The following is a 96,090-nucleotide window of genomic DNA, read 5'->3' as shown; positions in this document are numbered from 1 at the left end:
AAAAGAAAGCGAGTAGTCTTTTTGAGTACGCTTCACATACCCTTTGTTTTCCTGAGGTTTCATACACTGTGAAATTTAGTGTATCGCTATTTTAGGACGGGACATTATCAAAATAAAAAAAGCCTGTCGTATTCACTACGACAGGCTTTTTTTGTGTTTAAACGGATTAGGAGTATGGTCGTTCTTAAAATTCCTGCTGAAGTATAGAACCATTACTTTTTAAAAGAAAAAGTGCTCTCTCTTTAACATTCTGTTTGAAGGGAGTGGTAGTTGGCAATTCGGATTCTGCTAACCCAGAGCAGCAGAAGCCGCTTTTACAGGATCTTCTTTTATTTGTTAAAAAAGTAGAGAAATCTTCGTGTGGTCTTTCTCTAAATAGGGATAAAATTTACCGATTATTAAAAATGAATAGCAAGTTTAAAACCTCATTTTTTCCTGCTATATTTGCAATTAACGGAATTTTGAACGTCTACTATGCTTGCAGCAATACTTTCAGGCTTTTTGTTTTCTTTGTTTTTGGTAGTTGCCGGGAAATACTTCAGAGGTAAACTGGCCGTTCTTTCAGCAATAATTCCTTTAGGCCTTTTTATTTACTTTTTCAGTTTTATAGGAAGGGTTTCTAACGGAGAAGTGATCAGGCAATCTTATGAATGGGTGCCTTCCTTCGGACTCAATTTACACTTTACACTCGACGGGCTCTCGCTGTTATTTTCGTTGCTTATAACTGGTATAGGATTTCTGGTATTTGCCTATACCGCTTCATATCTTAAAGGACATTCCTACCTCGACCGGTTTTACGGCTACCTCGGAATATTTATGGGGGCAATGCTGGGTCTTGTACTTTCAGATAATTTGCTTTCCATGTTCCTTTTCTGGGAACTTACGAGTATAAGTTCATTCTTCCTTATTGGTTTTAATAACACCAGCGAGGCTTCCCGAAAATCGGCTGTCCTTGCGCTTGCCATTACCGGTACAGGAGGATTCCTGCTTCTTGCAGGGGCCTTGCTTCTGGGAAGTGTGGCAGGTACTTACAGTATTTCTGAAATGTTGAGCTTAAGCGGTGCAATTGCTCAAAGTGAATATTATCTCTGGATCGTTTTGTTACTTTTTGGAGCAGCCTTTACCAAATCGGCTCAGTTTCCGTTCCATTTCTGGTTGCCGGGAGCGATGAAAGCGCCAACGCCTGTTTCTACCTACCTGCATTCCGCAACTATGGTAAAAGCCGGAATTTATCTTTTGCTAAGGTTTACTCCGGTACTTGGAAATACAGAATTATGGAATACAACGCTTATAATTGTAGGGGGAATAACCATGTTCTACGCTGCCGTACACACACTCTTTAGAACCGATCTCAAAGGTGTTCTTGCTTATTCGACGATTTCGGTACTTGGTTTATTGGTCTTTTTAATAGGACTGGGAACTCAGTATGCGCTTACGGCTGCAGCAGTATATATAATTGTTCATGCCTTGTATAAAGCCACTTTGTTCCTGGTGACGGGGATTATTGATCATGAAACCGGAACCCGGGATATTACCGTCCTCTCCGGACTTAGAAAAGTGATGTGGCCTGTGGCTATAATAGGATTTCTGGCTGCCATATCAAGCGCCGGAATGCCTCCCACGGTAGGTTTTGTAGGGAAAGATCTTGTCTATGAAGCTACGCTCCAGATGGAGGAGTGGTCTGTCATCTTAACCATTATTGCCATTGCTACAAACATCCTGGTTCTTTATGCCGGATTCGTAGTCGGAATTAAACCTTTCACCGGAAAACTTCCTGAAGATTATTCAAAAGTACATATGCCCCCAATGTTGATGTGGGTACCTCCGGCAATTCTTGCCGTGCTGGGACTTATAGTTGGTGTTTTTCCCTCAATAATCGATGGGCCACTCATAAAACCTGTAGTAGATGCTGTCGGTGGAGCAGGATCCGAAGTTCATCTTAAACTATGGCATGGATTCAATCTTGTGTTGCTTCTAAGTGCCATCACTCTTGCGGTTGGAATAACGCTCTATTTTGTATTAAAGCCTTCAGCTAAAAGAGAAGAAGCTATTGCAAAATTTGAGGTGGTGTCACCAAAAAATCTGGTAACAGAATTTGGAAGGAATTTCAGAAAACTTTCCGAAGTATGGACAGGATTATTTCAGAATGGCTTTTTACGAAATTACGTTTCGACCATTATTTTATTTTTGATCCTGCTCGTGGGGTATTCTTTATTTACCACAGACAGAGGTTTTCCATTAGATCTTACTTCATTTTCCAGAGTTACTTATTACGAAATGGTGATCATGGGAGTTATGTTTCTCTCGGTCCTTTTTGTGGTGGGGGCCAAATCCCGACTTACAGCCGTGGTAGCAATGGGAATAGTTGGATATGCTATTTGTTTATTATTTGTGATCTACAGTGCACCCGATCTGGCAATGACTCAATTTTCAATCGATACCCTTACGGTGATTCTTTTTGTGCTTGTACTTTCGAGTTTGCCAAAATATCTTTCCATCACAGATTATAAAATGCGGATTAAAGATGGGATCCTTTCTTCCCTCTTCGGAATCCTCATTACCCTTATTTCCCTTGAAGTGCTTGCAGAACCGGTGAATAAGGAAATCAGTGAGTTCTATGCAGATAATGCTTATGTCCTTGCTCATGGAAAGAATGTAGTGAATGTAATCCTGGTAGATTTCAGAGGGACAGATACCCTTATAGAGATTTCTGTTTTAACGGTAGCTGCGCTGGGGGTTTTCAGCTTACTGAAGCTAAGACTGAGAAAAGATGAAAGGAATATCAATGATTGATCTTCCTGAAGTAGTAATTACAATACTAAAAACTAACAGATGAGAACCTTGATTTTAAAAACTGCATCAAATTATATGTTGCCTTTGTTGCTGGTTTTTTCTGTATTTATATTGCTGCGGGGGCATTACCTGCCCGGCGGCGGATTCGTAGGTGGTTTGATCGCTTCCATAGCTTTTGTGCTTCATGCTTTTGCCAATGGTCTCGAGACAACTAAAGAGCTTATTAGGATTCACCCGGGATTTTTGATGCCAACCGGTCTTGGTCTTGCCTTTGTGAGTGGGATTGGGCCTTTGTTTACCGATAAGCCATTTATGACGGGACTTTGGTTTCCGGAGCTTCCGCCTCCCTTGTCGGTTCTGGGGAATATAGGAACCGCTTTATTTTTTGATATTGGAGTGTACTTCGTAGTATTAGGAGTGACATTAACTATAATTTTTTCAATTTCAGAATCCACATAAATTATGGAAATATTACTGGCTATAATGGTGGGGACTCTTTATGCTGCGGGCATTTATATGATTTTGCGCCGAAGCCTCGTTAAGCTTATAATTGGAATAATTTTACTGGGAAATGGAGCTAACCTGCTTATTTTCCTGCTAGGAAGAATAGCAAAAGGCCAGCCGCCTATTATTCCTGAAGCATCAAAAACCTTTCTGGAGGCATATTCAGATCCGCTTCCGCAGGCATTAATTTTAACGGCAATTGTGATTAGTTTTGGCTTGCAATCTTTTGCTATAATCCTGGTAAAAAGGGCGCATAAAGTGGTCAAGACAGATGATCTAGATGAAATGAACGCAACAGACGAATACTCATGACAGAACAGTTACTGCTTTATCCTTTACTACTTCAAATGTTTCTTGCCATTGTGCTCATGTTCTCATGGAGCAGGATTAGCTGGCAAAAAGGAATTAGTATTATTGGAAGCTTTTTAAACCTTGGAGTGGCGGTTTGGTTGTTTTCCCATGTGTGGGAGAACGGAACCCAAACCATACAGGCAGGAAACTGGGCTCCTCCCTTCGGAATAACCTTTGTAGCCGATTCATTATCTGCTACCCTGGTTCTTTTAACTTCCATCGCCGGAGTTGCTGTTTCCAGTTTTTCCTCTGCTTCTGTGATTCCATCTCGCCTTAAATTCGGGTATTTTCCCATATTCCATTTTCTGCTTCTGGGCTTGAACGGGGCTTTTCTTACAGGGGATATTTTTAACCTCTACGTATGGTTTGAAATAATAATAATTACATCCTTTGTGCTGCTTACCATTGGTGGTGAAAAGGCACAGCTGGAAGGGGCGATGAAATATTTCACCCTTAACATTCTTGCTTCCGTGATATTCCTTACGGCTATCGCGGTGCTATATGGCCTAACCGGGAGCTTAAATATGGCCGATCTTGCAGGGAAAGTGGCTGCGGTGGAGAACAGAACGCTCATCCAGGTTAATGCTTTATTGTTCCTGATTGGCTTCGGAATTAAATCGGCCGTTTTTCCGCTTTATTTCTGGTTGCCGGCTTCTTATCATACACCTCCTTCTGCGGTATCTTCCATTTTTGGGGGGTTGCTTACAAAAGTAGGAGTCTATGCGCTTTTAAGAGTGTTTACCCTCATCTTTGAACTCGATACCTTCCTGCAGAATGTTCTGCTCACCATAGCTGTCCTAACACTCTTTAGTGGTGCAATTGGTGCGCTGGTGCAGAACAACATCAGGAAAATGTTTTCATATCTGGTAATTTGTCACATTGGATACATGATTGCAGGTTTGGGAATGATGACAGAAGTGGCTATTGCAGGTGCAATTTTTTACCTTATCCATGATATTCTTGTAAAGACAAACCTCTTTATGGTGACGGGGGTAATTTACAAGCTCAAGGCGACCAACAGCATGAAGAAACTGGGAGGTTTATATGCAGACCAGCCGTTATTGAGTCTGCTCTTTGCTATTCCGCTTTTCTCGCTGGTAGGGATTCCGCCTCTTTCAGGTTTCTGGCCTAAACTTTCACTTATAGGAGCGGGATTTGAAACCGGAAATTATGTTTTAATAGGGGCTATACTTTTCGCCAGCTTTTTGACGCTCTTTGTAGTAGTGCGATTCTGGGCAGAAGTTTTCTGGAAGAATGGCGAAAAGGTGGAAAAAATCAGAAATTTTCCTTATTTTAATAAGCTAAGGAATTACAAGAAGTTCCAGATCATAGGACCCATTGTATTTCTGTCAATTATCACTTTATATGTAGGTTTTGGAGCAGAAAATATCCAGGCACTGGCCACCAGGATCTCGTATGAACTTATGAATAGCGAAGGATATATTGATGCCGTTTTTAGTAACGCCAGAATAATGGAGAAATGAAAAACAGATTTTTAGCAAACTTACTCCTTACCTTCATTTGGGTCGCCCTTACCGGTAACTTCGAATTTGCCAATGTACTGTTTGGTTTCCTGCTGAGTTATTTCCTACTTTGGGTAATTACCAGGGGAAGCGGCAATGTGCATTATTTTAAATTAGTTCCAAGGGTTGTTTCTTTCTTCTTTTTCTTTTTATATGAATTGGTCAAAGCAAACCTGCAGGTAGCTTATGAGGTGATCACACCAAACTTAAACATGACTCCGGGAATTGTTGCTGTGCCCCTGGATATATCTTCAGATTTCCAGATCACAATGCTTGCGAATTTAATAACCCTTACCCCGGGAACCTTGAGTATGGATGTTTCTGAAGATAAAAAGGTGTTGTATGTGCATTCCATGTACATCAAGGATAGAGAAGAATTCATAAAAGGTATAAAAAACGGATTTGAGAAACGGATAATTGAAATTTCAGGATGACATTAGAAGAATACCTATATTATATCATACTGCCAATAGTTTCCTTTTCGATACTGCTGGTATTTATCCGTTTTATCAAGGGTCCCACAATTTCCGACCGGATTATTGCGGTAGATCTGCTGGTTACCATCGGGATAGGTATTATTGCGGTGTACAGTGTGCAAACAAATCAATCTACCTTTCTTGATATAGCGCTTATTCTGGCATTGATCGCTTTTCTGGGAACTGTGGCCTATTCGTCTTACATTCAAAAAAGGAAAAAGAAATGATATCAATAATTATTGTTGTACTGGCTACATTAGGAGCTTTATTTGTGCTTTTAGCAGGAATAGGCATACTGCGTATGCCCGATACGTATCTGCGCATGGCCGTAACCACCAAAGCGGCAACTTTAGGGGTAGGATTGCTTCTAGGGGCCGCAGCAGTATATTTTAATGATCTTTCCACTACCACACGGGTACTGGCAATCATTGTTTTTATTCTTTTAACCGCTCCGGTAGGGGCCCACCTCATGGGAAGGGCTTCCTATATTGTAGGAAATAAGCTTTGGGAAAAATCGGTGATGGATGATTTAGAGGGTAAATACAGCAAATCTTCCGTTAAGGACAAAAAGCCTGCTGAACCAGATTCTGAGGAAGGTTCTACCATTCCTGAAGATTAATCTTCGTTCTTCTTTTCTTCGGAAGATTTAAAAACTTTCCTGATTAATTTATCAATAGGGTCGAAAAACACATTTATAAAAACAATTACTCCCACCAGGACAAATAATTCCCTGAATTGACCAATTGCGGCAAGGCAACCTGCACCTGCACTACACCATACGGTAGCGGCAGTTGTTAAACCGCGTACAAAAGTCCCTTTGTGCAGGATCACTCCCGCACCAATAAAGCCGATACCTGTAACTACCTGCCCAATCACACGGGTAATATCGACGAATTCATCTTCCCTGAAATTTAAAGATACCAGCACAAATACAGAGGCTCCTAAAGCTACCAGTGCATTGGTTTTAAGACCTGCATTTTTATTCCGAATTTCCCGTTCTATGCCAATTAATAGGCCGGCGAGTAATGCTGCGCCTATTCGTAATAAAAATTCCTGAAGTGCCATATAAGATTATAGAGTGTAATTTTTTATTGTAATGCGAAATTTCCCCTTAAAAATAGCGAAAAGCCACGAGAAGAGAAAGCGAGATCATGCTTTTCAAAGCTTGAACAGCGCCGGAAATCCTATTGATTTTTCTTCCAGTATTACCTCCGATCTTCTTCTTCTTCTTCTGAAGAATTTGAGTTTTCTTACTACAGCATGCACAGATCCTGGTGTGTCGACAGCAATTCTGTTCCTTAATGCTGTGTAATTTCGGAAATGAGAAGGTGAAATTGAACAGTAAAATCTGAAAATAAGATTTTGATAAATGCGCGATTTTGTCTCTAACAGTTTCTTTCGGAAAAGAAAAAATGCGGTTCCGTATTTTCTGGTTTTAATCCCGAAGAAGAAATTCCGCAGCTCATCAGGCTATTAAGTATCTTTATAAAATGAACGAAGCCTTTACTACCATAGCTATTTTTCAATATTCATCGGAAGCCCTTATTGTAAAAGGAAGGTTTGAAGCCGAAGGCATTGAAACATTTTTACGGGATCAACATACTATAGATACAGATCCTTTAGTGAGCAATGCTATTGGAGGTGTAAAATTAAATATTCGCAGGGAAGATGAAGCGAAAGCCTTGGAAGTACTGGAATCAATCAACAGATATTCGCTTGATGATACGGGTGTGGCGATCACCTGTCCAAAATGCGGTAGCAAGAAAGTGGATTTACAATCGAATGTCAAAGATGTCAAATCCCTTATGTTTTTCATGTTTTCTTTTTTGCTGTATGTGCTGCCTATCTATATTAAATACGAATATCGCTGTGAAAATTGTAAAAATAAATTTAACCTGAAATAAAACAGACTAATTCATCACCGGGATAGGAACTGCAGCTGGCAAAGGCATTGCTCCCGCTGGGACAATTTATTCTTTCTTTCTAAATGTGAGATGGAGCGTTTAAAACCTGAAAAATCAGCTTTTTCAAGCATTTTATGCACAAGGAATATTCTTTCTTCCCCTGAGAAATACAATTTATATTTCTACTCCTTATAATATTTCTGATGAAGAATTTAATAAAGTGTATAAAAGAATTGAATTGGCACTCGAAAAATTCTGATTTTTCAAAGTTTTGTTGCTCGTTAAAATTCTGGTTTTCAGTAAAAAAGATTGAATAGTGGATGTTTTCATTTTGTATATTAGTCAATAAAAACACTGAAAAAAATGATGCATCCCGATACAAAAATTGAATTTATTAGTGACGAAATTGGTTATGGCGTAGTGGCAGAAAAATTTATTCCCAAAGGCACCATTACCTGGGTGCAGGATGAACTTGACCAGATATTTTCTCCTCAGCAATACGAGAATCTTAATACCGTCTCAAAGCAGATGATGGATAAATATTCTTTTAGAAATAGCAAAGGAAACTTCATCCTGTGTTGGGATCTTTCTAAATATGTAAACCATAGTTTTAATGCAAACTGCTTATCCACAGCTTATGATTTTGAGATTGCGGTTAGGGATATTTTTCCAGGGGAACAATTGACCGATGATTATGGTTATTTGAATGTAACCGAACCTTTTGAAGCGAAAGATGAAGGAACCGACAGAAAGATTGTTTACCCCGATGACCTTCTGAAATATCATCCCGAATGGGATGAAAAGATCGAAATGGCTTTTGCTAGTCTGAAATCTGTTCAACAGCCTTTGTTGCCCCTGGTCTCTATGGCAGTTCAGGAAAAAATAGAGCACATACAAAAAGGGAAGCAAAAGATAGATTCCATCCTTACTCTCTTTTACAGCGGCGACTCATAAGATGGTATACATATAGCAAAGGCAGAGTGGCTCTTTATTTTTGCTGAATATTTTATGAAATCCCTGTATCCAGGCTTCGGTTTCTCATTTTGGAATGAACCCTTAGGAGATGTGGTAAATATATCTGCTATGCGTTAATTTGAAACCTTTTCTAAAAACCTCCTGAAACGCTTACATTTAAATACACTTTTCATTATTTTTGAATCAAAATTCAGGCATACTTGTGAGTCAGGTAACAGGTCACAGTCCTTTAGGAAGTTCAGGACTGCACAGGAATTTGAAATTGGGAAGGAATTTGATAATGTACAGGAATCAGGAAGATCCATCGATAAATGGAATAGATAGGTTTGCTGTACCCCCAGGATTATTGACTAAAATTCTGTTCTGGTCATTTTCCTTGGAGAAATCTCGAAGATCAGTAAAGCTCGAAAGCGAGAATATAAAGAAGTGCAGTAGATAAAGATCTACAGAAAGATTAAAAGAATATCTGGTAGAAGGACGAATGATGAAGGAACAAATGAAATTAACCGAAATCCCCCGGGAGAGGAGGATATCCCGTGAAGATTTTCTTCAGAAATATGTAAAACCACAAAAGCCGGTAGTCATAGAGCATTTAATCGAAGACTGGCCGGCATATGATAAATGGTCTCTGGATTACATTCAGGAAGTGGCCGGAGACAAAACTGTGCCGCTTTTTGATAACAGGCCCATCTCTTCAAAATATAAGTTCAATGAACCTCATACAGAAATGAAAATGGGGGATTATATTGAACTTATGAAGGCCGGCCCTACAAATTACCGGATCTTTTTATACCATTTACTTAAGGAAGTTCCCTCACTTCAGGCAGATTTCAAGTTTCCGAAGGTAGGATTACGGCTTATTAAACAAATCCCCATGTTGTTTTTTGGAGGTGAAAACTCTAAAGTTTTCATGCATTATGACATTGATTTTGCCAACATTCTTCATTTTCATTTCCACGGAAAAAAGAAATGTATTCTCTTTCCTCCTTCAGAAACAAAATACCTTTACAAAGTACCTCATGCTTTGATCTCCAGGGAAGATATTGATTTTCATAATCCCGATTTTGAACGATTTCCTGCTTTAAAAAATGCTAAAGGAATGGTTACCGAGCTGAATCATGGGGAAGCCCTATATATGCCTGAAGGTTACTGGCACCAAATGACCTACGTTACCCCAGGGTTTTCCATGAGTTTACGCGCTGCCCCGCGAAAAATGGTTAATCTCTCCAGGGCTTTTTATAACCTGTTTTTTATGAGATACTTTGACAATTATATGCGCAAATGGAAAGGCCAGAAGTGGATTGATTACAAGAACGAACAGGCAATAAAGCGTACTCATCGAAAAAATAAGATTGCCCAATAGGTACTCTTTCTAATCTTTTATTATTTACTGTAGCACTCATTAAAGCGTCTGGATTTAAGATGCTGTTAATGCCTGTTAATCTCTGCCAATTATGATTTCCTAAGTTTTTTTACTGCTTTAAAATGCAGATATTTAGATAAATAAAAAACAAGAAAATGGGAAAAGAAAGAAATATTGAGGCACAGAAAAAATTTGGAGAGGCAATAAATTCAGGAAATCTGGAACAATTAAGGGACCTGGTTTCCCATGAGGTCACGGAGCACGATCCTGCACCAAATCAAGGTCCCGGGGCACAAGGATATATAGATTTCTTTACAATGATGAGAAATGCTTTTCCGGATATGAAAACCGAAGTGGAACATATGGTTGCAAATGATGATAGTGTTTCCTTTGCCTATACTTTGAGAGGTACACATAAGGGTGATTTTATGGGTATTTCAGGAACCGGAAAATCGGTCGAAGTCCGCGGAATGCAGATAAGTCGGTTTAAAGATGGTAAAATGGTAGAGAGATGGGGAAGTAGTGACGAGCTGGGAATCCTTAAGCAAATAGGTGCAAATCCGGTTTAAAAAAAAATTCAATCGGTAACTTCTTCTGAAATCGGGAATACAAGATGGGATTCAAAACCTTTCTGAAGGAGGTAAGAACTTAACTTTTTTCGCTTTTTGAATTGATCTGATTCCTTTAAAAGTTTGACCTTTTTTTCGGCAAGTTCGTAAAGGGTTTTGCTGTATTCCAGTTCATCAATTTCCGTGAGGGCTAATTTGATAATGGGAGCGGAAATTTCTTTGAGTTTTAACTCCTGCTTTATTTTTATTCGACCCCATTTTTTAATCCTGAATTTTCCGCGCACAAAACTTCGAGCGAAACGTTCTTCATTCAGGAAATTCTCCTGCATCAGCTTAATGATGATCTGTTCACAAGCGGCAGGGATCATCCGCATTTCCTTTAATTTTTCTTCCACCTCTTTTTGGGACCGGTCACGATAAGCACAATACTGCATCAGCTTTAGAGTTGCTTCATGTACGGTGTATGACTTTTGAGATGCATCCTGTTTCATAGCGGCAAAGATATTGAAATTCCTTATTTTCTTCTGAAGAGGCCCGGTCTATAATTACTTCATGAAGGCTCTCTTGTAATGTATATCAAAAGATGCCTAAGAATCAAAGAAATAAGCGGAAGCAGGAGGACGTATTGTCTTTTATATGAATTTGATTTACATTAGAGGGTTTTAAAATGAGATACATGAAAAAAATTTTATTTTTCTTGCTGGTTTTCTGTTGCTTTTCAGGAGTGAATGCTCAGAAATCTGATAGTAAAGATTATTCCGAAGCTATCAAACTTATTGAAGTCTGGCTGGAAGCACAGAAGGATTATGAAAGGATTCCGGCAATAATGGCTATTGCAGTTGAAGATCAGGAGGTGATCTGGGAAGGAGCATTTGGAATGGCAAATTTGGAAAAAGAGGTAAACGCCGAACCGACTACCCTGTGTAGCATTTGTTCTATTTCAAAGCTGTTTACATCGGTTGCTATTATGAAGCTTTATGATGAAGGAAAACTTCGGCTGGATGATGAAATAAGTGATTTGCTTCCCTGGTTCGATCTAAAACAGCAATTTCCCGATAGTGGCCCAATTACCATAAGAAGTCTTCTTACACATTCTTCAGGATTGCCCAGAGAGGCTAACTTTCCATACTGGACCGGTCCTGATTTTCCTTTTCCCGAAAGTGAGGCTATTAAAGAGGAATTAAAAAAACAGGAGACTCTATACCAGTCTTCTACTTATTTCCAGTATAGTAATCTCGGACTCACTTTGCTTGGTGACGTGGTCGAGGAAGTTAGTGGTATGCCTTATGATGATTATGTGGAGCAGAATATATTGAAGCCACTGGGGCTCAGTAATACTTTCACTGAGTTAACTGAGGATTTATACGGGGGCAAACTTGCTGTTGGATATAGTCCCCTTTCCAGAGATTTACAGCGGGAAAAAATCAATTTCTTTCAGGCAAAAGGAGTGAAAGCAGCAGCAGGTTTTTCATCCAATGTTCAGGATCTGGGAAAATTTGCCTCCTGGCAATTACGTTTGCGCGACACTACGACAACAGAGATTCTAAAGCCCTCTACTTTAAGAAATATGCATAATGTACACTGGATAGATCCAGATTGGGAAACGAGCTGGGGACTCGGATTTTCGGTTTATAAAGGATCTGATGGTACAAAATGGATTAGCCATGGAGGAAGTTGTCCTGGTTACAGAACAACTCTTCAAATCAATCCAGAAAGTAAAAGAGCATATTCGGTAATGATCAATGCCAATGGTACAAATCCCGGAAAATATGCGCAGGGCATTCATGCTATTCTGGAGAAATTAGGTATGGCTAAAGATACTTCGGTGACTTCAAACCGGCAGAAAATCAATTTGCAGCAGTATGTAGGTTATTACGACACCACACCATGGTCAAGTGAAGTCTATATTTCTGCATGGAAAGATCAATTGGTGATGATGAGCCTGCCCACTTCTTCTCCTGTAGATGCAATGACTTTTTATAAGCATATAGAAGGAAATACATTTAGAAGAATTAGGGATAATGAGGAGCTGGGAGAGACTTTAGAGTTCGAAACAGGGGAAGATGGGAATGTGGTAAGATTTAAAAGCCATGGTAACTATTCACGAAAAATAACCAGATAAGGTTTAGGACATAACCTAATAATGCAGGCTCTGAAACGAGATAAATCAAAAAAACGCCTTTCATAGAAATGAAAGGCGTTTTTGAGATTATAAGTTTATCAATTCCCCGTCTTTGTCGTGAAAATGATATTCCATGTACGTGTAAGCATCTCTAGGTATAATTTTTACCCAGCGTTTATGGTCCATGAACCACTTTGCTCTGGGCGATGGAAAACCTCTTGTTAAAAAGGCTGCTATAAAAGGATGCGTGCTTAAGGTAACCTTTTTATAGTCTTTTTTAATTAGTCTTTCAAGGTCGGTGTTGATTTTATCTATTAAGACAATAGGAGCTTCAATTTCTTCTCCTTCTTTATTGGGATTTTCTTCCCTGGTCTTAATATTCATCTCTGGCCGTACCCTTTGTCTTGTAATTTGTATCAATCCAAACTTACTGGGAGGCAAAATTTTGTGTTTTGCCCGGTCATCACTCATTTCATCTCTAAGATGATCGTATAATGCCTTTCGGTTCTCGGCTTTGTTCATATCTATAAAATCAACTACTATAATTCCTCCCATATCACGGAGTCGTAGTTGACGTGCAATTTCGGTTGCACTAATAAGGTTCACCTCGAGAGCGGTGTCTTCCTGGTTTTTAGATTTATTGGAGCGGTTTCCGCTGTTCACGTCTATAACGTGCATTGCTTCAGTATGCTCAATAACCAGGTAAGCCCCTTTGTTCATTGATACTGTTCTGCCGAATGTTGTTTTGATTTGTCTTTCTATTCCGTATTTCTCAAATATCGGAACATTGGAGTCATACAATTTTACAATGGATTCTTTCTTAGGGGCGATTTCGCCCACATAATCTTTAATTTGTGTGTATAAGGCTTCGTCATCAACCACAATTGATGTGAAGGAGTCATTGAAAACATCTCTTAATAAAGAGGATGCTCTGTTTAGCTCTCCCAAAACTTTTGATGGATGAGGTGCTTTATACAGCTTTTTGCACATGCCTGTCCAACGATTCATTAAATTTTGAAGGTCGTTATCCAGTTCTGCTACTTTTTTGCCTTCTGCTACGGTACGTACAATGATACCAAAACCTTTCGGTCTTATACTTTTGACCAATCGTTTTAACCGTTCCTTCTCTTCTTTGCTTTCTATTTTTTGAGAAACAGAAACCCTATTGGAGAATGGGACTAAAACAATATAACGACCCGGAAGAGAAAGTTCTGAACTTATCCTGGGGCCTTTGGTCGAAATTGGCTCTTTGACAACTTGTACCAGTAGCGACTGATTTGATTTTAAGACTTCAGCAATGCTTCCGTCTTTATCAATATCTTTTTCAACAGGAAAATCCTTAAGCGAATAATCCTTTAATTTACCTGTGCTTACACGTTTTATGAACTTCAATAAAGAAAGTACTTGCGGGCCAAGGTCATGATAATGCAAAAAAGCATCTTTCGTGTAGCCTACATTAACAAATCCGGCATTTAATCCGGGAACAGATTTTCTGATCTTGGCGAGAAAAATGTCGCCAACAGCAAAATTACTATCATCTTCTTCTTTATTGAGTTCAATTAGTTTTCCATCTTTTAATAAGGCAAAATCTACAGCAGAGGAACCGGTTCTAATAATTAACTCTTTGTTCACTCTAATCGATTTTTATCCCGTTTTATCGGGATGGATTAACAATAATTGATCACAGGGTTTTTAATCCTGAAGAAATTTGTGACACCTGAAGTAGTCCAGGCAGCCAAAATTTCAATTTCAAAGAACGATTTTAAATAAAAAAAGTAGTTGAAAACTACTTTTTCTTGTGGCGGTTAGCTCTTCTTCTTTTTTTACGCTTATGCGTAGCTACCTTATGTCTTTTTCTTTTTTTACCACTTGGCATAGTGTGACTTTTTAATTAATAAATTTATTTTAATCCTGTGTTATAACAGGACGGTACGCTATTTTACCTCAACGTTGGTTTTTACACCTTCTACAAATATTTTAGCCGGCTTGAATGCAGGGATATTATGTGCAGGGATTTTAATGGTAGTGTTTTTGGAAATATTTCTTCCTGTTTTTTCAGCTCTGGTCTTGATGATAAAGCTTCCAAATCCTCTTAGGTAAACGTTGTCACCTGCTTCTAATGAAGTTTTTACCTCTTCCATGAAGGTTTCAACAGTAGCCTGTACATCTCCTTTTTCCATTCCTAGTTTTTCAGAGATTTTTGCTACGATATCTGCTTTCGTCATTGTCGTATTATTTAATAAATAGGGGTTTATAAAATTTCAAGAGGCAAATATAAGAATTAAATCGGCAACTATTCAAGCCTAATTGACTAAATAATAACAGAATAAAGAATTATCATTGCGTCAAATATTTTTACCTAATGAAATTTTCTAAGACTTTGATAAACTGGTATTTAGAAAACAAACGGGACCTCCCATGGCGTTCAGAAAAGGACGCTTATTACATCTGGTTAAGCGAAATTATCCTTCAGCAAACCAGGATCGAGCAGGGAAAACCGTATTATTTGAAGTTTGTAGACAGATTTCCGAGCGTTTTTGACCTTGCTGCAGCTTCCGAAGAGGAGGTTCTAAAATTATGGCAGGGTTTGGGATATTATTCCCGTGCACGCAACCTGCATGCTTCGGCTAAATATATTGTCAACGAACTTAAAGGAATCTTCCCTGAAACCTATAAAGATCTATTACAGCTGAAAGGGGTAGGGGACTATACAGCTAGTGCAATTGCTTCCATTTGCTATGAAGAGCCCGTTGCAGTGGTGGACGGGAACGTCTACCGGGTGCTCTCCAGGATTTTCGGAATTAGTACTCCTATTAACTCTACCGAAGGGATAAAGGAATTCAAAATTCTCGCTCAGAAATTACTTGATAAAACCAATCCTTCAGATTTTAATCAGGGTTTAATGGAGTTTGGGGCTTTGCAATGTAAACCTCAGCTTCCGGAATGTCCCACCTGTCCTTTTTCCGGAAATTGTATTGCTTATAAGGAACAACGAATTGCCCAACTTCCGATCAAACTGAGAAAGCAAAAGATCAGGAAAAGGCATTTTAATTATCTGGTTTTTATTTCAGAAGATAAGGAAACGCTTTTAAAACAGAGAAAGGGAAAAGGGATCTGGCAGGGATTATATGAATTTCCGCTGGTGGAAACTTCGGGGGAAACTTCTTTTGAAAACCTGGTAAAGGAAGAAGAATATCAATCTTATTCCACATCTGAAAATACTTCTGTTGCCCTTTTCAATGAATTGCCTGTTGTTCATAAACTTTCTCACCAACATATCTTCACCCGCTTCTGGATCGTTAATTGCAGGGAGCTGCCTCAGGGAGGAGTGCCTTTGGAGAAAATTAATGAATTTCCTGTACCTGTATTAATTGATAAATTTATTGAGTCTTACTGTTTTTAGGATAGCTGCTTTTTTGTAATTTCCCCAATTCTTTGAAAGTTAAAAGAAGAAATGAAAACTTTTTTTACTTACTTTAGAAATAATTCTTTTTAAGATATCATAATATGACTGGAACTTTGAACAAGGTAATGCTTATTGGGCATACAGGAGACGATGTAAAAATGCACTATTTTGAAGGTGGTGGTTCTTTGGGAAGGTTTCCTTTAGCGACCAACGAAACTTACACCAATAAGACCAGTGGAGAACGGGTGACGAATACCGAATGGCATAATGTAGTGGTAAGAAACAAGGCCGCAGAGATTTGTGAAAAATATCTAAAAAAAGGGGACAAAGTATATATTGAAGGAAGGATCAAAACCCGAAAATGGCAGGATGAAAAAGGAATTGAAAGATATTCTACCGAAATACAGTGCACAGATTTTACCTTTCTAACTCCCAAGAATGAGGGAGGTTCGCCGGGTGCAAATCCAGCAGGTTCATCAAATAAGGAAAATTATCCTGCGCAAAAGCCTAAAAATGATACTTTTGCAAAACAAAATCCAGCTGAGGAAGAGGAAGATGACTTACCCTTCTAAGTTTAATTAAAAATACAACCTTTGGATCCTGATCCTGCCAGTTTAATATTATCTCTAGTTGCTCCAGATCTCACGCAACTCTTCGGAATCATTTTTTTATTCCTTTTTTTGATCGCTTCTGCCATGATTTCGGGCGCCGAAGTGGCATTTTTTTCTTTAACTCCGGCAGATTTCGAAGCCGATGAGCTTAAGAGAACAGCAAAGGAGCAGATCGTTATTAAGTTACTGGACAAACCAAAAAAACTTTTGGCGACGATCCTGGTGGCAAATAATACCATTAATATTGCCATCATTCTGCTTTTTGATGCTCTTACCGATGTGGCTTTCCAAAACATCGACACCGTTTTCCTGGGGATCAATCTCAAGTTTATTCTGGAAGTAGTAGTAGTAACCTTTCTTATCCTTTTGTTTGGTGAAATCCTCCCAAAAGTATACGCCAGCCGCAACAGGGTGAATTTTTCCTATTTTATGGCATATCCTTTAAATGTGCTGGACGTTCTTTTTGCCCCTTTAAGTCTGCCAATGAGATCTGCTACCATTTATATTCATGAACGATTGGGAAAACAGCGCAGCGGGTTAAGCGTAGATCAATTATCACAGGCACTTGAACTAACAAGTCAACATGATACTACAAAGGAAGAGCAGAAGATCCTGAGGGGAATTGTCTCATTTGGTAATACCGATACAAAGCAGGTGATGAAGCCGAGAATGGATATTTTTGCGCTAAATGGGAATCAGCCTTACCGGGAGATAATTCCGGAGATCATTGAGAATGGCTATTCCCGTATTCCTGTGTACAAGGAAAATATAGATTCTGTAATGGGTATCCTGTATGTAAAAGACCTTTTGCCATACTTAGAGCGGGATGATTTTCAATGGAACAGCCTGCTGAGAGAGCCTTATTTTGTTCCTGAAAATAAAAAACTGGATGACCTTCTAAATGATTTTAAACTCAAAAAAAATCACCTGGCAATTGTAGTGGATGAGTATGGTGGCACCAGCGGGTTAATATCTCTTGAGGATATTATTGAAGAGATAGTCGGGGATATTAGTGATGAATTTGATGATGAAGATCTGATTTTCTCTAAGCTTGATGATAACAATTATGTGTTTGAAGGAAAGACACCTTTAAAAGATTTTTACCGGGTACTTAAACTTGAAGATCCCACTCTCTTTGAAGATAATAAAGGAGAAGCCGAAACTCTTGCAGGATTTTTGCTGGAAATTTCGGGAAGTTTTCCGAAGAAAAATGATGTCATTCTTTTCGACGGATATAGTTTTACAGTGGAAGTGATCGATAATAAGCGCATCAAGCAAATAAAACTAAGTATCTCCGGAATATGAAAAATACCTTCGTACTTCTCCTGATGATTTTTATGTTCGTTTCCTGCGCAGAGGATCCCCGTCCAAAACCCAGTGCTTTTTTATCTATGGAATATCCTGCGCCGGAATATGGTCTGGTAGACAACAATTGCCCTTATATTTTTGAAAAAAATAAACTGGCCGAAATTGCCAAGGCACGTGGCGCCAACAATTGCTGGCTTAATCTTGAATATGAGTTATTAAGAGGCACTATTTTTATCACCTATCAACCTGTTAACAATAATCTTGATTCTCTTCTTCGGGATGCGCAGAAACTTCCTTTACAGCACACAATAAAGGCCGATGTAATTGAGGGAGATGTTTATGTAAACCCCTCCAGGGATACTTATGGGATGTTCTATGAAGTATCGGGAGATGCAGCTTCCCAGGCACAATTCTACCTTACAGATAGTGTGAATCATTTTATGACGGGATCTGTTTACTTCAGAGCGCAGCCGAATTATGATTCTATACTTCCGGCAGCGGCTTATCTAAAAAATGATATAAGACATTTGATGGAAACGGTAAAGTGGAAAGAAAATAAATAATTTTTTTTCCTCTGTAGTCCATTAATTTAAATGAGAATCGAAGTACCGGATGCCCAATAAAAATCTTAAATGGATTTTTCTCCTTCTGCTTTCTGTGGTGTGGGGAAGTTCTTTTATTCTTATAAAGAAGGGTCTGGTTGGACTCACTCCGCTGCAGGTAGGCTCTCTAAGAACTGTTTTTGCAGCCTTATTTCTGATCATTATAGGCTTCAGGAGCCTGAGACACATTAAAGGAAAGCAATGGAAATGGATTGCATTTTCAGGGTTTTTCGGAACTTTCTTTCCTGCTTATCTTTTTTCATTCGCTGAAACAGAAATTGACAGTGCCATAGTATCAATCCTTAATTCCACAACCCCGTTACTTTCCATGTTGCTGGGGATTTTTATATTTGAAGCGCCTTTTATTAAACGTAAATTCATTGGCGTTTTCGTGGGATTGGCAGGAACTACGGCTTTGATTTTAAGTGGGGCAGCTGTAAACCCCGATCAGAATTACTGGTACTCTCTATTGGTGGTGCTGGCATCTCTTTTCTACGGATTTAATGCCAATGCCATTAAAAAGCATCTTCAAACAATTCCGGCTCTTGCTATTACCACGGGGAATTTTATGGTGATTGTGGTACCTGCGCTAATTGTGCTTGCCACTACCGGATTCTTCTCTGCAGGTGTTTTAACGGCACCCAATGTTCCTTTATCATTACTCTATATAGCTGTTTTAGGAGTTATTGGCACAGGAGCAGCCTTAATAATCTTCAATAAGCTTATTCAAATTTCAGATCCTGTTTTTTCAACTTCTGTTACCTATGTGGTGCCTATAATTGCACTAGGGTGGGGGCTTTTGGATGGTGAAGGGTTCACTTTGTTTCAGTTATTTTCCGGGCTTTTAATCCTTCTGGGAGTAGTGATCGTTAATACAAGTAAAAAAAGAAAGTAATTCATTTGGTTTTTCTTTAACTTTAAATTAACTTTAATCTACGAAACTGAAACCCCCTAAAAGTCCGTGAAATGAAAAAGAAACTATTTTTTGGCTTTACTCTATTTGTTATGCTGTTTACAATGGTAGCCTGGCAATATGCTAGTGCAGAATTGGTTGAGCTTCAGAACAAAACTGATATCACTGAGAAAGATTATACCAAAGCAGCTTAAACAGACGCTGAACCAACTTAAATTATTAACAAACCTTGGTGAAAAATTTTCAGAATTTTTTAAGGATTCTCCTGAAAATTGATCTGAATATTTATTTCAAATCTGAAACACCTTTTTATGGGAATCTCTTTCCTGCACAAACTCCTGTCTTTCCTTTCCAGTTAAATAAAGCCTTATCCTGCCCTTTATATGGAGGAAATAATAGTTGTTTGCTTTAACTTTTCAGGTCCTTTTATATATTTATATCCAGATTGTACATGTATCTTCTTAAAGATGGAGATTGCCGTGTTTTCGTGACGGTGATTAGCTCCTGTGAATGGATCTTATGATAAATTGTACAGATCTTTTTCTGCTGGCTGGCATTAAAAAAACCGCTCCCAAACGGAAGCGGTTTTTAGACAATTTATTATTTTTCTTTTTGCTATTCAAAATCGGCATCTGTAACACCTTCATTCACTTTTATCTCACTCACATTAAATGTGAAGGATTGAGGCCCCATGGATTGGGAAACAGTGAAAGGGAATTTCACTCCATTCACCTCCTGATAGTTGCTGAGAACAGTTGGGATAGTCATTGTTTGACCTCCCTGGCTTACCGTTTTTACAGATTGTACCTTTAGGCCTGTGGCTACATTATAGTAATTTGTGGTGGTGTCATCCAATGCAATTACATAAGCATCCTCACCGTCAACCTGTTCGATTCCTTTTAAAGTTGCATTTTCAGCAATTGTCTCGGGGAATGGATTTGCTTCAGCCTTTGCTGCAGCTATTTGATCGTCGCTAAAAGGAACTTTTTGTCCCTGTGCTACCACAAATCCTTCTTCCCCATTGAAAACCTGTTTCTGAAACACATTTCCTGCAACAGATATTACATTGGATGATTTTCCTCCTGTAGTGGTTTTCATCTCCATATTCAGCTTTTGTCCCTGGATGTCGGCTTCAGCAGTCATATAAACAGAGTTTACTGCGTCTACAGCATCCTGTCCGCCAATAGCTTCAATGTACTTGTCGAACACAGTTTCAACGGTTACATTGGGATCCATTGCCTTATTGTAATCGGGCTTCTCGGTTTCGTTCGCGTACTTGTCAAAATACTTTACTGGAATATCTTTTCCGTTATAGGTGAAGTTTTCCAGTTTTTCGGCAACTTCACTTCCTTTTCCAACTACCATAATTCGGGCGTTGTCTGCTAAATAGTATTTTTTGGCGACTCTCTGAATATCTTCTGCGGTAACCGCATTAATCTTTTGCAGGTAAGTTTCATAGAAGTTTTCAGGAAGCTTATCTGTCTCAATATTTAATGCATATTGTGCAATAGTAGAAGGTCGCTCCAGGGCAAGGACAAAGTCTCCTGTGTATTTAGCCTTTGCATTTTCCAGCTCTTCCTGCGAAACTTTTTCATTTCTTATTCTGTGAAGCTCGTCAAGAAAGGCAACAACCGCACTGTCGGTTACCGCATTACGTACACTTGCACTGGCTACGAATCTTGCAGCATATTTATCATCTCCTGTGCTGGAGTACGCTCCATAGGTAAATCCTTTGTCTTCTCTCAGATTAAGGAAAAGTCGCGCTTCTCCACCACCGCCAAGGATCTTATTAGCCATTAAAACCGGAAAATAGTCCGGATGTCCTTTTTGAAGCTCTATGGCGTTCATAACCTGAACTTCACTCTGAACTGCATTTGGGAAATCAATGAAATTGATCTGGGTTTGGTCTACATTGGTTACAGCAGGCAGTTCCTGTGCCGGAAGGTCTTTCTTTTTCCAGTTTTTGAAATGCTGATTAACAAGCTTTTTTACTTCCTTTGTTTCTACATCTCCTACTACTACTAGAAAAGCATTTTGAGGGACAAAATAGGAATCATAAAATGACTGTACGTCCTGCAGACTTAGACCTTCTATAGATTCTTTGGTGGAAAATTCTCCATAAGGGTGATTTTTTCCGTACGCTAATGCAGTACCTAATCTTTGTGCATTTGAGGAAACATCCTTTTCTGTTGATTTCAGGTTTTCCAGTGCTCTTTCTTTTTCAGTCTCAAATTCTTCCTGAGTGAAATTTGGATTAAGAGTTCCCTTAGCAACAAGTTCCAGTACTCTTGGGAAGTACTTGGAAAGGGAATTGGCAGATGCTCCTCTTGAAAAGAAGTTTACACTGGCTCCCAGGTAATCTATTTCCTCGTTAAACTCATCTTTGGGGATATCTTTGGTGCCTTCACCCAACATAGATCCCATGAGTCCTGAAACTCCAGCTTTTTCTCCCGAAGCTGCCGGGGGATTGTCCATGGTAAGTGTCATGGAGACCCTTGGTAACTTGTGATTTTCTACTACAAGAACTTTTAATCCGTTCTTTAAGGTAAAAGATTCTGGTTTTCCAAGATTAATTTTAGGTGCAGGCCCCGCTTCAGGCGGTGTACTGCGGTCAATTTGAGCTTCGACTCCCATTGAACACAGAAATAAAACTGCTAATGCTATTATTTTATTTTTCATTGTTTTTGCTTTTAAATTTTATTCAGAGTCGGTTTGAGGGAGGTAATCCAGTACTAGACGCTGGTTAGGGTTTAGATATTTTTTGGCTACTTCCTGAATTTCTTCACGTGTAATAGACCGGTAGATGTCAATTTCTTCATTAATAAGATCTGTATTTCCATAGAGCATCTGGTAAGTTGCTAAAGAACTTGCAATTCCCGCGATGCTGCTGTTTGAATTTACAAACCTGTTTTCAAATTTATTCTGAAGCTTTTCATACTCCCGCTCACTGATCATTTCATTCTGAAGCCTTACTATTTCCTCATCAATTTCAGAAGTTAAAGTGTCAAGCGAAGTTTCTCCCAACGGAAGACCGAAAACCACATACTGGCCGTAATCCTCCTGTGCGATATTGAAAGCTCCAATTTCTAATGCCTGCTTTTGGTCGTCAACCAGTTTATTGTAAAGTCTGGAAGATTTTCCGTCAGAAAGAACAGAAGAGATCATGTCAAGAACATAAGCATCCCGTTCCTTCATAGATGGAGTTCTGTATGCAAGAACTACCGCGGGAATCTGGATGTTTGGATCATGGTAAGTGCCTTCCAGTTGTTGAGTAATTGGTTCCTCTTCAATATTTATTTGTTCAATCGGAGCACCTTTTTCTATAGGACCAAAGTAATCCTGGATCATTTTTTTTGTCTTTTCTATCTCAATGTCACCGGCTACTACCAGAGTTGCGTTGTTGGGAACATAGAATTTATCATTGAATTCACGAAATTCTTCCAGGGTGGCAGCATCCAGGTGGTCCATAGAACCAATGGTTGTCCAACGGTAAGGATGATTTTCGTAAAGCCTTTTCTTTACTTCAGCAAAGATCTGTCCGTAAGGTGCATTGTCAACCCTCATTCTTTTTTCCTCTTTCACAACCTCATTTTGGGTGTCAACACCTTTTTGGTCTATGATTGGGTGCATCATTCTTTCCGATTCCATCCAGAGTCCCAGTTCGAGATTATTGGATGGGAAGATTTCATAATAATAAGTACGGTCATCTGTAGTGTTGGCATTATTGCTTCCTCCATTGGAAGAGACGATCTTGAACCATTCTCCTTTACCTATATTTTCTGTTCCTTCAAAAAGAAGATGTTCAAAAAAGTGGGCGAAACCAGTTCTTTCCGGATTCTCATTTTTCGCACCTACGTGGTACATTACCGATGTTGTTACAACTGGGGCTGAATTGTCCTGATGAAGAATAACATTTAATCCGTTATCCAACTGGTACTCTGTAAATTCAACCTCCTGTGCAATTCCTGTAAAAGAGAGGAAGGCTGCACAAGCCGTTAATTTAATTTTGTTAATCATTTTTTAGACTGTTTATTTAGTTAAAGAATTAGTGTAAGAATGCATTTTATTGTTACAAAATAAGTTATAAAATTCTAAGATGAGTGATTTTTGCCAATATTGGCTAAAAAACCTAAATTAACAAGGTCTTAAGGGTAAAATCCTTATAATTTTTGGAAATTTATACACATAAAAATACCAACCTTATGAAGAAACTTTCTTATCCCGTAACTTATGGGTTACTTATAGCCATTGGGCTAATAGCATATTTTTTGTTGTTATCCCTGTTTGGTCTACACATTAATCCTGCTTATAGTATCTTTAATATGGTAATATTAGGAGCAGGTCTTTATTTCGCAATAACGCGCTATAAAGAAAATAAAGGTGTGAAGTATCGATTTCAAAAAGGTTTTATGGTGGGGCTGACTACCGGATTTATCGCTACCATGCTATTTACTGCGTTCTTTGCAGTATATTCCGAACTGGATCCAGATTTCCTCGAGGAGTTGATCACTATGTGGGAAACAGATTGGTTTGTAAGTATTGGAATGGTGATTTTTACTGTTGCGTTAATGGGTTTTGCAAGTACCGTAGTAATTACCTTTGCCTGGAACCAATTGCTTAAAAATACCAGAAATACTACGGAAGGTAAAAAGCATACGTATTAAATTTATAATGCCTTTGCAAATTAATTAATTAGAAGTATATTTGCACCCGCCTGAAAAAACAGGTTGTATAAAATAAACTTTTAATAAAATACGCTATGTACGCAATTGTAGAGATAGCAGGGCAGCAATTTAAAGTTGCAAAAGACCAGAAAGTATTTGTAAACCGCCTACAGGGAGAAGAAGGAGACAGTGTTTCTTTCGACAAGATTCTTCTTACAGGTGATGGTGACAATGTTACTTTAGGCGCCCCAGCTATAGAAGGTGCTTCGGTAGGAGCTAAAATCACCAGGCACTTAAAAGGAGACAAAGTGATTGTTTTCAAAAAGAAAAGACGTAAAGGTTACAGAGTTAAGAATGGTCACCGCCAGTCCTTAACAGAAATTGTAATCGAAAGTATTTCAGCAAAAGGAGGGAAACCTGCTGCAGCTAAAAAGGAATCTGATAATTCAGCAAAATCTGAAGAATCTTCAAGTGATTTGAACAATAACACTGTTGTGGAATTGAGGGAAATGGCTAAAGATAAAGGGATTGAAGGATATTCTTCTATGAAGAAAGCAGAATTAATTACTGCTTTAAGCGAATAATTTACCATTAATTTAAAAACTAAATAAAATGGCACATAAAAAAGGAGTTGGTAGTTCCAAGAACGGTAGAGAGTCAGAATCAAAACGCTTAGGTGTGAAGATTTTTGGTGGGCAAGCAGCCATAGCCGGGAACATTATCGTACGACAAAGAGGTACTGCGCACAATCCGGGTGAGAATGTGTACGCAGGAAAAGACCATACTTTACACGCCAAAGTAGACGGTCTTGTGAAATTTACTAAAAAGAAAGACAACAAGTCTTACGTTTCTATAGAGCCTTTCCAGGCTTAATAAGAATTTCTTTTTAAGATTCTAAAACCCTTTCTCATTCAGAAAGGGTTTTTTTGTATTTTAATATTTCAATCTACGGATATGAAATATATTACCATTTTTGACACACCAAGACAGAATCAGATTGCCATTATACGGCACTTGTTTGAAGAGAATCAAATAAAATTCAGGATTCTTGATGAAGCTACCAATACGGCAATTCCTGTTGGAGTAAGGGTGCAGGTGATAGAAGATCAGGTTTTACGAGCGAAAAATATTTTAAAAAAAAATGGCTTTTATGGTACTCCTGAACCAGAAGCCAACTCGGCTTTAAATTACCGATTTTTTTGGTATTTATTCCTTGCACTCTTGCTTATCATTATTATCTCTGGCCTTATTAACTGGTGTTTATTCTAAACATATACTTGTAATATCTAATTCCTACAGAGTTTATTTTTTGTTAAATGTTTTATTGTTGGATTTAATTTATATAATTTCATTTCACATCCGTAAAATAACCTTTAACCGAAAAATTATGAGAAAACTAATTATGTGTGCCGTTTTGTCTCTGGCATTTTTAAGCACCAGTTGCCTTGGCTCCTTTAGTGCCTGGAACGGACTTAGAGACTGGAATGAAAGTGTAGCCGATAATAAATTTGTAAATAATGCTATTTTTTGGGGCTTAAATATTATTCCTGTTTATCCTTTGTTTTATGCCGGTGATGTGATCATCTTCAACCTTGTGGAATTCTGGTCGGGATCAAATCCTATTGCGATGAATGATGGAGATATTGAATCTCAGATCATTGAAAAAGACGGAGTGAAATATGAAATGATTGCTACTAAAAATCAGATCAATATCAGGGTGCTTACCGGAGAACGTGAAGGAAATGAACTTACACTAATCTATGAAGCTTCAGATAAGTCATGGAATGCAATGAAGGATGGAGAGAAAATAAAATTATCTTCTTATGAAGAAGGATTTTATATTGTTTATTTGCCAGATGGTGAAGAAGTGAAAATTGATCAAAATGCTACCAGACAAGAAGGATTGGCTCTTTTGAACAGTAAAGTTGCTTCTTATGAAAATTGTCTGCTGGCCAGCGCAAAATAATTGATTTCATTCAGCGTATTTAAAGCCTTTAAAGTTAATCTTTGGAGGCTTTTTTGATTTGTACAGCGTTGTATTTTTGGATGATGTTAAAAAGTCAATCTGTAAACCAGTAGTTGGTGTAATGCTCCGTAATGAAAGCTACAGCAATTAAAACCCTAATGATTTAGATTCGGAAATTAATTATTTAAACGCAGCTAATTTCTGTTTTTTGTAATCTATTGTCTTTCCTATAAATGTTTACTATGGAATTCGTATCGATTTACCACACCGTTCATTCATTTGAAATTGAAATAATCAGAAATTTACTGGAGGAGAATGATATTAAATATCAATTACCTGATGAGGCCACACAAAGTGCCGCCGGGATGGCTGGGTTGGGAATGGCGGGAATGCGGGTAATGGTTCCAAAGTCACAACGGGAGCAGGCGATTGCGATCCTGAAAGAACGTGGGTTTTCATAAATATTGTGGAATTAATTTTTCATGATTTTTTAGAAATGGATTATAAAAAATCCTCTTTGATCAATAACCAAAGAGGATTTTTTGTTTTTCTACAGTATAAAGTCTACTAGTATCTGTAATATTCAGGTTTAAACGGACCTTCAACCGTCACCCCAATATATTCAGCTTGTTCCTGACTCAATTCTGTCAACTCCACTCCGATTTTCTCCAGGTGAAGGGCAGCTACTTTTTCATCAAGATGCTTAGGCAGCATGTAAACTTTATTTTCGTACTGGTCTGTATTCTTCCAAAGCTCGATCTGTGCCAAAGTCTGGTTTGTGAAGGAGTTACTCATCACAAAACTTGGATGTCCTGTAGCACAACCAAGATTTACCAATCGGCCTTCAGCTAAAAGAATAATGTCTTTTCCGTCGATGGTGTATTTGTCAACCTGAGGCTTGATCTCATCTTTGGTGTTGCCATAGTTTTCGTTCAGCCAGGCTACCTGGATCTCATTATCGAAGTGACCAATGTTTGCAACAATCGTTTTATCTTTCATGGCTTTGAAATGTTCGCCACGTACAATATCCTTATTTCCTGTGGTGGTGATTACGATATCTGCTTTTGGAAGAACAGTTTCAAGCTTCTTAACTTCGAACCCATCCATGGCGGCTTGTAATGCGCAGATTGGATCAATCTCGGTTACAGTCACAATAGAGCCGGCTCCTTTAAAAGACTGGGCAGTACCTTTTCCAACATCGCCATATCCACAAACAACCACTCTTTTTCCTGCTAGCATCACATCTGTAGCACGGCGAATAGCATCCACAGCACTTTCGCGACATCCATATTTGTTGTCAAATTTAGATTTGGTAACAGAATCGTTTACGTTGATAGCAGGCATAGGAAGAGTTCCATTTTTCATACGCTCGTATAAACGATGAACTCCGGTTGTGGTTTCTTCAGAAAGACCTTTAATTCCTTCAGCTAGTTCAGGATATTTATCAAGAACCATATTGGTAAGGTCACCGCCATCATCAAGAATCATGTTTAATGGCTTGCGGTCTTCTCCGAAGAAAAGTGTCTGCTCGATGCACCAGTTAAATTCCTCTTCGTTCATACCTTTCCAGGCATACACAGGGATTCCTGCGGCAGCAATTGCAGCGGCAGCCTGGTCCTGAGTAGAGAAAATATTACATGAACTCCAGGTAACTTCGGCTCCCAGGGAAATCAAAGTTTCAATAAGAACAGCAGTTTGTATGGTCATGTGAAGGCAACCTGCGATACGGGCACCTTTAAGAGGTTGTTCGTCTTTATATTCTTCCCGAAGAGACATAAGTCCCGGCATTTCTGCTTCGGCAAGTTCTATTTCTTTTCTCCCCCAGTCAGCAAGGGAAATATCTTTTACTTTATAGGCAGTATAAGGTACTGTTTTCGTTGACATATTATTATATTTGATTTAGCAAATTTGCGAACCACAAAAGTAAAGAATATCTAACACTTTTTTATGCCCCTTTACAAAACAATAACAGTAAATAATCATACTAAAGTCCTCATTTGGAAGATAGAAGAGCCGTACGAGAAACTAAGGGAGAACGTTAGCTTAACATCTCATTGTCAGGATAGAATGGAGGGCATGAAATCGGATATCCACCGGCGCGGGTTTCTTAGTGTGAGACATCTTTTGGCAGAAGAAGGTTATGCAGATCATGATCTCTTTTACGATGGCCATGGTAAACCTCATTTAAAGGACGGAAAGTTTATTTCCATCACGCATTCCTTTATTTTTTCGGCAATTATTCTCAGTGATTCCGAAGTGGGCATAGACATAGAAAAGCAACGGGATAAGATCCTTCGAATAGCTCATAAATTCACTCCTATCCAGGAGTACAGAACGATTGCGAATTTTGACGCGCTTATTCGAAAACTCACCATTGTTTGGGGTGCAAAAGAAGCTATTTACAAACTTTATGCAGAACCGGGGGTGAGTTTTTTACAGAACATCAATATCAACGATTTTGATTTTGATAGTTTTAAAACCACCGGGAAGGTGTTCTTTAAAGGAGAAACCACTCATTACGTACTGGATTTTCTCGAATTTGAAGAATTTACCTGCGTGTATGCACTACCCGAATTAAATCCTGCCTGATTCATGGCATCATTTCTAAATTTAATACTGAATGCTGTTACTTCGGAAGAAAAACTGCTTTCTGTTCTTATTGATCCCGATAAATTTGATGAAGCTGAAGTGGCTACATTTCTTCAGAAACTGCCTAAGCAAACCTCTTTTCTGTTAGTCGGCGGAAGTACAGTCGAGGCAGAAAGAACAAAAACTTGTGTGGAAGTTATTAAAAGAAACACAGATGTTCCAGTGATACTGTTTCCCGGAGATTTTACGCAGATAGCTGATGCGGCAGATGGTATTCTTTTTCTTTCCCTCATCTCTGGAAGAAATCCTGAATATTTAATAGGGCAGCAGGTGAAAGCAGCTCCCATTTTACAAAAAAGTTCACTGGAAATACTTCCGGTGGGGTATATTTTAATTGACGGCGGAAAAGAATCGGCTGTGGAAAGAGTAAGTGAGACAGAGCCACTTTCCCAGGAGAAAGTCCAGGTGATCGTGGAAACTGCTTTGGCTGGAGAATACTCCGGAAAAAGAATGATCTATCTGGAAGCCGGAAGCGGTGCAATCTTTCCTGTTAGCAACAAAATCATTTCCGAAGTAAAAAGGGCTGTTTCCATTCCTCTTATTGTAGGAGGTGGTATTCGCAGCCAGGAGCAGTTGCAGGAAATATATTCTGCCGGAGCAGATGTTGTGGTGGTAGGTACAGCTTTTGAAGAAGGTTCGTGGGAAGAGTTGCCTCTTTTAAAAATTTCAAAAGAGGCTTAAAATTAATTTCCGAAAAGATTTCTCTCGCTTTACAAGTGGTTAAAATGTAAAAGTTGTTGCCTATTTCCACAGAAAAATGGGGAAATTTCTTCGCATTACACAATTCAAAAGTATGGCATACTCCTTAATACCCTGTATTTCAGACACGATATGCTAAAGCCCGAAATTTGGAATAATAGTTTCTATAGCTACTACATAACAACAAATAACTAAAAACTTAAATCCATGAAAAGATTTTATGTAACAGCTGTAATCGCAGGTGCTATGTTCTTCTCTGTAGGAACTGTAACTGCCCAGGAAACTGCAACTGCAACTGCAACAGCGCAGGTACAGGAAAAGGAAGATTTTAAACAAATCGATGTTCAGGAATTACCTGGTGAAGTGAGTCAATCTGTAGAAAGAGATTTTCAGGGAGCTACAATATCTGAAGCCTATAGTAAAGAAAAAGATGGGGAAACCAAGTTCAAGCTGGTAGTGACCACTGCCGAAGGAGAATCCAAAGAGCTTTATGCAGATGCCCAGGGTAACTGGATAGATAAAGAGAAAGATTCCAAGTAGATTAATTTTTAACCAACCAATCAATCTACTAAATCCACTGTTAAAAGAGAAGCTAACTCTTGGTGGCGGATGCCGGGCAGAACATGTGCTATGAATGCCAGGCACCGGAAAATAGGTTTTAATCCTTTCCATATATATGGTTAGTTTTTGAAGAAGGTCATCTGAAAAATATTTTAGATGGCCTTTTTCTTTATCCTTTGTGGAGGTAACATCTTTTACGTGCTACCATAAAGTGCTTTTTTATAAGTGTTTTTTCGGTATAACTTATACCTTTGAAAAAAAATGAAATGCAAATATCTGTTGAATTAACGCTTTCTCCGCTTCAGGATGATTTCAAAGCTCCCATTCAGAAATTTATAAAAGCCCTGCGAAAGTCGGGTTTCAGAGTAATTGAAAATCCATTAAGTACTCAGGTATATGGGGAATATGACAAAATCATGGAGTTTCTTACCGAGGAGATCAAAGAAGCTTTCGCTTCTTCAGAACATGTGCTTCTAACCATGAAAATCGTAAAAAGTAATCTGAGCGATTATGCAGCCGATTTTTGATTTTCTTTTTCAGCAGTATGGTGACTATCCTGTACTATTTATCATTCTGGAATTAATTGCCGTGGTTTTTGGGTTTTTTTCTGTCTGGTTTTCAAAACAGGAGAATATTCTTGTTTATCCCACCGGAATCGTTAGTACCGTTATCTTTGTATATCTCCTCTGGCAGTGGCAGTTGCTGGGAGATATGATGATCAATGTCTACTATTCCACCATGAGTATTTACGGCTGGTACGTGTGGACCCGTAAAGTAGATGCTGTCCATTTTATTCCCATTACAACCACTACAAAAAAGGAGAAATGGTGGAGTGTTCTTATTTTTCTGGGAACCCTGCTTTTTACCTTTGCTATCTATGAATTCTTTGACAAATGGAATGACTGGACGGCTTATGTAGATACCTTCACCACGGCTATATTTTTTGTCGGGATGTGGCTCATGGCCCGAAAGAAACTGGAAAACTGGATTTACTGGATCGTGGGAGATATTATTTCGGTACCACTGTATTTTTATAAAGGTCTTACTTTTACCAGTTTTCAGTATTTACTATTTACCATTATTGCCTTTTACGGATACAGAGCATGGAAAAACAACTTGAACAGTCACGTACCCACATAATAAAAATTGTTCTCTACGGACCTGAGTCTACAGGAAAAACCAGCCTCGCAAAAGCACTTGCAGCACATTATGAGACAGAATGGGTGCCGGAATTTTCAAGAGATTACCTTCAGGAAAAATGGGACCGGGAGCAATTAATTTGTGGAAGGGAGGATATTCTTCCTATAGCAGTTGGCCAGATGCAAATGGAAAATATACTCCTTGAAAGGGCAAATAAAGTCCTCATTTGTGATACCAATCTACTGGAAACTGTAGTCTACTCCAAAGCCTATTTTGGTGGCTTTTGTGAGCCGCTTCTTCTTAAACAAGCGTTAAAGGCTCATTACGATATATATTTTTTAACGTATATTGATGTTCCCTGGGTTGAAGACGATTTGCGCGACCGGCCCGACCAGCGGGAATTTATGTTCGACAAATTCAAAGAATCTTTAGACCTTTATGAAAAGCCGTATGAGATCCTTAGGGGGGATTTCGAAAAGAGATTTGAAAAGGCGGTGAAAACAATTGATAAACTAATAAAAGATAGAAAAGTTGGACTTTAGTAAAGAAGATGTATCTCAAATTAAAGAAAAAGGTTTAACCACCGATGAAGTGAAAAGGCAAATTGCCATTTTTGAACGTGGTAATGTGGTAATGAATGTTCGGGAAGCGGCAACCATCAGGAATGGTATTATTTCCTGCTCCCAAGAAGAAATGGATAAACTTTCGGGGCTTTATGATTCTGAAAAAGAAAATCTGGAAGTACTAAAATTTGTTCCCGCTTCAGGGGCGGCAACACGTATGTTTAAAGCATTTTATCAGTTTCTTGATGAATATGATCCTGGAAAGGAATCGGTAGAAGAATATACTGAAAAAAAGAATGACGAGAAGCTGGAAATGTTCTTTAACAGAATGAAGCAGCTGCCTTTTTATGATAAGGTGAAACAAAAGATCACCGAAGAAAAGAATGAATTTGATACCCTGCCGGAAGATGAGCAACGCCTGCTGTTTGTAAAGACAATGCTTACCGAAGAAGGGCTTAATCTGGGGGATTACCCCAAAGGATTAGTGCCATTTCACAAATATGAAGATCATTTGGCAACTGCTTTTGAAGAACATTTGATTGAGGCTGCAGATTATGCTGCCTCCAATGGAAAAGCAAAATTACACTTCACAGTTTCTGAAGAACACCAGGAAAAATTTAAAGCAGAATTTACAGAAATTCAGGATAGGCTGGAAAAAGAGACCGGTGTAAACTTTCAGGTTTCTTATTCCTTTCAGGATCCAAAGACAGATACCGTAGCGGTCACTTTGGAAAATGAGCCTTTCCGGGATGAAAACGGACAAATCTTTTTCAGGCCGGGTGGACATGGGGCCTTGCTGGAAAACCTGGATAAGCAGGATGCAGATCTTATTTTCATTAAAAATATCGACAATGTCGTCATTCCTAAATACCGAAAAAAATTAGCCGATTATAAAAAGATGCTGGCAGGTAAGCTCCTGGAACTGCAGAAGGAGACTTTTGGAAGTATTGAAAAATTAGAAAAAGATATTTCCGAAGAGAAGCTCGAGGAGATCATTAACTTCACCCGGAAGAAACTGAATTCCGGTTTAAGCATCGACTTTGACGCTCTTGAAAAAACGGAAAAAATCAATGTCTTAAAAAAGAAATTAAACCGGCCAATTAGGATTTGTGGAATGGTGAAAAATGAAGGGGAACCGGGAGGCGGACCTTTCTGGGTGACTCACAAATCTGGTGAGATATCTTTGCAGATCGTGGAGAGCGCACAAATAGATCACGATAACTACCAGCAGAGTAAAATAGCGCAGGAAGCCACTCATTTTAATCCTGTAGATGTTGTTTGTGGAAAGAAAAACTATAAAGGTGAGAACTTTAAGCTTCAGGATTATGTGGATGAAGAAACTAGTTTTATAGCAAAAAAGACCAAGGATGGTAAGGAGTTAAAGGCTCTCGAATTGCCGGGATTATGGAATGGAGGAATGGCAGACTGGATCACCATTTTTGTAGAAGTTCCTGTGGAGACATTTAACCCCGTTAAAACAGTAGCCGATCTTTTAAAGCCTACACATCAGGTCAGCTAGTTTGGATGAAAAGCAACTCATACAGGAAGTAAGCTACAAAGCTGTAAGAAGTTCGGGCGCAGGAGGGCAAAATGTCAACAAAGTTTCTTCCAAAGTAGAACTTCACTTTATGGTTTCTGAATCTGGTGCATTTTCAGAAAGTGAAAAGGAGCGGGTGCTAAAAAAATTGCAGTCCAGGCTTACAAACAATGGAGAATTGATCCTCCAAAGTGATGAGTCCAGGAGTCAGCATAAAAATAAAGAACTGGTTACTCAACGTTTTCTGGATATTATAAAAGAGGCGCTTGTAAAGCCGAAACCCAGAAAGAAGACCAAACCTTCCAGAGCTTCCAAATTAAAACGTCTTCGGAAGAAGAAAATGCATTCAGAAAAAAAGAGCAACCGCAAAGACCCTTTGAAATAAAATAGTAGAATATGTAGAATTATTCCCCACTCAGGTGGGGAATTTTTTTTGTTCCACACCCTTAAAAAGTTTATTGAATGAGAGAAAGTGCCTGTTTACAGGCATTCTGTATTTTATATAAAAAGTGGAACAATTGTTTCATATCTCTTATTAGATTTATAAAAAAATTAATTTAAATTAAAATATTATGAAAAAGTTAGGTTTAACAGCATTAGCGATAACAGCAATGTTTTTTTCGGTAGAAAGTGTTAGTGCTCAGGTTTATGAAGAGGGATCAACTCAGGAAACCACACACCAGGAAACTCAGGAAGAAATGGAGCAAATCCAGGTAGGGGAATTACCCGATGAAGTTCAGCAGTCTGTAGAAAGAGATTTTCAGGGGGCTACAGTTTCAGAAGCTTATATGAAAGAAAAAGAAGGTGAGACAAAATACAAAATTGTATTAACCACACTTCAGGGAGAAACCAAAGAATTGTATGCAGACGCACAAGGAAATTGGATCGATAAAGAAAAGAAGGATAAAGAATAATATGATCATCACCCTCCCTAATGGAGATGCCAACTCCAGGTGACGACTGCCCGACAGAACATGTGCTAAAAGATGGACCAAAGACTACGGAAACGCAGAGGAGGGGAAATTAAATTTATGCCGGACATTCGAAAAAATGGACTAATTATTTACCCTTAAATGGTTATAAATTAGAAGAAGGGCTGTTCGCAGCCCTTTTTTTATGCTTATTTTTGGCTAACAGGGATGGAATATTCATAATTTTGCTGATATTCGAAATACTTTATGGCCAAAATACTCATAGTTGAAGATGATGTTGCTTTCTGCACCATGTTGCAGACCTACCTTAAGAAAAAGGATTTTGAGGTGAGTACGGCATTCAGTGCACTGGAGGCTTTTTCTTTACTCGAAAAAAACATGTTTGAAATCATTATTTCTGATGTAAGACTTCCCGATAAGGAAGGACTGGAAATATTAAGAGAGGTGAAATCAAAAGAGCCGCAGAGTGAAGTCATCATGATGACGAGTTATGCGGAAATAAAAATGGCTGTGAATGCCATGAAGGAAGGGGCTTTCGATTATATCGCCAAACCTTTCAATCCCGAAGTAATCCTTCAAACTATTAACAGTGCCCTTAGTAACGCGGGATCTTCCGGAGAAAAACCGGAGAGGAAAAAGACATCTAATAGCAATAATGTACCCCAGGCCAATACCTTTATCAAAGGGGTAAGTGATGCTTCTAAAAAACTTAATGATTACATAGATCTTGTAGCGCCTACGAATATGTCTGTGCTCATCATGGGGGAGAGTGGAACAGGCAAGGAGCAAATCGCGAAGAGTATTCACGATAAAAGTAAACGAAAGGATGCGCCTTTTATCGCGGTAGACTGTGGGGCTATTCCAAAAGAATTAGCATCCAGTGAATTTTTTGGGCATATTAAAGGTTCTTTTACCGGCGCAGTATCTAACAAAACCGGGCATTTTGAAGCAGCTAATAAGGGAACTTTGTTCCTGGATGAAATCGGGAATCTTAGCTATGAACTTCAGGTGCAGCTTTTAAGGGCTTTACAGGAGCGAAAAGTGAAACCGGTGGGGAGTAATGAAGAAATTAAAGTTGATATTCGGGTGATCACGGCTACCAATGAAGATCTGTACGAACTGGTAAAAGAAGGTGATTTCCGGGAAGATCTTTATCATCGTTTAAATGAATTTTCCATTAAAGTTCCTTCTCTGAAAGATCGCAATGAGGACCTGATGATCTTTGCAAATTATTTCCTGGAACTGGCCAATGCAGAACTTGAAAAAGAAGTAACCGGCTTCAATGCAGAAGCCATAGAGGCCATCCACAATTATCGCTGGCCCGGGAACCTTAGAGAACTTAAGAACGTAATTAAACGAGCCGTTCTACTAAGTACATATGAGATGGTGGGGACAGAGGTTTTGCCGCAGGAAATTGTAGCGGCAGAAGTAACAGATGAATCTTTTAGTCTCTTCAAGAACAAGAATGAACAGGAATTAATTCTTGACGCCCTGGAAAGAACAAACGGGAATAAAAGTAAAGCGGCAAAATTGCTTTCTATTGACAGAAAAACTCTTTATAACAAATTGAAACAATACGACATTAGTCTTTAGTTTCTGCTTCTATTTCCTTGAGAAGATCGTTTATCTGGCCGGTTAATTCTTCAATATTTACTTCTGAAAATTTACTGGAATCGGTAGATTCCAGAATTTCCAGTTGACCCACCACTTCCGAAACTTTCAACTGCCTGAACATTGGGAGCATTTTGTGAGCAGTGGCAGCAATCTTTTCCCTGTTGCCCTTCAAAAAAGCATGATTCATGGCTTCCACATTAGATCGGGTGCTTTCTGAAAAAGCTTTCAATATGGTATTCAGCGCCTGTTTATCCCCTCCGGCAAAAAGCTCAACTTCCGTAAGCGAGTAGTTTTGAGAAGCGTTGTTGCATTCCACTTTTCCGGTAGGTTTTTTAATTTCTGTTTGTAATACAGCCTCTATTTTTTGCAATAAATGACCAGAAGAATAAGGTTTTAAAAGACTGTCATTAAAACCCATTTCAAGATATTCCTGCGGACTTTTCCCTGCCTGTCCCGAAAGAGCAATGACGGGCAAGCGTTTTGTCTCTGGATGCTGCCTGATGTGGTTTAGTAGTTCAACCCCGCTCATTTTCGGCATCTGTATGTCGGTCAGAACAAGATCAAATTTTTCCGATCTAAGTTTTTTGGCAGCTTCTTTTCCATTGTTACTGGTTTCTATTCTCATTCCGGTGGATTTGATGAATTCGCTCAAAAGACTTAACTGCGACGGTTCATCATCCACGATTAGTACCGAAAACCGGCTCATTTCTTCTGAAGGCGGCTGGACCACTTCAGTTGTTGAAACATTTTCAGTGGCAACAAGTTTCACCGGAATATTTATGGTAAACTCACTTCCTTTCCCGTGTTCGCTTTCCAGTTCTATGGTTCCGTTTAGCAGTTGGGTGAGTTTCTTGCTGATGGCGAGACCAAGTCCCGACCCTCCAAAGCGCTTTTCTATAGAACTGTCTTCCTGTGAAAATTCTTCAAAAATTGCATCAATCTTTTCTGCCGAAATTCCGATTCCTGTATCCTTCACTTTGATCACCATAAAGTTTTTTCCCTTCCTCTTTTCCAGAATACCTACTATTTCAATGCTTCCTTCTTCGGTAAATTTGCAGGCGTTGGTCACAAGATTGGTGATCACTTGTTTTATTCTGAATGGATCACTTTGCACCATGCGGTCTAGATCTTCAGAAATATTCACCTTCACATCTACTTCCTCACACTTCTTAACAGGAACAGCATTGTCCACAGTATCCTCAATCAGATTCTTCGGATTAAAAGAAAGATTTTCAACTGTCATTTTTCCGGCTTCAAGTTTGGAGAGATCCAGCAGGTCGTCCACAAGGTGAAGAATATAATCTGAAGACTTTTTCAGGTGGTTGAGGTAATGTGATTGCGACCTGCTCAATCTGGTTCTTTCCAGAAGATCAGTATAACCTACTACAGTATTTAATGGCGACCTTAAATCATGCGTCACGGTTGCCATAAATTGCTCCCGGCTTTTAAGAAGTGACTCGGCGTATTGTTTCGCCTTTTCCAGCTCATTCCGGTAGCGCTGGCTCCGGGTAACATCCCGCATTACCAGGAATAAAAAGATAAGGATGATCGTAAAACTTAATCCGCCTAAAATTCCGATAGTTCTGGAAGTACTTCTTACGATTTCCTGTCTTTCGGAAACCTGTGCCAGGGAAGTCCGTCTTTCTTCCGCTTCGATGGTGGAAAGCAGATTTCTTAGCTGGCTATTCAGGTTCACTTCATTGGCCAGTAATTGATCCTCTGTGTCCCGCACCGTTCTCCTGAATCGCCGGTCGGCGATTTCAAGTTCACTCAGTACATTTTTAACCGACTGGACCAAAGAATCGAGGGTTTGGGTGGTGATTTGCTGGGCTTCATCCCTTTCGGAATATTCAAGTAATTTCACCAAAACCCTGCGCTGGTGTGGGGCAAGATCCCTGAACCTTTCATCATAATTACGACTTCCAAAGTTTTCATCCACTCTTTGAAGTTCAGAAATAACCTTTGAATAATAACTCTGGCTCCCTTCCCTTGTCCTTAGCTCCAGAAGTTCCTCCAGGTTTTCAATTTTTAAAGAAAGAAGAAGGTTTATACTGTCTATTTCATGAGTAAGGTCTGTACCGGCCGATGTTTGATTTAGGGAATCAAGCGTGTTCCGTATGGTGTCAATTTCAGATTTATAAATCTCGAGATTTTCGGTTTCTCCTGTTTGTATCAATTGCCGGCTCAGGCTTTCTGCTTCATAAAGATTTGTCGCTGCCTGGCCTACAAGTAATAATCTCTTATTGCTGGAAAGATTATTTTCGGCCATGCTCGTATACTCAATTACCTGGGAATAGATGAACCAAACGCTAAAAGCGGCAAGTGCAGTTAAAAGCAGGTAACCTATGATTACCGTATAAGTGATGGATTGTTTATTTTCTTTCATACCTGGTAGAATTTTTAAATTTAGCATTTAAAAATCAAAAGCTGTAAAAATTAGGTTAAATCAAAAAGTCAATTTACTTTTGTGGCACATCTCAAAGGGGTGCAGAATTCCTGATTCGTTAGGAAGGAAGCTGAGATTATACCCAAAGAACCTGGGCAGGTAATGCTGCCAAGGGAATTTAGCGCAAACAGCGCAAAGTATCGCACTCCTGAAAATCATCCTTGCAATTTAGATCGGATGGATTTCAGGATTTTATTTTTTAATCAATTAACCAGAAGAATAATGCCCCTTTTATTCGTAATAAATTTTTTTACGGATGAAAAACACGTTATTTTATTTAAGCCTTTTGGTATTTTCCCTGAGCGCATCTGCCCAGGAATATACCATACAGGGAAAAGTTACAGATGGTGATACTCCTCTTAGAGCAGCCATAGTAAGAGTCCAGGGACAAACTACTGGAACCCAGACAGACAGTTCGGGAGAATATTCTCTTAGCCTTGAGTCGGGAACGTACAACCTCATTTTCTCCTACGGAAACAAAAAAGAAATAAGGGTTAATTTAACTGAAGATCAGGTGCTTGACGTTGATCTTGGTGATGCGCAGGAAGTTCTGGATGAGGTCTTTCTTTCGGCAGTACGGGTAAGTGCAGAGTCTCCCATTACTCACAGTAACCTTACAAACGAGGAGATCGAAGACAGGAATTTAGGTCAGGATATTCCAACGCTGATGAATTACATGCCAAACGTTGTCACGACCAGTGATGCGGGTGCAGGAATAGGATATTCCGGCATTCGTGTGAGGGGTAGTGACGCAACCCGTATCAATGTGACCATTAACGGAATTCCCTATAATGATGCTGAAAGCCAGGGGACCTTCTGGGTAAACCTGGGAGATTTTGCCTCGTCGGTTGAAAACCTTCAGCTGCAGCGGGGAGTGGGAACGTCTACCAATGGTGCAGGTGCTTTTGGTGCCAGCATAAACATTCTTACAGATCGTTACCGAGTAGAACCTTCCGCAGAAATTGCATCTAGTGCTGGCTCTTTCGGAACATTTAAGAATACGGTGAAATTCAGCACCGGACTATTCAATGATCACTGGGAATTTGCTGGTAGAGCTTCTACTATCGAAAGTGACGGATATGTTGATCGTGCATCTACAGATCTTAAATCCTATTTTTTACAGGCAACTTATGTAGATGAAAGCACCCTGGTTAAAGCCTTGACTTTTGGGGGTAGTGAAGTGACTTACCAGGCCTGGGATGGGATTTCTGAAGAACAACTGCAGGAAGACCGCAGGTTTAATCCATCAGGAGCATACGTAGATGCAGATGGGAATCAGCAGTTTTATGATGACCACGTCGATAATTACAAGCAGGATCATTTCCAGTTGTTGTGGAATGAAAACTATGGCGGTGGCTGGTCCTCGAATGTGGCGCTGCATTATACCTACGGAAGGGGATTTTATGAATCCTACAGGACAGATCAGGATCTGGAAGAATATCTCATAGAGCCATTTACGGCAAATGGAGAGGAAATTACAAGTTCAGATCTGGTAACAAAAAAGTGGCTGGATAACCATTTTTATGGTGCCACTTTTAACCTGAATTATACTGAGAATTGGCTGGAACTGGATTTTGGCGGTGGATGGAACAAGTATGACGGAGACCATTTTGGTGAAGTCACCTATACCCGGTTTGCTCCAAGCGAACCAAACCAGATTTATTATGAAAATGATGCTGAAAAAACAGATTTCAATGTCTACGGAAAAGCAAATGTTGCAATTTCCGAAGATTTTTCTTTGTTCGGGGATCTTCAGCTTAGGACCATCAATTATACAGCAGATGGGAATATGGAGGAGGAAGTGCCATTTATCGTAGATGATTCTCATACCTTTTTTAATCCAAAAGCGGGGATAACCTATGAAGTTTCAGAAGCCAACAGGTTATATTTATCCTATGCGCGTGCTCACCGGGAACCAAACAGAGATGATTATAAAAGTGAAGATCCCAAACCCGAAGAATTGAATGATTTTGAGTTGGGGTGGAGATTAAATACCAAGACAGTTCAAGTGAATACCAACCTCTATTATATGGATTATCAAAATCAGTTGGTGCTAACCGGTGAGCTGGATAATGTGGGGTCTCCTATAAGGACAAATAGTGGAGACAGTTATAGATTAGGGCTTGAAGTTGATGCTGCTTTCAGGATTTTTGATAAGCTTATTATTAGACCGAATATTGCAATAAGCCGCAATAAGAATGAACATTTTATGGCTATTTTTAATGAAGAAGCCTATGAATATAAAAATACAGACATTTCTTTTTCTCCGGAAATAGTAGCCGGAAATATCTTTGAATACAGACCTATAGAGAACTTGGAGCTTAAACTTCTTTCGAAATTTGTGGGGGAACAGTATATGAGCAATACTGAGGTTGAAGGTACTTTGCTGGACAGCTATTTTGTAAATGACTTTAATATTCAGTATAACTGGAGAAATGCTCCTCTATTTAAGGAAGTTGTTTTTACCGGACTTGTAAATAATATTTTTGATGAAAAATATGTATCCAATGGATGGTATGATGCCAAATGGCAAATGGTGGCCTACTATCCTCAGGCGGGCACCAACTTTTTAGCAGGGGTTACGTTGAGATTCTGATTTTCTTCTGCCAGTAGTTTTTATAAGAAGCTGTCTGAAAAATAATTTCTAAAGAGGGCGCCTAGGATGGGTTCCCAGTTTTTGAAGATCAGAACTGCCTGAGTAGGGGCAGGCGGCATTGGTCTTCAATAGGAAAGGATTTCTTAAGACAGCTTTTTTTATACCTGAAAAAGAGCATTTCCTTTAATTTGAAATCTCCAGGATAGTGCCTCTTCTTTCTATTCGGTAAGGTTTCAGAGAATATTGTCCGGTTCCGGCAACTTGTTGCCCGGTGATGATGGTGTATTTGTTTCCGTCATTACACTGGCAGGTCACTTCGGTACCATTCAGCTCGAGGGTAGAGCAATCGGTTAGCGGGTGATTGGGATCCGACATTTCAAAAGCGGTGTAAACCGAATTGTTGACGTTGAAAATAACAATTCCGTTGATGCCATAATTATAGGTGACAAAGCTGTTTCCGGGGAATTGCAAATTGTTGTATTGCGGCAGGTTGAGGTCCAACTGGATTGAAACCCGTTGATCGATGAGGTTTGGATTATGGTTCCTTAGATTATCATCATTTGAACATGATAACAGCAGCAGGCTAAAAGCGAAAAATAAAAGATTTTTAGGCATAACAGGTTTTCCGATGCAGCAATATAATATAATTGTACTGCATTTTTTAATTTCTTATATTTGTTTTAAATCCCGTCAAGCAATGGGATTTTTTGTATTTATATAAACGATGAAGTTATGAGTAAAGTATCCTATTATACAGCAGAGGGACTCAAGAAACTGAGAGATGAATTGAACCAATTGAAAGATGTTGAGCGTCCACGTGCCTCACAGGCCATAGCCGAAGCCCGGGATAAAGGTGATCTTAGTGAGAATGCAGAGTACGATGCCGCAAAGGAAGCTCAGGGACTACTGGAAATGAAGATTTCCAAACTGGAGGAAATATATTCTAATGCCAGATTAATAGATGAATCTCAGTTGGATACGTCTAAAGTTTTGGTGCATTCTAATGTAAAAATCAAGAATCTTACCAATGGAATGGAAGTGCAGTATAAGCTGGTAGCACAAAGTGAAGCCGATTTAAAAACGGGGAAGATCTCTGTTGACTCTCCAATCGGAAAAGGTTTACTTGGAAAGAAAGTTGGTGAAACGGCAGAAGTACAGGTGCCAAATGGAACTTTAAAATTTGAGATCCTGGATATATCACGGGATTAATTCCAGATAAATAGTATAAAAATCCTTTTTTGATCTTCAAAGAAGGATTTTTTATTTTAATACATTAAATTGTAACAGCTTCAGAAAAATAACTTCTGAATCTTAATCTTAAAACGAATCATCGATGCCTACACTATTCACTAAAATCATCAACGGAGAAATTCCCGCATATAAAGTTGCAGAAACCGAAGATTTTCTTGCTTTCCTGGATATTCGGCCCAACGCCAAAGGACACACCTTATGTATTCCCAAGAAAGAAGAGAATAAAATATTTGACCTGGAAGAAGAAACTTATCAGGAATTAATGAGGTTCTCCAGAAAAGTAGCGATTGCCTTGGAAAAAGCTGTTTCCTGTAAAAGAGTGGGAATGGCGGTAGTCGGCCTTGAAGTGCCGCACGTACATGTGCATTTAATTCCGTTAAATGCTATGAGTGACATGGATTTTAGTAAGAGTGTGGACCTTTCAGAAGAAGAATTTAAGCAAATTACGGAAGATATTAAAGCTGAACTTTAGGACCAGAAAACTGGCAGTACGTCCATTTTTTCAGTAAAGAGGCAGTTATTCAGAAGGTTTTAGTTTTGGCAACGTAATCTGAAACGTAGTTCCCTTATTGATCTGGCTCTGGCTTACTTTGATCTTGCCGTTGTGATACTGTTCAATAATACGCCTGGAGAGGGAGAGTCCTAATCCCCAGCCACGTTTTTTAGTGGAATATCCCGGTTCAAATATCTGCCGGAATTTATCTTTTGGAATCCCTTTTCCCGAATCCTGAATAAAGATATGAACGCATTTTGAATCCTGATTAATTCTTATGTGCAGATCTCCTTTTCCGCGCATGGCATCGATCGCATTTTTTACAAGGTTTTCAATCGTCCAGCTGAAAAGTTGCTTGTTGAGGTTTACATAGATAACCTCATTTGGCAAACTGAGGCTAAAATTGATCAATTTTGAACTTCTGGTTTTCAGATAATCAAAAGATACCCTTGTTTGCTCTACAATGTTAACAGATTGGAGAGTTGGTGCAGATCCAATTTTTGAAAAACGTTCTGTAATGGTTTTAAGACGATCAATATCCTTTTGCATTTCAGAAAGGTAGGAGCGATCCACCTTCTCCTGCTTTAAAATTTCAATCCAGCCAATTAAAGAGGACAGCGGAGTCCCAATTTGGTGGGCTGTTTCCTTTGCCATTCCTGCCCATAATTTATTTTGTTCACTGGATTTTGTGGTGGTGTAGAAGAAATAAATAACTGCTATAAATAGAATAATGATGACCAGCAGGACAAGGGGATAATATTTTAATTTATTAAGCAGGGGGGAATTGCCATAATATACAAGATGTTCTTTCCCGGGACCAAGATCCATCACTACAGGGGCATTTTCATCTTTTATCTGGTCCAGATAGATTTCCAGTTTCTCCTCATCGGAAATGATTTCCTGCGGAACATTTAAAACATCCACGATCTCCCCATTTTCATCTACCCAAACCGTGGGAAGACTCGTATTACTGTTTATAATGGTAAGAGTAAGGTCCAGGTCGGTGTTATCATCTGCCTGATCAAGGGATACCTGTGCTGCAGCCCAGATATTCATCTTTTTGCGTTCATCTTCTTTCAGACGCTGAAAAAATATAACTGCATTCCAGACAATAAGAATAATGAGGGTAATAGCGGAAAAAATAATAAACCAGCGGCGAAATTTCCGTTCGTCAGAAAAATTCATGAACCTAACATTTGTGGATTTTAAAGATAACGTTTTATAGGAAGATTATTGTTAATGCATCGCTTTTCATTCATAGGTGGTTTCTTTACCTTTGTTGAAAATTGAAGAATGATAAGCATAGATCCAAAACAGGTTGAAACCCGTGAACTTCACCAGTATATGCTGGGGGCAGTTGGGCCAAGACCCATTGCACTTGCCAGTACGATGGATTCGCAGGGCCGGCCAAATTTATCGCCTTTCAGTTTTTTTAATATGTTCAGCACAAATCCGCCAATTTTGATATTTTCTCCGGCAAGAAGAGGAAGGGATAATACGGTGAAGCATACTTTTAATAATGCGAAAGCAACCAAAGAGGTGGTGATCAATGTGGTGAATTACGATATCGTGCAGCAGGTTTCACTTTCCAGTACCGAATATGCAGAGGGAATTAATGAGTTTGAAAAAGCCGGATTATCTATGTTGAAATCTGATCTTGTAAAGCCGTACCGCGTGGAAGAATCTCCGGTGCAGTTTGAATGTAAGATTAGGGAAGTGGTGGAATTGGGTGCTGAAGGAGGCGCCGGAAACCTCGTAATTTGTGAGGTGCTGAAAATGCATATTAAAGAAGATGTTTTAGACGAAGCCGGATTTATTGATCAGCATAAAATAGATCTGGTAGCGAGAATGGGAGGTAACTGGTACAGCCGTGCTACTCCGGGAATGTTTGAGGTTCCGAAGCCATTATCAAGCCTTGGAATGGGAATTGATGCTATTCCGGAGGAAATAAGAAAAAGTACTATCTTGACCGGGAATGACCTGGGGAAGTTAGGAAACGTGGAAAAAATGCCTTCCGAAGAGGAACTAAATGCCTTCTTAGAGGCAGATCCGAAGATGGTGTCCATACTCAAAAATCGGAATGAGGTGCATCAAAAAGCAAAAGAATATCTTGAAAAAGAAGAACCGGCAAAAGCCTGGAAAATATTATTAGCAAAAAAGAGATAAAATGGAAGTACAAGGAAAGATCAAAATGATTGATGAGACTAAAACTTACGGAAGCAATGGTTTTAGAAAAAGAGAAGTAGTAGTGACTACAGAAGAGCAATATCCGCAGCATATTTTAGTAGAGTTTGTACAGGATAAATGTGATTTACTAAATAACTTCAGTGTAGGCCAGCCTGTAAAAATAGGGGTGAACCTTAGAGGAAGAGAATGGGTAAACCCACAGGGGGAAACAAAATATTTCAACTCTATCCAGGGATGGAGAATTGAAAATCTTGCAGCCCAGGCACCGGGAAGTAATGCTGCTGTACCACCGGCAGATCAATTTGAACCGGCACAAAATTTAAATGACGAAGATTATGATGATCTTCCATTTTAGAAAATATTTTTAAGATGGTTCATATATAATGAACTTTTAAAAGAGGCTGTCTAAAAAGCTTTAAAAAGCGTCATTCGGAATTTATTTCAGAATCTTATTATTCTAATTTTTAGAATTTATCAGGACCTGAAACAAGTTCAGGTGGACGTAAAAAGTGCTTTTTAGACAGCCTCTTTCTATTTTCATACTCAGCTAAAAATCCCTGCGAATTGTATTTTCTAAAACCATACGAAAAATTCCCGCCAGTAGAGGCAGCAGATGAGCAGGGCTTGCTGGCTGTTGGGGGTGAACTTTCTGTAGCACGTTTAAAAGAGGCATATATCCAGGGAATTTTCCCGTGGTATGACGCTTCTCAGCCTGTTTTGTGGTGGAGCCCCGATCCCAGGATGGTATTGTTTCCTGAGAAGCTGAAGGTTTCAAAAAGCATGAAACAATTGCTTAAGAAAAATGCTTTTGAAGTCACCTTTAATCAGCATTTTGATGCTGTGATCACCGCCTGTTCAGAGATGAAACGGGATGGGCAGGATGGCACCTGGATCACTTCCGAAATGAAAGAGGCTTATCTAGAGTTCCACAGATCGGGACTGGCATTTTCGGTAGAAGTCTGGCAGGAGGATTTTCTCGCAGGGGGTCTCTACGGAATTTATCTTCGGGATAAGCAGGTTTTTTGTGGAGAAAGCATGTTCACAAAGGTGAGCAATGCCTCCAAATTCGGATTCATAAAATTGATTGAAAAATTACGAACCGAAAATATTCAGTTAATTGATTGCCAGGTTTATACGCCTCACCTGGAAAGTCTGGGAGCAGAAGAAATCCCGAGGAAGGATTTCCTCATGTATTTAACGTGACCTGTAATGTAATTTGTTATTATAAAGTTTTTATAAAAAACCTGCACATTCTCAAGGCATTGCAGAAATTTGATCTGAAATACTTAACTTTAGTTTCATGATCGAGAACGTACTGAATCCTGATGCATCCACACCTTCAGCTTTTCTAATATATATAGTAATCTTCTTTATTGCTATTCTGTTCAGGTATTTTGTGGCGGCCGGTATTTTTTATTATTACTACTATGTGTGGAACTCCGCTAAATTCAGTGAAAGAAGGCTTAGTAAACGCAAACTCAGGAAAGATCAGTTAAAAAAGGAGATTGTCTGGAGCACGAAATCTTCAGCTATTTTTGCATTGGTGGGAGCTGGCACTTACTGGTTGTGGCAACAAGGATTCACAGCAGTATACCTTGATGTGGCGGAATTTGGGTACTGGTATCTCCCGTTGAGCCTGGTGATAATTCTGTTGATTCACGAAACCTATTACTATTGGATTCACAGGTGGATGCATAATCCAAAAATTTTCAGGATCGTTCATAAGGTACACCATGACAGCTTTACTCCCACGCCCTGGACAGCATTTTCCTTTCATCCCTGGGAAAGCCTTATTGAAGCCCTCATTCTCCCGCTTATCCTGTTGGTAATTCCTGTAAATGTGTATGTGCTGGGATTATATTTGTTGCTAATGACCGTGAGCAGCGTGGTGAATCATCTTGACATTGAAATATATCCTGTGGCTTTTCAAAAAAGTTGGTTTGGGAAGCAATTTATAGGGGCTACACACCACCACTACCATCATTCTGAATATGTCACGAATTTCGGGTTGTATTTTACCTTTTGGGACAGGTGGATGGGAACCGAAAGCACTAAAATGGAGCCTGACATAAAATATACTTCCAAAAAGCCTGTCGCGGAATGATATTTTCCTACAAAGATGGAATCAGGAGCCTCTATACTTCAGAATACCGGAAACAGCTAATCTCATGATCATTCACCATGCCGGTAGCCTGCATGTGCGCATAAACTACGGTAGGTCCCACGAATTTAAATCCTCTTTTTTTGAGATCTTTGCTAAGGGCAATGCTGGTAGCGGTAGTTGGTAGAGCTTCTTTGTAATTCTTAACTCGATTGTCCACTGGTTTGCCGTCGACGAATCCCCAGATATATTTTGAAAAAGAACCAAATTCTTCCTGAACTTTTATGAATGCAACCGCATTTGAAATACTGGCCAGGATCTTAAGTTTGTGCCTTATAATTCCGCTGTCTTTCAATAACTCCTGCACTTTGTCTTCGGAATATTCTGCCATTTTCCGGTAATCGAAATCATCAAAAGCTTTCCGGAAATTCTCTCTTTTTCTCAGGATCGTAATCCAGCTTAGCCCGGCTTGAAAAGTTTCGAGGATCAGGAATTCGAAGATCTTGTCATCCTCAAAAACCGGCGCCCCCCATTCAGTATCGTGATAAGCTTCATATAATGGATCGCCTACACACCAGCCGCAACGAGTTTTATTGTCTGTCATTATCCCTGAAAATAATAAGTTATAGTTCCTTTTTGAGCATTTCGTCCACCTAACTTCGAAAAAACAGCACCCGCGGCATATTCCAGCGCATTATCAACCAAACACTCATTATTTGAAGTGGAACTGCTTTTGTTGATGGAGGTGTCGGTAACGTTCCCATCTTCGTTAACAACAATATTTACCACGATCTTTCCTGAAGTGTCACAGGTGTAAATAGGGTTTGGTATAAGGGAGGCAGATCGGCCTACCAAAGAAAAAGCGATGGAGCTGTTTCTGACATTCCCGGTTTTTGCAGAAGTTTCTTCTGAAGTATTATTCCCGTCAGATCGTTCCCGTCTTTCTTCCGAACGGTTTTTATTAACCCTGAATTCTCCTTCAAAGGTGGGAGAATTTTCTTCTTCTGAAGCAGTTTGTTCCGCAGAATTTTTTTCAAAGATCTCATTCAGTCGGGATTGAAAGGAGCTCTCCCGTTGCTGCTGATTTTGATTGAAAGCCTGATGCGTCTGAGTGCTGGTTTGCTGAGGTTGCTGTGGCTGTTCTTCATTTTCCGCTTCCTCCTTTTCCTCCGCTACAGGTTCTTCTACTTTAAGATGATCAAGATCAATTATCATTTCCTCGAGTTCATCTCTTGCATTAGAAAGCTTGATATTATACATCACTAGCAGCAACAGGCTGCACAGCAGAACGGTAATAATCAAAGCTTTATGCCGATCAAAAAATCCCATAGAATCAAAGAAGGTTATTTCCCTTTAAAGGTACTCATTTACGAAAGAATCCACACCAAGAGCATTTTTTACATCAAATTCCCCAATCCTGGTTCTGCGTAAAGCTGAAAGATACGCTCCGCTGTCTAATTCTTTTCCGAAATCATGCGCCAGGCTTCTAATATAAGTGCCTTTGCTGCACACTACCTTAAATTCCACATAAGGCACTGATATTGCAGTGATTTCAAAGGCTGAAATATGCACTTTTCGTGCCGCAATTTCCACTTCTTCCCCTTTTCTGGCATATTCGTAAAGGCGTTTTCCTTCTTTTTTTAAGGCAGAAAAAACCGGAGGGTATTGCTGAATGTCACCGATAAATGATTTGGTGGCTTCGTAAATTTTATCTTCAGTAATATGATCGGTAGGATAGGTTTCATCTACCTCTGTTTCCATATCGTAGGACGGAGTAGTGGCACCAAGGGTGAACGTTCCGGTGTATTCCTTTTCCTGGCCCTGGTATTCTTCAATTTTTTTAGTCATTTTTCCGGTGCATAAGATCAGCAATCCGGTGGCTAAAGGATCTAAAGTGCCTGCATGGCCAACTTTGATCTTTTTGATGTTAAAGTTCTTTCTAATCAGCCAACGCACCTTGTTCACCATTTGGAATGAAGTCCATTCGAGGGGCTTATCAAACAAAAGGATCTGTCCGTTTTTGAAGTCTTCTTCAGTAAATTTAGACATGCTGGGAATATTCAAAACCTATTGCAAGAAGCCCCACAATGAAGCAGTAGATCGCAAAATAGGAAAGTTTACTGTTTTTTACGAGCTGTATCATCCATGTACAGGCAGCAAAACCTGCTATAAACGCAGCTATAAAACCTGCTATTAGAGGAGTAATTTGCATAGTTGTATCTGTAATTTCTCCAGAAAGAAGATCTTTGGCAATTTTTCCTAAAATAAGAGGGACTACCATAAGAAAGGAGAAGCGGGCAGCTTTGGCTTTGTCATTACCTAAAAGAACCGAGGTTGCAATTGTGGCACCACTTCTAGAGATTCCGGGCAGGAAAGCTATTACCTGCGCGATACCTATAACAAAAGCATTTGAGTAACTTACAGGTTTATCGGTGTTTTTAGCTTTGTCTGCTAACCACAACAAAAGAGCGGTGATTAACAACATATAACCTACGATAAGAATGCTCCCTCCAAAGATAAGCTCCAGTTCTCTTTCAAAAAATAAACCAAGAAGAACTCCGGGAATCATAGAAATAATAATTTTAAGAGAAAACTCTGTTTCTGCATTCCATTTGAACTGGAACAATCCACGAAAAATTTCTGCAATATCTTTTCTGAAAACCACTATTGTACTTAAAGCGGTGGCGAAATGAAGTACAACGGTCACCATCAGGGATTCTTCAGGGATGCTGTTGTCGCCCAGTATAGCTTTTCCAAGTTCTAAATGTCCACTCGAGGAAACCGGAAGGAATTCCGTTAAACCCTGGATAATTCCAAGGACAATGGCATCAAATATTTCCATTTATTTCTTCCGGGGGGTTAATAGAATAGCATAAACTTCAATCGCAAAACCGATAAGAACAAGGGTTGGCGCCAATCTGATCCTTCTGAAGTTGTAAATTTCGGGATTGAATACGTTTGGATCGTCACTTCCGCCTCCCGCCATGAGGATAAATCCTAGTGCTATGACTGCAAGTCCGATACCCATTACCACGTAATTCTTTTTTCCGAAGACAAAATTGAGGTCTTGCTTATGTAAAGGTTTCTTGTTTTTGTTCATTTTTTGTCTGTTTTAAACTATTCTATAATTCTTATCAGGAGTACTTACAATGCTACCATTGGTCTTTCAATATTATAACTACCACGAATGCACGAATATTATAATTTTGACCGATCCAAAAGTAGGAAAAAGCGAATTTTTCCTGTCATAAATCGAACATCAATTTTTTCAGGATTGCTAATTGATTACTGAGAACTAATAATATAATTCGTCAGTTTTCAGGTTCAGAAAACGCTGAGTGGCAAAAAAGGTGCTTAACCAGGTGATTAAAACTCCCATTAGGAATACTCCTGCAAATAATCCAATCAATAAATAGGTGTCGCTAAGCAGTTCTAGCTCAGGAAAACTTTTCTGCATATAATATAACACAGCTCCCATTCCGATTAGGGCAAGCACTGCTCCTATCATCCCCAGCTTTACACTTTGCCAGATAAATGGCCTTCGAATAAATCTTTTTGTGGCACCTACCATCTGCATGGTCTTTATGGTGAAACGTTTGGAATATACAGAAAGTCTAATGGAACTGTTGATAAGCAACACAGCTATAAAAGTAAAGATGGCGCTAATCACCAGGATCCAGAAACTTATTTTAGTCACATTTTCATTCAGCAGGGAAATTAGAGGTTTGTCATAGATCACTTCATCCACAAATCCTTTGCTTTCCAGTTCTGCAGCAATTTCATCTACCTCACCCGAACTTATATAGTCGGCTTCGAGGTAAACATCTATGGAATTTTGAAGCGGATTATATCCCAGGAAATCCATAAAATCTTCCCCTATTTCCTTACTGTGAGCTTCGGCAGCTTCTTCTTTAGAGATAAAAGTGGTGGATTTGGTATATTCTGCCAAAGCCAGACTTTTATCGAGTTGCGTCATTTCCACTTCTTTGGCGGTGTCCTTAAAATAAATGGTAAGGGCGATCTGTTCCTTGAAATGATCGGCTATTTTTTTGGTGTTCAGCACTAGCAAGCCTAGTAATCCCATTAAAAACAGTACCAATGCAATACTTATGACAACCGAAAAATAGGAGGAAATCAAACGTCGTTTTTGATACCTTTCAAAAGATGAACTCATAGAATAGCTTCAAGAAATTTGTGTAAAAATAAGAAAGTTAATCAATCCCATTCTTTAAAACGTCCAAACTTTTCACTTTCGTACATTAAACGTATTTTTGCCCTTTCCTGAACTGTTTCAGGAGGTTTTACCTTACAAATACCCTAGAATAAACTTCAGAAATGAGTTACAACTTCAACAAAATAGAAGCCGACTGGCAAAAGTATTGGGCCGAAAACCAAACATTCAAAGCCTCTAATAATTCCGATAAACCAAAATACTACGTTCTGGATATGTTTCCATATCCCTCAGGCGCAGGTTTGCACGTGGGGCATCCGCTGGGATACATTGCCAGCGATATTTATTCGAGGTATAAACGCCACAAAGGATTCAATGTGCTGCATCCGCAGGGATATGATAGCTTTGGGCTGCCGGCAGAGCAGTATGCCATCCAAACGGGGCAGCATCCTGCCGTTACTACAGAGCAAAATATCAAGCGGTACAGAGAACAGCTTGACAAAATGGGCTTTTCATTTGACTGGAGCAGGGAAGTTCGCACCAGTGATCCCGATTATTACAGATGGACACAATGGATTTTTATCCAGTTGTTTGAATCATGGTACGATGAAGAAGCTCAGAAAGCACGTGCTATTTCTCAACTAGAAGAAATTTTTTCTTCGAATGGGAACCTGCAGGTGAGAGCTACCTGTGATGAAGATGTACAGGAATTTTCTTCAGAACAATGGAATGCTTTTTCTTCAGAAGAAAAACAGGAACAACTACTAAAATACAGGCTTACATACCTGGCTGAAACCGAAGTTAATTGGGTGCCTCAGCTGGGAACAGTTTTGGCCAACGATGAAATTGTCAACGGAGTTTCAGAACGCGGGGGCTATCCTGTAGTACGAAAGAAAATGACTCAATGGAGTATGCGGATTTCGGCTTATGCAGAACGTTTGCTCCAGGGGTTGGAACAAATAGACTGGACAGAAAGTTTAAAGGAAAGTCAGCGCAACTGGATTGGAAAATCGGTAGGGGCAATGGTAACTTTCCATCTTCATGAAGAGACCCTGAAACAAGTTCAGGGTGACGAAAAAATAAAATCTTTTGGTATATCGGTGTTTACTACAAGGCCTGACACTATCTACGGAGTCACATTCATGACGCTGGCTCCCGAGCATGATCTGGTTTTAAAAATCACTACTTCAGAACAAAAAGAGGAAGTAGAGGCGTATGTAGCGGCCAGTGCAAAGCGAAGCGAACGCGAACGTATGGCCGATGTGAAAACCATTAGCGGAGTTTTTACCGGAGCCTATGCAGAACATCCGTTCACGAAAGAGCCGGTGCCGATCTGGATTGGAGATTATGTTTTAGCAGGATATGGAACTGGAGCGGTAATGGCGGTTCCATGTGGTGACCAGCGGGATTATGATTTTGCCAAACATTTCGCCGGACAAAAAGGAATGCCTGAAATCAAAAACATCTTTCAGGATGTTGATATTTCTGAAGAAGCTCATTCCGGAAAAGATGGGACTATAATAGCAAATTCCGGATTTCTTAACGGCATGCCTTATAAAAAGGCACTAAAGGCAGCGATTGAAGAGCTGGAAAAGATCGGTTTAGGAAAAGGAAAGATCAATTATAGGTTGAGAGATGCCGTTTTCTCCCGTCAGCGATATTGGGGAGAGCCATTCCCTGTGTACTATGTCAACGGAATGCCGCAGATGATTGACGAAAAGTATTTGCCAATTCGCCTTCCGGAAGTTGAAAAATACCTTCCGACAGAAACCGGAGAACCGCCATTAGGAAATTCTTCTAAATGGGCCTGGGATAGGAAAAAAAATAAAGTGGTTGAAAATGAGAAGATCGACCATGAATCTGTTTTTCCGCTGGAACTCAATACAATGCCAGGATGGGCAGGAAGTAGCTGGTACCTTTTCAGGTATATGGATCCACTTAATGAGGAGCGGTTTGTTTCTCCGGAAGCACAACAATACTGGGAAAATGTAGATTTATATATCGGCGGAAGCGAACATGCCACAGGGCATTTATTATATTCCCGATTCTGGACAAAACTGTTAAAGGACAGAGGTTTTCTAAGTGTTGAAGAGCCTTTTAAGAAGTTGATCAACCAGGGGATGATTTTAGGGCAGAGCGCTTTTGTTTACAGATTGGAAGGAGAGAATACCTTTGTTTCAAAAAATCTCACCGAAGGGAGAAAAGTACAACCAATTCATGCTGATGTTTCCTTGGTTAATTTTTCAGACGAACTGGATATCAAAGGCTTCAAAAAATGGCGTCCGGAATTTAAAAACGCAGAATTTATTACAGAGGAAGACGGGACATATGTAGTTGGTAGAGAAGTCGAAAAAATGTCTAAGTCCAAATACAATGTGGTCAACCCAGATGATATTTGCGAAGATTATGGGGCAGATACTTTAAGGATGTATGAAATGTTCCTTGGCCCCTTGGAACAGGCGAAGCCCTGGAACACCGCCGGGATCACAGGGGTACATAACTTCCTGAAAAAATTTTGGAAGCTATACCATTCCTCAGCATCCAGGGAAGAGGAAAAATTTTCTGTTTCAGAAGAAAAAGCTTCAGCCGATTCTTTGAAAACATTACATAAAACCATCAAAAAAGTTACTGAAGATATAGAGACTTTCAGCTTTAATACTTCGGTTTCAACATTTATGATTTGTGTGAATGAACTCTCGGCTCAGAAATGCAATCAACGGGAGGTTTTAGAGCCTCTGGCAGTACTTATTGCACCTTATGCTCCACATATAGCTGAAGAGCTGTGGAAGAGACTGGGCCAAAATGAATCTGTGACTACGGCAACTTATCCTGTTTACGAAGAAAAATTTCTGGTGGAGAGTACCAAGGAATATCCTATTTCGTTCAATGGGAAGATGAGGTTTACTATGGAACTTCCGTTAGATTTGTCTAAAGATGAAATTCAGGAGGCTGTTATGAACGATGATCGAACAAACAATCAACTTTCGGGATCAACCCCTAAAAAAATTATAGTGGTGCCTGGTAAAATTGTAAATATTGTAATTTAGACCCATAAAATTTACGGGTATGAATGGGGTAATTGTTAAAACTAGCAACGATTACCCCATTTATTATTCTAATTAATTTACTTTAAGAACTAAAATATTCAGTTTATGAAAGTAGGAGTTCCTAAAGAAATTAAAAACAACGAGAGTCGGGTGGGAATGACACCTGCCGGTGTGCTCGAACTTACGAAAAAAGGTCATACCGTCTTCGTACAAACCACTGCGGGAGAAGGCAGCGGATTTAAAGATGAAGATTATGAAATGGCCGGCGCCGCCATTCTTCCTTCCATGGAGGAAGTCTATGCAGCCGGTGAAATGATCGTCAAGGTAAAAGAACCTATTCCGGAAGAATATCCACTCATCAGAGAAGATCAGGTGGTGTTTACTTATTTCCACTTTGCTTCAGACCAGAAGCTCACCAAAGCGATGATTGAGAGTAAATCTGTTTGCATTGCATACGAAACGGTTCAGAATGCATCAGGGATGTTACCGTTGCTCACTCCAATGTCCGAGGTTGCTGGTCGAATGGCGATTCAGCAGGGAGCAAGATATCTTGAAAAACCTGTAAAGGGAAAGGGTATTTTACTTGGAGGAGTTCCGGGAGTTGCCCCAGGGAAAGTATTGGTTTTAGGTGCAGGAACAGTGGGCATACAGGCTGCAAAAATGGCAGCCGGGCTGGGAGCTCATGTCACTATTCTGGATGTTAATATGGATCGGCTCAGGTATGTCAACGACATTATGCCTAGCCACGTAGTTACCGAATTTTCCAATGAATATAATATAAGGAGACATATCAAGACGCACGACCTTATTGTAGGAGGAGTTTTAATCGCCGGGGCGAAAGCACCTAAACTCATTACGCGAGATATGCTAAAGGAAATGCAGGCGGGGACAGTGCTTGTAGATGTAGCGGTAGATCAAGGGGGGTGCATTGAAACCACCAGGCCAACCACGCACCAGGATCCTATATACATTATTGAAGATGTGGTTCATTATTGTGTGGCAAATATGCCGGGAGCGGTGCCGCATACTTCTACCGTTGCCCTTACCAACGTAACGTTGCCCTATGTGCTTAAATTGGTAGACATGGGGTGGGAGAAAGCATGTGAGAAGGACGTTGCGTTAAGGAAAGGCTTAAATATTATTAAAGGAAAAATTGTTTATCTACCTATAGCAGAAGCCTTTGGATGGGAAGAAGCCATTAGTTAAATATCTTATTACCGGGATGTCATATTTCATTAATTTGGCTGGATTTTTGTTTATACATTTGTAACTAAATCTTTAAAAATTATGATGGGATATTATATTATTGCCGGGCTTATTTTTGTAGTGAGCCTCTATGTGAGCAATAAACTAAAGAGTAAATTTAAACATTACTCTAAGGTGCATCTTCAAAACGGGATGAGCGGTAAAGAAATCGCAGAAAAGATGCTACGTGACAACGGAATTAATGATGTAAAGGTTATTTCCACTCCTGGGATGCTTACAGATCATTATAATCCCGCCAAGAAAACAGTAAATTTAAGTGAGTCTGTATATACACAAAGGAACGCTGCTGCGGCTGCAGTAGCGGCACATGAATGTGGACATGCCATTCAGCATGCAAATGCTTACAGCTGGTTACAAATGCGTAGTCAGTTAGTTCCTGTGGTTAGTGTAGCTTCACGTTTTTCACAATGGGCGATCATGGGAGGATTAATATTAATGACCATGGTTTCTGTTGGAATTGGGCAAACTGTATTATTGGTAGGAATCATCCTTTATGGAATGGGAACGCTTTTTAGCTTTGTAACCCTTCCGGTAGAGTACGATGCAAGTAAACGTGCGTTGGTGTGGCTGGAGACTGGAAACATGCTGAATTCACAGGAACATGCAGCTGCGGAAGATTCCCTTAAATGGGCTGCCCGTACCTATGTAGTTGCTGCCGTGGGTTCACTGGCAACCTTACTTTACTTTATTAGTATTTATCTGGGGCGAGATTAATTCTCATTCTTTATTATAATACAAAAGGACGCCACCGGCGTCCTTTTTATTTTTGTAATAAGGATGATCTTAAATATCCTTTACTCTCTCATCTATCAATTTCAATGCAATGCCATCGGTCCCCATTAGATCAAAAAGCTCAAGAACCCTACGCATTTTCTGTTCTTCTTCCATTTGTTCATTGATGAACCATTGCAGGAAGTATTCCGAAGAAAGGTCCTGAACCTTTCTGGCTTTGAACACAATACTATGGATGGATTTGGTAATTTCAATTTCCTGATCCAAAGCCGCTTCAAAGATCTCCTGAAGGGAATTAAATTCGTGCATCACACTTTTTACTTCCGGAGAATAGGCCGTACCACCATTGTCGTTGATAAATTTGAAGATCTTAAGCATGTGCTCGCGTTCTTCTTCAGATTGTTTGTAGAAAAATTCGGCGCTGTAATTAAGACCATTCTGGTCGCACCAGGAAGCCATAGCTAGATAGGCCGATGAGGAATGCGCTTCTTTTTTGATCTGCTGATTTAACAGATCCATGATATCTACATTAATACTTATTTTTTGTCTTACTAGATCTTTCATAATGCTACTTTTGTTTAAAAGTAATGAAAAATAGGGTCTTATCCTTCCGGAGAGTCCAATTTAGAAGCAGTCTAATCCTGAGTAACGGTTTTAGATAGTCTGCGCGACCAGAGCATGTAACTCCAGCATTCCAAAAGTAGATTTGATAAGCTGCTTGAGATCAATTACCTGGAGTGTGTCTAAAATTAAGATATGTTCCCTGTTGCACAAGGTAAGGATCTCTATTCCGTGAGAATTCGAGTTGCTGTCAAAGTGAGCATTCAAATCGATGGAATTCACCTTTTGCCGAAGCGCTAATAGCTGACAAAAACTCAGCTTTACAGGCTTGTCCCCGAAGTCAACAAAGAAGCACCTCTTGTTGTCACACTGGTACGAGGAATAGTAATATGATTTATAGAGTAGGTTCATTTACAGGGCAAAAATAATCTTATTTAGACTTATTCCAAAGAAAAATTCATAATGTTGTGCTGCAAATCAAATTTTTCTGAAACTATAAAAAAGTTTAATTCTTTTCTGAAGTATGGCGGACACTAATTACCAACCACTCCAAAAGGATTATAGCCTAGATATTCTTTCTCCTCTTCCCTAAAATGGATTCCGTTTTCTTCAAGCTCTTTGAGGATTGGACCATAAACTTCCTTATTTATGGGAAGCTGAACCCCTGGTGTAGAAATGGTGCCATTAAGGATCTTTAAAGCAGCAATTCCTACAGGAAGCCCTACCGTTCTGGCCATGGCTGTTTCGTTTTGATTTTTACCTATATTCACCATAGTTGCATCAATCTGCTTCCTTTCCCCGTTCATTTCATAGCCGAATTTATGATACATCACGATCATGTCTTTATCGTCTTCTGCCAGTGTCCATTTTTCCATTAATATCTTCTGAAGGATTTGTGCAGGAGTTGCATTTTCCAATTCCACTTTCTTATGGTCGTTAAAAAGATCAAGTTCCAGTAGTTTTTCCCACATAATATCATCCTGATCAATTTTCAGGTTATGACGGAATTTCAATTCTACAGAATCTGTTGGGGAATAGGGGAGGAAGGAATTAACAAAATCCCTGTAACTCATTTCTGCGGAATTTTCCATGGTATAACTATCATCGGTCATTCCTAATTGTACAAACATATTCCAGGCTTTACTGAAACCTACCCGTCTGATGGTTCCGCGGTATAGGGTTAAAACATCCTCAAGCTGATAAATGCTTTTGTACTTGAGGGAATTCCGGTTAGCATAAACTTCAAATTTTCCGTAATCGGGAATTTCTAAAAATTCTGTTCTTCGGAATAATCTGTTGTACGGAATATACTTGAATTTCCCTTCCTGAAGAAATTTAGCTACACCGCCCTGGCCGGCCACCACAACATTCCTTGGGTTCCAGGTGAATTTGTAGTTCCATAGGTTGGTATCACTTTCCGGAGCAACAAGTCCGCCGGTAAAAGATTCAAAAAGTAGTAATTTTCCGCCGTTGTCCCTTATGCGGTCAATAACATGCATGGCACTCATGTGATCAATTCCGGGATCCACGCCAATCTCATTCATAAAGACAAGTCCTTTCTCCTTCACTTCCTCATCCAGCATAGCCATTTCCTCACTTATGTAGGAGGCCGTCACCATATTTTTTCCAAACCTCAAACAATCTTTGGCAACTTCAATATGAAATCGCGCCGGAAGCATGGAGATAACAAGATCTGCTGACTTTACCGCATGCTCTCTCTCTTCCTGTTTGAATATATCTAAATAAATTGCTTTTGAATGAGAATGATTTCCGGCTACTTTTTCTGCATTTTCCCTGATGAGGTCTCCAATGGTAATAAATAAGTTTTCAGATTCTGCTTTTTTCAGAAGGTAATTAATGAGAACTCCGGTAGATTTTCCTGCACCAACGATAAGAATATTTCGCATAAGCAATAACTTGTTTTAATTTTGTAGAGAAATTCGTTTTAACGAATGTACTTAATTGTTCTCATCTTAAAAAATAAACCATGAAGAAGGAGGTTTTGATCACCGGCGTTATTTTCGGACTTATCGCTATAATTTTAGGAGCTTTTGCTGCACATGGGTTAAAGCCTCACCTCACCCCCGACCAAAGGATCACTTTTGAGACCGGAGTTAAGTATCAGATGTACAGCGGTTTATTTTTATTATTCCTGGGGATTGTCAACGGCATTTCAGAAAGAGTAAAAAAAATTTGTTTTTATTTAACACTTTTTGGGGTCATACTTTTTTCCGGTTCCATATTTCTTTTGGCAACAAATTCCCTCACTTCATTTGATTTCACTGTAATTGCTTTAATCACACCTTTGGGAGGGACTTTAATGATTGCTGCCTGGATAGTGTTACTGGTTTCTTTTTTTAAGTTAAAAAAGAAATAAAACAACCTTGCATCTCCTATTATCATTCGGAGTTTTCTACATTTGTTGACGTAATATAAACACACAACCTTATATTTTATGTTGGCAAACACACAAATTACGAAAACGATTGCGCTAGAAAAGTATGGAATTAGGAATGCCACGGCTCATTATCAATTGTCTCCTGAAGAACTTCAGGAAGCTACGATAGAAAAGGGGCAGGGAGTAGAAACCAAGTCGGGAGCTTTGGCTGTTAATACAGGTGAATTCACCGGCCGTAGCCCGAAAGACAGATTCATTGTGAAAGATGAAATTACTCAGGATGATGTTTGGTGGAGTGACATCAACATTCCTTTTGACGCAGGGAAATTTGATGCTCTCTATGAGAAAGTAACCGATTATCTTTCTGAAAAAGAAATATACGTAAGGGATTCTTTTGCAGGAGCAGATGAGAAATACAGAATGAACATACGAGTGATCAATGAATATCCATGGTCCAATATGTTCGCCTACAATATGTTTTTGCGTCCGGAAAAGGAAGAACTGGAAACATTTAAAGAAGAATGGCTTGTGGTCAATGCACCCGGATTTGAAGCAGACCCGGAAGTAGACGGGACCCGGCAACATAATTTCGCTATTCTCAATTTCAAGAAAAAAATAGCGCTGATTGGTGGAACGGGTTATACGGGAGAGATTAAAAAGGGGATCTTTTCTGCCCTTAATTTCATTCTTCCAACCCAAAAAGATACCTTACCCATGCATTGTTCCGCAAACGTTGGAGATGATGATGACACGGCAATTTTCTTCGGATTATCGGGTACTGGTAAAACCACTCTTTCTGCAGATCCAAGCCGTAAATTAATTGGGGATGATGAGCATGGATGGACCAGGGAAAACAAAGTCTTCAACTTTGAAGGTGGCTGCTACGCCAAAGTTATAAACCTTACAGAAGAAAATGAGCCGGATATATACCGGGCTATAAGACCCGGCGCTATCCTCGAAAATGTAATTCTTGATGAAAAAGGAGATGTGGATTTTGGAGATACTTCTATTACACCAAATACACGGGTAAGCTATCCCATTCATCATATTGATAATATTAGAAACCCTTCTGTTGGGGAAAATCCAAAGAATATCTTTTTCCTTACCGCAGATGCTTTCGGCGTTTTGCCTCCAATAAGTAAACTTACTCCGGGCCAGGCAGCTTATCATTTTATAAGTGGTTATACAGCCAAAGTAGCCGGAACAGAAGCCGGAATTGATGAGCCGGTTCCAAGTTTTTCAGCTTGTTTTGGAGCGCCTTTCATGCCTTTGCATCCTACCAGGTATGCCGAAATGCTTAGTGAGAAAATGAAAGAAAGTAATGTAAATGTGTGGCTGGTAAATACTGGCTGGACAGGTGGTCCATACGGGGTAGGCTCAAGAATGAAATTAAAATACACCCGGGCTATGATCAATTCTGCTTTAAGAGGGGATCTTGAAGAGGTGTCTTTTGAGCAGCATCCGGTTTTTGGACTTGCTATGCCAACCGAATGTAAAAACGTACCTTCCGAAGTGCTTAATCCCAGGTCGACCTGGCAAGACAGGAAAGCATATGATAAGAAAGCCCATACCCTGGCAAAATCCTTTAATGACAACTTCAGAAAGTATGAAAAAATGGCTAATGAAGAAATTCTGTCCGGAGGACCAAAAATCTAAACCTTAAGGCTACGAATTAAAACAAAAAATCCCGCAATCGCGGGATTTTTTGTTTTATATACTTTCGGAATTAAGGATGTTTTTTGTTCATTTCCTTAATGTACTTTTCAAGAGCCATAGTCATGGAAGGAGTCTCGGGTGTAGGTGCCTGGATGTTCACGGTTAATCCGTGTTCTTTAGCAGCTTTTACCGTGGTGTTCCCGAAAACAGCAATCCGTGTGTTCTTTTGTTCAAAATCCGGGAAGTTTTCAAACAGTGATTTGATTCCGCTGGGGCTAAAAAATACCAAAACATCATAAAATACTTCTCTCAAATGTGAAAGATCACTTACTACAGTTCGATAGAATGTTGCCTTCTTCCAGTCCACTCCCAGTTTATTCAATGTCTTTGGAACATCTGGCTTCAGCATATCTGAAGAAGGGAGTAGGAATTTTTCGTTTTTGTACTTTTTTATAAGTGGAGAAAGCTCAGCAAAATTACGTTTTCCAACGTAGATCTTACGTTTTCTGTACACAACGTATTTTTGAAGATAGTATGCTACGGCTTCACTTTGGCAAAAATATTTTAAAGTATCGGGTACTTTAAAACGCATTTCTTCAGCTATTCTGAAGAAATGATCAACAGAATTTCTGCTGGTTAAAATAATGGCAGTGTAATTGGCAAGGTCAATTTTTTGTTGTCTCACATCTTTGGATGAAACCCCTTCTACGTGAATAAAAGGTATAAAATCGATTTTAACTTTTTGTTTTTCCTCAAGTTCAAAATAGGGGGAATTTTCAACCTTAGGTTCTGGCTGAGAAACCAAAATTGTCTTCACTTTCATAAACGTTTTCTTTTTACAACCTTACCTATTTGTAATTAGCTTATACAAAATATAATACGGTCCAATTTCGAGAGCGCAAAGATACAAAATAAAATAAAACGAATGCTTCATTATCTGCTGCTGATTTTTTCGAAATATTCCGAATAGGGTAATGATGTTGATGAGTAAAATGATTCCGAGGCAGATATAAATCGCTAAGGCACCGGGCTCCCACACATAAATGAATAGTATATTCACCGGAAGCAGGACTAAAGTAATGAAATTGCGGTAACTGAGTTTGTAGAACAAATAATAGTTAATCTCCTTATCAAAGGAAATAATATTAGCCAGGATCTTTTCAAAAGAGAATTTTAAAAGCACAAAGGCTCCGTAAGCGGTAGCAATTCTTATGAAAAGAATTTTTGGCCGTGGAATTTCGCTAGTTACAAATGTTTTATAGAATATATAAATGAATAATGAAATCGAGATCACGTTTACTGCAAAAAGCAGCACATTAAAAGGATGGAAAATTTTAGATTCTTTGCCCTGCAATAGTAAATATTTATTGGTAGCAAAAAGCATTGCAAAGTCTGCAAATCTATGAGGGAATGTATATTTAGCAGCTACAAGCAACAGGAGGGCGGCCATAAGCAGTATGGTTATCCAGTCTTGTGAAACCGTGAATCTTTCTATAATCTCCAACCTCAGTATTTTTTCTACAAAGGTAAAATTTAAACGATGAAAAGAACCTCTAAAAATAAAATGTAGACATTAAAAATAGTTACATTTGCGCAAAAGATATTGTATGCCAGATGGGATTGTAATAATACCCACCTACAACGAAAATGAAAACATTGAACGATTAATCAGGAATGTGTTTTCTCTGCAACGCAATTTTCATATTTTAGTAGTAGATGACGGTTCTCCTGATGGGACTGCTACCACGGTAAAATTGCTGCAAAAAGAGTTTGGGGATCAGCTTTTTTTACAGGAAAGAAAGGAAAAATCGGGATTGGGTACTGCTTATATCTTCGGTTTTAAGTGGGTACTGCCACGAGGATATGAATATATCTTCCAGATGGATGCCGATTTCTCTCATAACCCCAACGATCTTATTAGACTCTACAATGCCTGCAAGAAGAAGCAGGCCGATGTGGCTATTGGATCCCGGTATAAAACCGGTGTGAATGTTGTAAACTGGCCTATGAGCAGGGTTTTGTTGTCATGGTTGGCTTCAAGGTACGTAAGATTAATTACGGCAATGCCAATTTATGATACTACAGCGGGTTTTGTTTGTTATAGAAGAAAGGTGTTGGAAAGAATACATCTTGATAAAATACAGTTTATTGGGTATGCTTTTCAAATTGAAATGAAATTTAAGGCTTACTTATTGAAAATGAGAATAGTGGAAGTGCCGGTGATCTTTACAGATAGGACACGTGGAACTTCTAAAATGAGTGGCTCTATTATTTGGGAAGCTGTTTTTGGAGTGGTAAAAATGAAGTTTAAAAGTCTGTTTAATAAGATGAGTATATAATGAAGAAGGTACTGATAAAAAATGCGCGCATAGTAAACGAAGGAACCATAAAAGAGGGGGATATTTTTATAGAAGATGGTGTGATTACTGAAATTGCCGATAGCATAAGTGCCAAATCACCCGATTTAAAAATTTTTGATGCAGAGGGGAATTATGTGCTGCCGGGCCTTATTGATGATCAGGTGCATTTCAGAGAACCAGGGCTTACTCATAAGGAGACGATAGAAACCGGATCTAAAGCTGCAGTTGCTGGAGGAATTACTTCCTTTATCGAAATGCCCAATACGCAGCCACAAACCACCACAATAGAATTACTCGAAGAAAAATTTAAACTTGCGGAAGAATCTTCCTATGCTAATTATTCCTTCATGTTTGGAGGTACCAATGACAATTTGGAGGAGATCAAAAAAATTGATCCTAAAACTACTGCTGCTTTAAAGTTGTTTCTTGGTTCATCGACAGGAAATATGCTGGTGGATGATGAAAAGGTGCTTGAAAGGATATTTACGGAGTCTCCATTATTAATTGCGGCTCATTGTGAAGACGAAGAAACCATTCAAAAAAACCTGGCAGAATGCATAGAGCGTTATGGGGATGATATTCCCATTGAACTGCATCCAAAAATAAGAAGTGAAGAAGCCTGCTACATTTCTTCTTCAAAAGCTGTGGCCCTGGCAAAAAAGACAGGTGCAAGACTGCATGTTTTCCATGTATCTACGGCAAAAGAATTAAAACTTTTTGATAACAAAAGGCCTTTAAAAGATAAGAAAATTACGGCAGAGGTATGTATCCATCACCTCTGGTTTAACGATCAGGATTATGCAAAGAAGGGGACTTTCATAAAATGGAATCCTGCTGTTAAAACTAAAAAAGATCAGGAGGCTCTGTTAAAAGGACTTCTGGAAGATAAAATTGATGTGATCGCGACAGATCATGCTCCGCATACGAAGGAGGAGAAGAAAAATGTATACACCAAAGCTCCAAGTGGTGGACCATTGGTGCAACATGCACTACCTGCACTGTTGCAAATGTATCATCAGGAAAAGATCACTTTAGAGAAGATCGTGGAGAAAATGTGCCACAATCCTGCTATTTTATTTCAGATAGAGAAACGTGGATTTATCAGGGAAGGATATAAAGCAGATCTTGTGATCGTGGACCTAAATGCCCCATGGGCAGTGCAGCCAAACAATACTATTTATAAATGTGGCTGGTCTCCTTTTGAAGGTACTACTTTTAAATCTAGAGTGACTCATACCTTTGTGAACGGAAATCTAGTCTATAAGAACTTCCAGTTCAACGGATTTCAGCAAGCAGAAAGGCTTACGTTTGACAGATAATATGAAATATTTTTCCTTCATAGTACTTTGTTTGTTTCTGGTGGTTTCCTGCCAGGATGTGCAGCGATCAGAAAAACCGGAAAATCTTATTCCTGAAGACAAAATGGTAAATGTTCTTACCGAAATGTCGCTGTTGCAGGGTGCCCGTAGTTACAGCAAACAGGAACTGGAAAAGAGGGGTATAAAACCCGATGAGTACCTGTGGGAAAAATTTGATATTGACAGTGCAAGATTTGCCAGCAGTAATAATTACTATTCTGAAAATTACGTGGTGTACCAGAGGATCTATGAAAAAGTGAAAGACAGTCTGGAAACTTTAAAGTTGCATTTTGACAGCATCAGGGAACTGGAGGAGGAAGAAAGAGATTCCATAATAAAGGCTAAACGAGCCAGAGGAGATACGATCATTGAAGAAGAGCAGCAACATCGCCGGCCACTGGATTCCATAATCCCCGATACTTTTACCAGATCACTGCCCGAAGTACCGAGGCGACAGGAAATCAGGCGGGATTCTTTCTAAAAATTTTTCCTGTCCGTTCAATTACCTGCTCTATACTCTCAAACCGGAAATTCAGTTGTTCCTTAATTTTTTCATTGGAATAGAATGTTTCTTCAAACAAACTTTTTACAGATTGACGTGTAAGTTGCCTTTTCCTCCCAAGGAAACTCAGGGATTTTTCAGATATCCATCCAAAGAAAACCATCCAGGGCTTTAATTTTCTGGTGGGTGCAGGTTTATCCAGAGATCTTGCAGTCATGTTGATGACTTCCTGGAAAGAAAGATTTTCCGATACCATGATAAATTCTTCGTTTACTATGGAAGATTCCATTAGTTGTCGCATGCCTTTTATTACGTCGTACACACCTATAAATCCGGTGACTTTCGGAAAATGATATTTTAATCCCGAATTTACTTTTTTAAACAGTTCGCCGCTGCCCGAATTCCAGAAGCCGGGTCCAATAATCACTCCAGGGTTGACGATCACTACCGGCACTCCCTCCTGACTTGCCCGCCATACTTCTATCTCGGCCCCGTATTTCGTGATCGCGTACATACTGTGATCTTCTTCCTTGTTCCAGGTGGAGGTCTCTGAGATCTCAGTTTTACCGGGTTTTTTATCGAAGGTTGCTATGGAGCTAACATAACATAGCTTGTGAATCTTATTCTTTATGCAGAAATTGACTATGTTGGCAGTGCCTTCAATATTTGTTTTCCGGAGTTTTTGATTTGCAGAAGGATCAAACGTAACAAAAGCGGCACAATGATAAACCCGGTGGATTCCTGAAAATGCCTTTTCAAGCGCAGGAATATCGTTTAGGTCTGCTGCCACCCATTCAATCTCCTCAAAGAATTTCCCGGCTTCCTCTTTTGAATGTTCAAAAGAAAAAACATTTTTTACAGCCTGTAAATCGCTGCTTTTTCTATGAATAGCCCGCACCTTTTCGCCCGATTTTACCAAATCGAGGAGTAAATGTGAACCTACCAAACCTGTGCCTCCGGTAACTAAAATCATCTGGTAAATATAGCTAAATCCACTTAGGAAAAATGCAGCTTTATGGTATCTTTACAGCTGTTTTTTTACACAAATAAAGTATTATGGATAAAAATTTTGTAGAAGAAATCACCTGGAGGGGAATGTTGAACGATGTAATGCCCGGCACCGAGGAGCACTTGCAGGAAGGCCATAGATCTGCCTATGTTGGTATTGATCCCACGGCAGATTCTCTTCATATAGGCCATTTGGTTGGAGTAATGATGCTTCGGCATTTTCAATTATGCGGGCATAAACCAGTAGCCCTGGTTGGAGGTGCAACCGGCATGATTGGCGATCCTTCAGGAAAATCTAACGAAAGAAATTTGCTGGATGAAGCTACTTTGCTCCATAACCAGAATGCATTAAAAGCCCAGCTTTCCAAATTTCTGGATTTTGAAAGCGATGCTCAAAATGCTGCAGTTTTAGTGAATAACTATGACTGGATGAAAAATTTCTCTTTTCTTGATTTTATCAGGGATGTTGGAAAACACATTACCGTCAATTATATGATGTCAAAGGATTCTGTAAAGAAGCGGTTGTCGTCTGATGCTTCTGAAGGAATGTCTTTTACAGAGTTCACGTATCAGCTGGTGCAGGGGTATGATTTTCTCTATTTGTACAGAAATCAGAATTGCACCCTCCAAATGGGCGGTAGTGACCAGTGGGGGAATATCACCACCGGAACTGAATTAATCAGAAGAATAGGGGACGGAAAAGGCTATGGGCTTACATGCCCGTTGATCACCAAAGCCGACGGAACCAAATTCGGAAAAACTGAATCGGGAAATATCTGGCTCGACCCTGACCGCACTTCTCCTTATAAATTCTACCAGTACTGGCTGAACACCAGTGATGAGGATGCCGAAAGATTTATCAAGATTTTCACCTTTTTGCCTAAGGAAGAAATCGAAAATTTAGTGGCGCAGCATAAAGAAGCTCCGCATTTACGTCAGCTTCAGAAGACACTGGCAGAAGAAATCACGGTGATGGTTCATTCTCGTGAAGATTTTGATAATGCAGTAAAAGCTTCGGAAGTTTTATTTGGAAAAAGTACAGCAGAGGATCTGAAAAATCTTAACGAAGGCACCTTTCTGGATGTATTCGAAGGAGTGCCGCAGGCAGAAGTAGAACGATCTGAAATTGAAGCAGGAATGGATATGATCGCAGCACTTTCGGCAAAGACCGATTTTCTAAAATCTAACGGAGAGGCAAGGAGAGCTTTAAAAGAAAATTCTGTTTCAATCAACAAAGAGAAAGTAACCGAAGATTACCAGATCACCACGAAAGATCTTTTGAATAACAAATATGTAATCATTAATAAAGGTAAAAGAAATACCTATATTATAAGAGTGGTTTAATTTAAAAAACCCCCTTGCGACCGGGAGGTGCTAAGGGGGTTTCTAACTAACCAACCAATTATGAAATACATAATCTAACCGAAACTTAAGTCGGTTATTAAAGAATTACCTTACAGGGAATTACAAAAATTTTTTATTTTTTTCCGGAATTCTAAATTCTCTGGGAAGCAGCTAAAATGCTGGATTTGAATCTTGGAGGAAATAAAATTATAAGACCATTAGGTTGCAGCCACGAATATCGCTGTTGTCAAATCTTCCCAAAATCTCCATTTTTCCATCTTCAGATTCTTTTCCCAAATCCTGAGTTGCAATAAAGGAACAGGAATTGATATTGGCCAGATCTATAATATTGAGTCCACCGGTTTTTCCCTTTGGAAGTATCTGCAGTGCATCTTCAGGATCACGCACCAGTATCTTCATCCACGGCGGACAATCAAAAACTCCGTCGCCCCGGGAATAAGCCTGGGAAAGAAGTTCGGTCATTCCATACTCACTGTGGATTTTCTTCACACCAAACCCATCGCTTAACACCTGATGTAACTCTTTTCTAATCATTTCTTTCCTTCGGCCTTTCATTCCTCCTGTTTCCATGACCACAGTTTTTCTCAGGTGGAAGGGGTGTTTTTCCACAAGATCCAGGAGTGCAAAGGAAACACCTATTAACAATACCTTATGTCCTTTTTCATCCAGTTGGATCAATTTTTTCCTTAGAGCCTCCAAATCATTGAGATAGAATCCGCTATGGGGATTTTTGCTATTTTCTATGAGATCCTGAACCATATATATTAAAGAAGAGCCTTCTCTTTCGAGGTAGGAGGGGAGCAAAGCCAGGACAGCAAATTCTTCAATATTTCCGTAGAAAGTATTAAATCCTTTTCTAAAGCTTTTTCGATAAATTTCCAGGTTTGTAACCGGGTGTTTACTTGTTTGGCTGCCGGTGGTTCCGCTGCTGGTAAAGGTAATTTCTACAGGATCTTCAGAAGAAATAATCTGCTGATTTTTAAAAAATTCAATGGGTAAAAACGGAATCTCTTCCAGAGATGTCACCAGCTCGGGATCTTTATTAAGTAACCTGCAGAACTGCCGGTAGGTCTTGTTGTTCACATACTGAAATTGGAAAACCTCCAGTGCCATTTTCAGGAACTCTTCAGGCCCCGAAATGGAAAAAATTTTGTTTTTATCTTGCATTGAAGTAGGAATGGAAAACAAAGGTAGAAAAAGTTGGAGGATAGCTTATTTTCTAAAATAAAATGATTTCAGAAAAAGACAAAAAATTAGCGGCAAAAGCCGCTTTCTCTTTATCGAATCACCAGCTTTCGCGTGGCTGAATTTTTTCCTTCTTTTATTTTCAGGATGTAAATACCTGATTCAAGTGACGATATATTAAGTTCGGTTCCCGAAAGACTGGTAGACAGAACAGGTTTTCCAAGAACATTAAAGATCTCAATCCTTTTGGTTTGATTTGTTTTGGTCGTAATATACACTTTTTCGCCGGTGGCGGGATTGGGGTAAATGGAAAGCTGCTCAATGGTTGCTTCACTGGGCTTATTTTCATTAGATACCTGAGCATTAGCCGATTCCGGAAGGAACGACAGGCTAATAGATAATAAGAGACACAAGTAGAGTTGTTTCATTTTCAGTTATCTGGATTAACAAAGTTAAACAAATAATTCAAAAACCAGACCAAAAGAAATATACTTAAAAGTTAAAAATGTATTTATTGTATCGAATATGTTAAAAATAAAGGCTGCCTATAATGGCAGCCTTTGTTCTGAAAATCTGAATAATTTGAAGTTGGGCTAATTGGTGTTATTATAGGTTTTCACTCACCCATCCAAACATCTCTTCATCTACAGTTGCATCAGCATCGTATGCAGCGTCTAAATCGGCATCTGCTCCTTCGATTTGGATTCCTGAAAGATCTGTTCTTCCGTCTTCAGTAATGTCAATGTTAGTGTCATATCCTGAAAGGGAAAGACCGGTAATTGTGGCTCCAGATTGTGCCTTAAATTGAAGTGCAGTTCCACCTGTAGTTGATACAGCTGTGAAATTCGTGATAGTTGGATTACCGTTAATTTTATCAGCTTCAATAGCAGTAGAGAAGTTTTCGATAGTGTGGTTTACATAGGTGTTGGTAATACTTCCGTCCCAACCTTCGGTCCAGTCAACTGCATCATCTTCATTATTCTCAAGGTAAATGTTAGTTGCAGATACAGAACCTCCGAAGAATTCCACTCCGTCATCTGCTCCGTTTAAGATAGCAATATTTTCGATGGTTGTTCCAGACCCTACTCCGTAAAGGGTAAGTCCGTTGTACTGTGATTCCGCATTGATTTGGGCTCCTGCATCAGAAAGGATTAGATACTGAATAGAACCTGAATTATCTTCGGGATCTTCCCCACCATAGATGATTCCACCTACTTCAGCAGTAGCACCAGCTCCGGCGGTTGAAACTGCATTTCCTGCAATTACAAGACCTCCCCAGCTTCCTGGCTCTCCAGAAGTTGAATTCATTACTACAGGATTATCTTCGGTTCCCTGAATATCTATCATTGCTCCTCTTTGTACTACAATGTAAACCTCAGTAGCTTCTGTATCTTCATCCTCAGTTCTTGCAGTGATCATTACTCCTTCCGGAATTGTAAGGGTTGCGCCCTCTTCAACAGAAACAATTCCATTGATAACATATTGTGCGTCTGCTTCAAGGGAATAATCTGCCTCAATTGTTCCTGGAAGTACAGAAACTTTCCCTCTGTTGCTTACCCAGTCGAACATAGCGGCATCTACTGTTGGAGTTGCGGTATAATCCTTGTTTGGATCTGCATTTTCACCTTCTATTTGAATGCCAGAAAGATCCTCTCTACCGGCTTCTGTAATGTCTAAGGCGGTATCATATCCTGAAAGAGAAAGCCCGGTGATAGTTGCACCACTTTGTGCTTTAAATTGTAGAGCAGTACCACCTGTAGTGGAAACAGCAGTGAAATTTTCAATAGTGGGGTTACCGTTCACTTTATCAGCTTCAATAGCAGTAGAGAAATTCTCGATAGTGTGCAGTACGTATACATTGCTTACGGTTCCATTCCATCCTTCGGTCCAGTCTACAGCATCGTCTTCGTTATTTTCAAGGTAGATGTTTGTTGCAGAAACTGTTCCTCCAAAGAATTCTACCCCGTCATCAGCTCCATTTAAAAGCGCGATGTTTTGGATGGTAGTTCCGGAACCTACTCCGTATAAAGACAAACCATTAAACTGTGAATCAGCATTGATTTGTGCTCCTGCATCAGAAAGTACTAAGTAATTAATAGAACCTGAATCATCTGAAGCATCATCACCACTGTAAACAATTCCACCGACTTCGGCAGTTGCATCTACACCAGCGGTGGAAGGAGCATTACCAGCAATGATAAGTCCACCCCAACTACCGGCTTCACCGCTTGCTGCCGACATTACTACCGGAGCTGAAGCTGTTCCCTGGATATCGATCATTCCACCTTTTTGAACCACGATGTAAACACCGGTTGCAGGATTATCATCAGCATCAGTATCAGCTACAATCTGAGTTCCTGCAGGGATAGTAAGGGTAGCACCATCTTCTACAGAATAAACCCCGGTAAGGGAATAAGTTTCATTAGCATCTAACGTGCGGTCTTCTTCAAGATTTCCAACCAAGTCAGTTTCTTCTCCCGGTTCAACCGGTCCAACAGGATTGTCATCATCATCGCTACAGCTCGTAGCTACTAAGCTTAATAAGGCGAAGAGCATTAGATAAATTGTTTTTGGATTTTTCATGTCTTAATAGTTTAGTTTAGAAATTCAGTATTTATGGTTAAAATTTTCAATTTTTAAAAGGTGTAATTTATCCCAAGACTCAATACAGCACCCCGGGTGTAAGATCTAACTGTTTGAGTGTTTTCCACTCCTGTTGAACTTGGTCTAATATTTTGAATTCTTTCAATTTCAGGGTTCAGCAGGTTTTGGCCGCGAAATTGTAATCCCCAATGCGCGCCGAAATCCTGACTCATAATAACATCAAGGGTAACGAAACCTTTTTCAATGATTTCATCGTTGTAGAATACCTCAGTTTGAGTTTGTACTTCAGGAGCACCAAGGGCAAAGATCTTTTCTGAAGCATAATTTCCTACGATAGAGGCTCTGAATGGGTTGTGAGATTCGGTAGAGAAATTAAGGGATCCGTTAAAGATCCAGTCGGAAGCTCCCTGGAGCCCGATTTCTGTTTTATTATTGTACTGGAAAGTCCTTATAAAGGCCTCACCTCTATAGACATCTTTAAGATCTTGTTCATGCCACATTCTGGAGGCATTAAATCCAACCTCAAAATCAAATCCTGCCGGATTATCATTTTCAATGACCTCTAATTTGGTTTCTAATTCAATTCCATAAACATTCGCTTCCTCACCGGCATTGAAGTATGAAAATACTCCTGCCGCCCCTCTGTCCTGAACTCTGTTTATAGGGTCATCTATTTTTTTGTAAAATCCGGTAAGGGATATAAGTTGTCCTGCACTTGGAAAAAATTCGTATTTCAAATCGAGGTTAAGATTCCTTGAAGCTTCAAGATCTGGGTTACCTCTGGTAATCTGTCCTGTTTGAGATACATACTCAAAAGGAGCTATTTCTTTAAATTCCGGAAGTGTTATAGTTTTACTCGCTGCTAACCTAATGTTGGAATTTTCATTGGGTGAGTATCTGAGGTTTACGCTTGGATAAATATTGTCATACGATTTATTGGCAAACTGAGGAAGCGTTGAGGGGTAGTTGTTTACCTCAAAATCTACCTCCAGTTCATCTTTTTGATATCTTGCACCTAAGTTGAAATTCCATTTTCCGGTCCCAAAGTTAAAATTTGCAAATCCACCATAAGACTGAAGACTCGCCTGGTACTCATCTGGAGAAAGGCTACGGAATCTAAGATTATCAAAATTTTCTGGTAGGAATGCTTCGGAAAGATTATCAATTGAAGATGGATTTACAGTATTATAATTCCTTTCAGTAACCCCAAAGAACCTTGAAACGAAATCTCTTTGTTTGTTTCTGAAATTTCCACCGGATTCAATAAAAATGTTCTTGTTCAAGTCTTCATCCTTGAGAAACGTGAAGCGATCTTTAAGAAATGCATTTATTTCGGAATCATCAATCTTTTGAGACGATTTTCTCTGTTGAAAACCACCCATTCTTCCTAACTGAACGAAATCTTCTCCATCTATATTTACTTCATTTCGAATACGATTTGGTTCATCTGCATTCACCCTGTTATATCCTACAGCCCATTCCAGTTCGTTTTTTTCTGAAAAGTCATGGAAACCGTGAAGTTGATTGATCCATAACCTGGTTTGCTTTATATTTTGGTCACGGATGAACTGGTTAAGGTTTTCGGCCGGTGAAGTTTCTTCAAAAACAACTCCTTCGGCATTACGTCCACTTTCATAAACTTCATCAGTAAGTTTATTAACAAATAAACTTGTGGCTTTAATTCTATGATTATGATTCAAGTTGTATTCTAAATCCAGTAAGCCTGTGGTGTTATCCACTTTTTTGAAGATCTCTACATCCGAAAAGTAATCGTACAGGTTGTTGTTACGAAATTCCCTGAAGATCCCTTCATTGTATTCAAAGGAAGTAGATTGCAATCCTGTGAATAATAATCTTAAATTGTCACCAAATTTAGTTCCGGCGGTAAGTGCATATCTTCTGTTTACAGGAAAAGAAGAGGTAGTTGGATCCCATCCCTGTTCTTTTATAGCATTTTCGGTGGAAACAGTTTGATCATAAAATCCGAAATTTACATCGTACTGGTTTGGAGATACTTTGAAGTTATCAAATTGCTCAATGGCATTTGTGTTTATCCCTGAGCGAATTCCAATAGCGAATTCTGATATTCCTGCCAATGCCCGGGAAGTAATATCTATAGTTCCTGAGGCCTGGTCTGCTGAATTCTCTGCAGAATAAGTTTTACTAATACTTACGTTTTGGATAATGCTGGTGGAAAACAAACCGAGATCAATATTTTTTCGTTCCACATCATCAGATGGAATCGGTAAACCATTCATGGTAGTGTATAAATATCGATCTCCAAGACCTCTCACGAAAAGATCCCCGGAAGCTTCGCTGGTGGTAACCCCCGAAATTTTGGTAGTGGCTGTAGCCACATCTGAAACACCGATCCTTGCGAGTTGCTGAGCACCGATACTTTCCTTTATGTCTACGGCGCTTTTTTGTTCAAGCAACAAAGCCACCTCAGAATCCCTTCTTGAAACAGTAGAGATAACTACTTCATCCAGGGAAGCTGCACTGCTGCCCAACTCAGTATTAACTTCAGTTACTTTACCTGCGGTAACCTGTACATTGGGAACTTCTAAAGTTTCATATCCAACAAAACTGAATACCACCTCATAGATTCCCGGTTCAAGGTTGTTTAAGGAATAAAGGCCCTCCATGTCTGTTGTGGCTCCTTTGGAACTGCCTTTTATTAAAACATTTGCAAAGGGTAGGGGTTCGCCATCCATTTCCTTGTCTATGAGCTTTCCTACGATAGCGCCCGAAGCATCATTTTGGGCATGCAGTACGTTATTTGTCATCAGTACTGCGATTAGTAGGATAAAAAATCTAATCATCATCTTAATATTTTGTCTGATGCAAATTAACGGCCGCTTTGTAAAGCAGGGGTTAAGGACAAATTATTGCTGTGTAATGATAATGTTAGCTTAAGGTTACGAGGTGGGAAGCGCGTAAAATAGTGGCTCGCTCTTGTGGGATATAAAAATTCGGGAGTATTAAAATTTGACAATTTAGGAGGGAAGTCCGATATGATTTCCTTTGGAAAAAGAATTTATCTTTTTTTATCCAGGACGCGTTCAGGATAGTCGGTAATGATTCCGTCTACTTTTAGGTCGATCATTCTTTGAATGTCTTCCGGATAGTTAACCGTCCACGGAATTAGTTGCATTTCTGCAGATTTAATAGAATCGACAAATTGCTCGTCTTTTACAAGTCGGTAGTTGGGGCTGTAGATTTCCGGTTTAAAATCTAAAAGTGACAAATTCTCCTCTATTCCTCCATTGGAAACCAGGTAAGCGATTTCAGTTTCAGGATAATTTCGGTTCATCACATTCAGAATTTTTGGATCAAAGGACTGAATGTTAACTTTGTCGTGGATTCCTCTTTCTTTGATGATTTCTATTACAAGCTCCACAAATTCTTCGGGTTCCGGTTGATACTCCCCATATTCCGTTATGACCGATTTTATTTCAATATTGTATTTTACCGGTTGCAATTCTTCAGCAGCAATAAAAGTTTCCACGGTATCTATAACCTCAGAAAGTAGAGGTTTATACGTCTTTATTTTTTCCTGGTTTGGAAAATGACGATTGCCCCGGGAACCTGCATCAAACTGCCTGATGCTGTCGTAGGACATTTCATACATATTGTAGGAGCGTTCATCTGCTTTACTTATGGAATCTCCTGTAGGCGTGCTAACGTACAACGAAGACATGTAAGGTTCGTGGGACACGACGACCTTTTTATCTTTGGAAATCACCACATCCAGCTCAAGGACATCCACCCCTTTTTTGACGGCACTTATAAAAGCCGGAATACTGTTTTCAGGGAAATTTCCACGATCACCGCGGTGTCCCTGTACCTGTACACTGGTTTTTGAAGCATTCGTTTCCATTTCTTTTTCATTTTCTGAATTGGATTTACAGGAGTTAAGCACTGTGAAAGATAAAAAAATCAAGGCTATTTTAAAGTTTGTCATATTGCAATTTAGTAAGAAAGCCTGCTTCAGCAAAGGTGCTTCAGCAGGCTAAAATTAAATTTGTAATTATTTTGCCTCTTCCAGCCTGTAACTGCTGATGGCAGAATGAGTTTTTCCAAACATATCTGTAGCTTTTATCTCAATGGTATGCTCTCCGGTTTCGAGATACGTGGGAATATTTCCGCGCCATAAATGGTCACTTTTTACTGGATTTGATGACCTCCTTCCCGGCATAAGTTTATCTGTTGTATCCCATTCATATACCAGTTCTACATAAGAAGGATCTGGTTCTTCTACATACATCATTTCTTTCCATTCCCCATCATCAATTCTATACATCACCTCATCCCCTTCGGTTCCCATAAAGAAATTTGCGAATATCCCAGCCTTTGTTCTTCTGCCTTTTGCCACCACGTTAGGGGCAAAAATTTCCATTTGGTAATCTTCAGGTTTTCCCGCTACTTTATAATCAATGCTATATTCATTTCCGTGGAAATTGATAAAAGCGTAACCTTTTGGAGTTCCATCTCTCATAGTTGAGACTGGGATTCCTGCTTCATCCAATTTTCCGGAGTACCAGTCACCGGAGGTGGTTCCTATGTTGTAATGGTGATGAGGTTCTTCCTGAAGCCATCCTTCTTCCTTGCCAAAGAAATCCTGCTTTTGGATGTGCGTGTGAGCAGAAAGGGAAAGGGTATTCGGGTAATCCTGAAGTAACTCAAAAAGCCTGTCCCGGTCTTCATCCCTAAAATTATCCCCGTCAGGTTCGCTTATTGGGATATGAAATGCTAAAACTATCAAATGGTCTTTCGGGACATATTTTAAATCGTTTGCAACAAACTGAAGCTGATCTTCCCTAAAGCCGCCCCAGTAACCTTTTGCATCTCTGGGATCGGGATAAAGAACATTGTCTAAAACTATAAAATGTACTTTTCCATAATTGAAAGCGTAGTTGGCAGGGCCAAAATGTGCTTCATAGGTCTCATCGGACAGTTGATCTTCCTCTGCATCAAAGTTAAGGTCATGATTGCCTTGCAAATTATACCAGGGAATTCCAACTCTCTTTACCGCCTGAATGTAAGGATTGAACAATTCAAGGTCATTGCCTACTAAATCGCCCATGCTTAAACCGAAAGGAACATTTTCAACATCTTCAACTTCAGATACTATTCCCCTGGCAAAAAACTCCACCTCTTCCTTAGTGTAAGGCTGCGGATCTCCAAAAATGAGAGCAGTGAATTCTTCATTCTCTTCCGAAGGAATTAGTGCAAAATCAACCGATTTTGGAAGCTTCCCGGTAGGTGCAACTCCCTGAAATTTTGCTTCAGGAGAGCCTTTTGGTTTGTGGATGTAGAAGAACTGAGGCAAATTATCCTCATTTTTCCCAATGTTATATCCGGAAGGTTTTATAATTGAAATGATGTTGTCGTCACCTACAGGAAGTTCGTACTTTCCGGAAGCATTGGTCAGAACCACTTCCTGGCCATTGGTTACGGCTACTTCTGGAATTCCGTTTTCCTTTCTGTCTTTTTTGCCATTTTGATTACTGTCTTCAAAGACGTAACCCCTAGCAATGTTTTGTGCGGAAAGACCTAATGTGAAAAGTATAGCTCCAGCCGCCAGTATTGTATTTTTCATTTTTAAAAATAATTTTAGTTGTCCCACCAGACTTTAGTGTTGATATCATCATTTCCTCCCAGCATCTCTACTGCTTTCAGATAGTTTTCAGGATTTTCAACAGCAAGGTCAGATGGGTAATACATTCTTGATGGCATCACCCCGTTGTTGAACATAGCATCTGTTTTTGGAAGTTCAGGATAGCCGGTCCTTCGGTATTCAAACCATTGCTGGTAATCAGTGAAGTACAGGGCATAATACTTTTGCAGCATTATTCTTTCCAGGGTCTCGTTATAAGCTGCCGCGTCATTTTTAAAATAATTTTCGGGTAACTCTGTACCTACTTGTTCCATTGCTGCCTCAACGCCGTTTTGATAATGTTCTACAGCATTGTCTATGTAGCCTCTTTGAGCAAGTTCGGCCTTAATAAATTCCACTTCGGCATAGGTCAGAATAAATATGTTCATAGGTTCCTGTACCTGTTCTATGTTGAAGGTGGAAGCCTCATATTGAAACTGCGAATCATTTCCTTCATAAGCACTGGGAATTCCTCGGTAACCTAACGGGTTTCCATCAAGATCACGAGCAATAGTCGCTATAACAGGTCGTCTGGGATCTTCCCACTGGTTAAGATTCTCAAGGAAAAACTCTGTTACTTTAGTACTCAGTCTGAAATCCTGAGGTCTGCTCCATGGGGATTCATTCGGAGTGACTCCGGTGACTTCCAATATAGCTGATTCCTCTGTTTCTTCGAAAACAGGATATTGAGCGGGATTTTCAATCATTGCTGTCATCTTTTCAAAAGCACCAATTTCCGACGGATTTGAGATCCTCAGCAACAAACGTAAATGCAGTGAATTAGTGAATTTCTGCCAGTTTTCCACATTGTTGTGAAAAAGAATATCTTCAGCATAAATCATGGGGGCTTCCAGATCATATAACTGATTAGCCTTTTCTAAATCGGCGAGAATGGTTTCATAGATGAATTCCTGCGAATCAAAAGCCGGGTAAAGTACACCTCCTTCAGCACCGGATGCTTCAGTCATAGGAACAGGACCAAACAAATCGGTTAAATTTGCATACACCCATGCATTTAGAGTTAAAGCAATAGCTTCATAATTAACGTCACCGGCTTTTTCGGCTGCCGTTCGCATTTCTTTTATATTCTGAAGCCACTTGTAATAATTATTCCAGGAAGAATTGCCAATTCCCCGGCTTACATCATAGCGATGCAAGCCTCCCGAGGTACTTGGGAAAGGCAGGGACACCTGCATTAGATCAAATGTAATAGCATCACTTCTGTTAGCATTGTGGGTGGCCAGGCCGTAAATGATTGGATTTAATAAAGTGCCCGGACTTATTTCTGCAATACGGTTTGGATCTTCGTTTATTTCTTCAAAATCATTTGTACAGGCAAGGTTTACTAAAAACAGGGTTAAACCAACCACTATTATATGTATTTTTTTCATCGTTGTGCTCATTATAAATTCACTTTTAGGTTAAAGCCGTAAGTAGCGGGAGAGGGCATTTGTCCCATTTCTACTCCTGGTAGTATTTCATTACCGTTTAAAGCGGCTGTTTCAGGATCATAAATTGGAAAGTCTGATACTGTATATAAATTCCTCCCAAAGATGGAAGCTTCGAGACCATTTATGCCCCAATTTTGTAACGATCCCTTCGGGAAATTGTACTGAAGGCTTACTTCCCGCACTTTTAACCAGGAGGCGTCAAAGGAGTTAGATTCCACATTAGCTCTTCTGTAGTAGCGGTTGTACCAATCTGGAGTGACTGCCTGAGTGGTATTTGGAGAGTAAGTACCATCTTCATTGAGCACCACTCCTTCACCAACAATGTAGCCCTCTTCCCTTCCCATAAAAGTGGAAGTGAGTTTTCCTTGCTGAACAAGTTTATGATGGGTTTGTGAATATATAATTCCACCATATTGTCCATCAAGGGTGAAATTAAATCCGAAATCTCCAATCCTTATTTGATTGTACCATCCTGCTGTCCAGTCGGGCATGGCATCACCTATATACTTGAGGTCGCCAGATTCGGGATAAGCTGGAAGCCCGGCTTCATCATATACAATTTCACCTTCGGGAGAGCGTACAAAACCATATCCGTAAATTGCAGTGGGAGATTCGCCTACTTTAGCAATCATAGAGGCCTGGCCTCCAGTGCCCACTACAAATTGATTTTCAATATTATCTGGAAGGTCAAACACTTTTCCCCAGTTTCTGGCCCAAGTGAAGGTAGAATTCCAGCTAAAATTTTCATTTTGGATTGGTTTTACTCCAAGCGTTAATTCAATTCCGCGGTTCCTTACCTTACCTGAATTAAGAATTGCTGCGCTATATCCTGTTGCGTAATTAAGCGGCACCCGAATGATCTGGTTCTCTGTGGAAATTTGGTAAACAGTAGCATCAAGATTTAATTTATTGTTTAAAAAGCGGGCTTCAATTCCCGTTTCATAACTTGTAGAAATTTCAGGTTTAAAGTCTTCATTATACAAGGTTGCAGGCACTACAGCAGAACTTGGAAAGGCATTCTGATTGTAATATTTACTGGTTTGATAAGGATCTGTGTCATTTCCTACCTGCGCGAATGAAAATCTATATTTAAGGTAATCGACCGGGCCTTCAGAAATATTAAAAATATCTGAAAGAATAAAACTTGTATTTACTGAAGGGTAAAAGAAGGAATTATTTTGCTCCGGAAGTGTACTCGACCAGTCGTTTCTTCCGGTAACATCTACAAATATCTGATCCCTGAAGGACATGGTGTACAATCCATAGAGACTATTTACCTGCTTGTCGCTGTCACCTGTGGAGATGTTTGGATTATTCATTCCGTTAGCCAGTTTATATACCCCCGGAACTACCAGTCCTGTTATTGAAGCATTGGTATTCCGTCTTTTTTCAGTTCTTGCATTTCCTCCAAGAGAGAGCGAAAATGCAAAATCCTTACTTAATTTGTTTTCGTAGTTTAAAAGAAAATCACTGTTTACTTCCTGTTTGAAAACATCCTGTGTTTGGTAATATCCCTGGGAATACCGGTTAATGCTGTAAGGCCTTATTTGTTCCCGCTCCTGATTGGTGGAATTCAAAGCGGTTCTTAACATTAAATCAAGATTGTCAGCTAATTGAATGTTGGTGTAGATTGTCCCGATAATCTGATTACTTTCAAGAGTGTTCAAAGACTCATAAGCTATTAAATACGGGTTGTCAATATAAGAACTGAAAGGCTGAATTTGTTCAATTTGCTCCTGTCCTTCCTGCCAGATGGGCCGTAACCAGTCAAGATTTACGTTAGGGTTCTGGAAGATCATAAAATAAGCGATAGAGCCATTATTGTATCCTGTACTTGGTAAATTATCGCTACTTCTGTTATTGTAATTAATGATGGCACCGAGTTCCATTTTATGGGAAATATTGTACCTGGAATTTATGGAAGCAGTGATTCGCTCAAATCCTGTGTTGGGCATGATCCATTCATTTTTAGAATGGCCAACAGACGCCCTCATAGATCCGTTTTCTCCACCTCCCTGAATAGAGACATTATTGTTAATGGTTACTCCGGTACGCCAGAAGTCTTTTCTGTTGTCTTCATATGGCCGCCATAACTGACGCTCTTCAGGTTGACCCCCTACAGCCGGATCATACTGATAAAAATACTGGCCATCAAATCGAGGACCCCAGGCACTACTGGTGCCTCCGGTGCTGTTGCCGTCTTCCGAAGCTCCGTAGGAGTAATAGGGATTTCCTTCATCATCAAAAGATTTTCCGGTTCCCTGTCCGTATTCATACTGATAATCGGGCCAACGTTGAATTACATCAAAAGTGGCCCCTCCGTTATAAGTTACTCCAAGCCCTTTTGAATTTCGACCAGATTTTGTAGTGATAATTAATGCCCCGTTCGCGGCCCGGCTTCCGTAAAGAGCAGTTGCTCCTGGGCCTTTCAGCACACTCACGCTCTCGATATCTTCAAGATTTAAATCTGAGATTGCATTACCATAATCTATAGGTGAATCTTCTCCCCCATAGGCGCTTGAGGAGCCCGAAGTGGTCATTTCTGTATTAACAGGAACTCCATCAACAACTATTAAAGCATAATTCCCCTGTAAATCGAAGGAAGAATTTCCGCGTAGGGTTATTTGCTGTGAATTGATAGGACCAGAACCGGAAGAAACAATATTCAACCCGGCTACTTTACCCTTTAACCCGGATGACCAGTTGTTGGGAGTTGTTTGTGCTAGATCTTCAGATTCCACGGTAGCTTGTGAAAAGCCAAGCCGTTTTTCTTCCCTTTTTATTCCCAGGGCTGTTACTACTACTTCATTCAAAGCATTGACATTTTCTGTCAGGGTAACTTCTAGAATATCGGTACTATTGGCGGGAATCACTTGTGTTTCAAATCCCATGAAAGAGATTTCCAGAATTGCAGATGGATTGGAAACGTTTATTGTAAAGTTCCCATTGAAATCTGTTTGGGTGCCATTATTTGTTCCCTTTTCTACTACGGTAGCTCCGGGTAAGGGTAGTCCCTTTTCATCGATGACTTTTCCGTGAAGGATGTGTTGGGAATCATTTTCAAAGTTAAAAGCTGCTATTTTCGAGGTTGGATTAGAAGCAAAAGCTTCCGGGAGAATAAAAAGAAAACATATTATGTAAGCTTGTTTCTTTAATAAATTGGTAAAAAATTGTATGTTAGTATTCATTACAATTTGGCTATAAATTAATTTTGTAGTCTTGGTTTTGGCTAAGCCCATTCTGGTGCAACAGAATGGGCTACTTTTTTGGCTAATTCAACTTTTAGAGTTTCTTCTTATAGGAACATGTTTAAGTTTATCTTTTAATTTTTGCCTGAAGCAACTTCTTTTTTTATGACGGATACAAAAGAAGATAATCCTTGCTACGACCGGCTTTATTCTAGTTTAAGATTTTATTAACTTAAGTTTAATCCCAGCAGGAATAAGGGCTCCGGGAGGCAATAGCTATTTCATAGTGTCTGTGATGAAGAAATATCTATGCTATTTTACCTTTTAATAGAAGCTTTTTAACCCTGACGTAAAGAAGAGGAGTGAAGTTTAAATTTAAGGTAACTCAAAACCTCCTAATCAATCTTACTTTTATAGAAATTAGAAAATTAACCGATCATGGCAGTAAGAGAAGCAAACCACCTGGTTCGCGAAAGGATTGAACTCCCCGTTAAGTACGACGGAGGGAAGCAAACTATCCGGGATTCCCAGGGCATGATTGTGTGTGATATAAAAGGATGGATAGAATTAGATATTGATAAAACTGGAGATTCCCACTACATCATTGGTGAAAAAGTAGCAAAGTTATTGAATGAGTCGGGGGCATATCAAAGTGAAGATTCCTTTAGAGAGTCTGAAGTAGGTTGATTTTACATCCTGGTAGTTACAAAACCTTTTCAGAATTGTAGTACTTTGAAGTAGATGTACCTCTTCTGTTATCATCCACGCTATCCTTTATTAATTTATCTTCATTATTGCAGCTGCAATCGTTACTCTTATGTAACTGTAATGTTAGCTTAAGGTTACGAATTTTAGAGAGCCGTGTATAATTCGATTTTATATTTACTTTTACACTATATTTATTGAAATCAGCTAAAATCGGCATGAAGAAAAAAGACATTTGTATCCTCCTCGTAGATGACGAACCGGATATCCTGGAAATTGTGGGCTACAACCTTTCTGCGGAAGGTTATAACGTAATCACGGGGGAGAATGGATTGGAAGCTGTAAAGCTTGCAAAGAAATATAATCCACAGCTTATTATTCTTGATGTAATGATGCCGGAGATGGATGGGATCGAAGCTTGTGAACAAATCAGGAAAGTTCCTGCTCTAAGTGAATCTGTTATTACATTTTTAACTGCACGAGGAGAAGATTACTCCCAGATGGCCGGTTTCGATGCCGGGGCAGACGATTACATTACCAAACCCATTAAACCAAAAGTATTAATAAGTAAAGTCAAAGCTTTATTACGACGCTTCAAAGATAAAGAAGGAGCTTCCAATATTATTGAAGTAGGGGATTTGGTGATCAACAGAGATGAATATAAAATCCTGAAAAATGATAAGGAATTTATGTTGCCCCGTAAAGAATTTGAATTACTTTCCCTACTGGCATCACAACCCGGAAGAGTATTTAAAAGGGAAGAAATCCTGGATAAAATATGGGGAAATGAAGTGGTTGTGGGTGGAAGGACCATTGATGTGCATATAAGGAAACTAAGAGAAAAAATTGGTGATGAAAGCTTTCAAACCGTCAAAGGAGTGGGGTATAAGCTGGTAGTTTAATGGCGAAAAATTTTAAACGGTCTTATAAGTTTGCATTAAAAACTTCTATTTACATTAGTGTTTTTTTGACATTGATCTCGGCATTATTTCTATATGTAGCCAACGCTTTTGAGTGGTACTTCCTGTTGATCTATGCTGTTAGTTGTTTTATCTTCTCTTTTTTTGTTATTCAATACAGGGTCGAACATTTTATTTATAAAAACATTCAGAAGATCTACAACAATGTTCGTCTTCTGGACGCATCTACATTACGCCCGGGGCAGGTAACTTCAGATATGGCTACACTTACCCGGGAAGTGGAAAAGTTTGCTGAAGGTAAAAAGATGGAAATCGAAGCACTTCAGGTACGGGAAACCTACAGGAAGGAATTCATGGGAAATGTATCGCATGAACTTAAGACGCCGTTGTTTACTGTGCAGGGGTATATTGAAACATTGCTGGATGGAGCGATGAAGGATAAAGCAGTGCGAAAAAAATATCTGAATCGTGCAGCAAAAGGGGTCGACCGACTCATTTACATCGTCAAAGACCTGGATATGATTACCAAGCTGGAAACGGGAGATTTGCATTTAAAAATGCAGAATTTTGACATGGTTGAGGTGGTTCAGGGAGTCTTTGATTTACTGGAAATGAAAGCAGCCAAAAAGAATATCACCCTTACGTTTGATACAGATTATGAGCCGGTCTGGGTGCATGGAGACATTGAACGAATTCAACAGGTATTGACAAATCTTGTGGTAAATTCCATTAAATATGGGAAGAATGACGGTACTACAGAAGTAAATATTTCCGATTATAAAATGGATAGAATAATTGTAAGGGTTTCCGATAATGGGGAGGGGATTGAAAAGAAGCACATTCCCCGGCTTTTTGAAAGATTCTTCAGGGTTGATAAAAGTGGATCCAGGAAAGAAGGAGGCTCCGGTTTGGGATTATCCATTGTGAAACATATTCTGGAGGCTCATAATGAAAAAATCTTTGTAGAAAGTGTTTTCGGGGTAGGGAGCGAGTTTTCATTTACGCTCGAAAAGAGTAAAAAGCAATCTGAAATCGGGAGTGAAACCAACATTTTCTAAACCGGAATATTTTTCCGGTTCTTCTTTTAAAAGGTCGAGGTGAAATTCATCCTGGTTGCAGTAAGCTGCAATCCCCAGCCTTTCTAATCTTTCCGCAAGATATTCCTGTTCATTTTGTCCCGGAGTTGGTATAAAAAATGCCCTTTTTTCAAGTTTTGCCAGGTCCAGTAAGGTTGTATAACCAGAACGGGAGATCACCATCCTGCTGCTGTTAATGACTTCTTCAAGTTCTTTCCCAAAGAGGTAATTTTTTATGGTCACATTGGGATTAAGGCAAGTAAAATCTTCGTCGGTAACAACTCCCCGCACAAAAAACAGCTTTTTACTGGTTTTTCTAAACGCTTTAAATAAAATATCCTGAAGTAAGCTTCGCTGGGGTTCGGGACCTGAAAGCAGCACGAGGTAATCATATTTTAAAGAAATGGGCTTCTTTTCAAATCTGCTGATGGGTCCGATGTATTTTAGCCTGAGATGATCTTTTTTTAAATGGCCAAGGATCCCGCTGAGGTTTTTCTTTCCGGGGGAATCAGGCACCCAGCATTCGTCAAATTTCCGGATATAATATTGATGAATTTTACTGCTGAAATAAGTCAGATTTCCGGAAAGAACATTTAACTGATGTGTTATATATACGCTGCACACTTTTTTTGAACGTGCCCCAAAACGATTATCGGAAATTATTCCGTGGATATTTTCCTCTTCTAAAATTCTGCGGACCATCTTTTTTTCAGCTTTAATGGTCTCAAGGATATGCGGAGTCTGCAGAAAAAGCTTCCACATCAGCATTTTTGGATTTTGTGTGTAGGTGATATTGTAAGATGGCAGTTCAAAGCATTTTAATTCCGGAAATTCTTTCCGAAGCAATGAAAGCGCAGATCCGTCTGAAGCCAGTAATGGTGTAAATCCCTGTACTTGCAGTTCGGTGATGATGGGAATGCATCTGGTGGCATGTCCCAGTCCCCAGTTCATCACGCACACCAGGATTTTTTTCTTCTCCATATTTACAAAGATAGCAGCTTCCAAATAAAGCATTTTTCCTCTGCTTCAATAAACTATTATCTAATTGTAATGATTTGATGCTGTTTAAAGATGATATGAGTCTTTCGTCCGAGAGCTTGCAGATCCTATGTTTTACGGCAACTCTTGTGCGAATACGGCTATCTTCAGGCTTTATTTGCGTCTACATTTGTGCTTCAGGAAAACTTCACAGAAAACCCTCAGTTCTGGTAGGTTATAAATTAGAATTGATGATGAATTACAGAAGCGAAGGAAAATCTATTGGAAGGGTTCCAAAAAATATGATAACCTGGGATGGGCTCATAAGAGTTTCCCCTGCTATTTTTCGAAATACTTTTTTGCTGCTCTTTGCGGGGTTATTACTTTGGTTACAGCTTAAATATGAGGTGATCTCTTTCGCTTTTGAAATGCTCTTCCGCAAATAGATCCTGCTTTACATTAATTTTAGAAAAGGTATTTTTCCTTTCATAGAAATACAGAGATCTTCGGCGAGGATCACTTCCACCTAATTCTGTATCTTTGCCCATTCAGAATTTTTCCGTTTTCTATAGGTGAAGTTCTAAAAAAGCTTTGACTAAAGCCCCGGTGCGATAGTTAAGGGCAGAATATTATCTAAACGCAGTGATTTCTCGTGGGAAGTAAAAATAAATTAAAGAGGTTTAAAGAGAACGAAACTTTTTCAAATGTGGTGCAACCTACCCGGGAGGAAGTGGTGGAGAATAATTTTCAACACAAGGGAAACTGGAAAAAGTTCTTCGGAAATGAAAATCCCATAGTTCTGGAACTTGGGTGTGGAAAAGGTGAATATAGCGTTGGCCTGGCACAGGCATTTCCTGAAAAGAATTTTATTGGAATAGATATAAAAGGAGCAAGATTTTGGAGAGGTGCCAAAACGGCTCTCGAAGAAGAACTTCCCAATGTAGCTTTTATAAGGAGTCAAATTGAATTGATCGATGAACTCTTTGTCGAAAATGAAGTGGATGAGATCTGGATCACTTTTCCCGATCCTCAGATAAAATATAAAAGGACGAAGCACCGACTTACCAATTCAGAATTTCTTCAGAAGTATAAAAAGGTTCTAAAATCCAACGGATTGGTGAACCTAAAAACCGATAGTGAATTTATGCACGGTTACACGCTTGGTTTACTTCACGGGGAAGGACATGAAGTCCTGCATGCCAATCATGACGTCTATAAAAATGAGTATTCTCCAAAAGAAGTAGTAGAAATTCAGACTTTTTACGAAAAACAGTATCTTGAGCAGGGAAAACGGATCACTTTTGTGAGATTCCGGATAAAATAACAGGCTCTTGGAGGAAACAAAACTTTTCCTTATCACTTACTTCGCTGCCCTTCTTGGTGTGGTCCCACCCGGCCTTGTCAATATGAGTGTGGCCAAAACCTGTGTGCAAAGAGGTAAAAAGGACGGAATGTTCGTTGCCGTGGGCGCTTCTATCGTAGTGCTTTTCCAGGCGCTTATTGCTATTCTGCTCGCCAAATACATTTTCAATAATCCTTTTGTACAGAACATACTTTTAAGAACCGGACTTGTTATTTTTATCTTAATGATGGTGTACTTTTTTGTCATGGCCCAGCGAAAAAGAAAGCAAGTGGAAGTTTCTGATACTACCGGAGCAAAAAGTATCCTAAAAGGAATGGCAGTTGCTGCTTTAAACATTTTTCCCATTCCGTACTTCTGTGCTATTGGAGCTGCACTTAATGTTGGTGGAAATGTAGATTATCATATTTTTCAGATTCTTATTTTTATCCTGGCAGCGTCACTGGGAACATTTTCCACGCTCTATTTTTACGTGATCTTTTTCATCAGGATAGAGGAAAAAGCAGTTTTCTTTTCAAAATACTCCAATTACTTTATGGCTATTTTGATGCTGATCCTAGTGATCATTACCCTCTTCAGGATTTTTTATTGAGATGGAAGAAGAAACCGGCTTTTTTGAAAAAGTTTATGAAGTAGTAATGCATATTCCTTCCGGAAGGGTTACCAGTTATGGAGCCATTGCAAGATATCTGGGGGCAGCCAAAAGCGCCCGAATGGTTGGCTGGGCTATGAATGCAGCATCAAAAATGGAAGATGTCCCGGCCCATCGCGTGGTGAATCGAAACGGATTACTTTCCGGGAAACATCACTTCCCGGGGACCTACGTGATGCAACAGCTTCTAGAAGAAGAGGGTATTGAGGTGAAAGAAGATAAAGTGGTAGATTTTAAAGCACTTTTCTGGGATCCTTCCGCGGAATTGAAGCGATAGAATTTCTTTATTTCCCATACCAAATCAAAATGCTTTAATGGCTTCTTTATCTTAGCTTTTCGACTTATATTTGCATTTAGAATGAATCTACATAAGATTCCCCTGATCAGGAAAATACACAGCATGAAACTAGATAAGAAAGAAATATTAAAAGCCCTGGAAACCATCTCTGTTGCAGGAGAAGGAAAGAATATGGTTGAAAGCGGCGTAGTACAAAATATCATGACCTTTGGAGACGAAGTAGTGGTGGACCTTTTATTGTCCACTCCCGCCCTTCATATCAAGAAGCGGGCAGAAGTGGATGTTTTGAAAGCCATTCATGAACACGTCTATGAGAAAGCCAAGGTGAAGGTTAATATTAAGGTAGAAGCTGCAGATAAACCCGAAATTAAAGGAAAACAAATTCCCGGAATCAAAAACGTTATTGCTGTTGCTTCCGGAAAGGGTGGAGTTGGAAAATCTACAGTTACGGCAAATCTTGCTGTTACTTTGGCTAAAATGGGCTTTAAGGTAGGTTTACTTGATGCCGATATTTACGGACCTTCTACTCCTATGATGTTTGACGTCGAGGCAGAAAGACCACTATCTGTCAATGTAGATGGAAAGTCTAAAATGAAACCTGTAGAAAATTATGGGGTAAAGATTCTTTCGATAGGATTTTTCACAAAACCAAATCAGGCAGTGATCTGGAGAGGGCCAATGGCTTCAAAAGCACTTAATCAAATGATTTTTGATGCCGCCTGGGGCGAGCTTGATTTTATGTTGGTTGATTTACCTCCAGGAACAGGGGATATTCATCTTTCCATAATGCAGTCCCTGCCTGTAACAGGTGCAGTGATTGTAAGTACTCCACAAAATGTGGCACTTGCAGATGCTAAAAAAGGAGTTGCGATGTTTCAGCAGGAAAGCATCAACGTTCCGGTATTGGGAATAGTTGAAAATATGGCGTACTTTACGCCCGAGGAACTTCCTGATAATAAGTACTATATCTTCGGAAGAGAGGGTGCTAAAAGACTTTCTGAAGACTTACAGGTGCCGTTTCTGGGAGAAATTCCACTGGTGCAAAGCATAAGGGAAGCAGGAGACATTGGTCGCCCGGCTGCCCTGCAGGAAGGAACACCTTTATCTCAATCTTTTGAAAAACTTGCGCAGAATGTAGTGCAGGAAACCGTGAGAAGAAATAAAAGCCTGCCTCCTACCGAAGCTATTAAAATAACCACTATGGCCGGCTGTAGTGCAGTTAAATAATAATATGACGAGCGAAGAAGTAAAAACAAACGTAGAGAGGGCCCTGGAGGAGATCCGTCCTTTTCTCAAAAATGATGGCGGAGATATTTCACTTATCTCTATTGAGGATGAAGACCGGCTGGTAAAAGTTCAGCTGGAAGGCGCCTGTGTGGGTTGCAGCGTGAATAGAATGACCCTTAAAACAGGGGTTGAGATGACAATCAAAAAATATGTCCCCCAGATAGAGAGAGTGGTGAATATTGAGCATTAATCTTTTTCATGATTAAATCTCATTTTCCTCTTTATGAAAATATACTAAGAAATGATTAAAACAGATATGTTAATCATCGGTGCAGGGCCCACAGGTCTATTCGCCGTGTTTGAAGCAGGATTATTAAAGCTAAAATGCCATTTGATCGATGCCTTACCGCAACCGGGAGGCCAGTGTTCAGAAATATATCCAAAAAAACCGATTTACGATATTCCGGGGTTTCCCGAAGTGTTGGCGGGCGATCTTGTGAATAATCTTATGGAACAGATCAAGCCATTTGAACCCGGTTTTACGCTTGGAGAGCGGGCAGAAACCATTGAAAAACTGGAGGACGGTTCTTTCGTGGTAATCACCAGCAGAGGGACAAAACACAATGCGCCTGTAGTTGTTATTGCAGGTGGTCTGGGAAGTTTTGAACCCAGAAAACCACCTATTACCAATATAGCCAATTACGAAGATAAAGGGGTAGCCTACATTATAAGGGAGCCTGAATTTTACCGGGGTAAGAAAGTAGTAATTGCCGGAGGTGGTGATTCTGCTTTAGACTGGTCTATTTTTCTTTCAGATATTGCTGAAGAAGTTACCCTGGTGCACAGGAGAAATGATTTTAGAGGCGCTTTGGATTCTGTTGAGAAAGTTTCTGAACTGTCAAAAATCGGAAAAATAAATTTAGTTACTGAAGCTGAAGTAGTAGGTCTTCAGGGGGAAGATCACCTGGAATCGGTGGTTATTCGGCATAAAGGCGAAGCTTCAGACGAAGAGATCAAGGAAACGGATTATTTTATTCCTCTTTTTGGATTGTCACCAAAACTTGGGCCTATAGCCAACTGGGGACTGGAGATCGAGAAGAATGCCATTAAGGTAGATAACAGCTACGATTACCAAACCAATATTCCGGGTATTTACGCCATTGGCGATGTGAACACCTACCGTGGAAAACTGAAGTTGATCCTTTGCGGATTCCACGAGGCAGCCATCATGTGCCAGAGTGCTTACCAGCGTATCTTTCCCGACAAAAAATATGTCATGAAGTATACCACTGTGAGTGGGGTCAATGGATTTGATGGTAGTAAAAAAGAGGCTAAGAGAGAAGTCGTAAAGAGTATAAATTAATAAACATATAAAACCTCACAGGTTTCAAAATCCTGTGAGGTTTACTTATAAAATATGTCAGATATAAAAATTACTGTAATTGACCGTGAAGGTGAGGCTCACGTGGTAGAAGCCCCTACAGATATGAATATGAACCTCATGGAAGTAATTCGTTTGCATGAACTTGCTCCTGAAGGTACCATTGGAATTTGCGGTGGCATGGCTATGTGTGCTTCCTGCCAGTGTTATATGCTAACTCACGATCACCTGCTTCCTGAAATGACCTATGAGGAAGAAGATATGCTGGACCAGGCTTTTTTCGTGAAAGACAACAGTAGATTAAGCTGCCAGATACCTATTACCAATGAGCTGGAAGGTCTTGAGGTGAAGATGGCTCCTTCAAATGAGGAATAATTTAATTTGCTTTACATTTTGAATTTATTATCCGCTCTCAGTTTGGGAGCGGTTTTTGCATTTCTAAAGCATTAATCTTATCTTAAAGTAATGGTGTGGAATGTGCTCGTGTTTTATTCAAAGAAATCAAGTGATTACCTGAAATACGATGGTGTTATCTCCAAAAAGGAGGTGCAGCTAAAAGAAGTTTGTTGCGAAAAATATAAAAAGGGCAAACGCTGTAAACGCTGCCCTTGCTTTGATTTGAAAGTAGACCTTCCCGAGCTTTAAGACCCGGTGTTTTTCTTATTGGAACGCCGGAATTCCGGTAATATCTGCACCTGTAATCAATAGGTGAATATCGTGGGTTCCTTCGTAGGTAATTACACTTTCCAGGTTCATCATATGTCTCATGATGCTGTATTCTCCGGTAATACCCATTCCTCCTAGGATCTGCCTGGCTTCGCGGGCAATTTTCAAGGCCATGTCCACGCTGTTTCTTTTGGCCATAGAGATTTGTGCAGAAGTAGCTTTTCCTTCATTCCTTAGAACTCCCAGTCGCCATGCCATCAACTGAGCTTTTGTTATTTCTGTGATCATTTCAGCTAATTTTTTCTGCTGAAGCTGGTATCCTGCGATGGGTTTACCAAACTGAGTGCGTTCTTTGGCGTAGCGCAATGCCGTATCATAACAATCCATTGCGGCACCTATGGCTCCCCAGGCAATCCCATATCTCGCGGAATCCAGGCATCCCAACGGAGCTCCGAGTCCGCTTTTGTTAGGCAGTAAATTTTCCTTCGGAACTTTCACGTTGTCAAAAATAAGTTCTCCGGTGGCACTTGCACGTAAAGACCATTTATTGTGAGTTTCAGGAGTGCTGAAACCTTCCATGTCGCGTTCCACAATGAGTCCATGGATCCTCCCGGTTTCATCTTTAGCCCAAACGATGGCAATGTCTGCAAAAGGCGAATTGGAGATCCACATCTTAGCTCCGTTAAGCAGGTAGTGATCTCCTGCATCTTTGAAGTTGGTAGTCAGTCCTCCGGGATTGGAGCCATGGTCCGGCTCTGTTAATCCGAAGCAGCCCATAAATTCTCCCGAAGCAAGTTTCGGTAGATATTTTTTCCGTTGCTCTTCTGTTCCGTATTTATAGATAGGGTACATCACCAGTGAGGACTGAACAGAGGCTGTAGAACGGATTCCACTGTCGCCGCGTTCAATTTCCTGCATGATGAGTCCGTAAGAGATCTGGTCAAGTCCGGCGCCACCGTATTCTTCAGGAATGTAAGGGCCAAAAGCGCCAATTTCAGCAAGACCTTTAATGACCTCCTTCGGGAATTCGGCTTTTTGTGCTGCCTCTTCTATGATTGGGGAGACATCGCGTTTTACCCATTCCCGGGCGGCATCCCGCACCATTTTATGTTCATCGGAAAGTAATTCATCGATATTATAATAATCAGGGGCCTGAAAAAGATCTGCTTTCATATGGTTGTATATTAAATGTGTAATAATCTGTACGTAAATTTAACGAAACCGCAGCAAGGCGCAAATACTTTCTGAGAATATTAAAAGGTATTCAATCAGAACTTCAGGAGTAAAAATTTTAAGTATATTGATCGGGTGATTTCTGGTTTTAAAATGATCGTTTTGAAGAAGCTGATTTTGATTTTGATATGTTTTCTACTATTTAGCTGCCAATCCAAGGAAGAACAACATATTCCTATATCTAAGAATCCTGCTGAAAAATCGGTTTCTATAGAACGACAGGAGGAGATTATTGATGAATATCTTCATAATTGTGCTGCGAAGCAACCTCTGTACTCCGTCGAAAGGCAGGAGTGCCTTGATCGGGGATTGGCAAAGGATAGTACAATAGCCTATTTATGGCAGCAAAAAGCCATGCCTTTATTTAAGCAGCGAAAATATGAAGTTGGGATGAAATACATAGATGAAGCTGTTAAATATAATCCCGAACGTTGGCAGCCATACAGGGCTTTTATCAAATGTATTTTCGCGAAAACTTATCAGGAGGCTATAGAGGACTTCCAAGCTTGTATTGCTTCCTACGGAAATAGTTATGTCATGGATCATACTTATAAATTTCACATTGGATTATCTTATTTACAATTAAATAAATTTGAAGCGGCACAAAAAATTTTCGAAGAGGATATGGAGGAACAGATAGCAGAATGGGGTGAGAATGGATTACATCATTTGGATTTGTTCTACTACGGAATTTCAAAATATGAGCAGGGAAAATTTGAAGAGGCTATTGAGGAATTTGATAAAGCCCTTAAATTGTACCCTAAATTTTCGGATGTTGAATATTATAAGGCTATTTCTTTATATCGTTTAGGAAGAGAGGAAGAGGCTCTCCTGATCATGGACAGTGCCAGGGAAAACGGACTCGCCGGGAATACCATTAATGAAGATAATGTTATTTATGAATCCTATCCTTACCAGGTGAGATGGTAGAGAGAAGAACCAACCATGGGATTTTATGAAAAATTGGCTCAGTAGGTCTAAAATTTTGTCTTTGACTAAGAATTCTTAGAAGCAGTATGGTGTTAGCTTCAATAGCATAATGAAGGGAATAGTTGAAGCCGCTAAAAAACGGAATACATCTGCGAAAATTATTAAAGAAAAAACTCGCAGATTTTAAAAACCAGTGAGTTCTAAAAATCAATTTTACATCTTCAGATAAAAATCCTTCACCAGGTCAATATATTCTGAAGTGTATTCATGACGGGCGGTTTCTATGGTGAGTTCATCAAAAACTACTTCTGCTTCTGAAAATCCCAATTCCAGTAGACTTCGCTTGATCGACGATTCAGGATTTCCTTTTACACGGGTAACGCGGTAAGGGAAAAGATGGACATCATTCGCCAGCTTTAGAAAAGATTCTTCTTCTATCTTCGGAATAATTACGTTGAAACGCCCTGTTTCAGAGAGTAACAAGGAAACTCCTTTAAGTAATTCCTCGAAGGGAAGCGCCTCTGTAAAACGTGCCCGATCTCTCCTGGCATCTTCAGAAGAATAATTATCTGAATAAAACGGCGGATTGGAAATAATTAGATCGTATTTTTCCTCATCCTGCATCTCCTCCACAAATTCCTCAAATTCGGCGTGATAGCAGAATAACCTGTCTCCCCAGTCGCTGTTCTCAAAATTCTCTACAGATTGCTCGTAAGCATTTTCATCGATTTCCACTGCATCTAATAATTCAGCTCCACTTCTTTGAGCAAGCATCAAAGCGATGACTCCGGTGCCTGTTCCAACATCTAATATTGTCTGTGGGTCGTGCTCCAAAGAAGCCCAGGCTCCTAATAAAACTCCGTCGGTGCCTATTTTCATAGCGCAACGGTCTTGTTCTACAGAAAACTGTTTAAAATGGAAGGGATTGCTCATGAATGGAATTGAGATGTGAGATTATCTATGATTGCCAAAGATAGTAAAAACGGTAGATTATATAAGGGATACATTATAAGAGGAAAGTTCTTGCTGCAGGTAAAAATACTACGGCGATACTCTCGGTTAGGTTAGCAATTTTCGAACGGGAAGCTCGAACATGCGTGGATATTTATCTTTTTTAGGAAAATGCTTTACGAGCGGGACGTTCGCAATTTACAGGAGAGATTGGAACTTGATTTATAGATATAAATCTATCAAACCTTCCGGAGTTTTGACGAAAATGGTTTTGTTCTTTTTATCCACTTTTTGAAGGAACTGTTCGTTCATTGGGATAAGAACCTGCTTTCCGTTCTTTTCAATTTCAAAAAGAGCCTGGGAGGTGGTGTCATTGATTCCGGTGAGGGTGCCAACGGTTCCGTAGTTGAGGTCTTCTACGGTGAAGCCAATTACTTCATGGAAGTAAAATTGATCATCATTTAATTCGGGAAGGAGGTTTAACGGAAGATAAACATCACATTTCATGAGATCATCTGCGTCTTCTTCACTTTCCACATCTTCAAATTTTACCCTTAGAAGGTTACTTTTTTGAAGATTACTTCTTTCAATAAAATATGGAACCAGATTATTGTCGTAATCGACAAAAACTGATTCCATTTCTAAATAACTTTCAGGTTCATCGGTATCGAGTTTGATCAATACCTCTCCCTTAAAACTGAATTTACTAACGATCCTGCCAAGATAGAAACACTCTTCTTTTGTCATTTTTCGCTAGTGAAGGTTTTAAGATCCTGCTTGTTCTTGTTTTTCGTCTGCTTTAGCTTCTTCAGCAGTTGCAGCGTCTACTTCATTGGTAGCGGCAGCTTCCAGGTCTTCAGTTGTTTCTTCAGCTTCAGGTTGTGCGGCAGCAGCGTTTTCAGCTTCCCGTTTTGCGTTAGCAGCTCTTTCAGCTTCAAGGGCCTTATCTCTGGCTTCTTGTTGCTCTTTACTCAAAGTTTCCTTCTTAGCATCAACTTTACCTTCTTTTTCCTGAAGCCATGCATTGAATTTCTCATCTGCTTGTTCTTCAGTTAAAGCGCCTTTTCTTACACCACCTGCAAGGTGATTTTTAAGCAAGACTCCTTTGTAAGAAAGGATAGCTTTTGCAGTATCTGTTGGTTGCGCTCCATTCTGTAACCATTTTACAGAACTGTCAACATCCAATTCGATAGTTGCAGGATTGGTGTTTGGATTGTAGATTCCTAGTTTTTCAAGGAATTTACCATCTCTTCTTGTCCGCGAATCTGCGGCAATGATCCAGAAAAAAGGCTTTCCTTTTTTACCGTGTCTTTGTAATCTTATTTTTACAGGCATAAAAATTAATTTGTGGGGTTCCCGACCCCGGTTATTAATGAGTCTGCAAAGATACTATTATTTTTCTTTGAAAAATACATGACAATGGAAAAAATATATGCTGCTTAAATGTTTGGTTATTTGAGAAATAGATATTTAATCCCTGCTTATTAAAAAATCTCTTAAGGTGTGCTAAACCATGTTAAACACAGGGGAGTTGCATGATTAAAAGTTATATTTATAGAAATACGAAGGAAGATTGTAAAAAAAGAAATTGCGAATTTAAAACTGAAAAGGAACTATGAAGTATTCAGAAGAAATGGCAGATAAGCTCAATGAGTTGCTGCAAAGAAATTACGATTCTGAAAAAGGATTTAAAAATGCGGTAGATGATGTTGATAATCCGCAGTTGAAGAGCTTTTTCAAGGAAAAAGCGCAGGAACGTTATGATTTTGGGCATGAACTGAAATCGGAGATCAGGAACTTTGGTGAAGCTCCCGAAAAAGGGTCCAGTGTAAAGGCAGATGCCCACAGGACCTGGATGGATTTAAAAGCGGCTTTATCTGGTGACAATGAAGTAGCGGTGCTGGAAGAGGCAATTCGAGGTGAGAAAATGGCGGTAGAAAATTACAATAAGGTAATCAATGAAATAGATTTTCCGCCCAGCACTAAAAATCTGCTTTTAAAACAGCGAAACGCTATTCAGAAAACTCTGGAGAATGTAAAATCTCTGGAAGATTCTTTTTCCTGAAATAGGATTTAATTAGTTAACACAAGAAACCCGGATTTAAATGTCCGGGTTTTTTTTTATGTATTTTTTGTCCAGTCCTAAAATAGCGATACACTAAAACTTTAGTGTAATGAAAACATCAGAAAATGCTGGGTATATAAAGCGTACCCAAAAAGATTATTCGATTTCTTTTAAGCTTCAAGTTGTCCAAGAAATCGAGCTGGGTCAATTGAGCAAAACCGAAGCCTGTCATAAATATGGTATACAGGCGAAATCCACTATTAGGGAATGGTTGCGAAAATATGGTACTTTTGACTGGGAAAACCAAACTGAAAATAT

General features: G+C 39.5%; 99 protein-coding genes. 63 read left to right on the top strand and 36 right to left on the bottom strand.

Annotation, left to right across the window (positions count from 1 at the left end):
- Positions 1-474 precede the first annotated feature (474 nt).
- From IE056_RS14295 to mnhG, 7 genes are read left to right on the top strand one after another with little or no spacing between them, the layout of a single operon-like run.
- Entirely contained in the window at positions 475-2,793 is a 2,319-nt protein-coding gene (locus IE056_RS14295; RefSeq protein ID WP_189605404.1) for a putative monovalent cation/H+ antiporter subunit A, read from the top strand.
- Between the two features lie 39 nt (positions 2,794-2,832).
- Positions 2,833-3,252 (top strand): Na+/H+ antiporter subunit B, encoded by a 420-nt coding sequence (locus IE056_RS14290; protein ID WP_189605403.1) that lies wholly within the window; start codon positions 2,833-2,835, stop codon positions 3,250-3,252.
- A 3-nt stretch (positions 3,253-3,255) separates the two neighbouring features.
- Positions 3,256-3,609: a Na+/H+ antiporter subunit C gene (locus tag IE056_RS14285; RefSeq protein WP_189605402.1), complete on the top strand. Its 354-nt coding sequence runs from the start codon at positions 3,256-3,258 to the stop codon at positions 3,607-3,609.
- Complete coding sequence (locus tag IE056_RS14280) at positions 3,606-5,132, top strand: proton-conducting transporter transmembrane domain-containing protein (RefSeq protein WP_189605401.1); 1,527 nt, start codon at positions 3,606-3,608, stop codon at positions 5,130-5,132. Before IE056_RS14285 ends, IE056_RS14280 begins: the two co-directional genes overlap by 4 nt.
- Positions 5,129-5,605, top strand: coding sequence for a Na+/H+ antiporter subunit E (locus IE056_RS14275; protein ID WP_189605400.1), 477 nt, complete (start codon positions 5,129-5,131; stop codon positions 5,603-5,605). Before IE056_RS14280 ends, IE056_RS14275 begins: the two co-directional genes overlap by 4 nt.
- Positions 5,602-5,874: a cation:proton antiporter gene (locus tag IE056_RS14270; RefSeq protein ID WP_189605399.1), complete on the top strand. Its 273-nt coding sequence runs from the start codon at positions 5,602-5,604 to the stop codon at positions 5,872-5,874. The genes IE056_RS14275 and IE056_RS14270 overlap by 4 nt, the downstream gene beginning before the upstream one ends.
- A complete protein-coding gene (gene mnhG, locus IE056_RS14265) occupies positions 5,871-6,266 on the top strand; it encodes a monovalent cation/H(+) antiporter subunit G (protein WP_189605398.1) in 396 nt (131 codons plus the stop codon). Before IE056_RS14270 ends, mnhG begins: the two co-directional genes overlap by 4 nt.
- Here mnhG and IE056_RS14260 read toward each other — a convergent pair.
- Positions 6,263-6,712: an MgtC/SapB family protein gene (locus IE056_RS14260; RefSeq protein ID WP_189605397.1), complete on the bottom strand. Its 450-nt coding sequence runs from the start codon at positions 6,710-6,712 to the stop codon at positions 6,263-6,265. The two genes, mnhG and IE056_RS14260, sit on opposite strands and share 4 nt — an antisense overlap.
- Before the next feature lie 425 nt (positions 6,713-7,137).
- Here IE056_RS14260 and IE056_RS14255 point away from each other — a divergent pair, with 425 nt between their 5' ends.
- From IE056_RS14255 to IE056_RS14240, 4 genes are all read left to right on the top strand, one after another.
- Positions 7,138-7,551 (top strand): putative signal transducing protein, encoded by a 414-nt coding sequence (locus IE056_RS14255; RefSeq protein ID WP_189605396.1) that lies wholly within the window; start codon positions 7,138-7,140, stop codon positions 7,549-7,551.
- A gap of 363 nt (positions 7,552-7,914) precedes the next feature.
- Entirely contained in the window at positions 7,915-8,505 is a 591-nt protein-coding gene (locus IE056_RS14250; RefSeq protein ID WP_189605395.1) for an SET domain-containing protein, read from the top strand.
- A 517-nt stretch (positions 8,506-9,022) separates the two neighbouring features.
- Positions 9,023-9,889, top strand: a complete 867-nt coding sequence (locus tag IE056_RS14245) for a cupin-like domain-containing protein (protein WP_229793773.1) — start codon at positions 9,023-9,025, stop codon at positions 9,887-9,889.
- Positions 9,890-10,044: 155 nt separating this feature from the next.
- Complete coding sequence (locus IE056_RS14240; protein ID WP_189605393.1) at positions 10,045-10,458, top strand: ester cyclase; 414 nt, start codon at positions 10,045-10,047, stop codon at positions 10,456-10,458.
- A gap of 8 nt (positions 10,459-10,466) precedes the next feature.
- Here the strand turns inward: IE056_RS14240 and IE056_RS14235 are convergent, their stop codons facing one another.
- Positions 10,467-10,949 (bottom strand): regulatory protein RecX, encoded by a 483-nt coding sequence (locus tag IE056_RS14235; RefSeq protein ID WP_189605392.1) that lies wholly within the window; start codon positions 10,947-10,949, stop codon positions 10,467-10,469.
- 185 nt (positions 10,950-11,134) lie between these two features.
- Between IE056_RS14235 and IE056_RS14230 the strand changes: the two genes are divergently transcribed.
- Positions 11,135-12,580, top strand: coding sequence for a serine hydrolase (locus tag IE056_RS14230; protein WP_189605391.1), 1,446 nt, complete (start codon positions 11,135-11,137; stop codon positions 12,578-12,580).
- 87 nt (positions 12,581-12,667) lie between these two features.
- On the opposite strand, the gene IE056_RS14225 is transcribed toward IE056_RS14230, so the two are convergent.
- Both IE056_RS14225 and IE056_RS14220 read right to left on the bottom strand, forming a co-directional pair.
- On the bottom strand, positions 12,668-14,212 hold the full coding sequence (locus IE056_RS14225; RefSeq protein WP_189605390.1) for an Rne/Rng family ribonuclease: 1,545 nt from the start codon (positions 14,210-14,212) through the stop codon (positions 12,668-12,670).
- Between the two features lie 302 nt (positions 14,213-14,514).
- Positions 14,515-14,835 (bottom strand): HU family DNA-binding protein, encoded by a 321-nt coding sequence (locus IE056_RS14220; protein WP_262891467.1) that lies wholly within the window; start codon positions 14,833-14,835, stop codon positions 14,515-14,517.
- A gap of 107 nt (positions 14,836-14,942) precedes the next feature.
- Between IE056_RS14220 and mutY the strand changes: the two genes are divergently transcribed.
- The 6 genes from mutY to IE056_RS14190 all read left to right on the top strand — a co-directional run bounded on the left by mutY (position 14,943) and on the right by IE056_RS14190 (position 19,614).
- Positions 14,943-15,983 carry an A/G-specific adenine glycosylase gene (gene mutY, locus IE056_RS14215; protein WP_189605388.1) on the top strand — a complete coding sequence of 347 codons (1,041 nt, stop codon included), beginning with the start codon at positions 14,943-14,945 and terminating at the stop codon, positions 15,981-15,983.
- A 104-nt stretch (positions 15,984-16,087) separates the two neighbouring features.
- Complete coding sequence (locus IE056_RS14210) at positions 16,088-16,558, top strand: single-stranded DNA-binding protein (RefSeq protein WP_189605387.1); 471 nt, start codon at positions 16,088-16,090, stop codon at positions 16,556-16,558.
- A 21-nt stretch (positions 16,559-16,579) separates the two neighbouring features.
- A complete protein-coding gene (locus IE056_RS14205) occupies positions 16,580-17,902 on the top strand; it encodes a gliding motility-associated protein GldE (protein ID WP_189605386.1) in 1,323 nt (440 codons plus the stop codon).
- Positions 17,899-18,468: a gliding motility lipoprotein GldD gene (gene gldD / locus IE056_RS14200; RefSeq protein WP_189605385.1), complete on the top strand. Its 570-nt coding sequence runs from the start codon at positions 17,899-17,901 to the stop codon at positions 18,466-18,468. Before IE056_RS14205 ends, gldD begins: the two co-directional genes overlap by 4 nt.
- A 49-nt stretch (positions 18,469-18,517) precedes the next feature.
- Entirely contained in the window at positions 18,518-19,402 is an 885-nt protein-coding gene (locus IE056_RS14195) for a DMT family transporter (protein ID WP_189605384.1), read from the top strand.
- 71 nt (positions 19,403-19,473) lie between these two features.
- Positions 19,474-19,614, top strand: a complete 141-nt coding sequence (locus tag IE056_RS14190; protein ID WP_189605383.1) for a hypothetical protein — start codon at positions 19,474-19,476, stop codon at positions 19,612-19,614.
- A 421-nt stretch (positions 19,615-20,035) separates the two neighbouring features.
- On the opposite strand, the gene IE056_RS14185 is transcribed toward IE056_RS14190, so the two are convergent.
- Together IE056_RS14185 and IE056_RS14180 are read right to left on the bottom strand one after the other, a co-directional pair.
- Positions 20,036-22,099: a M16 family metallopeptidase gene (locus IE056_RS14185; protein WP_189605382.1), complete on the bottom strand. Its 2,064-nt coding sequence runs from the start codon at positions 22,097-22,099 to the stop codon at positions 20,036-20,038.
- An 18-nt stretch (positions 22,100-22,117) separates the two neighbouring features.
- Positions 22,118-23,437: a M16 family metallopeptidase gene (locus IE056_RS14180; protein WP_189605381.1), complete on the bottom strand. Its 1,320-nt coding sequence runs from the start codon at positions 23,435-23,437 to the stop codon at positions 22,118-22,120.
- A 185-nt stretch (positions 23,438-23,622) separates the two neighbouring features.
- On the opposite strand from IE056_RS14180, the gene IE056_RS14175 reads away from it, so the two are divergent.
- The 6 genes from IE056_RS14175 to IE056_RS14150 all read left to right on the top strand — a co-directional run bounded on the left by IE056_RS14175 (position 23,623) and on the right by IE056_RS14150 (position 26,511).
- Positions 23,623-24,084: a DUF4199 domain-containing protein gene (locus tag IE056_RS14175; RefSeq protein WP_189605380.1), complete on the top strand. Its 462-nt coding sequence runs from the start codon at positions 23,623-23,625 to the stop codon at positions 24,082-24,084.
- A gap of 95 nt (positions 24,085-24,179) precedes the next feature.
- Positions 24,180-24,668 carry a 50S ribosomal protein L21 gene (gene rplU, locus IE056_RS14170; protein WP_189605379.1) on the top strand — a complete coding sequence of 163 codons (489 nt, stop codon included), beginning with the start codon at positions 24,180-24,182 and terminating at the stop codon, positions 24,666-24,668.
- 28 nt (positions 24,669-24,696) lie between these two features.
- Positions 24,697-24,957 (top strand): 50S ribosomal protein L27, encoded by a 261-nt coding sequence (gene rpmA, locus IE056_RS14165; protein WP_189605378.1) that lies wholly within the window; start codon positions 24,697-24,699, stop codon positions 24,955-24,957.
- Between the two features lie 81 nt (positions 24,958-25,038).
- Positions 25,039-25,353, top strand: a complete 315-nt coding sequence (locus IE056_RS14160; RefSeq protein ID WP_189605377.1) for a putative signal transducing protein — start codon at positions 25,039-25,041, stop codon at positions 25,351-25,353.
- A gap of 118 nt (positions 25,354-25,471) precedes the next feature.
- The gene (locus IE056_RS14155; RefSeq protein ID WP_189605376.1) at positions 25,472-26,050 is read left to right on the top strand and encodes a DUF3332 domain-containing protein; all 579 of its coding nucleotides are present in this window, start codon (positions 25,472-25,474) and stop codon (positions 26,048-26,050) included.
- Positions 26,051-26,292: 242 nt separating this feature from the next.
- Complete coding sequence (locus IE056_RS14150; RefSeq protein WP_189605375.1) at positions 26,293-26,511, top strand: putative signal transducing protein; 219 nt, start codon at positions 26,293-26,295, stop codon at positions 26,509-26,511.
- 106 nt (positions 26,512-26,617) lie between these two features.
- Here the strand turns inward: IE056_RS14150 and ahcY are convergent, their stop codons facing one another.
- Complete coding sequence (gene ahcY, locus IE056_RS14145) at positions 26,618-27,934, bottom strand: adenosylhomocysteinase (RefSeq protein WP_189605374.1); 1,317 nt, start codon at positions 27,932-27,934, stop codon at positions 26,618-26,620.
- Positions 27,935-27,997: 63 nt separating this feature from the next.
- Between ahcY and IE056_RS14140 the strand changes: the two genes are divergently transcribed.
- The 10 genes from IE056_RS14140 to IE056_RS14095 all read left to right on the top strand — a co-directional run bounded on the left by IE056_RS14140 (position 27,998) and on the right by IE056_RS14095 (position 35,724).
- Entirely contained in the window at positions 27,998-28,639 is a 642-nt protein-coding gene (locus IE056_RS14140) for a 4'-phosphopantetheinyl transferase family protein (RefSeq protein ID WP_189605373.1), read from the top strand.
- 3 nt (positions 28,640-28,642) lie between these two features.
- Positions 28,643-29,380 carry a phosphoglycerol geranylgeranyltransferase gene (locus IE056_RS14135; protein ID WP_189605372.1) on the top strand — a complete coding sequence of 246 codons (738 nt, stop codon included), beginning with the start codon at positions 28,643-28,645 and terminating at the stop codon, positions 29,378-29,380.
- 225 nt (positions 29,381-29,605) lie between these two features.
- Positions 29,606-29,938: a hypothetical protein gene (locus IE056_RS14130; RefSeq protein ID WP_189605371.1), complete on the top strand. Its 333-nt coding sequence runs from the start codon at positions 29,606-29,608 to the stop codon at positions 29,936-29,938.
- A 287-nt stretch (positions 29,939-30,225) separates the two neighbouring features.
- Positions 30,226-30,486, top strand: a complete 261-nt coding sequence (locus tag IE056_RS14125) for a YkoF family thiamine/hydroxymethylpyrimidine-binding protein (RefSeq protein WP_189605370.1) — start codon at positions 30,226-30,228, stop codon at positions 30,484-30,486.
- Positions 30,470-31,099, top strand: coding sequence for a nicotinamide riboside transporter PnuC (gene pnuC, locus IE056_RS14120; RefSeq protein WP_189605369.1), 630 nt, complete (start codon positions 30,470-30,472; stop codon positions 31,097-31,099). Before IE056_RS14125 ends, pnuC begins: the two co-directional genes overlap by 17 nt.
- Positions 31,063-31,641: an AAA family ATPase gene (locus IE056_RS14115; RefSeq protein ID WP_189605368.1), complete on the top strand. Its 579-nt coding sequence runs from the start codon at positions 31,063-31,065 to the stop codon at positions 31,639-31,641. Before pnuC ends, IE056_RS14115 begins: the two co-directional genes overlap by 37 nt.
- Positions 31,631-33,181: a DUF4301 family protein gene (locus IE056_RS14110; RefSeq protein WP_189605367.1), complete on the top strand. Its 1,551-nt coding sequence runs from the start codon at positions 31,631-31,633 to the stop codon at positions 33,179-33,181. Before IE056_RS14115 ends, IE056_RS14110 begins: the two co-directional genes overlap by 11 nt.
- A gap of 1 nt (position 33,182) precedes the next feature.
- Positions 33,183-33,584, top strand: a complete 402-nt coding sequence (arfB, locus tag IE056_RS14105; protein ID WP_189605366.1) for an alternative ribosome rescue aminoacyl-tRNA hydrolase ArfB — start codon at positions 33,183-33,185, stop codon at positions 33,582-33,584.
- A 187-nt stretch (positions 33,585-33,771) separates the two neighbouring features.
- Entirely contained in the window at positions 33,772-34,113 is a 342-nt protein-coding gene (locus IE056_RS14100) for a hypothetical protein (protein WP_189605365.1), read from the top strand.
- A gap of 264 nt (positions 34,114-34,377) precedes the next feature.
- Entirely contained in the window at positions 34,378-35,724 is a 1,347-nt protein-coding gene (locus IE056_RS14095; protein WP_189605364.1) for a sigma-54-dependent transcriptional regulator, read from the top strand.
- Here the strand turns inward: IE056_RS14095 and IE056_RS14090 are convergent.
- The gene (locus tag IE056_RS14090) at positions 35,714-38,131 is read right to left on the bottom strand and encodes a hybrid sensor histidine kinase/response regulator (protein ID WP_189605363.1); all 2,418 of its coding nucleotides are present in this window, start codon (positions 38,129-38,131) and stop codon (positions 35,714-35,716) included. The genes IE056_RS14095 and IE056_RS14090 overlap by 11 nt on opposite strands.
- A gap of 316 nt (positions 38,132-38,447) precedes the next feature.
- On the opposite strand from IE056_RS14090, the gene IE056_RS14085 reads away from it, so the two are divergent.
- Positions 38,448-40,787, top strand: a complete 2,340-nt coding sequence (locus IE056_RS14085) for a TonB-dependent receptor (RefSeq protein ID WP_189605362.1) — start codon at positions 38,448-38,450, stop codon at positions 40,785-40,787.
- A 183-nt stretch (positions 40,788-40,970) separates the two neighbouring features.
- Here the strand turns inward: IE056_RS14085 and IE056_RS14080 are convergent, their stop codons facing one another.
- On the bottom strand, positions 40,971-41,402 hold the full coding sequence (locus tag IE056_RS14080) for a Rieske (2Fe-2S) protein (protein ID WP_189605361.1): 432 nt from the start codon (positions 41,400-41,402) through the stop codon (positions 40,971-40,973).
- 117 nt (positions 41,403-41,519) lie between these two features.
- Here IE056_RS14080 and greA point away from each other — a divergent pair, with 117 nt between their 5' ends.
- Positions 41,520-41,996 carry a transcription elongation factor GreA gene (gene greA / locus IE056_RS14075; RefSeq protein WP_189605360.1) on the top strand — a complete coding sequence of 159 codons (477 nt, stop codon included), beginning with the start codon at positions 41,520-41,522 and terminating at the stop codon, positions 41,994-41,996.
- Positions 41,997-42,120: 124 nt separating this feature from the next.
- Entirely contained in the window at positions 42,121-42,510 is a 390-nt protein-coding gene (locus IE056_RS14070) for an HIT family protein (protein WP_189605359.1), read from the top strand.
- A gap of 45 nt (positions 42,511-42,555) precedes the next feature.
- Here the strand turns inward: IE056_RS14070 and IE056_RS14065 are convergent, their stop codons facing one another.
- Positions 42,556-43,716, bottom strand: a complete 1,161-nt coding sequence (locus IE056_RS14065) for a sensor histidine kinase (RefSeq protein ID WP_189605358.1) — start codon at positions 43,714-43,716, stop codon at positions 42,556-42,558.
- A 108-nt stretch (positions 43,717-43,824) separates the two neighbouring features.
- Here IE056_RS14065 and IE056_RS14060 point away from each other — a divergent pair, with 108 nt between their 5' ends.
- The 4 genes from IE056_RS14060 to IE056_RS14045 all read left to right on the top strand — a co-directional run bounded on the left by IE056_RS14060 (position 43,825) and on the right by IE056_RS14045 (position 46,822).
- Positions 43,825-44,697, top strand: coding sequence for a flavin reductase family protein (locus tag IE056_RS14060; RefSeq protein ID WP_189605357.1), 873 nt, complete (start codon positions 43,825-43,827; stop codon positions 44,695-44,697).
- Position 44,698: 1 nt separating this feature from the next.
- Positions 44,699-45,073, top strand: coding sequence for a DUF3127 domain-containing protein (locus IE056_RS14055; RefSeq protein WP_189605356.1), 375 nt, complete (start codon positions 44,699-44,701; stop codon positions 45,071-45,073).
- Between the two features lie 209 nt (positions 45,074-45,282).
- Positions 45,283-45,921, top strand: coding sequence for a leucyl/phenylalanyl-tRNA--protein transferase (gene aat / locus IE056_RS14050; RefSeq protein ID WP_189605355.1), 639 nt, complete (start codon positions 45,283-45,285; stop codon positions 45,919-45,921).
- Between the two features lie 97 nt (positions 45,922-46,018).
- Positions 46,019-46,822 carry a sterol desaturase family protein gene (locus IE056_RS14045; RefSeq protein ID WP_229793772.1) on the top strand — a complete coding sequence of 268 codons (804 nt, stop codon included), beginning with the start codon at positions 46,019-46,021 and terminating at the stop codon, positions 46,820-46,822.
- Between the two features lie 31 nt (positions 46,823-46,853).
- On the opposite strand, the gene IE056_RS14040 is transcribed toward IE056_RS14045, so the two are convergent.
- From IE056_RS14040 to IE056_RS14015, 6 genes are all read right to left on the bottom strand, one after another.
- Positions 46,854-47,423 carry a DNA-3-methyladenine glycosylase I gene (locus IE056_RS14040; RefSeq protein WP_189605354.1) on the bottom strand — a complete coding sequence of 190 codons (570 nt, stop codon included), beginning with the start codon at positions 47,421-47,423 and terminating at the stop codon, positions 46,854-46,856.
- Positions 47,423-48,148 (bottom strand): energy transducer TonB, encoded by a 726-nt coding sequence (locus IE056_RS14035; protein WP_189605353.1) that lies wholly within the window; start codon positions 48,146-48,148, stop codon positions 47,423-47,425. The genes IE056_RS14040 and IE056_RS14035 overlap by 1 nt, the downstream gene beginning before the upstream one ends.
- 24 nt (positions 48,149-48,172) lie before the next feature.
- Positions 48,173-48,868: a tRNA pseudouridine(55) synthase TruB gene (gene truB / locus IE056_RS14030; protein WP_189605352.1), complete on the bottom strand. Its 696-nt coding sequence runs from the start codon at positions 48,866-48,868 to the stop codon at positions 48,173-48,175.
- Entirely contained in the window at positions 48,861-49,661 is an 801-nt protein-coding gene (locus tag IE056_RS14025; protein ID WP_189605351.1) for an undecaprenyl-diphosphate phosphatase, read from the bottom strand. The genes truB and IE056_RS14025 overlap by 8 nt, the downstream gene beginning before the upstream one ends.
- Positions 49,662-49,919, bottom strand: a complete 258-nt coding sequence (locus IE056_RS14020) for a DUF3098 domain-containing protein (RefSeq protein WP_189605350.1) — start codon at positions 49,917-49,919, stop codon at positions 49,662-49,664.
- A 195-nt stretch (positions 49,920-50,114) separates the two neighbouring features.
- On the bottom strand, positions 50,115-50,993 hold the full coding sequence (locus tag IE056_RS14015; protein ID WP_189605349.1) for a cell division protein FtsX: 879 nt from the start codon (positions 50,991-50,993) through the stop codon (positions 50,115-50,117).
- A 161-nt stretch (positions 50,994-51,154) separates the two neighbouring features.
- Here IE056_RS14015 and leuS point away from each other — a divergent pair, with 161 nt between their 5' ends.
- The 3 genes from leuS (at position 51,155) to IE056_RS14000 (ending at position 56,017) form a co-directional block, all read left to right on the top strand.
- Positions 51,155-54,037, top strand: coding sequence for a leucine--tRNA ligase (gene leuS / locus IE056_RS14010; protein WP_189605348.1), 2,883 nt, complete (start codon positions 51,155-51,157; stop codon positions 54,035-54,037).
- A 105-nt stretch (positions 54,038-54,142) separates the two neighbouring features.
- Positions 54,143-55,243: an alanine dehydrogenase gene (gene ald / locus IE056_RS14005; RefSeq protein ID WP_189605347.1), complete on the top strand. Its 1,101-nt coding sequence runs from the start codon at positions 54,143-54,145 to the stop codon at positions 55,241-55,243.
- Between the two features lie 81 nt (positions 55,244-55,324).
- Positions 55,325-56,017: a zinc metallopeptidase gene (locus tag IE056_RS14000; RefSeq protein WP_189605346.1), complete on the top strand. Its 693-nt coding sequence runs from the start codon at positions 55,325-55,327 to the stop codon at positions 56,015-56,017.
- 69 nt (positions 56,018-56,086) lie between these two features.
- Here the strand turns inward: IE056_RS14000 and IE056_RS13995 are convergent, their stop codons facing one another.
- From IE056_RS13995 to IE056_RS13985, 3 genes are all read right to left on the bottom strand, one after another.
- Positions 56,087-56,599 (bottom strand): ferritin, encoded by a 513-nt coding sequence (locus tag IE056_RS13995; protein WP_189605345.1) that lies wholly within the window; start codon positions 56,597-56,599, stop codon positions 56,087-56,089.
- Positions 56,600-56,689: 90 nt separating this feature from the next.
- The gene (locus IE056_RS13990; RefSeq protein WP_189605344.1) at positions 56,690-57,007 is read right to left on the bottom strand and encodes a hypothetical protein; all 318 of its coding nucleotides are present in this window, start codon (positions 57,005-57,007) and stop codon (positions 56,690-56,692) included.
- Between the two features lie 122 nt (positions 57,008-57,129).
- Complete coding sequence (locus IE056_RS13985) at positions 57,130-58,503, bottom strand: saccharopine dehydrogenase family protein (protein ID WP_189605343.1); 1,374 nt, start codon at positions 58,501-58,503, stop codon at positions 57,130-57,132.
- Between the two features lie 80 nt (positions 58,504-58,583).
- On the opposite strand from IE056_RS13985, the gene IE056_RS13980 reads away from it, so the two are divergent.
- Both IE056_RS13980 and pckA read left to right on the top strand, forming a co-directional pair.
- Complete coding sequence (locus IE056_RS13980; protein ID WP_189605342.1) at positions 58,584-58,973, top strand: DUF423 domain-containing protein; 390 nt, start codon at positions 58,584-58,586, stop codon at positions 58,971-58,973.
- 78 nt (positions 58,974-59,051) lie between these two features.
- Positions 59,052-60,650, top strand: a complete 1,599-nt coding sequence (gene pckA, locus IE056_RS13975) for a phosphoenolpyruvate carboxykinase (ATP) (protein ID WP_189605341.1) — start codon at positions 59,052-59,054, stop codon at positions 60,648-60,650.
- Between the two features lie 70 nt (positions 60,651-60,720).
- On the opposite strand, the gene IE056_RS13970 is transcribed toward pckA, so the two are convergent.
- Positions 60,721-61,473: a uroporphyrinogen-III synthase gene (locus IE056_RS13970; RefSeq protein ID WP_189605340.1), complete on the bottom strand. Its 753-nt coding sequence runs from the start codon at positions 61,471-61,473 to the stop codon at positions 60,721-60,723.
- A 21-nt stretch (positions 61,474-61,494) separates the two neighbouring features.
- Positions 61,495-62,154, bottom strand: a complete 660-nt coding sequence (locus tag IE056_RS13965) for a DUF4271 domain-containing protein (protein ID WP_229793771.1) — start codon at positions 62,152-62,154, stop codon at positions 61,495-61,497.
- 103 nt (positions 62,155-62,257) lie between these two features.
- Here IE056_RS13965 and IE056_RS13960 point away from each other — a divergent pair, with 103 nt between their 5' ends.
- Genes IE056_RS13960 through IE056_RS13950 form a run of 3 tightly spaced genes read left to right on the top strand, consistent with a single transcriptional unit; the run spans position 62,258 to position 64,849 of the window.
- Positions 62,258-62,989, top strand: a complete 732-nt coding sequence (locus tag IE056_RS13960; protein WP_189605406.1) for a polyprenol monophosphomannose synthase — start codon at positions 62,258-62,260, stop codon at positions 62,987-62,989.
- Positions 62,989-64,329 carry a dihydroorotase gene (locus IE056_RS13955; protein WP_189605339.1) on the top strand — a complete coding sequence of 447 codons (1,341 nt, stop codon included), beginning with the start codon at positions 62,989-62,991 and terminating at the stop codon, positions 64,327-64,329. The genes IE056_RS13960 and IE056_RS13955 overlap by 1 nt, the downstream gene beginning before the upstream one ends.
- A 1-nt stretch (position 64,330) precedes the next feature.
- The gene (locus tag IE056_RS13950; RefSeq protein WP_189605338.1) at positions 64,331-64,849 is read left to right on the top strand and encodes a DUF4296 domain-containing protein; all 519 of its coding nucleotides are present in this window, start codon (positions 64,331-64,333) and stop codon (positions 64,847-64,849) included.
- Here IE056_RS13950 and IE056_RS13945 read toward each other — a convergent pair.
- Positions 64,830-65,843, bottom strand: coding sequence for an NAD-dependent epimerase/dehydratase family protein (locus IE056_RS13945; RefSeq protein ID WP_189605337.1), 1,014 nt, complete (start codon positions 65,841-65,843; stop codon positions 64,830-64,832). The genes IE056_RS13950 and IE056_RS13945 overlap by 20 nt on opposite strands.
- 83 nt (positions 65,844-65,926) lie before the next feature.
- Between IE056_RS13945 and tyrS the strand changes: the two genes are divergently transcribed.
- Entirely contained in the window at positions 65,927-67,222 is a 1,296-nt protein-coding gene (gene tyrS, locus IE056_RS13940) for a tyrosine--tRNA ligase (RefSeq protein ID WP_189605336.1), read from the top strand.
- Positions 67,223-67,429: 207 nt separating this feature from the next.
- On the opposite strand, the gene IE056_RS13935 is transcribed toward tyrS, so the two are convergent.
- The 8 genes from IE056_RS13935 to IE056_RS13900 form a co-directional block, all read right to left on the bottom strand.
- Positions 67,430-68,410: a LuxE/PaaK family acyltransferase gene (locus IE056_RS13935; RefSeq protein WP_189605335.1), complete on the bottom strand. Its 981-nt coding sequence runs from the start codon at positions 68,408-68,410 to the stop codon at positions 67,430-67,432.
- Positions 68,411-68,520: 110 nt separating this feature from the next.
- A complete protein-coding gene (locus IE056_RS13930; protein ID WP_189605334.1) occupies positions 68,521-68,856 on the bottom strand; it encodes a T9SS type A sorting domain-containing protein in 336 nt (111 codons plus the stop codon).
- 178 nt (positions 68,857-69,034) lie between these two features.
- Positions 69,035-71,011: a beta-helix domain-containing protein gene (locus IE056_RS13925; RefSeq protein ID WP_189605333.1), complete on the bottom strand. Its 1,977-nt coding sequence runs from the start codon at positions 71,009-71,011 to the stop codon at positions 69,035-69,037.
- Positions 71,012-71,064: 53 nt separating this feature from the next.
- Positions 71,065-73,857 (bottom strand): TonB-dependent receptor, encoded by a 2,793-nt coding sequence (locus IE056_RS13920; RefSeq protein WP_308427643.1) that lies wholly within the window; start codon positions 73,855-73,857, stop codon positions 71,065-71,067.
- A 212-nt stretch (positions 73,858-74,069) separates the two neighbouring features.
- Positions 74,070-74,996: a glycerophosphodiester phosphodiesterase family protein gene (locus IE056_RS13915; protein WP_189605332.1), complete on the bottom strand. Its 927-nt coding sequence runs from the start codon at positions 74,994-74,996 to the stop codon at positions 74,070-74,072.
- Positions 74,997-75,062: 66 nt separating this feature from the next.
- Positions 75,063-76,634: a calcineurin-like phosphoesterase C-terminal domain-containing protein gene (locus IE056_RS13910; protein ID WP_189605331.1), complete on the bottom strand. Its 1,572-nt coding sequence runs from the start codon at positions 76,632-76,634 to the stop codon at positions 75,063-75,065.
- Between the two features lie 14 nt (positions 76,635-76,648).
- Positions 76,649-78,082 carry a SusD/RagB family nutrient-binding outer membrane lipoprotein gene (locus IE056_RS13905; protein ID WP_189605330.1) on the bottom strand — a complete coding sequence of 478 codons (1,434 nt, stop codon included), beginning with the start codon at positions 78,080-78,082 and terminating at the stop codon, positions 76,649-76,651.
- A gap of 11 nt (positions 78,083-78,093) precedes the next feature.
- Entirely contained in the window at positions 78,094-81,330 is a 3,237-nt protein-coding gene (locus IE056_RS13900) for a SusC/RagA family TonB-linked outer membrane protein (protein ID WP_229793770.1), read from the bottom strand.
- 438 nt (positions 81,331-81,768) lie between these two features.
- Here IE056_RS13900 and IE056_RS13895 point away from each other — a divergent pair, with 438 nt between their 5' ends.
- From IE056_RS13895 to IE056_RS13885, 3 genes are all read left to right on the top strand, one after another.
- The gene (locus tag IE056_RS13895) at positions 81,769-82,017 is read left to right on the top strand and encodes a hypothetical protein (RefSeq protein ID WP_189605328.1); all 249 of its coding nucleotides are present in this window, start codon (positions 81,769-81,771) and stop codon (positions 82,015-82,017) included.
- A gap of 236 nt (positions 82,018-82,253) precedes the next feature.
- A complete protein-coding gene (locus IE056_RS13890) occupies positions 82,254-82,937 on the top strand; it encodes a response regulator transcription factor (protein WP_189605327.1) in 684 nt (227 codons plus the stop codon).
- The gene (locus IE056_RS13885) at positions 82,937-84,013 is read left to right on the top strand and encodes a sensor histidine kinase (protein ID WP_189605326.1); all 1,077 of its coding nucleotides are present in this window, start codon (positions 82,937-82,939) and stop codon (positions 84,011-84,013) included. Before IE056_RS13890 ends, IE056_RS13885 begins: the two co-directional genes overlap by 1 nt.
- Here IE056_RS13885 and IE056_RS13880 read toward each other — a convergent pair.
- Positions 83,951-85,012 carry a glycosyltransferase gene (locus IE056_RS13880; RefSeq protein ID WP_189605325.1) on the bottom strand — a complete coding sequence of 354 codons (1,062 nt, stop codon included), beginning with the start codon at positions 85,010-85,012 and terminating at the stop codon, positions 83,951-83,953. The genes IE056_RS13885 and IE056_RS13880 overlap by 63 nt on opposite strands.
- 386 nt (positions 85,013-85,398) lie before the next feature.
- Positions 85,399-85,557: a hypothetical protein gene (locus tag IE056_RS13875; protein ID WP_189605324.1), complete on the bottom strand. Its 159-nt coding sequence runs from the start codon at positions 85,555-85,557 to the stop codon at positions 85,399-85,401.
- Between the two features lie 104 nt (positions 85,558-85,661).
- Between IE056_RS13875 and trmB the strand changes: the two genes are divergently transcribed.
- The 7 genes from trmB to IE056_RS13840 all read left to right on the top strand — a co-directional run bounded on the left by trmB (position 85,662) and on the right by IE056_RS13840 (position 90,302).
- Positions 85,662-86,333: a tRNA (guanosine(46)-N7)-methyltransferase TrmB gene (gene trmB / locus IE056_RS13870; RefSeq protein WP_189605323.1), complete on the top strand. Its 672-nt coding sequence runs from the start codon at positions 85,662-85,664 to the stop codon at positions 86,331-86,333.
- A 7-nt stretch (positions 86,334-86,340) separates the two neighbouring features.
- Positions 86,341-86,961 carry a LysE family transporter gene (locus IE056_RS13865; protein WP_189605322.1) on the top strand — a complete coding sequence of 207 codons (621 nt, stop codon included), beginning with the start codon at positions 86,341-86,343 and terminating at the stop codon, positions 86,959-86,961.
- Between the two features lies 1 nt (position 86,962).
- The gene (locus IE056_RS13860) at positions 86,963-87,298 is read left to right on the top strand and encodes an MGMT family protein (RefSeq protein WP_189605321.1); all 336 of its coding nucleotides are present in this window, start codon (positions 86,963-86,965) and stop codon (positions 87,296-87,298) included.
- A 123-nt stretch (positions 87,299-87,421) separates the two neighbouring features.
- Positions 87,422-88,546 (top strand): Mrp/NBP35 family ATP-binding protein, encoded by a 1,125-nt coding sequence (locus IE056_RS13855; protein ID WP_189605320.1) that lies wholly within the window; start codon positions 87,422-87,424, stop codon positions 88,544-88,546.
- A gap of 4 nt (positions 88,547-88,550) precedes the next feature.
- Complete coding sequence (locus tag IE056_RS13850) at positions 88,551-88,796, top strand: NifU family protein (protein WP_189605319.1); 246 nt, start codon at positions 88,551-88,553, stop codon at positions 88,794-88,796.
- 51 nt (positions 88,797-88,847) lie between these two features.
- Positions 88,848-89,909 (top strand): NAD(P)/FAD-dependent oxidoreductase, encoded by a 1,062-nt coding sequence (locus IE056_RS13845; RefSeq protein WP_189605318.1) that lies wholly within the window; start codon positions 88,848-88,850, stop codon positions 89,907-89,909.
- Positions 89,910-89,963: 54 nt separating this feature from the next.
- Positions 89,964-90,302 carry a 2Fe-2S iron-sulfur cluster-binding protein gene (locus tag IE056_RS13840; RefSeq protein WP_189605317.1) on the top strand — a complete coding sequence of 113 codons (339 nt, stop codon included), beginning with the start codon at positions 89,964-89,966 and terminating at the stop codon, positions 90,300-90,302.
- A gap of 285 nt (positions 90,303-90,587) precedes the next feature.
- Here the strand turns inward: IE056_RS13840 and IE056_RS13835 are convergent, their stop codons facing one another.
- The gene (locus IE056_RS13835) at positions 90,588-91,766 is read right to left on the bottom strand and encodes an acyl-CoA dehydrogenase family protein (RefSeq protein WP_189605316.1); all 1,179 of its coding nucleotides are present in this window, start codon (positions 91,764-91,766) and stop codon (positions 90,588-90,590) included.
- Between the two features lie 153 nt (positions 91,767-91,919).
- On the opposite strand from IE056_RS13835, the gene IE056_RS13830 reads away from it, so the two are divergent.
- Complete coding sequence (locus IE056_RS13830; protein WP_189605315.1) at positions 91,920-92,756, top strand: tetratricopeptide repeat protein; 837 nt, start codon at positions 91,920-91,922, stop codon at positions 92,754-92,756.
- A 213-nt stretch (positions 92,757-92,969) separates the two neighbouring features.
- Here the strand turns inward: IE056_RS13830 and IE056_RS13825 are convergent, their stop codons facing one another.
- The 3 genes from IE056_RS13825 to IE056_RS13815 all read right to left on the bottom strand — a co-directional run bounded on the left by IE056_RS13825 (position 92,970) and on the right by IE056_RS13815 (position 95,042).
- Positions 92,970-93,689 (bottom strand): tRNA1(Val) (adenine(37)-N6)-methyltransferase, encoded by a 720-nt coding sequence (locus IE056_RS13825; protein WP_189605314.1) that lies wholly within the window; start codon positions 93,687-93,689, stop codon positions 92,970-92,972.
- Between the two features lie 240 nt (positions 93,690-93,929).
- Positions 93,930-94,454: a ribosome maturation factor RimM gene (rimM, locus tag IE056_RS13820; protein ID WP_189605313.1), complete on the bottom strand. Its 525-nt coding sequence runs from the start codon at positions 94,452-94,454 to the stop codon at positions 93,930-93,932.
- 18 nt (positions 94,455-94,472) lie between these two features.
- Complete coding sequence (locus IE056_RS13815) at positions 94,473-95,042, bottom strand: 30S ribosomal protein S16 (RefSeq protein ID WP_189605312.1); 570 nt, start codon at positions 95,040-95,042, stop codon at positions 94,473-94,475.
- A 280-nt stretch (positions 95,043-95,322) separates the two neighbouring features.
- Here IE056_RS13815 and IE056_RS13810 point away from each other — a divergent pair, with 280 nt between their 5' ends.
- The gene (locus IE056_RS13810) at positions 95,323-95,772 is read left to right on the top strand and encodes a ferritin-like domain-containing protein (protein WP_189605311.1); all 450 of its coding nucleotides are present in this window, start codon (positions 95,323-95,325) and stop codon (positions 95,770-95,772) included.
- Between the two features lie 109 nt (positions 95,773-95,881).
- On the top strand, positions 95,882-96,090 hold a 209-nt coding region (locus IE056_RS13805), incomplete at its 3' end, for a helix-turn-helix domain-containing protein (RefSeq protein WP_189605310.1).

It is taken from the genome of Salinimicrobium marinum, assembly GCF_014651535.1.
GTDB classification, from domain to species: domain Bacteria; phylum Bacteroidota; class Bacteroidia; order Flavobacteriales; family Flavobacteriaceae; genus Salinimicrobium; species Salinimicrobium marinum.
This window is presented reverse-complemented; position numbering and strand designations above follow the sequence as displayed.

Coding starts and splice junctions, on each gene's coding strand:
- IE056_RS14295 (WP_189605404.1), top strand. CDS start 475: ATGCTTGCAGCAATACTTTCAGGCTTTTTGTTTTCTTTGTTTTTGGTA.
- IE056_RS13875 (WP_189605324.1), bottom strand. CDS start 85,557: ATGGGCAAAGATACAGAATTAGGTGGAAGTGATCCTCGCCGAAGATCT.
- IE056_RS14240 (WP_189605393.1), top strand. CDS start 10,045: ATGGGAAAAGAAAGAAATATTGAGGCACAGAAAAAATTTGGAGAGGCA.
- truB (WP_189605352.1), bottom strand. CDS start 48,868: ATGTCTAAATTTACTGAAGAAGACTTCAAAAACGGACAGATCCTTTTG.
- IE056_RS13970 (WP_189605340.1), bottom strand. CDS start 61,473: ATGAAAGTGAAGACAATTTTGGTTTCTCAGCCAGAACCTAAGGTTGAA.
- IE056_RS13955 (WP_189605339.1), top strand. CDS start 62,989: ATGAAGAAGGTACTGATAAAAAATGCGCGCATAGTAAACGAAGGAACC.
- IE056_RS13930 (WP_189605334.1), bottom strand. CDS start 68,856: ATGAAACAACTCTACTTGTGTCTCTTATTATCTATTAGCCTGTCGTTC.
- IE056_RS13945 (WP_189605337.1), bottom strand. CDS start 65,843: ATGATTTTAGTTACCGGAGGCACAGGTTTGGTAGGTTCACATTTACTC.
- IE056_RS14085 (WP_189605362.1), top strand. CDS start 38,448: ATGAAAAACACGTTATTTTATTTAAGCCTTTTGGTATTTTCCCTGAGC.
- IE056_RS14070 (WP_189605359.1), top strand. CDS start 42,121: ATGCCTACACTATTCACTAAAATCATCAACGGAGAAATTCCCGCATAT.
- IE056_RS14280 (WP_189605401.1), top strand. CDS start 3,606: ATGACAGAACAGTTACTGCTTTATCCTTTACTACTTCAAATGTTTCTT.
- IE056_RS14245 (WP_229793773.1), top strand. CDS start 9,023: ATGAAATTAACCGAAATCCCCCGGGAGAGGAGGATATCCCGTGAAGAT.
- IE056_RS14000 (WP_189605346.1), top strand. CDS start 55,325: ATGATGGGATATTATATTATTGCCGGGCTTATTTTTGTAGTGAGCCTC.
- ahcY (WP_189605374.1), bottom strand. CDS start 27,934: ATGTCAACGAAAACAGTACCTTATACTGCCTATAAAGTAAAAGATATT.
- IE056_RS13935 (WP_189605335.1), bottom strand. CDS start 68,410: ATGCAAGATAAAAACAAAATTTTTTCCATTTCGGGGCCTGAAGAGTTC.
- IE056_RS14255 (WP_189605396.1), top strand. CDS start 7,138: ATGAACGAAGCCTTTACTACCATAGCTATTTTTCAATATTCATCGGAA.
- IE056_RS14125 (WP_189605370.1), top strand. CDS start 30,226: ATGCAAATATCTGTTGAATTAACGCTTTCTCCGCTTCAGGATGATTTC.
- gldD (WP_189605385.1), top strand. CDS start 17,899: ATGAAAAATACCTTCGTACTTCTCCTGATGATTTTTATGTTCGTTTCC.
- IE056_RS13825 (WP_189605314.1), bottom strand. CDS start 93,689: ATGAGCAATCCCTTCCATTTTAAACAGTTTTCTGTAGAACAAGACCGT.
- IE056_RS13920 (WP_308427643.1), bottom strand. CDS start 73,857: ATGATGATTAGATTTTTTATCCTACTAATCGCAGTACTGATGACAAAT.
- IE056_RS13995 (WP_189605345.1), bottom strand. CDS start 56,599: ATGAAAGATCTAGTAAGACAAAAAATAAGTATTAATGTAGATATCATG.
- rimM (WP_189605313.1), bottom strand. CDS start 94,454: ATGACAAAAGAAGAGTGTTTCTATCTTGGCAGGATCGTTAGTAAATTC.
- IE056_RS13915 (WP_189605332.1), bottom strand. CDS start 74,996: ATGACAAACTTTAAAATAGCCTTGATTTTTTTATCTTTCACAGTGCTT.
- IE056_RS14115 (WP_189605368.1), top strand. CDS start 31,063: ATGGAAAAACAACTTGAACAGTCACGTACCCACATAATAAAAATTGTT.
- IE056_RS13850 (WP_189605319.1), top strand. CDS start 88,551: ATGACGAGCGAAGAAGTAAAAACAAACGTAGAGAGGGCCCTGGAGGAG.
- IE056_RS13985 (WP_189605343.1), bottom strand. CDS start 58,503: ATGCGAAATATTCTTATCGTTGGTGCAGGAAAATCTACCGGAGTTCTC.
- IE056_RS14150 (WP_189605375.1), top strand. CDS start 26,293: ATGGAATTCGTATCGATTTACCACACCGTTCATTCATTTGAAATTGAA.
- IE056_RS14195 (WP_189605384.1), top strand. CDS start 18,518: ATGCCCAATAAAAATCTTAAATGGATTTTTCTCCTTCTGCTTTCTGTG.
- mnhG (WP_189605398.1), top strand. CDS start 5,871: ATGATATCAATAATTATTGTTGTACTGGCTACATTAGGAGCTTTATTT.
- IE056_RS14080 (WP_189605361.1), bottom strand. CDS start 41,402: ATGCCTAAAAATCTTTTATTTTTCGCTTTTAGCCTGCTGCTGTTATCA.
- IE056_RS14210 (WP_189605387.1), top strand. CDS start 16,088: ATGACTGGAACTTTGAACAAGGTAATGCTTATTGGGCATACAGGAGAC.
- IE056_RS13810 (WP_189605311.1), top strand. CDS start 95,323: ATGAAGTATTCAGAAGAAATGGCAGATAAGCTCAATGAGTTGCTGCAA.
- IE056_RS14065 (WP_189605358.1), bottom strand. CDS start 43,716: ATGAATTTTTCTGACGAACGGAAATTTCGCCGCTGGTTTATTATTTTT.
- IE056_RS13855 (WP_189605320.1), top strand. CDS start 87,422: ATGAAACTAGATAAGAAAGAAATATTAAAAGCCCTGGAAACCATCTCT.
- IE056_RS13905 (WP_189605330.1), bottom strand. CDS start 78,082: ATGAAAAAAATACATATAATAGTGGTTGGTTTAACCCTGTTTTTAGTA.
- IE056_RS13835 (WP_189605316.1), bottom strand. CDS start 91,766: ATGAAAGCAGATCTTTTTCAGGCCCCTGATTATTATAATATCGATGAA.
- IE056_RS14055 (WP_189605356.1), top strand. CDS start 44,699: ATGGAAGTACAAGGAAAGATCAAAATGATTGATGAGACTAAAACTTAC.
- IE056_RS13950 (WP_189605338.1), top strand. CDS start 64,331: ATGAAATATTTTTCCTTCATAGTACTTTGTTTGTTTCTGGTGGTTTCC.
- IE056_RS13885 (WP_189605326.1), top strand. CDS start 82,937: ATGGCGAAAAATTTTAAACGGTCTTATAAGTTTGCATTAAAAACTTCT.
- IE056_RS14190 (WP_189605383.1), top strand. CDS start 19,474: ATGAAAAAGAAACTATTTTTTGGCTTTACTCTATTTGTTATGCTGTTT.
- IE056_RS14270 (WP_189605399.1), top strand. CDS start 5,602: ATGACATTAGAAGAATACCTATATTATATCATACTGCCAATAGTTTCC.
- IE056_RS13880 (WP_189605325.1), bottom strand. CDS start 85,012: ATGGAGAAGAAAAAAATCCTGGTGTGCGTGATGAACTGGGGACTGGGA.
- IE056_RS13910 (WP_189605331.1), bottom strand. CDS start 76,634: ATGAAAAATACAATACTGGCGGCTGGAGCTATACTTTTCACATTAGGT.
- IE056_RS14130 (WP_189605371.1), top strand. CDS start 29,606: ATGAAAAGATTTTATGTAACAGCTGTAATCGCAGGTGCTATGTTCTTC.
- IE056_RS14025 (WP_189605351.1), bottom strand. CDS start 49,661: ATGGAAATATTTGATGCCATTGTCCTTGGAATTATCCAGGGTTTAACG.
- IE056_RS14020 (WP_189605350.1), bottom strand. CDS start 49,919: ATGAACAAAAACAAGAAACCTTTACATAAGCAAGACCTCAATTTTGTC.
- IE056_RS14100 (WP_189605365.1), top strand. CDS start 33,772: ATGAAAAAGTTAGGTTTAACAGCATTAGCGATAACAGCAATGTTTTTT.
- IE056_RS14155 (WP_189605376.1), top strand. CDS start 25,472: ATGAGAAAACTAATTATGTGTGCCGTTTTGTCTCTGGCATTTTTAAGC.
- IE056_RS14260 (WP_189605397.1), bottom strand. CDS start 6,712: ATGGCACTTCAGGAATTTTTATTACGAATAGGCGCAGCATTACTCGCC.
- IE056_RS13890 (WP_189605327.1), top strand. CDS start 82,254: ATGAAGAAAAAAGACATTTGTATCCTCCTCGTAGATGACGAACCGGAT.
- IE056_RS14135 (WP_189605372.1), top strand. CDS start 28,643: ATGGCATCATTTCTAAATTTAATACTGAATGCTGTTACTTCGGAAGAA.
- IE056_RS14090 (WP_189605363.1), bottom strand. CDS start 38,131: ATGAAAGAAAATAAACAATCCATCACTTATACGGTAATCATAGGTTAC.
- IE056_RS14290 (WP_189605403.1), top strand. CDS start 2,833: ATGAGAACCTTGATTTTAAAAACTGCATCAAATTATATGTTGCCTTTG.
- IE056_RS13845 (WP_189605318.1), top strand. CDS start 88,848: ATGATTAAAACAGATATGTTAATCATCGGTGCAGGGCCCACAGGTCTA.
- tyrS (WP_189605336.1), top strand. CDS start 65,927: ATGGATAAAAATTTTGTAGAAGAAATCACCTGGAGGGGAATGTTGAAC.
- IE056_RS14015 (WP_189605349.1), bottom strand. CDS start 50,993: ATGAGTTCATCTTTTGAAAGGTATCAAAAACGACGTTTGATTTCCTCC.
- IE056_RS13840 (WP_189605317.1), top strand. CDS start 89,964: ATGTCAGATATAAAAATTACTGTAATTGACCGTGAAGGTGAGGCTCAC.
- rpmA (WP_189605378.1), top strand. CDS start 24,697: ATGGCACATAAAAAAGGAGTTGGTAGTTCCAAGAACGGTAGAGAGTCA.
- IE056_RS14140 (WP_189605373.1), top strand. CDS start 27,998: ATGCCCCTTTACAAAACAATAACAGTAAATAATCATACTAAAGTCCTC.
- greA (WP_189605360.1), top strand. CDS start 41,520: ATGAGTAAAGTATCCTATTATACAGCAGAGGGACTCAAGAAACTGAGA.
- IE056_RS13980 (WP_189605342.1), top strand. CDS start 58,584: ATGAAGAAGGAGGTTTTGATCACCGGCGTTATTTTCGGACTTATCGCT.
- IE056_RS13895 (WP_189605328.1), top strand. CDS start 81,769: ATGGCAGTAAGAGAAGCAAACCACCTGGTTCGCGAAAGGATTGAACTC.
- IE056_RS14235 (WP_189605392.1), bottom strand. CDS start 10,949: ATGAAACAGGATGCATCTCAAAAGTCATACACCGTACATGAAGCAACT.
- rplU (WP_189605379.1), top strand. CDS start 24,180: ATGTACGCAATTGTAGAGATAGCAGGGCAGCAATTTAAAGTTGCAAAA.
- IE056_RS14060 (WP_189605357.1), top strand. CDS start 43,825: ATGATAAGCATAGATCCAAAACAGGTTGAAACCCGTGAACTTCACCAG.
- IE056_RS14045 (WP_229793772.1), top strand. CDS start 46,019: ATGATCGAGAACGTACTGAATCCTGATGCATCCACACCTTCAGCTTTT.
- pnuC (WP_189605369.1), top strand. CDS start 30,470: ATGCAGCCGATTTTTGATTTTCTTTTTCAGCAGTATGGTGACTATCCT.
- pckA (WP_189605341.1), top strand. CDS start 59,052: ATGTTGGCAAACACACAAATTACGAAAACGATTGCGCTAGAAAAGTAT.
- ald (WP_189605347.1), top strand. CDS start 54,143: ATGAAAGTAGGAGTTCCTAAAGAAATTAAAAACAACGAGAGTCGGGTG.
- leuS (WP_189605348.1), top strand. CDS start 51,155: ATGAGTTACAACTTCAACAAAATAGAAGCCGACTGGCAAAAGTATTGG.
- IE056_RS13815 (WP_189605312.1), bottom strand. CDS start 95,042: ATGCCTGTAAAAATAAGATTACAAAGACACGGTAAAAAAGGAAAGCCT.
- IE056_RS13860 (WP_189605321.1), top strand. CDS start 86,963: ATGGAAGAAGAAACCGGCTTTTTTGAAAAAGTTTATGAAGTAGTAATG.
- IE056_RS14185 (WP_189605382.1), bottom strand. CDS start 22,099: ATGAAAAATAAAATAATAGCATTAGCAGTTTTATTTCTGTGTTCAATG.
- IE056_RS13830 (WP_189605315.1), top strand. CDS start 91,920: ATGATCGTTTTGAAGAAGCTGATTTTGATTTTGATATGTTTTCTACTA.
- IE056_RS13900 (WP_229793770.1), bottom strand. CDS start 81,330: ATGAATACTAACATACAATTTTTTACCAATTTATTAAAGAAACAAGCT.
- IE056_RS13960 (WP_189605406.1), top strand. CDS start 62,258: ATGCCAGATGGGATTGTAATAATACCCACCTACAACGAAAATGAAAAC.
- IE056_RS14160 (WP_189605377.1), top strand. CDS start 25,039: ATGAAATATATTACCATTTTTGACACACCAAGACAGAATCAGATTGCC.
- IE056_RS14175 (WP_189605380.1), top strand. CDS start 23,623: ATGAAGAAACTTTCTTATCCCGTAACTTATGGGTTACTTATAGCCATT.
- mutY (WP_189605388.1), top strand. CDS start 14,943: ATGAAATTTTCTAAGACTTTGATAAACTGGTATTTAGAAAACAAACGG.
- IE056_RS14040 (WP_189605354.1), bottom strand. CDS start 47,423: ATGACAGACAATAAAACTCGTTGCGGCTGGTGTGTAGGCGATCCATTA.
- IE056_RS14180 (WP_189605381.1), bottom strand. CDS start 23,437: ATGATTAACAAAATTAAATTAACGGCTTGTGCAGCCTTCCTCTCTTTT.
- IE056_RS14230 (WP_189605391.1), top strand. CDS start 11,135: ATGAAAAAAATTTTATTTTTCTTGCTGGTTTTCTGTTGCTTTTCAGGA.
- IE056_RS13925 (WP_189605333.1), bottom strand. CDS start 71,011: ATGAAAAATCCAAAAACAATTTATCTAATGCTCTTCGCCTTATTAAGC.
- IE056_RS14275 (WP_189605400.1), top strand. CDS start 5,129: ATGAAAAACAGATTTTTAGCAAACTTACTCCTTACCTTCATTTGGGTC.
- IE056_RS14285 (WP_189605402.1), top strand. CDS start 3,256: ATGGAAATATTACTGGCTATAATGGTGGGGACTCTTTATGCTGCGGGC.
- IE056_RS14095 (WP_189605364.1), top strand. CDS start 34,378: ATGGCCAAAATACTCATAGTTGAAGATGATGTTGCTTTCTGCACCATG.
- IE056_RS13990 (WP_189605344.1), bottom strand. CDS start 57,007: ATGAACCTACTCTATAAATCATATTACTATTCCTCGTACCAGTGTGAC.
- IE056_RS14250 (WP_189605395.1), top strand. CDS start 7,915: ATGATGCATCCCGATACAAAAATTGAATTTATTAGTGACGAAATTGGT.
- IE056_RS14035 (WP_189605353.1), bottom strand. CDS start 48,148: ATGGGATTTTTTGATCGGCATAAAGCTTTGATTATTACCGTTCTGCTG.